112 protein-coding genes, 3 pseudogenes and 2 riboswitches (2 of these 117 running past the window's edge) are annotated in these 110903 nt (G+C 74.0%); of the genes and pseudogenes, 52 read left to right on the forward strand and 63 right to left on the reverse strand.

What is annotated here, in order from left to right:
- Positions 1-230: the 3' portion of an HAD family hydrolase gene (locus ACTMS2_RS16155; protein ID WP_363619838.1), read on the forward strand. The gene continues 646 nt to the left of window position 1, outside the view; only the last 230 of its 876 coding nucleotides appear in the window; its start codon lies off the left edge, out of view; the stop codon is at positions 228-230.
- Positions 231-372: 142 nt separating this feature from the next.
- On the opposite strand, the gene ACTMS2_RS16160 is transcribed toward ACTMS2_RS16155, so the two are convergent.
- The 7 genes from ACTMS2_RS16160 to ACTMS2_RS16190 all read right to left on the reverse strand — a co-directional run bounded on the left by ACTMS2_RS16160 (position 373) and on the right by ACTMS2_RS16190 (position 6723).
- Complete coding sequence (locus ACTMS2_RS16160) at positions 373-1182, reverse strand: lysophospholipid acyltransferase family protein (protein ID WP_441176265.1); 810 nt, start codon at positions 1180-1182, stop codon at positions 373-375.
- 278 nt (positions 1183-1460) lie between these two features.
- On the reverse strand, positions 1461-2534 hold the full coding sequence (locus ACTMS2_RS16165) for an NAD-dependent epimerase/dehydratase family protein (RefSeq protein ID WP_441176095.1): 1074 nt from the start codon (positions 2532-2534) through the stop codon (positions 1461-1463).
- Between the two features lie 120 nt (positions 2535-2654).
- A complete protein-coding gene (locus tag ACTMS2_RS16170; protein WP_007465623.1) occupies positions 2655-2756 on the reverse strand; it encodes a 30S ribosomal protein bS22 in 102 nt (33 codons plus the stop codon).
- A gap of 216 nt (positions 2757-2972) precedes the next feature.
- The gene (locus ACTMS2_RS16175) at positions 2973-3182 is read right to left on the reverse strand and encodes a helix-turn-helix domain-containing protein (protein WP_007465625.1); all 210 of its coding nucleotides are present in this window, start codon (positions 3180-3182) and stop codon (positions 2973-2975) included.
- Positions 3183-3706: 524 nt separating this feature from the next.
- The gene (locus ACTMS2_RS16180) at positions 3707-5296 is read right to left on the reverse strand and encodes a hypothetical protein (RefSeq protein ID WP_441176096.1); all 1590 of its coding nucleotides are present in this window, start codon (positions 5294-5296) and stop codon (positions 3707-3709) included.
- Positions 5297-5354: 58 nt separating this feature from the next.
- Complete coding sequence (locus ACTMS2_RS16185) at positions 5355-5933, reverse strand: TetR/AcrR family transcriptional regulator (RefSeq protein ID WP_350822407.1); 579 nt, start codon at positions 5931-5933, stop codon at positions 5355-5357.
- Complete coding sequence (locus ACTMS2_RS16190) at positions 5926-6723, reverse strand: alpha/beta fold hydrolase (RefSeq protein WP_441176097.1); 798 nt, start codon at positions 6721-6723, stop codon at positions 5926-5928. Before ACTMS2_RS16190 ends, ACTMS2_RS16185 begins: the two co-directional genes overlap by 8 nt.
- Positions 6724-6800: 77 nt before the next feature.
- On the opposite strand from ACTMS2_RS16190, the gene ACTMS2_RS16195 reads away from it, so the two are divergent.
- A complete protein-coding gene (locus tag ACTMS2_RS16195) occupies positions 6801-7202 on the forward strand; it encodes a VOC family protein (RefSeq protein ID WP_441176098.1) in 402 nt (133 codons plus the stop codon).
- A 1-nt stretch (position 7203) separates the two neighbouring features.
- Here the strand turns inward: ACTMS2_RS16195 and ACTMS2_RS16200 are convergent, their stop codons facing one another.
- Positions 7204-8124 carry a proline dehydrogenase family protein gene (locus ACTMS2_RS16200; protein ID WP_088998222.1) on the reverse strand — a complete coding sequence of 307 codons (921 nt, stop codon included), beginning with the start codon at positions 8122-8124 and terminating at the stop codon, positions 7204-7206.
- A gap of 130 nt (positions 8125-8254) precedes the next feature.
- Between ACTMS2_RS16200 and ACTMS2_RS16205 the strand changes: the two genes are divergently transcribed.
- Genes ACTMS2_RS16205 through ACTMS2_RS16215 form a run of 3 tightly spaced genes read left to right on the forward strand, consistent with a single transcriptional unit; the run spans position 8255 to position 10284 of the window.
- Positions 8255-8524: a hypothetical protein gene (locus ACTMS2_RS16205; protein ID WP_441176099.1), complete on the forward strand. Its 270-nt coding sequence runs from the start codon at positions 8255-8257 to the stop codon at positions 8522-8524.
- 1 nt (position 8525) lies between these two features.
- Positions 8526-9692 carry a glutathionylspermidine synthase family protein gene (locus ACTMS2_RS16210; RefSeq protein ID WP_441176101.1) on the forward strand — a complete coding sequence of 389 codons (1167 nt, stop codon included), beginning with the start codon at positions 8526-8528 and terminating at the stop codon, positions 9690-9692.
- A gap of 19 nt (positions 9693-9711) precedes the next feature.
- Entirely contained in the window at positions 9712-10284 is a 573-nt protein-coding gene (locus ACTMS2_RS16215) for a CGNR zinc finger domain-containing protein (RefSeq protein ID WP_101415254.1), read from the forward strand.
- 68 nt (positions 10285-10352) lie between these two features.
- Here ACTMS2_RS16215 and ACTMS2_RS16220 read toward each other — a convergent pair whose 3' ends face one another.
- Positions 10353-11159 carry a sugar phosphate isomerase/epimerase family protein gene (locus ACTMS2_RS16220; RefSeq protein ID WP_199184597.1) on the reverse strand — a complete coding sequence of 269 codons (807 nt, stop codon included), beginning with the start codon at positions 11157-11159 and terminating at the stop codon, positions 10353-10355.
- A gap of 120 nt (positions 11160-11279) precedes the next feature.
- Positions 11280-12224 carry a Ppx/GppA phosphatase family protein gene (locus ACTMS2_RS16225; protein WP_441176102.1) on the reverse strand — a complete coding sequence of 315 codons (945 nt, stop codon included), beginning with the start codon at positions 12222-12224 and terminating at the stop codon, positions 11280-11282.
- Positions 12225-12298: 74 nt separating this feature from the next.
- Here ACTMS2_RS16225 and ACTMS2_RS16230 point away from each other — a divergent pair, with 74 nt between their 5' ends.
- Positions 12299-13108, forward strand: coding sequence for a hypothetical protein (locus ACTMS2_RS16230; protein ID WP_101412897.1), 810 nt, complete (start codon positions 12299-12301; stop codon positions 13106-13108).
- 58 nt (positions 13109-13166) lie between these two features.
- On the opposite strand, the gene ACTMS2_RS16235 is transcribed toward ACTMS2_RS16230, so the two are convergent.
- Together ACTMS2_RS16235 and ACTMS2_RS16240 are read right to left on the reverse strand one after the other, a co-directional pair.
- Positions 13167-13850: a response regulator transcription factor gene (locus ACTMS2_RS16235; RefSeq protein WP_088998216.1), complete on the reverse strand. Its 684-nt coding sequence runs from the start codon at positions 13848-13850 to the stop codon at positions 13167-13169.
- Between the two features lie 23 nt (positions 13851-13873).
- On the reverse strand, positions 13874-15160 hold the full coding sequence (locus ACTMS2_RS16240) for a sensor histidine kinase (RefSeq protein ID WP_441176103.1): 1287 nt from the start codon (positions 15158-15160) through the stop codon (positions 13874-13876).
- A 200-nt stretch (positions 15161-15360) separates the two neighbouring features.
- On the opposite strand from ACTMS2_RS16240, the gene phoU reads away from it, so the two are divergent.
- Entirely contained in the window at positions 15361-16014 is a 654-nt protein-coding gene (phoU, locus tag ACTMS2_RS16245) for a phosphate signaling complex protein PhoU (RefSeq protein WP_357972793.1), read from the forward strand.
- Positions 16015-16078: 64 nt separating this feature from the next.
- Here the strand turns inward: phoU and ACTMS2_RS16250 are convergent, their stop codons facing one another.
- Positions 16079-16846 carry a phosphoglyceromutase gene (locus tag ACTMS2_RS16250; protein ID WP_441176104.1) on the reverse strand — a complete coding sequence of 256 codons (768 nt, stop codon included), beginning with the start codon at positions 16844-16846 and terminating at the stop codon, positions 16079-16081.
- Between the two features lie 149 nt (positions 16847-16995).
- Between ACTMS2_RS16250 and ACTMS2_RS16255 the strand changes: the two genes are divergently transcribed.
- Together ACTMS2_RS16255 and ACTMS2_RS16260 are read left to right on the forward strand one after the other, a co-directional pair.
- Positions 16996-18330: an MDR family MFS transporter gene (locus ACTMS2_RS16255; RefSeq protein WP_441176105.1), complete on the forward strand. Its 1335-nt coding sequence runs from the start codon at positions 16996-16998 to the stop codon at positions 18328-18330.
- 112 nt (positions 18331-18442) lie between these two features.
- Positions 18443-19816 carry an MFS transporter gene (locus tag ACTMS2_RS16260; protein WP_441176106.1) on the forward strand — a complete coding sequence of 458 codons (1374 nt, stop codon included), beginning with the start codon at positions 18443-18445 and terminating at the stop codon, positions 19814-19816.
- A 433-nt stretch (positions 19817-20249) separates the two neighbouring features.
- Here ACTMS2_RS16260 and ACTMS2_RS16265 read toward each other — a convergent pair whose 3' ends face one another.
- From ACTMS2_RS16265 to mshA, 3 genes are all read right to left on the reverse strand, one after another.
- On the reverse strand, positions 20250-21149 hold the full coding sequence (locus ACTMS2_RS16265; protein ID WP_441176107.1) for a hypothetical protein: 900 nt from the start codon (positions 21147-21149) through the stop codon (positions 20250-20252).
- A 79-nt stretch (positions 21150-21228) separates the two neighbouring features.
- A complete protein-coding gene (locus tag ACTMS2_RS16270; protein ID WP_441176108.1) occupies positions 21229-21816 on the reverse strand; it encodes a YbjN domain-containing protein in 588 nt (195 codons plus the stop codon).
- Positions 21817-21877: 61 nt separating this feature from the next.
- Positions 21878-23242 (reverse strand): D-inositol-3-phosphate glycosyltransferase, encoded by a 1365-nt coding sequence (gene mshA / locus ACTMS2_RS16275; RefSeq protein WP_441176109.1) that lies wholly within the window; start codon positions 23240-23242, stop codon positions 21878-21880.
- A 180-nt stretch (positions 23243-23422) separates the two neighbouring features.
- Between mshA and ACTMS2_RS16280 the strand changes: the two genes are divergently transcribed.
- Complete coding sequence (locus ACTMS2_RS16280) at positions 23423-24184, forward strand: SDR family NAD(P)-dependent oxidoreductase (RefSeq protein WP_441176110.1); 762 nt, start codon at positions 23423-23425, stop codon at positions 24182-24184.
- A 23-nt stretch (positions 24185-24207) separates the two neighbouring features.
- The gene (locus ACTMS2_RS16285) at positions 24208-25014 is read left to right on the forward strand and encodes a class I SAM-dependent methyltransferase (RefSeq protein ID WP_441176111.1); all 807 of its coding nucleotides are present in this window, start codon (positions 24208-24210) and stop codon (positions 25012-25014) included.
- A gap of 51 nt (positions 25015-25065) precedes the next feature.
- On the opposite strand, the gene ACTMS2_RS16290 is transcribed toward ACTMS2_RS16285, so the two are convergent.
- Positions 25066-26157, reverse strand: a complete 1092-nt coding sequence (locus ACTMS2_RS16290) for a UDP-N-acetylmuramate dehydrogenase (protein WP_441176112.1) — start codon at positions 26155-26157, stop codon at positions 25066-25068.
- 70 nt (positions 26158-26227) lie between these two features.
- Here ACTMS2_RS16290 and ACTMS2_RS16295 point away from each other — a divergent pair, with 70 nt between their 5' ends.
- The 8 genes and pseudogenes from ACTMS2_RS16295 (at position 26228) to ACTMS2_RS16330 (ending at position 34213) form a co-directional block, all read left to right on the forward strand.
- Positions 26228-26989: a maleylpyruvate isomerase family mycothiol-dependent enzyme gene (locus tag ACTMS2_RS16295; protein WP_441176113.1), complete on the forward strand. Its 762-nt coding sequence runs from the start codon at positions 26228-26230 to the stop codon at positions 26987-26989.
- A 236-nt stretch (positions 26990-27225) separates the two neighbouring features.
- The gene (locus tag ACTMS2_RS16300) at positions 27226-28527 is read left to right on the forward strand and encodes an ABC transporter substrate-binding protein (RefSeq protein ID WP_363896573.1); all 1302 of its coding nucleotides are present in this window, start codon (positions 27226-27228) and stop codon (positions 28525-28527) included.
- Positions 28528-28603: 76 nt separating this feature from the next.
- Complete coding sequence (locus ACTMS2_RS16305) at positions 28604-29614, forward strand: carbohydrate ABC transporter permease (protein ID WP_441176114.1); 1011 nt, start codon at positions 28604-28606, stop codon at positions 29612-29614.
- Positions 29611-30444, forward strand: coding sequence for a carbohydrate ABC transporter permease (locus tag ACTMS2_RS16310; protein WP_088998202.1), 834 nt, complete (start codon positions 29611-29613; stop codon positions 30442-30444). The genes ACTMS2_RS16305 and ACTMS2_RS16310 overlap by 4 nt, the downstream gene beginning before the upstream one ends.
- Positions 30441-31820, forward strand: coding sequence for a GH1 family beta-glucosidase (locus tag ACTMS2_RS16315; RefSeq protein ID WP_441176115.1), 1380 nt, complete (start codon positions 30441-30443; stop codon positions 31818-31820). The genes ACTMS2_RS16310 and ACTMS2_RS16315 overlap by 4 nt, the downstream gene beginning before the upstream one ends.
- A 19-nt stretch (positions 31821-31839) precedes the next feature.
- Entirely contained in the window at positions 31840-32844 is a 1005-nt protein-coding gene (locus tag ACTMS2_RS16320) for a LacI family DNA-binding transcriptional regulator (RefSeq protein WP_101412912.1), read from the forward strand.
- A gap of 56 nt (positions 32845-32900) precedes the next feature.
- Positions 32901-33314, forward strand: a complete 414-nt coding sequence (locus tag ACTMS2_RS16325) for a RidA family protein (protein ID WP_441176116.1) — start codon at positions 32901-32903, stop codon at positions 33312-33314.
- A gap of 1 nt (position 33315) precedes the next feature.
- Positions 33316-34213 (forward strand): annotated as a pseudogene (locus ACTMS2_RS16330) (GNAT family N-acetyltransferase).
- Between the two features lie 130 nt (positions 34214-34343).
- On the opposite strand, the gene ACTMS2_RS16335 reads toward ACTMS2_RS16330, so the two are convergent.
- The 4 genes from ACTMS2_RS16335 to ACTMS2_RS16350 all read right to left on the reverse strand — a co-directional run bounded on the left by ACTMS2_RS16335 (position 34344) and on the right by ACTMS2_RS16350 (position 37063).
- Complete coding sequence (locus ACTMS2_RS16335) at positions 34344-34859, reverse strand: O-acetyl-ADP-ribose deacetylase (RefSeq protein WP_441176118.1); 516 nt, start codon at positions 34857-34859, stop codon at positions 34344-34346.
- Between the two features lies 1 nt (position 34860).
- On the reverse strand, positions 34861-35652 hold the full coding sequence (locus ACTMS2_RS16340) for an EI24 domain-containing protein (protein WP_441176119.1): 792 nt from the start codon (positions 35650-35652) through the stop codon (positions 34861-34863).
- A gap of 78 nt (positions 35653-35730) precedes the next feature.
- Positions 35731-36534 carry a MerR family transcriptional regulator gene (locus ACTMS2_RS16345; RefSeq protein ID WP_441176120.1) on the reverse strand — a complete coding sequence of 268 codons (804 nt, stop codon included), beginning with the start codon at positions 36532-36534 and terminating at the stop codon, positions 35731-35733.
- The gene (locus tag ACTMS2_RS16350; protein ID WP_441176121.1) at positions 36527-37063 is read right to left on the reverse strand and encodes a hypothetical protein; all 537 of its coding nucleotides are present in this window, start codon (positions 37061-37063) and stop codon (positions 36527-36529) included. The genes ACTMS2_RS16345 and ACTMS2_RS16350 overlap by 8 nt, the downstream gene beginning before the upstream one ends.
- A gap of 149 nt (positions 37064-37212) precedes the next feature.
- On the opposite strand from ACTMS2_RS16350, the gene ACTMS2_RS16355 reads away from it, so the two are divergent.
- Entirely contained in the window at positions 37213-38199 is a 987-nt protein-coding gene (locus ACTMS2_RS16355) for a helix-turn-helix transcriptional regulator (RefSeq protein WP_441176122.1), read from the forward strand.
- Here the strand turns inward: ACTMS2_RS16355 and ACTMS2_RS16360 are convergent.
- Positions 38190-39104, reverse strand: coding sequence for an SDR family oxidoreductase (locus tag ACTMS2_RS16360; RefSeq protein ID WP_441176123.1), 915 nt, complete (start codon positions 39102-39104; stop codon positions 38190-38192). The genes ACTMS2_RS16355 and ACTMS2_RS16360 overlap by 10 nt on opposite strands.
- A gap of 76 nt (positions 39105-39180) precedes the next feature.
- Between ACTMS2_RS16360 and ACTMS2_RS16365 the strand changes: the two genes are divergently transcribed.
- Positions 39181-39885: a nucleotidyltransferase domain-containing protein gene (locus ACTMS2_RS16365; protein ID WP_441176266.1), complete on the forward strand. Its 705-nt coding sequence runs from the start codon at positions 39181-39183 to the stop codon at positions 39883-39885.
- A 17-nt stretch (positions 39886-39902) separates the two neighbouring features.
- Here ACTMS2_RS16365 and ACTMS2_RS16370 read toward each other — a convergent pair whose 3' ends face one another.
- Positions 39903-40352, reverse strand: coding sequence for a VOC family protein (locus ACTMS2_RS16370; RefSeq protein WP_441176124.1), 450 nt, complete (start codon positions 40350-40352; stop codon positions 39903-39905).
- 66 nt (positions 40353-40418) lie between these two features.
- Between ACTMS2_RS16370 and ACTMS2_RS16375 the strand changes: the two genes are divergently transcribed.
- Positions 40419-41045 (forward strand): CGNR zinc finger domain-containing protein, encoded by a 627-nt coding sequence (locus tag ACTMS2_RS16375; protein ID WP_441176125.1) that lies wholly within the window; start codon positions 40419-40421, stop codon positions 41043-41045.
- Between the two features lie 11 nt (positions 41046-41056).
- Here the strand turns inward: ACTMS2_RS16375 and ACTMS2_RS16380 are convergent, their stop codons facing one another.
- The 5 genes from ACTMS2_RS16380 to ACTMS2_RS16400 all read right to left on the reverse strand — a co-directional run bounded on the left by ACTMS2_RS16380 (position 41057) and on the right by ACTMS2_RS16400 (position 44502).
- Entirely contained in the window at positions 41057-41794 is a 738-nt protein-coding gene (locus ACTMS2_RS16380) for an alanyl-tRNA editing protein (RefSeq protein ID WP_441176126.1), read from the reverse strand.
- Positions 41795-41805: 11 nt separating this feature from the next.
- Entirely contained in the window at positions 41806-42693 is an 888-nt protein-coding gene (locus ACTMS2_RS16385) for an alpha/beta fold hydrolase (RefSeq protein WP_441176127.1), read from the reverse strand.
- A complete protein-coding gene (locus ACTMS2_RS16390; protein WP_088998194.1) occupies positions 42690-43004 on the reverse strand; it encodes a DUF2516 family protein in 315 nt (104 codons plus the stop codon). Before ACTMS2_RS16390 ends, ACTMS2_RS16385 begins: the two co-directional genes overlap by 4 nt.
- A gap of 71 nt (positions 43005-43075) precedes the next feature.
- The gene (locus tag ACTMS2_RS16395; protein ID WP_441176129.1) at positions 43076-43882 is read right to left on the reverse strand and encodes a hypothetical protein; all 807 of its coding nucleotides are present in this window, start codon (positions 43880-43882) and stop codon (positions 43076-43078) included.
- Positions 43879-44502, reverse strand: a complete 624-nt coding sequence (locus tag ACTMS2_RS16400; RefSeq protein WP_441176130.1) for a helix-turn-helix domain-containing protein — start codon at positions 44500-44502, stop codon at positions 43879-43881. Before ACTMS2_RS16400 ends, ACTMS2_RS16395 begins: the two co-directional genes overlap by 4 nt.
- 111 nt (positions 44503-44613) lie before the next feature.
- Here ACTMS2_RS16400 and ACTMS2_RS16405 point away from each other — a divergent pair, with 111 nt between their 5' ends.
- The gene (locus ACTMS2_RS16405; RefSeq protein ID WP_441176131.1) at positions 44614-45411 is read left to right on the forward strand and encodes an alpha/beta fold hydrolase; all 798 of its coding nucleotides are present in this window, start codon (positions 44614-44616) and stop codon (positions 45409-45411) included.
- A 257-nt stretch (positions 45412-45668) separates the two neighbouring features.
- Positions 45669-46628 (forward strand): sulfotransferase family protein, encoded by a 960-nt coding sequence (locus ACTMS2_RS16410; protein WP_441176132.1) that lies wholly within the window; start codon positions 45669-45671, stop codon positions 46626-46628.
- A 15-nt stretch (positions 46629-46643) separates the two neighbouring features.
- Here ACTMS2_RS16410 and ACTMS2_RS16415 read toward each other — a convergent pair whose 3' ends face one another.
- From ACTMS2_RS16415 to ACTMS2_RS16430, 4 genes are all read right to left on the reverse strand, one after another.
- On the reverse strand, positions 46644-47603 hold the full coding sequence (locus tag ACTMS2_RS16415) for an asparaginase (protein WP_441176133.1): 960 nt from the start codon (positions 47601-47603) through the stop codon (positions 46644-46646).
- 96 nt (positions 47604-47699) lie between these two features.
- A complete protein-coding gene (locus ACTMS2_RS16420) occupies positions 47700-48542 on the reverse strand; it encodes a 3-keto-5-aminohexanoate cleavage protein (protein ID WP_441176134.1) in 843 nt (280 codons plus the stop codon).
- Between the two features lie 92 nt (positions 48543-48634).
- The gene (gene ygfZ / locus ACTMS2_RS16425; protein ID WP_441176135.1) at positions 48635-49747 is read right to left on the reverse strand and encodes a CAF17-like 4Fe-4S cluster assembly/insertion protein YgfZ; all 1113 of its coding nucleotides are present in this window, start codon (positions 49745-49747) and stop codon (positions 48635-48637) included.
- On the reverse strand, positions 49744-50172 hold the full coding sequence (locus ACTMS2_RS16430; RefSeq protein WP_101412925.1) for a Fur family transcriptional regulator: 429 nt from the start codon (positions 50170-50172) through the stop codon (positions 49744-49746). The genes ygfZ and ACTMS2_RS16430 overlap by 4 nt, the downstream gene beginning before the upstream one ends.
- Positions 50173-50237: 65 nt before the next feature.
- On the opposite strand from ACTMS2_RS16430, the gene ACTMS2_RS16435 reads away from it, so the two are divergent.
- The gene (locus tag ACTMS2_RS16435; protein WP_441176136.1) at positions 50238-51086 is read left to right on the forward strand and encodes an aminotransferase class IV; all 849 of its coding nucleotides are present in this window, start codon (positions 50238-50240) and stop codon (positions 51084-51086) included.
- A gap of 11 nt (positions 51087-51097) precedes the next feature.
- On the opposite strand, the gene ACTMS2_RS16440 is transcribed toward ACTMS2_RS16435, so the two are convergent.
- Together ACTMS2_RS16440 and mtfM are read right to left on the reverse strand one after the other, a co-directional pair.
- Positions 51098-51691, reverse strand: coding sequence for an FABP family protein (locus ACTMS2_RS16440; RefSeq protein WP_088998184.1), 594 nt, complete (start codon positions 51689-51691; stop codon positions 51098-51100).
- Positions 51688-51792, reverse strand: coding sequence for a small membrane protein MtfM (gene mtfM, locus ACTMS2_RS16445; protein WP_267897534.1), 105 nt, complete (start codon positions 51790-51792; stop codon positions 51688-51690). Before mtfM ends, ACTMS2_RS16440 begins: the two co-directional genes overlap by 4 nt.
- A 12-nt stretch (positions 51793-51804) precedes the next feature.
- Between mtfM and ACTMS2_RS16450 the strand changes: the two genes are divergently transcribed.
- Genes ACTMS2_RS16450 through ACTMS2_RS16460 form a run of 3 tightly spaced genes read left to right on the forward strand, consistent with a single transcriptional unit; the run spans position 51805 to position 54666 of the window.
- Positions 51805-52179: a DsrE family protein gene (locus ACTMS2_RS16450; RefSeq protein WP_088998183.1), complete on the forward strand. Its 375-nt coding sequence runs from the start codon at positions 51805-51807 to the stop codon at positions 52177-52179.
- Positions 52180-52234: 55 nt separating this feature from the next.
- Positions 52235-52615, forward strand: coding sequence for a hypothetical protein (locus ACTMS2_RS16455; protein WP_441176137.1), 381 nt, complete (start codon positions 52235-52237; stop codon positions 52613-52615).
- Positions 52612-54666: an amylo-alpha-1,6-glucosidase gene (locus ACTMS2_RS16460; protein WP_441176138.1), complete on the forward strand. Its 2055-nt coding sequence runs from the start codon at positions 52612-52614 to the stop codon at positions 54664-54666. The genes ACTMS2_RS16455 and ACTMS2_RS16460 overlap by 4 nt, the downstream gene beginning before the upstream one ends.
- Before the next feature lie 9 nt (positions 54667-54675).
- On the opposite strand, the gene ACTMS2_RS16465 is transcribed toward ACTMS2_RS16460, so the two are convergent.
- The 6 genes from ACTMS2_RS16465 to ACTMS2_RS16490 form a co-directional block, all read right to left on the reverse strand.
- Positions 54676-55533: a hypothetical protein gene (locus ACTMS2_RS16465; protein ID WP_441176139.1), complete on the reverse strand. Its 858-nt coding sequence runs from the start codon at positions 55531-55533 to the stop codon at positions 54676-54678.
- Between the two features lie 98 nt (positions 55534-55631).
- Complete coding sequence (locus ACTMS2_RS16470; RefSeq protein WP_088998179.1) at positions 55632-55955, reverse strand: DUF1416 domain-containing protein; 324 nt, start codon at positions 55953-55955, stop codon at positions 55632-55634.
- Positions 55956-55958: 3 nt separating this feature from the next.
- Entirely contained in the window at positions 55959-56807 is an 849-nt protein-coding gene (locus tag ACTMS2_RS16475) for a sulfurtransferase (RefSeq protein ID WP_088998178.1), read from the reverse strand.
- 202 nt (positions 56808-57009) lie between these two features.
- Positions 57010-57087: an Ms5788A family Cys-rich leader peptide gene (locus ACTMS2_RS16480; RefSeq protein WP_311202345.1), complete on the reverse strand. Its 78-nt coding sequence runs from the start codon at positions 57085-57087 to the stop codon at positions 57010-57012.
- Between the two features lie 150 nt (positions 57088-57237).
- The gene (locus ACTMS2_RS16485; RefSeq protein WP_101412930.1) at positions 57238-58026 is read right to left on the reverse strand and encodes an LmeA family phospholipid-binding protein; all 789 of its coding nucleotides are present in this window, start codon (positions 58024-58026) and stop codon (positions 57238-57240) included.
- A gap of 82 nt (positions 58027-58108) precedes the next feature.
- Complete coding sequence (locus tag ACTMS2_RS16490; RefSeq protein WP_441176140.1) at positions 58109-59170, reverse strand: hypothetical protein; 1062 nt, start codon at positions 59168-59170, stop codon at positions 58109-58111.
- A 245-nt stretch (positions 59171-59415) separates the two neighbouring features.
- On the opposite strand from ACTMS2_RS16490, the gene ACTMS2_RS16495 reads away from it, so the two are divergent.
- The 7 genes from ACTMS2_RS16495 to pstB all read left to right on the forward strand — a co-directional run bounded on the left by ACTMS2_RS16495 (position 59416) and on the right by pstB (position 66769).
- Positions 59416-60135 carry a winged helix-turn-helix transcriptional regulator gene (locus tag ACTMS2_RS16495; protein WP_197697787.1) on the forward strand — a complete coding sequence of 240 codons (720 nt, stop codon included), beginning with the start codon at positions 59416-59418 and terminating at the stop codon, positions 60133-60135.
- A 100-nt stretch (positions 60136-60235) separates the two neighbouring features.
- A complete protein-coding gene (locus ACTMS2_RS16500) occupies positions 60236-61168 on the forward strand; it encodes a polysaccharide deacetylase family protein (RefSeq protein WP_441176141.1) in 933 nt (310 codons plus the stop codon).
- 112 nt (positions 61169-61280) lie between these two features.
- Positions 61281-62207, forward strand: coding sequence for a mycothiol synthase (mshD, locus tag ACTMS2_RS16505; RefSeq protein WP_441176142.1), 927 nt, complete (start codon positions 61281-61283; stop codon positions 62205-62207).
- Positions 62208-62636: 429 nt separating this feature from the next.
- Positions 62637-63743, forward strand: a complete 1107-nt coding sequence (gene pstS / locus ACTMS2_RS16510; RefSeq protein WP_357713442.1) for a phosphate ABC transporter substrate-binding protein PstS — start codon at positions 62637-62639, stop codon at positions 63741-63743.
- Between the two features lie 52 nt (positions 63744-63795).
- Positions 63796-64887 carry a phosphate ABC transporter permease subunit PstC gene (gene pstC / locus ACTMS2_RS16515; protein WP_441176143.1) on the forward strand — a complete coding sequence of 364 codons (1092 nt, stop codon included), beginning with the start codon at positions 63796-63798 and terminating at the stop codon, positions 64885-64887.
- Positions 64884-65972, forward strand: coding sequence for a phosphate ABC transporter permease PstA (pstA, locus tag ACTMS2_RS16520; RefSeq protein WP_441176144.1), 1089 nt, complete (start codon positions 64884-64886; stop codon positions 65970-65972). The genes pstC and pstA overlap by 4 nt, the downstream gene beginning before the upstream one ends.
- Before the next feature lie 20 nt (positions 65973-65992).
- A complete protein-coding gene (gene pstB, locus ACTMS2_RS16525) occupies positions 65993-66769 on the forward strand; it encodes a phosphate ABC transporter ATP-binding protein PstB (RefSeq protein WP_441176145.1) in 777 nt (258 codons plus the stop codon).
- A gap of 79 nt (positions 66770-66848) precedes the next feature.
- On the opposite strand, the gene ACTMS2_RS16530 is transcribed toward pstB, so the two are convergent.
- The gene (locus ACTMS2_RS16530) at positions 66849-67682 is read right to left on the reverse strand and encodes an NUDIX hydrolase (protein WP_441176146.1); all 834 of its coding nucleotides are present in this window, start codon (positions 67680-67682) and stop codon (positions 66849-66851) included.
- Between the two features lie 71 nt (positions 67683-67753).
- Here ACTMS2_RS16530 and ACTMS2_RS16535 point away from each other — a divergent pair, with 71 nt between their 5' ends.
- Entirely contained in the window at positions 67754-68722 is a 969-nt protein-coding gene (locus ACTMS2_RS16535) for a Gfo/Idh/MocA family protein (RefSeq protein ID WP_441176147.1), read from the forward strand.
- A gap of 45 nt (positions 68723-68767) precedes the next feature.
- Here ACTMS2_RS16535 and ACTMS2_RS16540 read toward each other — a convergent pair whose 3' ends face one another.
- From ACTMS2_RS16540 to ACTMS2_RS16550, 3 genes are all read right to left on the reverse strand, one after another.
- Positions 68768-69772: an inorganic phosphate transporter gene (locus ACTMS2_RS16540; RefSeq protein ID WP_088998169.1), complete on the reverse strand. Its 1005-nt coding sequence runs from the start codon at positions 69770-69772 to the stop codon at positions 68768-68770.
- A gap of 4 nt (positions 69773-69776) precedes the next feature.
- On the reverse strand, positions 69777-70403 hold the full coding sequence (locus tag ACTMS2_RS16545; protein WP_088998168.1) for a DUF47 domain-containing protein: 627 nt from the start codon (positions 70401-70403) through the stop codon (positions 69777-69779).
- Positions 70404-70546: 143 nt separating this feature from the next.
- On the reverse strand, positions 70547-71512 hold the full coding sequence (locus tag ACTMS2_RS16550) for a PPK2 family polyphosphate kinase (RefSeq protein ID WP_441176148.1): 966 nt from the start codon (positions 71510-71512) through the stop codon (positions 70547-70549).
- Between the two features lie 344 nt (positions 71513-71856).
- Here ACTMS2_RS16550 and sigJ point away from each other — a divergent pair, with 344 nt between their 5' ends.
- On the forward strand, positions 71857-72813 hold the full coding sequence (gene sigJ, locus ACTMS2_RS16555; RefSeq protein ID WP_441176149.1) for an RNA polymerase sigma factor SigJ: 957 nt from the start codon (positions 71857-71859) through the stop codon (positions 72811-72813).
- Positions 72814-72919: 106 nt separating this feature from the next.
- Here the strand turns inward: sigJ and ACTMS2_RS16560 are convergent, their stop codons facing one another.
- Entirely contained in the window at positions 72920-73426 is a 507-nt protein-coding gene (locus ACTMS2_RS16560; protein ID WP_441176150.1) for a DUF402 domain-containing protein, read from the reverse strand.
- A 66-nt stretch (positions 73427-73492) separates the two neighbouring features.
- Between ACTMS2_RS16560 and ACTMS2_RS16565 the strand changes: the two are divergent.
- A pseudogene (locus ACTMS2_RS16565) lies at positions 73493-74916 on the forward strand (ATP-dependent DNA helicase); the annotation flags it as partial.
- Between the two features lie 138 nt (positions 74917-75054).
- Positions 75055-75750, forward strand: a pseudogene (locus ACTMS2_RS16570) (ATP-dependent DNA helicase); the annotation flags it as partial.
- Positions 75751-75922: 172 nt separating this feature from the next.
- Here ACTMS2_RS16570 and ACTMS2_RS16575 read toward each other — a convergent pair.
- A complete protein-coding gene (locus tag ACTMS2_RS16575) occupies positions 75923-77221 on the reverse strand; it encodes an AI-2E family transporter (RefSeq protein WP_441176151.1) in 1299 nt (432 codons plus the stop codon).
- A gap of 158 nt (positions 77222-77379) precedes the next feature.
- On the opposite strand from ACTMS2_RS16575, the gene ACTMS2_RS16580 reads away from it, so the two are divergent.
- Both ACTMS2_RS16580 and ACTMS2_RS16585 read left to right on the forward strand, forming a co-directional pair.
- Positions 77380-77718 carry a GroES family chaperonin gene (locus ACTMS2_RS16580; RefSeq protein ID WP_088998164.1) on the forward strand — a complete coding sequence of 113 codons (339 nt, stop codon included), beginning with the start codon at positions 77380-77382 and terminating at the stop codon, positions 77716-77718.
- 98 nt (positions 77719-77816) lie between these two features.
- Positions 77817-77984 carry a hypothetical protein gene (locus ACTMS2_RS16585; RefSeq protein WP_165947924.1) on the forward strand — a complete coding sequence of 56 codons (168 nt, stop codon included), beginning with the start codon at positions 77817-77819 and terminating at the stop codon, positions 77982-77984.
- Positions 77985-78047: 63 nt separating this feature from the next.
- On the opposite strand, the gene ACTMS2_RS16590 is transcribed toward ACTMS2_RS16585, so the two are convergent.
- Complete coding sequence (locus ACTMS2_RS16590; protein WP_441176153.1) at positions 78048-79547, reverse strand: PrsW family intramembrane metalloprotease; 1500 nt, start codon at positions 79545-79547, stop codon at positions 78048-78050.
- 22 nt (positions 79548-79569) lie between these two features.
- A riboswitch (SAM riboswitch) is annotated at positions 79570-79690 on the forward strand.
- Between the two features lie 46 nt (positions 79691-79736).
- Here ACTMS2_RS16590 and ACTMS2_RS16595 point away from each other — a divergent pair.
- Positions 79737-81029, forward strand: a complete 1293-nt coding sequence (locus tag ACTMS2_RS16595) for an aminotransferase class V-fold PLP-dependent enzyme (protein WP_441176154.1) — start codon at positions 79737-79739, stop codon at positions 81027-81029.
- A gap of 99 nt (positions 81030-81128) precedes the next feature.
- On the opposite strand, the gene ACTMS2_RS16600 is transcribed toward ACTMS2_RS16595, so the two are convergent.
- Positions 81129-82067 carry a DMT family transporter gene (locus ACTMS2_RS16600; protein WP_441176155.1) on the reverse strand — a complete coding sequence of 313 codons (939 nt, stop codon included), beginning with the start codon at positions 82065-82067 and terminating at the stop codon, positions 81129-81131.
- Between ACTMS2_RS16600 and ACTMS2_RS16605 the strand changes: the two genes are divergently transcribed.
- Positions 82066-83457 carry a PLP-dependent aminotransferase family protein gene (locus ACTMS2_RS16605; RefSeq protein ID WP_441176156.1) on the forward strand — a complete coding sequence of 464 codons (1392 nt, stop codon included), beginning with the start codon at positions 82066-82068 and terminating at the stop codon, positions 83455-83457. The genes ACTMS2_RS16600 and ACTMS2_RS16605 overlap by 2 nt on opposite strands.
- A 22-nt stretch (positions 83458-83479) precedes the next feature.
- Here the strand turns inward: ACTMS2_RS16605 and ACTMS2_RS16610 are convergent, their stop codons facing one another.
- The gene (locus tag ACTMS2_RS16610; protein ID WP_441176267.1) at positions 83480-84736 is read right to left on the reverse strand and encodes an FUSC family protein; all 1257 of its coding nucleotides are present in this window, start codon (positions 84734-84736) and stop codon (positions 83480-83482) included.
- 74 nt (positions 84737-84810) lie between these two features.
- Here ACTMS2_RS16610 and ACTMS2_RS16615 point away from each other — a divergent pair, with 74 nt between their 5' ends.
- On the forward strand, positions 84811-85452 hold the full coding sequence (locus ACTMS2_RS16615) for an HD domain-containing protein (protein ID WP_441176157.1): 642 nt from the start codon (positions 84811-84813) through the stop codon (positions 85450-85452).
- 115 nt (positions 85453-85567) lie between these two features.
- On the opposite strand, the gene ACTMS2_RS16620 is transcribed toward ACTMS2_RS16615, so the two are convergent.
- Positions 85568-85924: a DUF4031 domain-containing protein gene (locus ACTMS2_RS16620; protein WP_441176158.1), complete on the reverse strand. Its 357-nt coding sequence runs from the start codon at positions 85922-85924 to the stop codon at positions 85568-85570.
- 67 nt (positions 85925-85991) lie between these two features.
- Between ACTMS2_RS16620 and ACTMS2_RS16625 the strand changes: the two genes are divergently transcribed.
- Positions 85992-87392 (forward strand): FAD-binding oxidoreductase, encoded by a 1401-nt coding sequence (locus ACTMS2_RS16625; RefSeq protein WP_441176159.1) that lies wholly within the window; start codon positions 85992-85994, stop codon positions 87390-87392.
- Between the two features lie 40 nt (positions 87393-87432).
- Here the strand turns inward: ACTMS2_RS16625 and ACTMS2_RS16630 are convergent, their stop codons facing one another.
- Both ACTMS2_RS16630 and ACTMS2_RS16635 read right to left on the reverse strand, forming a co-directional pair.
- Positions 87433-87963: a hypothetical protein gene (locus ACTMS2_RS16630; RefSeq protein WP_441176160.1), complete on the reverse strand. Its 531-nt coding sequence runs from the start codon at positions 87961-87963 to the stop codon at positions 87433-87435.
- A 90-nt stretch (positions 87964-88053) separates the two neighbouring features.
- Entirely contained in the window at positions 88054-89871 is a 1818-nt protein-coding gene (locus ACTMS2_RS16635; protein ID WP_441176268.1) for a glycerol-3-phosphate dehydrogenase/oxidase, read from the reverse strand.
- A 78-nt stretch (positions 89872-89949) separates the two neighbouring features.
- On the opposite strand from ACTMS2_RS16635, the gene ACTMS2_RS16640 reads away from it, so the two are divergent.
- A complete protein-coding gene (locus ACTMS2_RS16640) occupies positions 89950-92478 on the forward strand; it encodes a S8 family serine peptidase (RefSeq protein ID WP_441176161.1) in 2529 nt (842 codons plus the stop codon).
- A gap of 16 nt (positions 92479-92494) precedes the next feature.
- Here ACTMS2_RS16640 and ACTMS2_RS16645 read toward each other — a convergent pair whose 3' ends face one another.
- Complete coding sequence (locus tag ACTMS2_RS16645; RefSeq protein ID WP_441176162.1) at positions 92495-93085, reverse strand: dienelactone hydrolase family protein; 591 nt, start codon at positions 93083-93085, stop codon at positions 92495-92497.
- A gap of 63 nt (positions 93086-93148) precedes the next feature.
- Between ACTMS2_RS16645 and ACTMS2_RS16650 the strand changes: the two genes are divergently transcribed.
- The 3 genes from ACTMS2_RS16650 to ACTMS2_RS16660 all read left to right on the forward strand — a co-directional run bounded on the left by ACTMS2_RS16650 (position 93149) and on the right by ACTMS2_RS16660 (position 95098).
- A complete protein-coding gene (locus tag ACTMS2_RS16650; protein WP_441176163.1) occupies positions 93149-93751 on the forward strand; it encodes a helix-turn-helix domain-containing protein in 603 nt (200 codons plus the stop codon).
- Positions 93752-93879: 128 nt separating this feature from the next.
- Positions 93880-94809 carry a GNAT family N-acetyltransferase gene (locus ACTMS2_RS16655; RefSeq protein ID WP_441176164.1) on the forward strand — a complete coding sequence of 310 codons (930 nt, stop codon included), beginning with the start codon at positions 93880-93882 and terminating at the stop codon, positions 94807-94809.
- Positions 94810-94900: 91 nt separating this feature from the next.
- Positions 94901-95098 (forward strand): hypothetical protein, encoded by a 198-nt coding sequence (locus ACTMS2_RS16660; RefSeq protein WP_441176165.1) that lies wholly within the window; start codon positions 94901-94903, stop codon positions 95096-95098.
- Between the two features lie 56 nt (positions 95099-95154).
- On the opposite strand, the gene groL is transcribed toward ACTMS2_RS16660, so the two are convergent.
- The 3 genes from groL to ACTMS2_RS16675 all read right to left on the reverse strand — a co-directional run bounded on the left by groL (position 95155) and on the right by ACTMS2_RS16675 (position 98506).
- Positions 95155-96777, reverse strand: coding sequence for a chaperonin GroEL (gene groL, locus ACTMS2_RS16665; protein ID WP_088998150.1), 1623 nt, complete (start codon positions 96775-96777; stop codon positions 95155-95157).
- A gap of 274 nt (positions 96778-97051) precedes the next feature.
- Positions 97052-98125: a hypothetical protein gene (locus ACTMS2_RS16670; RefSeq protein ID WP_441176166.1), complete on the reverse strand. Its 1074-nt coding sequence runs from the start codon at positions 98123-98125 to the stop codon at positions 97052-97054.
- Between the two features lie 177 nt (positions 98126-98302).
- Positions 98303-98506: a cold-shock protein gene (locus tag ACTMS2_RS16675; protein ID WP_067305333.1), complete on the reverse strand. Its 204-nt coding sequence runs from the start codon at positions 98504-98506 to the stop codon at positions 98303-98305.
- Between the two features lie 210 nt (positions 98507-98716).
- On the opposite strand from ACTMS2_RS16675, the gene ACTMS2_RS16680 reads away from it, so the two are divergent.
- Complete coding sequence (locus ACTMS2_RS16680; RefSeq protein ID WP_441176167.1) at positions 98717-99250, forward strand: N-acetyltransferase family protein; 534 nt, start codon at positions 98717-98719, stop codon at positions 99248-99250.
- Positions 99251-99302: 52 nt separating this feature from the next.
- Here ACTMS2_RS16680 and paaN read toward each other — a convergent pair whose 3' ends face one another.
- From paaN to ACTMS2_RS16700, 4 genes are all read right to left on the reverse strand, one after another.
- Positions 99303-100976: a phenylacetic acid degradation protein PaaN gene (gene paaN / locus ACTMS2_RS16685; RefSeq protein WP_441176168.1), complete on the reverse strand. Its 1674-nt coding sequence runs from the start codon at positions 100974-100976 to the stop codon at positions 99303-99305.
- 53 nt (positions 100977-101029) lie between these two features.
- A complete protein-coding gene (locus tag ACTMS2_RS16690; RefSeq protein WP_441176169.1) occupies positions 101030-102049 on the reverse strand; it encodes an N-acetyltransferase family protein in 1020 nt (339 codons plus the stop codon).
- A gap of 263 nt (positions 102050-102312) precedes the next feature.
- A complete protein-coding gene (thrC, locus tag ACTMS2_RS16695) occupies positions 102313-103599 on the reverse strand; it encodes a threonine synthase (RefSeq protein ID WP_358164495.1) in 1287 nt (428 codons plus the stop codon).
- Between the two features lie 10 nt (positions 103600-103609).
- A riboswitch (SAM riboswitch) is annotated at positions 103610-103745 on the reverse strand.
- 131 nt (positions 103746-103876) lie between these two features.
- Positions 103877-104305: a DoxX family protein gene (locus ACTMS2_RS16700; RefSeq protein ID WP_441176170.1), complete on the reverse strand. Its 429-nt coding sequence runs from the start codon at positions 104303-104305 to the stop codon at positions 103877-103879.
- 176 nt (positions 104306-104481) lie between these two features.
- On the opposite strand from ACTMS2_RS16700, the gene ACTMS2_RS16705 reads away from it, so the two are divergent.
- Positions 104482-105231 (forward strand): hypothetical protein, encoded by a 750-nt coding sequence (locus tag ACTMS2_RS16705; RefSeq protein WP_441176171.1) that lies wholly within the window; start codon positions 104482-104484, stop codon positions 105229-105231.
- 70 nt (positions 105232-105301) lie between these two features.
- Here the strand turns inward: ACTMS2_RS16705 and ACTMS2_RS16710 are convergent, their stop codons facing one another.
- On the reverse strand, positions 105302-106225 hold the full coding sequence (locus ACTMS2_RS16710; RefSeq protein ID WP_441176172.1) for a hypothetical protein: 924 nt from the start codon (positions 106223-106225) through the stop codon (positions 105302-105304).
- Positions 106226-106701: 476 nt separating this feature from the next.
- Between ACTMS2_RS16710 and ACTMS2_RS16715 the strand changes: the two genes are divergently transcribed.
- Complete coding sequence (locus ACTMS2_RS16715; protein ID WP_441176173.1) at positions 106702-107262, forward strand: DUF4232 domain-containing protein; 561 nt, start codon at positions 106702-106704, stop codon at positions 107260-107262.
- Here ACTMS2_RS16715 and ACTMS2_RS16720 read toward each other — a convergent pair.
- Both ACTMS2_RS16720 and ACTMS2_RS16725 read right to left on the reverse strand, forming a co-directional pair.
- Complete coding sequence (locus ACTMS2_RS16720) at positions 107259-108134, reverse strand: ABC transporter permease (RefSeq protein WP_101412963.1); 876 nt, start codon at positions 108132-108134, stop codon at positions 107259-107261. The two genes, ACTMS2_RS16715 and ACTMS2_RS16720, sit on opposite strands and share 4 nt — an antisense overlap.
- Positions 108131-110903, reverse strand: partial view of an alpha/beta fold hydrolase gene (locus ACTMS2_RS16725; protein ID WP_441176174.1) — the 3' portion only. The gene runs 92 nt beyond the window's last position; 2773 of the gene's 2865 nt are visible here — the last part of the coding sequence; its start codon lies off the right edge, out of view — the gene reads right to left on this strand; it ends in the stop codon at positions 108131-108133. The genes ACTMS2_RS16720 and ACTMS2_RS16725 overlap by 4 nt, the downstream gene beginning before the upstream one ends.

Consider the following 110903-nt stretch of genomic DNA (forward strand, 5'->3'; position numbering starts at 1 on the left):
GCGACTCGTGCAACGACCTGCCGATGCTCTCGATGGTGGGCCGGGGCGTGGCGGTCAACCCGGACGCCGCCCTGTTCAGGGAGGCCCGGCAGCGCGGCTGGGACGTCCGCGACTTCCGCACCGGCCGCCGCGCCGTCAAGATCGCCGTACCGTCCACCGCGGCGGCCGGCCTGGTCGCCGGGGCGGTCACCGCCGGGCTGGCGCTGCACCGTCGCCGCCGCGACGGCTGACGGCGTAGACAGGCGCGCGAAGCTGCCGGACCACTGCCGCCGGAACGCTGATACCTGTGCGGCATAAATATGCCTGTGTGGTATCGAGGCGAGGGGACTACACCGCCGGCCGTCGAGGTCCGGCCCAGCGGGCGGGCGCCCCTCAGGGGCCGAACGGGTCCGGGCGCCGTTCCAGGAGCTGGTGCAGGGTCTGCTGGATGGTCTCGCGCACCTGGTCGGCGAGGTTGAACACGACCAGCGGGTCGTCGGCGGAGTCCGTCAGGTGGGCGGTGGGGATCGGCGGGCAGAACTCGATCAGCCACTTGCTCGGCAGCGGCACCACGCCGAGGGGCCCCAGCAGGGGGAACGTCGGCGTGACCGGGAAGTAGGGCAGCTTGAGCAGCCGCGCCAGGGGCTTGATGTCGGCGAGCATCGGATAGATCTCCTCGCCGCCGACGATGGCGACCGGCACGATCGGGGTGCCGGTGCGCAGCGCCGCCGAGACGAACCCGCCCCGACCGAAGCGTTGCAGCTTGTAGCGGTCGGAATAGAGCTTGCCGATGCCCTTGAAGCCCTCGGGGAAGACGCCGACCAGTTCGCCGTTGCCGAGCAGCCGCTCGGCGTCCGGGTTGCAGGCGACCGTCCCGCCGGTCTTGCGGGCGAGCTCGGATACCACCGGCATCCGGAAGACCAGGTCGGCGCCGAGCAGCCGCAGGTAGCGGCGGGCCGGGTGCTGGTCGTGCAGCGCGGCCGAGAGGATCAGCGCGTCCAGCGCCACGGTGCCGGAGTGGTTGCCGACCACCAGGCCGGCGCCCTCGGCGGGCACGTGCTCCAGGCCGGTGACCTCGGTGCGGAACCAGTCCCGGTAGAGCATCCGCAGCAGCGGGTGGAAGACCGCCTCCGTGATGTCGGGATCGAAGCCGAACTCGTCGACCTCGTAGTCGCCGGAGAGCCGGCGACGCAGGAACGCCAGCCCCTTGGCGACCTTGCGGTCCCAGTGGTCGCCGGGCCGGTCCGCTACCGCCGGCCCGCCCGCCGGTGCCGGCGCCGCCCCGTTGCGACCCGCATCGGCCGCCCCGTCCGCCACGGTGGCGGCCGGCTCGTCGCCGGGGGCCGCGGCGACCGCCTCGTCCGTGGCGGCCGGGTCGGGCGTGGCGGGGTGGTGTCCGTTCGCCCGCGCGGGCTCCGCGCCCGGCGCGGCCACCTTCAGCGGTACGTCGTAGCGGCCGTCGCGCCGCTCGTCCGGCGCGTTCACGAGCCCTCCCGTACGGCCGAGCGGACCTGGCGGATCCCGTCCAGCACGAGTTGCTCCGCGACGGCCAACTGGTCCCGGTGCACCACGACCCCGCCGTGGTGGGCGCGGATGAAGTCGTCGAAGGCGGCGGCGGTGGAGCGGGGCGTGAAGCCGTACTCCTGCTCCAGCCGGCTGGTGTCGACGACCCGGCCGTGCACGAAGAGGTCGACCTGGTCGAGGCCGTAGCGGCCGAAGCCGAGGTTGCGGGCGATCGCGGCGGCGCTGGAGAGGCCGGGCTCCAGCACCGGCACGGCGATCCGGCCCGCGCGGCGGATCGCCTGCGACAGGGAGAGCACGCCGGGGCCCGCCACGTTGTACGTCCCCGGGTGGTCCTCGACGATCGACCGGTGCAGCACCTCCAGCGCGTCGTCGAAGTGCAGGAACTGCAGGCGGGGGTCACGCCCGAACACGGTGGGCACCACCGGCCGGGAGAAGTAGCGGGTGAGGGTGGTGTCGGCGGTCGAACCGATGAACGGCGCGAAGCGCAGCACGGTCGCGGTGACGTCGGGGCGCCGGCGGCGGAAGCCGCGGACGTACCCCTCGATGTCGAGGATGTCGCGGCCGAACCCCCCGCGCGGCACCTCGCGCGGCTCGGTCTCCTCGGTGAAGACGGCCGGGTCGCGGAACGACGCCCCGTAGGCCGCCGTCGAGGAGCGCACTACGAGCTTGCGCAGCCGGGGGGCGCGCTGGCAGGCGGCCAGGAGCTGCATCGTGCCGATGACGTTCTGGTCCTTCATCGCCGCGCGCCCGCCGTGCTGCGGATCCGGCGAGGTGATCAGGGCGAGGTGGACCACCGCGTCGACGTCGAGGTCGGCGAGGAGGCCGCCGAGCGAGCCGGCGTCGACGCGGACGCGCTCGACCCGGTCGAGCAGGTCGGTGATCTCGGCGCCGGGCTCGGGCTGGTCGACGCCGATGACCCGTTCGATGCGGGGATCGGCGGCGAGCCGGGCGGCGACGTGTGCGCCGAGGTAGCGGCTGACCCCGGTGACGACGACTACCCCCGGGGCACCTGGGGTGCCACCGGGGGTCATGTCGTGCACCTCCCCCGGCAGGCGGGATCGAGCCGGGACATCCGCGGCGTGATCACCAGAGCCTCCGAGGGTCGACAGTTGGCAAGTGACGACGGGAGCCGGGTCGGGACCCGGCCCCGGTCACTTGCCGAGACGGCGACGCTGGACGCGGGTCTTGCGCAGCAGCTTGCGGTGCTTCTTCTTAGCCATGCGCTTGCGGCGCTTCTTGACCACCGAGCCCATACGAAAGCCTTTCGATGCAACGTGCGGGGCGACCGGATGACGCCACGGTGTGACGTCGGCGACCGCTTGCGGACAACGGACCGGACCAGCGGGGTTTGCGGCAGGGCGCGCCTGCGGTCACGGTCGGGCTCCAGGGTAGCCGGAGAGCGTCAGCAGGACCAACGCGCCCCCGTCGATGCCCGTCACGTCGCCCTCGACGGGCGGCCCGCGCAGGGGTCAGGCGGTTTCCTGGAAGGCGCCCCGCAGGTATTCGTGCACCGCGTGTTCGGGTACCCGGAACGACCGGCCGACCCGGACCGCGGTGAGTTCACCGCTGTGCACCAGGCGGTAGACCGTCATCTTCGACACCCGCATGACCGTCGCCACCTCGGCGACGGTGAGGAACTTGACCTCCGACAGCCGTCCGTCGGACTGCGACCCGGCCATGGCTCACCGACCCATCCCATGCCCGGCGCGTGCGGCCGGACGGGTTCGTCCCGCCCGGACCGGCGACGCGCGTGTTACCAGTACGGTAGCGGGACGGCTGTGACCGGCGCGATCCCTTCGTACAACTGATCATGGTTCCTCGCCTGGCGACCACCCGTCCGGTCGGTTCGTCGGCGAACCCGTTGCGCCCGGCGTCCGATCGGTCCTCGCCGGGAAGCCGCCGTCCCTTCCGGGGGCGGTCGGAGTGCCGCGTGCGGGCCGTGGACGCCGAAGGTCGCGACCCTCGGAGCGGGGGTCACCGCCGCGCGGAAGGCGCCCGGTGGCTCCGGCGGCGCCACCGGAGCCACCGGGCGGGTGCCCCGGGCCGCTTCCGGACGCGGACCGGGGCTCCGCGCTGGGAGCGGGCACCAGTGTGTCAGGTCGTCCGGCGCCGCCCGACAGCGGTCGATCATGAACGGAGCCGACCCGCCCCGGGCCGTGCGCCCGGCCGCCTTCTCCCGCCACTGCCGCCCGTCCGGGTTCCGTCAGCCGACCACGGCCCGCACGTAGGCGACGCACTCGGCGTGCAGGGCGGGCCAGGGTTCGCCGAGGACCCGCTCGGCCGCCTCCGCCACCGGCGTGAGCTCGTGCACCACCGCCGCGAAGAAGGCGCGCAGCCGCTCCGGGCCGAACCGGTCGACCAGATGCCGGACCGCCAGGTAGGAGATGCCGTAGCTGCCGCCGACCCGGTCGGCCGGGGCGTCGTCGGCCGGGCTGAGGCTGTCGAGCCGGCCGTCCCAGCCGCCGCCGAGCAGGCCCCCGACCTCGTCGAGCCCGGCGTACCGGTCGATCGGCTCGCCGTCGGCGCCCGCGTACTCGGCCAGCCCCTCCACCAGCCACCAGGTGTCCCTGCCGGGGTAGCCGCGCTCGGGCAGGGACGCGGCGTGGGTCAGCTCGTGGCGCAGCAGGTCGTCCACCCCGCCGGCGACGAGTCCCTCGGCGTTGAGCACCACCTCGTGGTGGCCGCCGCCGACCGTGACCGCGTACCCGCCGGTCCACTTCGGCCGGCCGCCGCCGTACCAGCGCTGCCACTCGCCCCGGCCGGCGTGGAAGATGCGGTACCGGTCCGGCCTGCGGCCGTCGACGGCGTACGTGTCGGCGATCCTGGCGGCGGCCTCCGCCTGGGCGAGCAGGCCGGGCAGTTCCTTGCGCAGGGCGGGCGTGGTGGCCACGAGCGTACGCGCACCCACCGCCACGGCCAGCTCGCTGACCTCCCAGGGCCGGGTGCCGGTCTCGGCCGATCGGGACGGCTCCACGGCGAGCAGCCGGGGTCGTTCCCCCTCCCGCCAGCGGGTGCCGGTCAGCACGCGGCTGGTGCGGCAGCCCGGGGCGACGAAGCAGTAGCGGAACTCGACCAGCAGCCGCCACTCGCCGGGGCGGCCCTCGACGGGGGTGGGCAGGCCGGTGGCGTCGGCCTCCCAGGTGGTCACCCGCAGCGCGCGCAGCGCGGCGTACCGGCGGCGCAGGTCCGGATGCGCGACCGGCTCCGCGACGGCCAGGAAACCGGCGCGGTCCCCGCCGAGCAGGGCGGCGGACTGCCGGGCCAGTTCCGCCGTCATCCGCTCCCCGAGGCGGCGGACGGCCGCGGTGGCGGGGTCGTCGGACGCGGCGGTGGACGCCTGCGGGGCCGGCGCGTCACCGGCACGTACCAGGCCGGCCACCAGCGCCGCGGGCAGGCCGCAGGCCAGCAGCAGGGCCACCGCCGCCAGTACCACCCCCAGCGGCCGGATCCGCCGCGCCGCCGGCCCGCCACCCACCGCCGACGGGAGAGGCGCGACGGGGGCCGCCGCGGCTTCCGGCGCGCCGGAAGCCGCCGGCACGTTGCCGGCGACCGTCGCGACCGGCGCGGTCGACTCGGCCGGCACGGTGAGCTCAGCACCGTCAGCCGGCTCGGCGCCGTCAGTGGGCTCAGCACCGTCAGCCGGCTCGGCACCGTCAGTGGGCTCGGCGCAGTTGGCGGGCTCAGCGCCGGCAGTGGGCTCGGTGTGGGCGGCGGACTCGGCGTCTCCGGTCGCGGTGGTCGGCGCGTCGTCCGCCGCCGGTCGGCCGTCCGTCCCGGGCTGCCCGTCACTCACCCGCCGAAGGGTACGACCATCCGGGCGGCCGGGCGACCAGGGCCCACCGGGCAAGCCCTCACCGGTCCTCCCGCCGGGGCCAGGACCCCAACGCGCCGTCCAGCGCGGCGACCAGGCTGTCGAAGGAGGCGTCGACGGCGCGGGGCAGCCCGAACCCGCCGGCCGCCTCCAGCGAGACGAACCCGTGCAGGGTGCTGCGCAGCATCCGGGTCGCGTCGAGGGCGTCGTCGCCGTCGAGCCCGTAGCCCCGCAGGGTGGCCCGGATCGCCCCGACGGCCCGCTCACCGGCGGCGACGTGCTCCGGGTCGGTCGGGTCCGGCACCCGCTGGGTGGCCGGGTAGCGACCGGGGTGCCGGTGGGCGTACGCCCGGTAGGCCGTGGCGACGGCCCGCAGCGCGTCCCCGCCGGCCCGGCCCGCGACGGCGGCGGTCAGTTCGTCGGCGAGCTCGGCCGTGGCCAGCGCGGAGAGCTTCTGGGCGAGCGCGTCGGCGCCCCGGACGTGCTTGTAGAGGCTGGGCAGCGCGACGCCGAGCCGGTTGGCCAGCGCGGCGAGGGTGAGCTGGTCGGCGCCGACCTCGTCGGCGAGGCGGGCCGCCTCGCGCACCACGGCGTGCTGGTTGAGCCCGACCCTAGGCACCGGTGACCGCCAGGAACTCGGTGAGCTGGTCGGTCGTGCGGGCCGGCTGGTCAGCGTGCGGGTAGTGGCCGGAGTCGTCGATCATCCGCGCCTCCGCGGTGGCGAAGAGCCGGCGCGCCGCCCGCGCCGCCGCGCCCGGGTCGCGGAAGTCCGGGTCCTTCGTGCCCATCAGCACCAGCACCGGCTGCCGGACCTCGGGGGCGCGGGCGGTCCAGTGCGGCTCGGCGGGCGCGATCAGGCCGCGCATCGCCGCCATCCGGCCGGGCTCGCGCAGCGTGGCGACCATGGCCCTGCGGTACGCCGCGTCGTCGGCCGGCCGGTCGCACGGGAAGAGCGTGCGGTGGAACAGCCCGAACAGCCGTGGGTTGCGCAGCACGGCGGCCAGCCCCATCCGCATGAACGGGTTGAGCTTCGGCTCCTCGACAAACGGGGCGACCTGGACGATGCCGTTGACCAGGGCGGGGGCCTCGGCAGCGGCGAAGACCACGGCCGCCGCGCTGGACGAGCTGCCGACCAGGGTGGCCGGCCCCCCACCGAGGTCGCGGACCACCGCGAGCAGGTCGGCGCCGACCTGCGCCGGGGCGTACGTCGGCCAGCCGACGCTGGACGCGCCGTGCCCCCGTACGTCCACCGAGGCCACCCGGTGCCCGGCCGCGACGAGCAGCGGGACCAGGTGGCGGAACGAGCCGCGGCTCTCCCCCATGCCGTGCGAGAGGACGACGAGCGGCCCCCGCCCGTGCGCCTCGTAGGCGATCCGTCCGCCGCCCCGCTCCACGTAGCTAACTGTCATAACCTGAAAGCTAATGCTCTTAGCCAACGCCGTCAAGGGCTTGACCTCACGCCGGGTTCAGGTCACACGATCGGGTCATGTCGCTCGCCCCCACGCACCTGCGCATCGCCCGACCGAGCCGCGACCTGGCAGCCGCCGAACGCTTCTGGGTCGACGGGCTCGGCCTCGACGTGCTCTGGCGCTCCGCCGCCGAGTCGCCGGGCGAGCACGACCTGCTCATGGTCGGCCGGCCGGGCGAGCACTGGCACCTGGAACTCGTGGGCGGCGAGCAGCTCACCGTCGCGCCGACGCCCACTTCTGAGGACCTGCTGGTGCTCTACCTCGACGGCCCGGTCGACGACGAACTCGTCCGGCAACTGGTACGGGCCGGCGGGACGAAGGTCTCCGCCGGCCCGTACTGGGACCGCTGGGGGGTGACGGTGGCCGATCCGGACGGCTACCGCCTGGTGCTGAGCACCCGGGGCTGGTCGAACGGCTGACTCACTTCTTCGACAGCACGGCCCGGCCGAAGAACATGAGGTTGGCCGGGCGCTCGGCGAGCCGGCGCATCAGGTAGCCGTACCAGTCCTCGCCGTAGGGCAGGTAGGTCCGCACCGTGTAGCCCTCGCCGGCCAGCCGGGCCTGCTCCTCCGGGCGGATGCCGTACAACATCTGGAACTCGAACCGCTCCGGGCCGCGGTCGAACCAGCGGGCCCGGTCCTCGCCGATGGCGATCAGGCGGGGGTCGTGGGTGGCCAGCATCGGGTAGCCGTCGCCGGACATCAGGATGTTCATGCAGCGTACGTAGGACTTGTCCACCTCGCGCGCGGACTGGTAGGCCACCGACTCCGGCTCCTTGTAGGCGCCCTTGCACAGCCGCACCCGGGAACCGGCCGTCGCCAGCTCGCGGCAGTCCGACTCGGTGCGGCGCAGGTACGCCTGGAGCACCGCGCCGGTCGACGGGTGGTCCTTGCGCAGCTTGGCGAGGATGTCGAGGGTCGAGTCCGTGGTGGTGTGGTCCTCCATGTCCAGGGTGACCGTGGTGCCCGCCTCCTCGGCGGCGGCGCAGATCGCCCGCGCGTTGTCGTAGGCGAGCTGCTCGTCGAACATCTGGCCCAGCGCCGACAGCTTGACGCTCACCTCGGCGGCGGGGGTGAGCCCCGCCCCGGCGAGCCGCCGGAGCAGCCCGACGTACTCGTCGCGGGTGGCGGTGGCCTGCTCGGGGGTGACGGTGTCCTCGCCGAGGTTGTCGAGGGTGACCGCGAGACCGTCGTCGACGAGTTCGCGGGTCGCGCGCAACGCGTCGTCGGTCTTGGCGCCGGCGACGAACCGGCGGACGAGGTCCCGGGTGAACGGGGCCGTCGCGACGAGCCGCTCGACCTGGGGTGACCGGGAGGCGGCGAGGATGACGGTACGGAGCATGGATCGAGCCTAACGCCCGCCGGTGGGCCCGCGCGGGGCAGCGGCGCAGCCCCGGAGGTCAGGTCCCAACCGCATCACAGGCACCAGCCGCGGGGGGACGGCGGTGGCCCCCATCGGTTACAACGATGACGTGGAACAACGCCCCCGCCGCCGGCTCCGGTCGGCCTCCGTGCAGCTCGGCGCGCTCACCGTCCTCGCGCTCACCCTCTCCGGCTGCAACATGACCTCGGACGACGACGATGACGACTGCGCCCTCGGCCCGGTGGGCGGCGGCGACACGGTGGCCCTGGCGCTGCGGGCGCCCGTGGTGACCACCGGTCGCGCCGCGCCGGAGCCGACCGCCGCGGCGGTGCCCGACCGGGGCGGCTTCGGCACGCACCTCGCCTCCTGCGGCGGCTGACGTGCGCCGGGAGTCGGTCACCCCCCGCCCGGACTGGGACGCCACGATCCGTTCCCAGGGCCTGGTGTACGTCGACACCGAGCTGCCCGACGGCGGCATCATGTCGTACTGGGACGAGACCGCCGCGTACGCGTTCGAGCTGGACGAGGTGCTGCGGCTGGAGGAGGCGACCGAGGAGCTGCACCACATGTCGGTCGCCGCCGCCGAACACGTCGTCGCCCGCCGCCGGCACGCCGAGTTCGGCATCCCGGACTGGGCGGCCGAGGCCGTGGCCCGGTCGCTGCGCGAGGCGCCCCCCACCCTCTACGGGCGCTTCGATCTGGCCTACGACGGCAGCTGGCCGCCGAAGATGCTGGAATACAACGCCGACACCCCCACCGCGCTGGTCGAGGCGAGCATCGTCCAGTGGTACTGGCTGGAGCACACCCGGCCGGAGCTGGACCAGTGGAACAGCCTGCACGAACGCCTCGTCGGCGCCTGGGCGAAGATCGGCGCGGGCCTGCACGACCGCCGGGTGCACGTGCTCTGGTCGAACGAGGAGGAGTCCGGCGAGGACCACATGACGGCCGGCTACCTCGCCGAGACCGCCCGCCAGGCCGGGCTGGAGGTCACGCTCCAGCCGATCCAGCACATCGGCTGGGACGGCCGGCGCTTCGTCGACGCGGCCGACCAGCCGGTCACCACCTGCTTCAAGCTCTATCCGTGGGAGTGGATGCTCGCCGAGCCGTACGGGCCGCTGGCGCTGGAGCCGGGCACCCCGACGACCTGGATCGAGCCGGCGTGGAAGCTGCTGCTGTCCAACAAGGCGCTGCTCGCCGTGCTCTGGGAGCTGTACCCCGGCCACGAGCTGCTGCTGCCGGCGTACCTCGACTCGCCGCGCGGCATGACGGAGTACGTGGCCAAGCCGCTGCTCGGCCGGGAGGGCGGCTCGGTGCGGATCGTCACCGGCGGCACCGAGATCACCAATCCGGGGATATACGGCGACGAGGGCTGGTGCTACCAGGAGTTCCGGGCGCTGCCGGAGTTCGCCGGCAACCGGATGGTGCTGGGCAGCTGGATCGTCGACGGCGAGTCGGCCGGGGTGGGGGTGCGGGAGAGCGCGAGCCTCATCACCGACGGCTACGCGCGGTTCCTGCCGCACTACATCGACGCGCCACGGGCCCCCTGAGTCGTCTACCGTTGTGGGCGTGAACTTCGACGCGTACGCCCGGACCGGCGTTGACCTCGTCAACGCCCGCCTGGACGACCTCGACGACCTGCGGGCCCTCTTCCCCGACGACAACGCGTGGATGCGCGACGAGGTGGCGGAGCGGGACCTGGCGACATTCCGGCGGGCGCAGAAGCGGTTGCGCGACGTCTTCGAGTACGGCACCTCCGGGCGGGACGCCCAGGCGGTGACCGAGCTCAACGCCATGCTGGAGGCGTTCCCGGTGCAGCCCCGCATCTCCGGGCACGACTCCAGCGACTGGCACATGCACGTGACCAGCCGGGGCGCCTCCGTGAGCGCCGAATACCTGGCCGGCGCGGCCTGGGGGCTGTCGGTCTGGCTCTGCGAGTACGGCAGCGCCCGGTTCGGGGTGTGCGCCGACGAGCGCTGCGGCAACGTCTACCTGGACACCTCGTCCAACTGCTGCCGGCGGTTCTGCTCGGAACGCTGCGCCACCCGCTCGCACGTCGCCGCCCACCGCGCCCGCAAGCGCGCGGCGATCGGCGAGCAGGCCGGCGCGGGCACCAAGGAATCGCTCACCACGGCCGTCTGACGCCCCGTCCCCGGCCGGCCCCCACGCGTCGGCCGGGAGACGGCCCCGACCGGCGCCTCGACCGAGGCTCAGGCGTCGACCGGGGACGGCGTGCCGAGGTGCTGGCGGGCGAACGCCAGCGCCTCCCGCAGGTCGGCCTCCCGCACCGCGCGGCTCTTCGCGCCCCGGGTGGTGACCTCCACGGCGACCGAGCCGGTGAACCCGCGCCCGGCCAGCGAGGAGAGCAGCTCCCCGCACGGCTGGGTGCCGCGGCCCGGCACCAGGTGCTCGTCGCGGCCCTCGCCGGTGCCGTCGCCGAGGTGCACGTGGGCCAGGCCGGCGCCCATCCGGTCGGCCATCGCCAGCGAGTCGGTGTGCGAGGCGGCGCAGTGCGACAGGTCGAGCGTGTAGGAGGCGTAGCCGGTCTCGGTCGGGTCCCAACCCGGCACGTACGGCACGAACTGCCGGCCCGCCATCCGGACCGGGTACATGTTCTCCACCGGGAAGCGCAGGTCCGGGTAGTCGGCGGCGATCGCGGCGAGCCCGTCGGCGAAGCCGCGCGCGTAGTCCCGCTGCCAGGTGAACGGCGGGTGCACCACCACGGTGGGCGCCCCGAGCGTCGCCGCCATCTCCGCCGAGCGGCGCAGCCGCTCCCACGGGTCGGGGCTCCACACCCGCTGGGTGACCAGCAGGCAGGGCGCGTGGACGGAGAGCACCGGGACGCCGTAGTGCTCGGCGAGCCCTCGCAGCGCGCCGACGTCCTGGCTGACGGCGTCCGTCCAGACCATCACCTCGACGCCGTCGTAGCCGAGGGCGGCGGCGAGCTGGAACGCCGCCGCGGTCCGCTCAGGGAAGACCGAGGACGTGGACAGGAGCACCGGGACGCGGGAAGTCACACCATCGAGGGTAGCCGGGATCGATCGACACCTCGTGACGAGAGATTGCAAACCGCCCAGATCACACTTCCCGCGCCCACTCGGGACCGGCTTCCGTTCGCGACTGCGGGGCCCGCCGACTCACACCGGACCGAGCTGGTCCAGGCGGCGCAGGATGACGCCCTCGCGCAGCGCCCAGGGGCAGATGTCCAGCGCGTCCACGTCCAGTTGGCGCAGCACGGCCTCGGCGACGACCGCCCCGGCGAGCAGCTGGTGCGCCCGGCCGGCACTGACCCCCTCCAGCTCGACGAGCTGGGCCGGCGGGATGTGCCGGATGAACGCGAGCACCTGCCGCAGCCCGGCGCGGGTCAGCCGGCGCGGCGCCCACAGGCCGGCGCCGGAGGGGGCCGCACCGGCCAGCCGGGCCAGGGTCCGGAACGTCTTCGAGGTGGCCACCGGCCGCTCCCAGCCCACCTCGGTCATCTGCGCGACGACCGGTTCGAGCAGCCCGTCGACGTACGCCCGCAGCTCGTCGACCGCCTCGGCCGGCGGCGGCGCCGCGCTGTCGGGGGCCACCCGGAGCCGGTCACGGGTGAGCCGGCCGGCACCGAGCGGCAGGGAGACCGCGACGGCCGGGTCCTCGTCGATGCCGGCGGCGATCTCCAGCGAGCCACCGCCGATGTCCAGCACCAGCAGCCGGCCCGCCGACCAGCCGAACCAGCGCCGCACCGCGAGGAAGGTCAGCCGCGCCTCGTCCGCGCCCGGCAGCACCTCCAGGCGTACGCCGGCCTCGTCGCGCACCCGGGCCAGCACCTCGGCGGCGTTGGTGGCGTCGCGGACGGCGGAGGTGGCGAACGCGATCAGGTCGTCGGCGCCGAGCCCGACGGCCGCCGCCTTGGCCATGCCGACCGCCTTGACCAGGCCGTCCGCGCCGGCCTCGGTGAGCGCACCGTCCGGGCTGATCTGCTCGGCCAGCCGCAGCACGACCTTCTCCGAGTGCGCCGGCCAGGGGTGCGCCCCGGGATGGGCGTCGACCACCAGCAGGTGCACCGTGTTGGAACCGACGTCGAGGACACCCAGTCGCATGCTGAAGACACTAGGGCCAACCGGATTGCGCGGCTCGGCGGACCGGTGGGGGCGCCGGGCGTACGCTGGGCCGGGTGACAGGCCAGATCGAACTCCGCGTGCTGGTGGACGACCCGGACGACCCGCGCAGCCGCGAGGTGCCCCTGGACTTCCCCCGGGAGTGGATCGAGTTCACCGACCCGGCGGACGACAACCACCTCATCCGGGCCGACCTGACGTGGCTGCTCTCCCGCTGGACGTGCGTCTACGGCCGGGGCTGCCACGGCATCGTCGCCGGCCGGGCCGCCGACGGCTGCTGCTCGCACGGCGCGTTCTTCACCGACTCCGAGGACGAGCAGCGGGTCCGGGCCGCGGTCAAGCGGCTGACCCCGGCGACGTGGCAGCACTTCCGGCGCGGGTTCAAGAACTGGACCGAGAACGACACCATCGACGGCAAGAACTCCGCCCGCCGCACTGCCACGCAGGGCGCGGACGGGCCGTGCGTCTTCCTCAACGACGCCGGCTTCCCGGCCGGCGCCGGGTGCGCCCTGCACGCGCAGGCGCTGCGCGACGGGGTGCATCCGCTGGAATACAAGCCGGACGTCTGCTGGCAGCTGCCGATCCGCCGCGACCAGGAGTGGGTGAAGCGGCCGGACAACACGAAGGTGCTGGTCTCCACGCTCTCCGAGTTCGACCGGCGGGGCTGGGGCGCCGGCGGGCACGACCTGGACTGGTGGTGCACCTCCTCCACCGACGCGCACGTCGGCACCGAGCCGATGTACGTCTCCTACGGCCCGGAGCTGACCGCGCTGGTCGGCGCCCCCGCGTACGCGAAGCTGGCCGAGGTCTGCGGGGCACGCGGGCGGCAGGGCCTCATCGCCCCGCACCCCGCCGACGGCGCCTGACACCGACCGACGACGAAGGGGCCCGCATGCGGCGCGGGCCCCTTCGTGCGTACGCCGGTCAGGGCTCGAACTTGTAGCCCAGACCCCGCACGGTGACGATGAAGCGCGGGGCGGACGGCTCCGGCTCGACCTTGGAGCGCAGCCGCTTGACGTGCACGTCGAGGGTCTTGGTGTCGCCGACGTAGTCGGCCCCCCAGACCCGGTCGATGAGCTGGCCCCGGGTGAGCACCCGGCCGGCGTTGCGCAGCAGCAGCTCCAGCAGCTCGAACTCCTTGAGCGGAAGCTGCACGGGGGCGCCGTCGACGGTCACGACGTGCCGCTCGATGTCCATCCGCACCGGGCCGGCGGCCAGCGTCGGGCCGCCCGACTCGGCGGCCTCGGCGCTCTGCCGCCGCAGCACCGCCCGGATCCGGGCGACCAGTTCCCGGGGCGAGTACGGCTTGGTCACGTAGTCGTCGGCGCCGATCTCCAGGCCGACCACCTTGTCGATCTCACTGTCCCGGGCGGTGACCATGATGATCGGCACGTGCGAGCGCTGCCGGAGCTGCCGGCACACCTCGGTACCGGACATCTCGGGCAACATCAGGTCGAGCAGCACGATGTCGGCGCCGGTCCGGTCGAACTCGGTGAGGGCGGAGGTGCCCGTCGCGGCGACGGAGACCTCGAAACCCTCCTTGCGGAGCATGTACGACAGGGCGTCGGAGAACGACTCCTCGTCCTCGACCACCAGAACGCGGCTCAACGGGACTTCCTTTCCATGTGCTGTCAGGCCTGCCGGAGTTCGGCCGGAGCGGCCTCGATCCCAGCGGAGGGTGGTGTCGCCGGGACCTCGTCGGGGGGACGGGTGGGCAGCCGGAGGGTGAACGTCGATCCACCACCAAGAGTGCTCGACACCTCCACCCTTCCGCCATGGTTGCCGGCGATGTGTTTCACGATGGCCAGCCCCAGGCCGGTGCCGCCGGTGGAACGGGACCGGGCCTGGTCGGCCCGGTAGAACCGCTCGAAGATCCGGTCGACGTCGGTCGGGGCGATCCCGATGCCCTGGTCGGCGACGGAGATCTCCACGTGTTCGTCGGTGGCGCGTGCGGTGATCCGGACGGTGGTGTCCTCGCCCGAGTAGTTGACGGCGTTCTCCACCAGGTTGGACACGGCCGTGGCGAGCTGGGTGTCGCTGCCGTGGACGGTCAGGCCCCGCTCGGCGTCGACGGTCACCTCGATCCGGCGGGCGGCGGCGGAGGTGCGGGTCCGGTCGATCACCTCGGCGATGACCCACTCGACCGCGACGGGCTCCGGCGGCGGCTGCGGCTCGGCGCCCTGGAGCCGGGTCAGCTCCAGCAACTCCTGCACGAGGCGGCCCAGCCGGGTCGACTCGTGCTGGATGCGCTCGGCGAACCGGCGGGCGGCGACCAGGTCCTCGGAGAGGTCGGGCGCGCCCGCGCCGGCCGGTTCGGTGGCGTCCAGCAGCGCCTCGGCGAGGAGCTGGAGGGCCCCGATCGGCGTCTTGAGCTCGTGGCTGACGTTCGCGACGAAGTCGCGCCGGACGCGCGCCAGCCGGTGCGACTCGGTCACGTCGGACGCCTCGACGGCGATGAAGCCGGCCCCGATCCCCATCGCCCGCAGGTGCACGCCGAGCGGGTTCACCCCGGCGTTGTCGCGGCCCCGGGGCAGGTCCAGCTCGATCTCGCGCCGCACGCCGGTGCGCCGCACCTGCCCGGCGAGCGTACCGATCAGGGGGTGGGCGGCGATCGAGCCCTGGGTGGGGCCGGTGCGGAGCAGCCCCATCGCGCGGGCGGCCGGGTTGACCAGGACGGGCAGGTCGTCGGGGTCGAGTACGACCACGCCGGCCCGCAGCGAATCGATGGTCCGGCGACCGATCCCGGACTGCGGATCCTCGGCTATCGGGAGCCTCCCGGAGGTGTTGGGGAAGCCGGACCGGCTCCCCGCCCGCGTGGCGCGCTCGCCCAGCGCCGGGACGAACCGGGGCAGCAGCACCCCGGCGATCAGCCCGACCGCCAGTCCCACGGCCACCGCGACCGTCACCGCCCATTCCACCCGGCGATCGTAGGGTCATTGTTAACCTGGCAACCACCACAAATGGGATGAATCACCTTCACTTCCGGGAAAGTTCACTCCCGCGCCGAGCGTCGTTCACCGGGGTTCACCTCGGGTCCCCCCGTCCGACCTACCGTGGGCGGCGCACCTGCTCCCCGCCGGCCTCCCGGGCCGGCGACCACCGACCACAGGACGTGACAATGCGCGACGAGTTCCGGGCTGACCTGCAGATCGTCAGCCAGCTGCTGGTGGACATGGCGGAGGGGGTCCGGGCCGCGATGCGGCAGGCCACCCGCGCCCTGCTCACCGCGGACCGCCGGGCGGCCGAGACGGTGATCGAGCGGGACGCCGAGATCGACGAGCTCTACCGGCACGTCGAGGAGCGGGTCTGCGACCTGCTCGCCCGGCAGGCCCCCGTCGCCTCCGACCTGCGCGCGATGATCACCGCGCTGCACGTCGCGGCCGACCTGGAGCGGATGGGCGACCTGGCCGACCACGTCGCCAAGACCGCCCTGCGCCGGCACCCCTCGCCGGCCGTTCCGGCGGAGCTGCGACCGACCTTCACCGACATGGCAGCCATCGCCGACCGGATGGCCATCAAGATCGGCTCGGTGCTCGCCAAGCCCGACGCCGACCTCGCCGCCGAACTCGACGGCGACGACGACGCCATGGACGACCTGCACCGCAGCCTGTTCGGGCTGCTGCTCGGCGAGGACTGGCCGTACGGGGTGGAGACCGCCATCGACGCCACCCTGCTCGGCCGCTTCTACGAGCGCTTCGCCGACCACGCCGTCAACGCCGGCGAACACGTGGTCTACCTGATCACCGGGCAGACCACCCCCACGGCGAACTGAGCCGTACGCGAAGGGCCCCTCCCCCGCGCAACCGCGCCGGGAAGGGGCCCCTTGCGTGCCTGGGTCAGCGGCCCTGGTTGGCCACGGCGGCAGCGGCCGCCTTCGCGGCGGCCGGGTCCAGGTAGGTGCCACCCATGGTGAGCGGGCGCAACTGCGGGTCCAGGTCGTAGCGCAGCGGGATGCCCGTGGGGATGTTCAGCTTGGCGATCGCGGAGTCGGAGATCTGGTCCAGGTGCTTGACCAGGGCGCGCAGCGAGTTGCCGTGCGCGGCCACCAGCACCGTGCGGCCGGCCAGGATGTCCGGCACGATCGAGTCGTACCAGTACGGCAGCATCCGCTCGACGACGTCCTTGAGGCACTCGGTGCGGGGCATCAGCTCGCCCGGCAGCAGCGCGTAGCGCGGGTCGCCGACCTGCGAGAACTCGTCGTCGTCGGCGATCGGCGGCGGCGGGGTGTCGTACGAGCGGCGCCAGAGCATGAACTGCTCCTCGCCGTACTCCTCCAGGGTCTGCTTCTTGTTCTTGCCCTGGAGGGCGCCGTAGTGCCGCTCGTTGAGCCGCCACGACCGCCGCACCGCGATCCAGTGCCGGTCGGCGGCGTTCAGCGCCAACTCGGCGGTGCGGATCGCGCGGCGCATCACGCTGGTGTGCACCACGTCCGGCAGCAGGTCGTGCTCGCGCAGCAGTTCGCCGCCGCGGCGCGCCTCGGTCTCGCCCTTCTCCGTCAGGTCGACGTCGACCCAGCCGGTGAAGAGGTTCTTGGCGTTCCAGTCGCTCTCGCCGTGCCGCAGCAGGACCAGCGTCCCGACGGTGGGCCCCTCGCTAGCAGTCATGCCGATCATCCTGCCGCACGCCGTCGGACGACGCGCGGGCAGTGGTCGTGACGACCACCACGTGGAAAATGCGCTGCCCGGAGATCCGGCCTGGCACTAGGTTGTAAGGCGCAACAATCAAGACGGTCATTACGGGCGGGGGCGCCGACGTGCGGACGATGCAGGGCTGGTTCCGGGAGACCACCGGCGGCCTGCCGGTCACCTTCTGGTACCTGTGGGCCGGCACCCTGATCAACCGGCTCGGCTCGTTCGTCCTGGTCTTCCTGGCCATCTACCTGACGCAGGAGCGCGGCTTCTCCCCGGCCCAGGCGGGGCTGGTGCTCGGCCTGTGGGGCGTCGGCGGCGCGGTCGGTACCACCGCCGGCGGCACCCTGAGCGACCGCTGGGGCCGACGGCCCACCCTGCTCACCTCGCATCTCGGCGCGGCCGCCATGATGCTCGCCCTCGGCTTCGCGCGGGAACTGTGGGCCGTCGCGCTCGGCGCCCTGCTGCTCGGCATGTTCGCCGAGGCGGCCCGGCCCGCCTTCGGCGCGATGGTGATCGACGTGGTGCCCGAGAAGGACCGGCTGCGGGCCTTCTCGCTGAACTACTGGGCGATCAACCTCGGCTTCGCCAGCGCGGCCATCCTCGCCGGCCTCGCCGCCGAGGCCGGCTTCCTGCTGCTCTTCGTGGTCGACGCGACCACCACCGTGATCACCGCGCTGATCATCTTCGTCAAGGTCGGCGAGACCCGGCGGGCCCCCGTCGTCGGCAACGGCCACAAGGGCGCCGGCGCGCCGGCCGGGGCGCTGCGCACCATCCTGCGCGACCGGGTCTTCCTCGGCTTCGTGACGCTCAACCTGTTCGCGGCGCTGATCTTCCTCCAGCACATCTCGATGCTGCCGATCGCCATGGGCGACTCCGGTCTCAGCCCCACCACCTACGGCTCGGTGATCGCGCTCAACGGGGTGCTGATCGTGGTCGGGCAGCTCTTCGTACCCCGGCTGATCAGGGGCCGGAGCCGGTCGCACGTGCTCGCCCTCGCGTCGGTGGTGATGGGCGTCGGGTTCGGGCTCACCGCCTTCGCCGACACCGCCTGGTTCTACGGCCTGACCGTGCTGATCTGGACGGTCGGCGAGATGCTCAACTCGCCGTCCAACGCCACCCTGATCGCCGAACTCTCCCCCGCCGAGCTGCGCGGCCGCTACCAGGGGGTCTTCTCGCTCTCCTGGCAGGGGGCCGCCGCGATCGCGCCGGTCCTCGGCGGCCTCGTCCGGGAGCAGGCCGGCAACGCCCAGCTCTGGCTCGGCTGCGCCGCCATCGGCGCGCTGATGGCGGTCGCCCACCTGGTCTCCGGCCCGACCCGGGAGCGGCGGGCCACGACGCTGCGGGCGGCCACCGGTCCCGCCGTACCGGTGGTGGCGATCCAGTCGCCCGCCCCGCAGGCGGCCGAGGCGGCAGCGACGGCACCCGCCGAGCCGGCGACGGTCGACGCCCGGGCGTAACGGGCGCGGAGCAGCCGGCAGGGCGGTGACCAGCGACACCCTGGCGCGCCGGCCGACGGCTTCCTACGGTCTAGGGCGGTTCGGTTAGGAAACAAAACTGTCGGGAGGACCGGTGCGGGGGTTGCGCCGCTGGCTGGACGACACCGCGGGTGGGCTCCCCGCCACCTTCTGGTACCTCTGGGCCGGGCTGCTGATCAACCGGGCCGGCGCCTTCGCGATGCTCTTCCTGTCGCTCTACCTGACCGACGCGCGGGGCGCGAGCGAGGCGCTCACCGGGACGGTCGTCGGGGCGTACGGGCTGGGCGGGGCGGCGGGCGTGCTGCTCGGCGGGGTGCTGGCCGACCGGTGGGGGCGGCGGTCCACCCTGCTCGCCGCCCACCTCGCCACCGCCGGGCTGATGGTCGGGCTGGCCTTCAGCCGGCACCTGGCGATGATCGCCGCGCTCGCCGCCCTGGTCGGGGTGGCGCACTCGATGCCCAGTCCCGCCTTCGTGGCGGCGATCGTCGACGTGGTGCCCGAGCGGCGCCGCTCCCGGGCCTTCAACCTCCAGTTCTGGGCGTTCAACCTGGGCATGGCCGTGGCCTCGCTGCTGGCCGGCCTGCTCGCCGAGGCGAGCTTCGTGGCGCTCTTCCTGGTCGATGCCGCCGCCACCGTGCTGGCGGCGGCGGTCATCGCGTGGAAGGTCCCGGAGACGCTCCCCCGCCGCCCCGCCGGCCTTCCGCCGATCTTGGACAGTTCCCGTTCCGACCGGACGGATGGCGTCCAAGACCTTCGGTCGGCGGCGGTCGGCGGCGGGGCAGTGGGGCGGCAGCGGCGGGCCCGGTGGCTGGGGCGGGCGGGGCGGCAACGGCAGCCGGGGCTGCACACCGCGCTGACCGACCGCACGTTCCTCACCTTCGTCGGCCTGACCTTCGTCCTGGCCGTGTTGACCATGCAGACGTCGACGATCATGCCCCTGGCGATGCGGTCGGACGGCCTGCGCCCGTCGGCGTACGGCGCGGTGGTGGCGCTCGGCGGGGTCCTGATCGTGCTCGGGCAGCTCTTCGTGCCACGGCTGATCGAACGGCACCGCAAGGATCGCGTCCTGGCCGTCTCCACCGCGCTGCTGGCGATCGGCTTCGCCACCCTCGCGTTCGCCGACGACGTGGTGGTCTACCTGGCGGCGGCGGTGGTCTGGACCGTCGGCCAGATGCTCGCCGCACCGCCCAACGCGCAGATCAACGCCGACCTCGCCCCGCTGGAGCTGCGGGCCCGCTACCAGTCGGTGTTCTACCTGGCGTTCCCGGCGGCGTCGTTCGTGGCGCCCACCCTCGGCGGGGTCAGCCTTCAGTACCTCGGGGACCGGCACTGGCTGATCGTCGGCGGGCTGGGACTGCTGGCCGCCGGCTGCCACCTGCTGGCCGGCCCGCCCCGCGAACGGCGCGTCGCCGCCCTCCGCCGCCGCTCCGCCCCCCTCCCGTCCCCGGCCCCCACCGCCGTGCGGTGACCCGGGGGTCGAGGCTTGCCGCCGGCATCGCGCCGAGGGGCCCGCGAGAGAGGGCCGGACAGCAGAACGCCCACCGCGACTCGTGATCGCGATGGGCGCTCGCACCGTATGACCGGCGGCGGCGGGCGAAGCCCACCCCCGTAGGCGTCGCCCGCTCGCGCCGCCGGTCCAAACAGGTGGCCACCGTCCCCCAACGGTGTTGTTCCACCCGTCCCCTGCGCCTCACTCGGTGCACGGATCTGATCGATCCACCGCTCCCCCGAACGGTTCCAAGCGTGGCGCGGTGCAATAAAGTTAGTTCGCCCGGTATTACGAAGACAACCTGAATGGGCTGTCTCGCCGGTCACAGCTCCGGTGTCCCACCGGAGGTGACCGCTGTTCCGGTCTCGGTCAGCCGAACAGCGCTTACCCGCCCGCCATTCCCCGAAACACGTCAGCCGTCCTCACGATCGGGCGATTCCGTACGGAAGAAGTTGCTCGGCCGGCCGTCACGCAGCTGCTCCTGGTAGATCAGGTTCAGCTTCCGCTCGTCGAAGGTGCGGAACCACTCGCCCCAGGTGATCTCGCGGATCCGGCTGCTCTCCCGGTAACCGGGCATGTTGAAGGTGAGCACGCCGGCCCGCCCCGCCCGCTCGGTGCCCGCGATCGTCGCCGGTTTGGCGCCACGCTCCCGCGCCCAGCGCTGGATCACCTCGTGGTTGGTGGTCACCAGGCTGCGGCCCGGACGCTCCGGCCGATCAGCGGTGGACGAGATGAGCTGCGAGGAACGCACCGACCGCGAGGTGCTCCGCCCGGTCCGTACGCCGGTCGTCGTGCCCCCGCGAGGCGTGCCCGCCCGCGCCGGGGCCGGCGCGGCCTTCCGGGCCGCCGACGTGGTCTTCCTGGCCGGGGCCGCCTTCGCGGCGGCCTTCCTGGCCGGGGCCTTCTTCGCCGCCGCCTTCTTCGCCGGGGCGGCCTTGTTCGCCGCCTGCGCCCGGCCCGGTGCGGCCTTGCCCGCCGCCCGGCCCGACGCGGCCTTCTTGGTGGCGGCGGCCCGCCCGGCGGACGCCCGGGTGCCCGTCGCCCGACCGGCCGGCCCGGTGCTGCGACGCGCGGCGCCGCCCGCCGGACGCTCCGCCCGCAGGGTCTTCGCCAGCGTCTTCACCAGTTCCGGCTTGCGCAGGGCGGAGATGCCGGAGACCCCGCGCTTGCGGAGCTGCCCCCGGATCTCGTCCACCTTCATCCGGGAGATCTCGGATTCGGAGATCGTCGGGGTGTTCGGGGTCTGGTTGCCCGCCTGCCGTTTCGTCCTGGTCGCAGTCCCGCCGCGACCTGAGCTGTTCCGCTGAGCCATGGGACGCTCACGCTCCTCGACAGTTGGTCCTCGGCGCGCGGCGGGTCCCAGTGCCGCACCGCGCGGTGCGGCATACCCGTCAGGACCGGTCCGAACCTCCGACCCGGGCACCTGTGCCCGAGGCGTCGCCGGACTGCCCGGCGGCGGCCGGCTGGCCGGAATCGGCGGCGGCCGGGGACGGCTCGAAGAGGTGCGCGAACGCCGCGAGGTTCGCGGTGGACTCGCCCCGCTTGACCCGCCACTCCCACTCCCGCCGGATCGAGCTGCCGAAGCCGATCTCCAGCATCGTGTCGAAGGACTCGTCGGCGTACGTCAGCACCGCGCCCAGCAGCCGGTCCAGCTCGTCGGCGTCGATCCCGGCGGGGTTGACGCGGCCGGTCAGGTAGACGTCGCCGACCGCGTCGACGGAGAACGACACGCCGTACATGCGGGCGTTGCGCTGGAGGAGCCAGGCCCACAGCTCCTCGCGGCGCTCGTCCGGCTGGCGCATCACGAACGCCTCGATCCGCAGCGCGTGCTCGCCGACGATCAGGTTGCAGATCGTCTTCAGCTTGTGGGTGCCCGGCAGCGTGACCGCGTACGAGCCCGGGCCGGTCGACTCCCAGGCCAGTTCCCGCTCGTCGCAGACCGACTCGATCAGGGCCGCAAGATCGCTCTTCCCGCTCATCGGATCCACTCTACGGCCGCCACCGCCGTGGCACCGGGCGACGGCGGCCCGGCCCGGTCGGTCACCAGGAGCAGGACATCGCCGGCCCGCAGGCCAGCTCGGAGGCGAGCCGGGACCGGTGCGCGGCGATCGCCTCGCCGTAGACGGTGAGCAGCCCGGAGGCGGTGCGGTGCCAGGAGAAGTTGCGGGCGTGCCGCGCGGCGCCCCGGGCCAGCTCGGCGCGGCGGAGCCGGGCCGGCAGCAGGCGGGCGAGCGTACGGGCCCAGTCGGCCGGGTCGTGGCCGTCGATGAGCACGCCGCTGACCTGGTCCCGGACGGCGGTCACGAGGCCGCCGACGGCGGCGGCCACCACCGGCGTACCGCAGGCCTGTGCCTCCAGCGCGACCAGGCCGAAGGATTCGTTGTACGACGGCACCGCGACCAGGTCGGCGGCCCGGTACAGGGCGGGCAGGTCGTCGCCGGTGCGCGGGGGCAGGAAACGCACCCGGTCGGCGACGCCGAGCGTCGCGGCCAGCTCCATCAGGGCGGTCGGGCGGTCCAGCCCGCTGCCGCTGGGGCCCCCGCAGATCACCACGGTCACCTCGTCGGCGAGCCCCGGGTCGCGCTCGCGCAACGCGGCCACCGCGCGGATGAGCACGTCCGGGGCCTTCAGCGGCTGGATGCGGCCGACGAAGGCCACCACGTACCCGGTGGCGGGCAGCCCGAGGCGCCGACGGGCGTCGGCGACGACGCGGTCGCGGTCGCCGGGGGCCGGGCGGAACCGGTCCAGGTCCACACCGGGCTCGACCACCGCGACCCGGGCCGGGTCGGCGTCGTACCGGTCGATCAGGTCACGGGCCTCGACCGTCGTGTTCGCGACCAGCCGGTCGGCCTCGGCGACCACCTGCTCCTCGCCGATGACGCGCGCCTTCGGCTCGGGCCGGTCACCGGCGGCGAGCTGGGCGTTCTTGACCTTCGCCAGGGTGTGCGCGGTGTGCACCAACGGCACCCCCCAGCGCTCCTTGGCCAGCCAGCCGACCTGCCCGGAGAGCCAGTAGTGGGAGTGGATCAGGTCGTAGTGGCCCGGCGGACGGGCCGCCTCGGCGCGGAGCACGCCCGCGGTGAACGCGCAGAGCTGCCCCGGCAACTCCTCCTTGGTGAGCCCCTCCAGGGGCCCCGCCGGGACGTGCCGGACGTGCACGCCCGGGGCCGTCTCGACCACCGGGGGGAGGTCGCCGGAGGTGGCCCGGGTGAAGATCTCCACCTCGACGTCAGCCTCCGCCAGCCGGCGGGCGATTTCCAGGATGTATACGTTCATCCCCCCCGCGTCGCCGGTGCCCGGCTGGTGCAGAGGGGAGGTGTGTACCGAGAGCGTCGCGATCCGCCGGGGGCGGGGCCACGGTCGCGCACCGCGCTGACGACCCACACCGGTGTGCAACTCCGCCACGTCCGCTCCCTTTGTCACGGTTTATGCCGTCGGCACGCCCGGCGCTTAACGGACAACGTCCTCGGCCGATGTCATCTTCCCCATCGGGCATACCTAATGCGCCGGGACGACCCCCGGGCGTGACGGACCTCATCACCGCGCCGCCGGCATTCGTCCCGGTACCGCGGGGAGAATGACCGGATGACCTCTGTCGCCGTCGTCACCGGAGCGTCCAGCGGGATCGGGGCGGCCACCGCCCGCCGCCTCGCCGCCGAGGGCTTCCACGTGCTCGCCGCCGCGCGGCGTACCGACCGGTTGGCCGCCCTGGTGGCCGAGATCGAGGGCGCCGGCGGCGCGGCCACCGCCGTGGCCTGCGACGTCACCTCCGACGAGTCGGTGGCCGGCCTGGCCGACGCGGCGGCGGCCCTGGGCCCGGTGACGCTGCTGGTCAACAACGCCGGCGGCGCGCGCGGCCTGGATCCGGTCGAGTCCGGGTCCGTGGGCGACTGGCAGTGGATGTACGACGTCAACGTGCTCGGCACGCTGCGCGTCACCCAGGCGCTGCTGCCCGCGCTGGAGGCGTCCGGGGCCGGCACCATCGTGGTCGTCTCCTCGACCGCCGGCTTCACCGTGTACGAGGGCGGGGGCGGCTACGCCGCCGCGAAGCACGCGCAGACGGCGATCGCCGGCACGCTGCGGCTGGAACTCTGCGGCCGACCGGTGCGGGTCATCGAGATCGACCCCGGCATGGTCCGCACCGACGAGTTCGGGCTGGTCCGCTTCGCCGGGGACGCCGAGCGGGCCGCTGCGGTCTACACCGGGGTCGCCGAACCGCTGGTCGCCGAGGACGTCGCCGACTGCGTCGCCTGGTGCGCGACCCGCCCGCAGCACGTCAACGTGGACCGACTCGTCGTACGCCCGCTGGCCCAGGCCGCCCAGCACAAGGTGCACCGGGTCGGCTGAGCCGGCCCGGACGGTCACCGACGATGGCGGGCACGGCGCGGCACCGTCCGCTGGGCGTGGTCACCCGGGGTACCACAAACCCCAACCGGCTGCGCCGGGTGGACAACTGGATCGTCGAGACCTGCGGCGAGGCGCTGCGCGGGGCGGCCGACCCGCTGGTGGTGGACCTCGGCTACGGCGCCAGCCCGGTGACCGCCGTCGAACTGCGTACCCGGCTCGCGACCGCCGTCCGCCCCGACGTACGGGTCGTCGGGCTGGAGATCGATCCGGTGCGCGTCGCCGCCGCCCAGCCGTCCGCCGACCCGCCCGGGCTCACCTTCGCCCGGGGCGGGTTCGAGCTGGCCGGGCTGCGCCCCGCCCTGGTCCGCGCGTTCAACGTGCTGCGCCAGTACGACGAGCACGAGGTCGCCGACGCCTGGCGCACCATGACCGCGGGGCTGGCTCCGGGCGGGCTGCTGGTCGAGGGCACCTGCGACGAGTTGGGGCGGCTCGGCGGCTGGCTGCTGATCGACGCCGACGGCCCCCGTACGCTCACCCTGGCCGCGAAGCTCACCACCCTGGACACCCCGGCGGAGCTGGCGGAACGGCTGCCCAAGGCGCTGATCCACCGCAACGTCCCCGGCGAGCGGATCCACGACCTGATCCGTGCCCTCGACGACGCCTGGCAGGCCGCCGCCGGCTACGCCCCGTACGGCCCCCGCCAACGCTGGCTGCGCGCGGTCTCCGCCGTCCGCGAGGCGGGCTGGCCGATCCTCGACGGCCCCCGCCGCTGGCGCCACGGCGAACTGACCCTCCCCTGGCCCCGGATCGCCCCCACCACCGCACCCTGACCCCGCCCGGCACGGGACCGGCGGCGCGGGCGGGAGGGCGGGAGGGCGGGGTCAGATGGTGCAGTTGATGAGGATCGGTTCGGGGTGGAGGGTGACGCCGAAGCGGTGGTGCACGCCGTCGCGGATCTCCCGGGCGAGCTCGACCAGGGACGCGGTGCTGGCGGTGCCGCTGCGGTTGGTCAGGGCGAGGGTGTGCTTGCTGGAGATGGCGACGCCCTCCGGCCCCGGGTGGCCCTTGCCGAAGCCGGCCTTGTCGATCAGCCAGGCCGCGCTGACCTTCACCACGTCACCCGCGCCCGGCCAGGCGGGCGGCTCGCCGATGTCGGCGGCGCGCTCGCGCAGCAGCTCGTACGCGGCGACGTCCAGCACGGGGTTGGTGAAGAACGAGCCGACCGAGCGGGTGTCCGGGTCGGCGGGGTCGAGCACCATGCCCTTGCCGGCGCGCAGCCGCAGGACCGTGGCCCGGGCGTCGGCCAGCGGCACGCGCTCCCCCACCTGCACGCCGAGCGCCCGGGCCAGTTCCGCGTAGCGCACCGGGCCCGACAACGGCGAGCGGGCGAGCCGGAAGTCGACGGAGAGCACCACCCAGCGGTCGCTGTACTTGAAGATGCTGGAGCGGTACGCGAAGCCGCAGTCGGCGGCGGCGATCCGCCCGACCGTCCCGTCGACCCGGTCGTGGACCTGCACGCCGGTGATGGTCTCGGCGACCTCCTGCCCGTACGCGCCGACGTTCTGGATGGGGGTGGCGCCGGTGGAGCCGGGGATGCCGGAGAGGCACTCCAGGCCGGACCAGCCGTTGGCCACGGTGGCGGCGACCAGCTCGTCCCAGGGCTCGCCCGCCTCGACGCGTACGGTGACGCTGTCGGCGTCCTCGGCGACGACCCGCAGGCCCCGGGAGCGCACCAGGACCACGGTGCCGGGGAAACCGGCGTCGCCGATAACGACGTTGCTGCCGCCGGCGAGGAGCAGGACCTGCTCGTCGCGTTCGGCCGCCTGCCGCACCTCCCGGACGATCCCGTCGGCGTCGGTGCCGGCGACGACGCGGCCGGCCGGACCGCCCAGGCGTAGCGTCGTGTATCGCGCCAGGTCGCACGTCGTGGCGGGTTCGGTTCCGGTTGTCGGCTGGGCGTAGACGTCTGACACGCCTTTCACCCTAGGCTGAGGGGTAGCCGCGGCGCCCACTGGTGGCCCGGTCACCCCCGGGAGGATGGCGATGAGCAGACTGCATGGCACGAAGGACTTCTGGATGGGAGCGCTCCGGGCGGAGGGCCCGGCGTTCGCCGCAGCCGTGGCGGAGGCGCCGCCGGAGACACCGGTGCTGTCCTGTCCCGGCTGGACCGTCGCCGACCTGACGCTGCACCTGACCTCCATCTACCGCTGGGTGCACTCGTTCGCCGGCTCCGGCGCCACCACCCCGTCGCCGGGGAGGTCCGAGCCGGTCGAGCCGGAGCCCGGCGTCGCCCCGCTCCAGCTCTGGCAGCAGGCGTACGACCAGCTGATGACCCTCTTCGACGGCCTCGACCCGGAGGCCCCGGCGTGGAACTGGGCGCCGCAGCCGAAGAGGGCGGGCTTCTGGCCGCGCCGGATGGCGCACGAGACCGCGGTGCACCGCTGGGACGCCCAGCTCGCCATCGCGGCGGGCGAGCCGGTCGAGGCGAAGCTCGCCGCCGACGGGGTGAGCGAGATCCTGGACACCTGGCTGCCGGCCGGCCGGCGCCGCACGGCGGGCCAGTGGCGCGGGGTCGTGCAGCTCTCGGCCGTCGACGCCGGCCAGGAGTGGTTCCTGCGGCTGCGCGGCGAGGGTGTGGCCCTGCTCGACACGGCCACCATCTTCGACCACGACGACCACCACGCGCGGGCGCAGGTGAGCGGCACCGCGAGCGACCTGCTGCTGGCGCTCTGGGGCCGGCTCGGCCTCGACACGCTCGACGTGGCCGGCGACCGCAGCCTGCTGGAGGGCCTCCGCGTCGGCTGAGCCCCGCCGCGCGGAGCCGGGCCCCGAGGGCTCCGCGTAGTCCCACCGCACGTCCTGAGAGAGTGGCCGCCCGGCACAGGCGGCCACTCTCTTCGCGTCCGACCCCTCAGAACTGCGGAGAGCGCTCTCTTGACACCGGCGGGACCCAACCACCACCCTGTCGTGAGAGCGCTCTCTCAGCTCTGCTCCACCACCTGCCTCACCACCTCAGACGACCTGAGAGGGGTCCGACCGAAATGGGTGTCTTTCCGCGCCGCCGCCTCGCGGCGGTGGCCCTCGTCGCCGCCAGCGCGCTGCTCGCCACCGCCGGCTGCGCCGGCGACGAACCTGCCGAGGACGGCAAGATCACGTTGACCGTCGACGTGTTCAGCCAGTTCGGCTACGAAGAGCTCTACAAGGAATACATGGCCAGCCACCCGAACGTGAAGATCGTCGAGCGTGGCACGGGCACCAACCTCGACGACTACTCGCCGAAGCTGACCCAGTGGCTCGCCGCCGGCAAGGGCGCGGGCGACGTCGTCGCCATCGAAGAGGGGTTGATGGTCGAGTACAAGGCCAACCCCGACAACTTCGTCAACCTGCTCGACCACGGCGGCGCCGAACTCCAGGGCAACTTCCTGGAGTGGAAGTGGGAGGGCGGCAAGACCAAGGACGGCAAGCTGATCGGCCTGGGCACCGACGTCGGCGGCATGGCCATGTGCTACCGCAAGGACCTGTTCGCCAAGGCCGGCCTGCCCACCGACCGCGAGGCGGTCTCGAAGCTCTGGCCGACCTGGCAGGACTACATCAAGGTCGGCGAGCAGTTCAAGGCGAAGAACACCGGCGCGGCGTTCCTGGACGCCGCGACCAACATCTTCAACACGATCGTGCTCCAGACGGCGGGCAACGCGCAGGGCTACCACTACTACGACACCAGCGACAACCTGGTGGTGGACAGCAACCCGGCGGTGCGCCAGGCCTGGGACACCACGATGGACATCGTCGACTCCGGCCTCTCCGGCAAGTACGGCTCCTGGTCGGAGGAGTGGGTGTCGGCCTTCAAGCAGGCCAAGTTCGCCACCATCGCCTGCCCGGCCTGGATGACCGGCGTCATCGAGGGCAACGCCGGCGCCGAGGCCAAGGGCAAGTGGGACATCGCCCGGGTGCCCGGCAACGGCGGCAACTGGGGCGGGTCGTGGCTCGCCGTACCGACCCAGAGCAAGCACCGCGCCGAGGCGATCGAGCTGGCGAAGTTCCTGACCAGCGCCAAGGGCCAGATCGGGGCGTTCAAGGCCAAGGGCCCGCTGCCCTCCTCGCCGCAGGCGCTGGCCGACCCCGCGATCGTCGAGGCCAAGAACGCGTACTTCTCCGACGCCCCTGTCGGGCAGATCTTCGGCGAGGGCGCCAAGACCCTGAAGCCCGTCTACATGGGACCGAAGAACCAGGCCGTACGCACGGAGGTCGAGAACGCCGTCCGGACGGTGGAGCTGGGTCAGCGCAAGCCCGACCAGGGCTGGACGGACGCGGTCAACAACGCCAAGAAGGCCGCCGCCAAGTAGCCCGAGCCGGGGATGCGGGCGGGCGGGCGCCGGGGGCGCCGGTCCCGCCCGCACCCGGGAAAGGAGTGGTCCGGGCATGACCGTCCAGCTCGACGCGCGTCCGCCGGTCGCACCGGCGCCCCGCACCGGCCGGCGCCCGCCGGCGATGCGGTTCAGCCGCCTCGACACGAAGTACTCGCCCTACCTGTTCATCGCCCCGTTCTTCGTGCTCTTCGGGGTGTTCGGGGCGTATCCGCTGATCTACACCTTCTGGGTCTCCCTGCACGACTGGGACCTGCTCGGCAGCAACCACCCGTTCGTCGGGCTGGAGAACTACAGCCGGCTGCTGGCCGACGCCGACTTCTGGCACGCCGTCGTCAACACCCTCGGCATCTTCGTCATCTCCACCATCCCGCAGCTGCTGGCCGCGCTCTGGCTGGCCAACCTGCTCAACCGGCAGCTGCGGGCCCGCACGACGTTCCGGATGGCGGTGCTGATCCCGAACATCACCTCGACCGCCGCGGTCGCGATCGTCTTCGGGGTGCTCTTCGGTCGCGAGTTCGGCATGGTCAACTGGCTGCTCGACCTGGTCGGCATCGACGCGATCGCGTGGAAGTCGAACCGGTTCGCGTCCTGGGTGGCCATCTCCACCATGGTCGACTGGCGGTGGACCGGCTACAACGCGCTGATCTTCCTGGCGGCGATGCAGGCCATCCCGCGCGACCTGTACGAGTCGGCCGCGATCGACGGGGCCGGCCGGGCGCGGCAGTTCTGGTCGATCACCGTGCCGCTGCTCAAGCCGACGATCATCTTCACCGTCATCATCTCCACCATCGGCGGGCTCCAGCTCTTCACCGAGCCCCGGCTGTTCCACTCCGGGACCAACCCGATCCGGGGCGGGACGCTACGGGAGTCGCAGACCGTGACCATGTACATGTTCGAGAACGCCTTCGCACCCCACTACAACTTCGGGTACGGCTCGGCGGTGGCGTGGCTGCTCTTCGCGCTGATCGCGGTCGTCGCGGCGATCAACGTGCTGCTCCTGCGCCGGCTCGGCGGCGCGAAGCCCCCGAAGGAGGACGCGAAGTCCAAGGAGGTAGCGCGATGACCCGCCTCTGGGCCGCCAGCCGGCTCACCTACGCCGCGCTGATCGCCGCCGGGGTCCTGTCGATCTTCCCGATCTACTGGATGTTCGTGGTGGCGAGCCGCTCCAACGACGCGATGGGCCAGCTACCGCCCCCGGTCACCCCCGGCGGCAACTTCGGCGCGAACGTGTCCCGGCTGCTCAACAACACCGACGCGTACTTCGTCGCCGGCCTGGTCAACTCGGCGATCGTGGCGACCACGGTCACGGTCTCGGTGGTCTTCTTCTCCACCCTGGCCGGGTTCGCCTTCGCCAAGCTGCGGTTCCGGGGGCGCAACGCGCTGCTCATGGTGATCATCGCGACGATGATGGTGCCCACCCAGCTCGGCGTCATCCCGCTCTACCTGCTGATGACGAAGCTGAACTGGAACGACCGGCTGCCGGCGGTGATCGTGCCGGCGCTGGTCACCGGCTTCGGGGTGTTCATGATGCGGCAGTACGCCGGCCAGGCGGTCAGCAACGAGCTGATCGAGGCGGCCCGGGTGGACGGCTGCAACACGGCGCGGATCTACTGGAACGTGGTGCTGCCGGCGCTGCGCCCGGCCGCCGCCGTACTCGGGCTGCTCACGTTCATGACGACCTGGAACGACTTCCTCTGGCCGTACGCTGTCCTCAACGACCCGGAGAACCCGACCGTGCAGCTGGCCCTGCGCACCCTGTCCGACGGGTACTACACGGACATGTCGCAGGTGTTCACGGGGACAGCCATCGCCACCCTCCCGTTGTTGCTGGTCTTCGTCCTGTTCGGCCGCCAGATCATCGGCGGCATCATGGAAGGTGCGGTCAAGGCGTGAGCACTCTGCGATTCCCCGACAACTTCGTCTGGGGGGCGGCCACCGCCGCGTACCAGATCGAGGGCGCGGCCACCGACGACGGCCGCGGGCCGTCGATCTGGGACACCTTCAGCCGTACGCCGGGCAAGGTCCACCACGGGCACACCGGCGACGTGGCCTGCGACCACTACCACCGGTACGCCGACGACGTGGCGCTGATGGCGGAGCTGGGGCTCGGGGCGTACCGCTTCTCGGTGGCCTGGCCCCGGATCCAGCCGGACGGCACCGGCCCGGTCAACCCGCGCGGCCTGGACTTCTACGACCGGCTGACCGACGCGCTGCTGGCCCGGGGCATCGACCCCATCGTCACGCTCTACCACTGGGACCTGCCGCAGGCCCTCCAGGACCGGGGCGGCTGGACCAACCGGGAGACCGCCGAGCACTTCGCCACGTACGCCACGGCGGTGCACACCCGCCTCGGCGACCGGATCCCCACCTGGACCACGCTCAACGAGCCGTGGTGCTCGTCCTACCTCGGCTACGGCAACGGGGTGCACGCCCCCGGCGAGCAGGACGCGGGGGCGGCCTTCGCCGCCGTACACCATCTGCTGCTCGGGCACGGCCTGGCGGCCCGCGCGCTGCGCGCCGCCGGCGCCAGGACCGTCGGGATCACGGTCAACCCGGCCGACGTGCGCGCGGCCGACGCGGACAGCGCCGCGGACGCGGCGGCGGTCCGCCTGGTCGACGGCCTACACAACCGGATCTTCCTCGATCCCCTGCTGCGCGCCGCGTACCCCGACGACGTGCTGGAACACGTGGCCCGGATCGTCGAGCCGACGTTCATCCGCGACGGCGACGAGAAGCTGATCGCCGCCCCGATCGACCTGCTCGGCATCAACTACTACGCCCCCACCTACGTCGCCGGCCGGCCGGACGGCGCGGGCGGCAGCGCCTACCCGGGCACCGAGGGCGCGGTGGAGTTCCTGCCGCCGGCCGGGCCGCTGACCGACATGGGCTGGATGATCGAACCGGCCGGGCTGACCCGGCTGCTGGAACGGATCGCCACCGACTACCCCGGTGTGCCGCTGATGGTCACCGAGAACGGCGCGGCGTTCCCCGACAAGGCCGGCGCGGACGACAGCAACGGCGCCGGGCAGGTGCTGGACGCGGACCGGATCGCCTACCTCGACGGGCACCTGCGCGCCGTGCACGAAGCGATCTCCCGGGGAGTGGACCTGCGGGGCTATCTCGTATGGTCGTTGTTGGACAACTTCGAGTGGGCAGAGGGCTACCGTCGACGGTTCGGGATCATCCACGTCGACTACCTGACGCAACGACGCACACCGAAGTCCAGCGCCCGGTGGTACCAGGAGGTGATCTCCCGGAACGGGCTGTGACGAGGCGGTGGTAACGGGGATGACGACGGCGCAGCGGCCGACACTGGAGGCGGTGGCCCGACGGGCGGGGGTCTCGCGGGCGACCGTGTCCCGGGTGGTGAACGGCTCCATGACGGTCGCCGAGCCGATCCGGGAGGCGGTCCGCCGGGCGGTGGCCGAGCTGGGGTACGTGCCGAACCTGGCCGCCCGCAGCCTGGTCACCCAGCGGACCGACTCGATCGCCCTGGTGCTGCCGGAAGCCGCCACCCGGGTCTTCTCCGACGACCAGGTCTTCCCCGGGATCATCCGGGGCGCGGCGCAGGAGCTGGAGGCGGCCGACAAGCAGCTCGTGCTGATGCTGGCCGGCTCCCCCGCCGGGCACGACCGGGTCGAGCGCTACACGACCGGCCGGCACGTCGACGGGGTGCTCTTCGCCTCGCTGCACGGCGAGGACCCGTTGCCCGGCCGGCTCGCCCGGCTGGGCATCCCCGTCGTGTGCAGCGGCCGGCCGCTCGACGGCGCGGACGTGCCCTACGTCGACGTCGACCACGTCGGCGGGGTGGCCACGGCGGTGCGGCACCTGCTGGACGGCGGGCGCCGCCGCATCGCCACCATCGCCGGCCCGCAGGACATGGTGGCCGGCATCGAACGGCTCGCGGGCTACCGGAACACCGTCGCCGAGGCCGGGCTGCCGCAACTGGTGGCGACCGGCGACTTCACCCGCGAGTCGGGGGCGACGGCGATGCGGCAGCTCCTCGCCGAGCACCCCGACCTGGACGCGGTCTTCGCCGCCTCCGACCTGATGGCGCACGCCGCCCTGCGGACGCTGCGCGAGGCGGGACGGCGGGTGCCCGACGACGTGGCGGTGATCGGCTTCGACGACATCGAGACGGCCGCGTACACCGAGCCCCCGCTGACCACCGTCCGCCAGCCGATCGTGCAGCTGGGCCGGCAGATGACCCGGCTGCTGCTGCGGCTGGCCGCCGGCGAGGCCATCGAGCCCGTGGTGCTCCCCACCGAGCTGATCGTCCGCGAGTCCGCCTGACCGGCCGGCGGATAACCGGTCGAGCCGCGCGGGGGTCCGGCGGTAGCGTCGCCGCCGTGACCCCACCGACCCGGCTGATCCGCGTACCCGCCCTCTCCGACGTCGCCGAGTACGCGTACGCGGCCACGGTCGAGCCGCCCGCCCGGCTGGTGTTCACCGCCGGCGCCTGCCCGCTCGACGCCGAAGGCCGGACCGTCGCGCCCGGCGACCCCGTCGGCCAGGCACGGCAGGTGATGACGAACCTGGAGACCGCCCTCGCGGCGGCCGGGGCCCGGCTCACCGACGTCGTCAAGACCACCGTGTACGTGGCGTCGTCCCGCCAGGCCGACCTGGTGGCCGTGTGGGAGGTGGTCCGGGACGCGTTCGGCGACCACGAGCCGCCCAGCACCCTGCTCGGGGTGGCCGTGCTGGGCTACTCCGACCAGCTCGTCGAGGTCGAGGCCGTGGCCGCCGTACGCGGGGAGGGCTGACGTGCGGATCCGCGCCGCCCACCCCGACGACGCGCCCGCCGTGGTGGCGCTGCGCGCGCTCGTGCACCCCTACCTGGTACGCGGCGTCGAGTCGACCCGACGCATGATCGCCCAGCCCCCGCCCGACGAGGACTGGGCCGCGTACGTCGTCGAGGTGGACGGCACGGTGGTCGGCTGGGTGTCGGCGTACCGCAACGCCCAGACCTCGCAGGCGGACGTCGGGGAGGTCGCCACCCTGCACGTGCACCCGGAGCACCGGGGTCGGGGCGCCGGCACCGCGCTGCTGACCGCCGCGCTGGGGCACCTCCGCGACATCGGGGCGCGTACGGTGCGCACCTGGGCGCTGCCGGAGTCGCTGCCGTTCGCCCGCCGGCACGGCTTCACGCCGAGCCGGGAGCTGCGCTACTCGGCGCTGGACCTGCGGCCGGCCCCGCCGATGCCGCAACCGCCGCCGGGCGTACGCCTGCTCCCGCTGACCGACCTCGACCCGCGCCGGGTCCACCGGGCCGAGGTGGCGGCGGCGGCGGACGAACCGGGCGACGTTCCCGCCGACGCGATCAGCTACGAGAACTGGTACTCCGAGGTCTGGGACAACCTTGGCCTGGACCGCGCGGCCAGCACCGTGGCCGAGGCCGGTGACGAGATCGTGGCGTTCAGCCTCGTCAAGCGCGACGGCGACCGGATGTGGTCGGACTACACCGGCACGCTGCCGACGCACCGGGGGGCGCGGGCTGGCCCGCCTGGTCAAGACGGCGGCGCTGCACCGCGCCGCCGCCGGCGGGGTACGCGTCGCCTACACCTCGAACGACGAGGCGAACGCGCCGATGCTGGCGGTCAACGTCGGGCTCGGCTACCGCCCGGTCGGTTCGAGCTGGTCGTGCCTGCGTGAGCTCGCCTGACGGTCCGGGTCATCCGGCTGCCCGCCCGAGGTACAAGGCCAGCCGGCGGCCCGGAGGCGATGCTGCTGCCGTCGGGGAGGAGTTCGGCCCGAGGGCCAGGGCCAGCCGGCGGCCCGCCCCGAGGTCCGGGTCATCCGGCGGCCCGCACCCGCTGGGCGACCGCCAGGGTCTCGGCGCCGAAGAGCACCAGCCGGGCCTCGGTGACGTGCGCCGGGGTGGCCGAGCCGAGCACCGACAGGGCCTGCCGGACGGCGTCCTCGACCGGCCAGCCGTAGACGCCGGCCGAGATCAGCGGGAACGCCACGGTGCCCGCACCCAACTCGTCGGCGACCCGCAGGCTGTTCGCGTGGCAGTCGCGCAGCAGCGGCGAGCGGTCCTCGTCGGTCGACCAGACCGGCCCGACCGTGTGCACCACCCAGCGCGCCGGCAGGTCGCCCGCGGTGGTGGCCACCGCCTGGCTGGTCGGCAGGCCGCGCCCGTACCGGGAGGCGCGCAGCGCCCGGCACTCGTCGAGGATGGCCGGCCCGCCCCGCCGGTGGATGGCGCCGTCCACTCCCCCGCCGCCGAGCAGCGACGAATTGGCGGCGTTGACGATCACGTCCACCCGCTGCGTCGTGATGTCGCCCCCGACCAGGGTGATCTCCACGTCAGCCCTCCGTGACGGACTGGCCGAGTGAGCGGCGGGCCAGCAGGGTCGCCCCGGCGACGGCGGCCGGCATGACGAGCACCGCGCCGAGCGGGATCAGGAAGCAGACGAAGACCGCCACGCCGAAGCCGAGCGTGGTCGGCCGGTCCGCCTTGAGGTGTGCCCGCCGCTCCGGCAGCCGCATTCCGCGCCGGTAGAAGGGGGCCCCGACCAGCTCCACGGCGAGCAGCCAGCCCCCGACTGCCGCCCCGATCACCGGCACCACGGTCTGGCCGACCACCGGGATGAATCCGGCGGCGAAGAGCGGGATGCCGAAGAGGATCGACAGGCCCACCAGCCGTACCGAGTCGGCGAGGCTGCGCCGCAGCGACGGCCAGAACGGCACGTCGACCGCGCCGGGCGTGCCACCGAGACGCTCCTCGACCCGTTCGGAGATCTTCTCGTAGAACGGGTCGCCGATGACCAGGGTGACGGCGGTGAAGGTGACCACCGCGAGCAGGCCGCCGATGCCGAGGAAGGCCAGCCCGGCGACCACGCGGACGAGGCTGCGCGAGGTGGTCGACCAGTCGTCGGCGAACGGGGTGACCAGTGCGGCCAGGTCCTCGACGAAGTACGCCAGGGTGGCGAACGCGGTCGCGAAGAGCGCGCCCGAGATCAACGCCGGGATGACGCCGAGCAGCATCAGCCCGGGGCTGCGGACGTAGAGACCGAGGCCGCGCAGGAGCAGGCCCACGCCGGTGAAGAACCGGCCGGCGGCGCCGGTCACGGGCGCGGCGATGCGGGGTGCGTTCACGACCGCAGAGCCTAGTTGTACCCGGTCATGAGGGTGATCGCAGCCGGCCGACTGAGGGCGGGCCTCCGGACCCGCGCTCTACTGCCAGGTGGCGGTGTCGGGGTCGATGTCGTGGGCGCGTGCGCTGGCGTCGATGCTCTGCCGGAACCACGTGGTGAGGCCGGCACGGATGCCGTCGTAGTGGGCGGCGAATGCCGGATCGGCCTCGTACCTGCGGCCGAGACAGACCTGCATCTGCCTGGTGAGGGGAAAGTACGAGGAAAAGACCTCGCGGTGCCGCTCGACGAGTCGATTCGCCTCCGGGCTGCCAGGGGTGACCCCGGCGTCCATCGCGTCGCCGAGGGCACGGTCGAGGTCGGCAACGGTGTCGGCGACGGCCTGCCATTCCTCCGGGCTGCGAGAGGCTGCGCGTTCGGCGTACTGCTGCCATTGCGTCGTGTCTCCGTAGCGGTCGCGGGCCTGGGCGTGCCGGTCCGGGTCCCACTGGGGGCCGAAGATCGCGGCCTGCTGCTCGACGGTCAGCAGCAGGCCGCGCTCGTGGGCGTCGATCATGCGATCCAGGCCGGCGCTGAGCTGCTGGAGACGGTCGATCCGCTGGGCAACCTGGATGCGCTGCGCGCGCAGTGCGCCGGGCACGTCTGCGGTCGAGTCGTCCAGGATGGCCCGGATGCTGTCCAGGCCGAGGCCAATCTCCCGGTAGACGAGGATGCGGTGCAGGCGTTCCAGATCGCCGGCGGTGTAGAGCCGGTAGCCGGCAGTCGTGCGCAGCGACGGTCGCGCCAGACCGATGTCATCCCAGTGGTGCAGCGCGCGGACCGTCACGCCCAGACGCGTCGAAACCTGGCCGACGGTCAGGCCATCGGCGTCGGTGGCATCAGGCATGCTCCTCATTGTCGCCGCGACCGCCGCCCGGTGGAGTGATCCCGATGGCTTCAAGGTTCCGCGCCTCCTGGCTGGCCGGATCAAAGGGCTTCGCCGCAGTGAAGACGATCCGTGCGTTCTCGGGGGTGATCACCTCCACGTCGCGGGTGTTCCAGGGGGTGTCCCGGGGGCCATCGACCGAGTTCGGGCTCACCGCACGACACGCCTCGACAAGGGGATCGATCTGATAGAGCACGCACGAGAAACTGAAGCTGACCGCGGGTGCCTGCGCCGGGACGCTCGCCGCCGAGCGGAGGAGTACGTCCTGGAACGCCCACCGGCGCAGGTGCACGAGCGTGCCGGGGATGCTGAACAGCTCGAAGAACCCGAGCCCACGAGTCCAGAAGTCCACCGACGCCGCCAGGTCGCTCGTGGGGATCGTCACGAACGCCGGCATCGCATAGATGCCCCGGAACGGCTCCGGCGCCACCGCGTCCGGGCCGGGATCGGGCACGGGACTCATCTCGAAAGCGTCGTAGTAGTCACTCATGCACCCCACCCTGGGGCCTTACGCAGCGTGAGGGTCAAGCCGCATCGGTGCCGGTCCCACCGCTGGCCGCGACCAACGTCGTGGCCGCGGTCCACCCAGGAGGCGGACCGCCGGCTGGGGACGTCGAGCGGGCACGGCAGGATGGATACGTGCGGGCGGCCCGGTTGATCTCGTTGGTCCTGCTGCTCCAGGCGCGGGAGACGATGACCGCGGCGGAGCTGGCGCGGGAGCTGGAGGTCTCCGAGCGGACGGTCTACCGGGACGTGCTGGCGCTCTCCGCCGCCGGGGTGCCGGTCTACGCCGACCGGGGCCGCGCCGGTGGCTACCGGCTGCTCGGCGGCTACCGGACCCGGCTGACCGGGCTGACCCGGGACGAGGCGGAGGCGCTCTTCCTGGCCGGGCTGCCCGGACCGGCGGGCGACATGGGGCTCGCCGACGCGGTGGCCTCGGCCGAGCTGAAGGTGCTCGCCGCGCTCCCACCGAGCCTGCGCGACGCGCCGGTGCGCACCGGACAGCGGTTCCACCTGGACGTGCCGGGCTGGTTCCGGGAGTCCGGGCCACCGCCGTGGCTGACCGAGCTGGCCGGCGCGGTGTGGCGGGACCGGATCGTCGAGCTGCGCTACCGGCGCGGCGACCGCGAGGTCGAACGGGAGGCGCACCCGTACGGGCTGGTCCTCAAGAACGGGGTCTGGTATCTCGTCGGCCGGGTCGGCGGCGCGTACCGCACGTACCGGGTGGACCGGGTCACCCACGTCGAGGTCCAGACCACGACCTTCGACCGGGACGCCGGCTTCGACCTGGCCGGATACTGGCGGGAGCAGGCCGAGGAGTTCCTGCGCGGCATGCTCCGGGCCGAGGTCACGGTGCGGCTGAGCCCCGTCGGCCTGCGCCGGCTCCGCTTCGTCGCCGACGGGCCCTTCGCGTACGACGAGGCGCTCGCCGCGGCCGGCGAGCCCGACGGGCGAGGCTGGGTGGTGACCCGCCTGCCCGTCGAGTCCGTCGACGTCGCGTACGCCCAGTTGCTGTCCCTGGGGCCGGAGGTGGAGGTGCTCGGCCCGCCGGAACTGCGGGAGCTGATGGTCGACGCCGCCAGGCGGTCCGCCGCCGTCTACCGGGTCGCGCCCGTTCAGCGGTAGCCGGTCACGTCGGCCGGTCTGCCTGTCTCCACCACCTCGGTGATGTAGCGGAACCCGTCCGGCCGGCTGCCGTCGACGTCGGTGAACCCGTACACCTGGGCCAGTTCGCCGGCCGAGACGGATGCCTGGTTCCAGCGGGCCCGGTCCTCGTCGGCGGCGAGCGCGGCGACCGCGCGCCCGACGAAGGCCGGGGTCTCCGAGATGAGGAAGTGCGGATCCTTGGCGGCGCCGTCCCGCCAGGTCTCCTCGGTGACCCCGAAGTGCTCCAGCATCGCCTCGGACCGGATCCAGCCCGGTGTCAGCGCCACGGCGGTGCCGCCGTGCGGCTTCAGCTCGTGCCCCCAGACGTACGCCAGCCGGTTGACCGACGTCTTCGCCAGGTCGTAGAAGACCGACAGCCGGTAGTGGGTGTCGTTGTACGCCTTCGTGCCGTCGCCGACCTCGACGACCAGCCCGCCGGGGCGGCGGATCATCAGCGGCAGCGCGAAGTGGGCGGTGACGACGTGCGTGTCGATCGCCAGGCGCAGGCTGCGGAAGCCGGCCTCCAGCGGCTGTTCCCAGACCGGCTTCTCCCAGGTGGTCAGGGGGTCGCCGCCCCAGATGTCGTTGACCAGCACGTCGAGGCGACCCTGCTCGGCGTCGATCCGGGCGACGAGGTCGCGGACCTGCTCGGGGACGAGGTGGTCGACCCGTGCCGCGATGCCGGTGCCGCCGGCGGCGGTGACCAGCTCGGCGGTCTCCTCGATGGTCTCCGGGCGGTCCATCTCGGAGCGGCCGGCCCGGCTGCTGCGGCCGGTGGCGTAGACGGTGGCACCGGCGGCGCCGAGCTGGACCGCGATCTGCCGGCCGGCGCCCCGTGTCGCCCCGGCGACGAGCGCGATCTTTCCTGTCAGCGGTTTCGTCATGCGGCGAGCCTGTCAGCGATACCTGACAACCGAAGTCCGGTTTCGCGAAGCCGTGTCGTCCGTCATGCTCGCCGGCATGCACCTGCTGCTCTCCGGGATCGTCGGCTCGGTCGCGTACGGGCTGGCCGGGCCGGGCTCCGACGTCGACCGGATCGGCGTCTTCGCCGCGCCCACCGTCGCCTTCCACGGGCTGCGCCCGCCCCGCGAGTCGGTGGTGACCACCGATCCCGACATCACCCTGCACGAGGCCGCGAAGTGGTGCCGCCTGGCGCTGAGCGGCAACCCGACCGCCACCGAACTGGCCTGGTTGCCGCAGGACTGCTACGAGACCCGGACGGAGTTCGGCGACCGGCTGGTCGCCATCCGCTCGGCGTTCCTCAGCGCGCCCCGCGTACGCGACGCCTACCTGGGCTACGCCGGCCAGCAGTTCCGCAAGTTGGAGTCCCGGGGCGACGGCACGTTCTCGGCCGACAGCCGGCGGCGCACCGCCAAGCACGCCCGGCACCTGGCGCGGCTGGTGCACCAGGGCCGGCTACTCTACGCCACCGGCGTGCTGGAGATCCGGCTCGCCGACCCGGAGTGGTTCCGCGGCTTCGGCGAGCGGGTGGCGGGCGGCGCGTTGGACGAGGCACGGACCCTGATCGCCGAGGCGGAGCGCGACTTCGACCGGATCCGCACCCCGCTGCCGGACCGCCCGGACGAGGCGACCGTGGAGAGCTGGCTGCTCGACGTACGCGCCGCCCACCTGCCGCCGGGGCGGGGTCACCCCACCGACCGCTGAGCCGGCGTCGGGGCCGGTCACTGCACGTCGAACTCGTTGCCCTCCGGGTCCGCCATGGTGGTGTGCACGCTGCCGAAGTCGGCGACCTCGCGCAGCACCGTGGCGCCGAGCCCCTCCAGCCGCTTGACCGTCGCCGCCCGTTCGGCGGGGCCGACGTGCAGGTCGACGTGCAGCCGGTTCTTGACCTGCTTGCCCTCGGGGACCTGGTGGAACAGCAGCCTGCGGCCCAGCCCGGTGCCGCTGGCCGGGTCGACCGGGTCGTCGGGGTGGCGGACGGCGGCGAGCTGCCGCCACGCCTTGCGGCCGTCGATCTCGAGGTACGCCTCCGGTCCGATCGCGCCGCCGGCGAGCAGGCGCTCGATCAGCACCGCGTTGTCCTCGATCGCGTAGTCGAGGGCGGCGGCCCAGAACCGGGCCTGCGCGTTCGGGTCGGCGCAGTCGACGACGAGCTTCCATTCCACGGCCATGGCGTCCTCCTCGGTGTCCGGCGACCGCCGGCACGGCCCGCCGCCGTAACCAGTTATAGTGGTTACGTGACCGACGCCGCAAGCGGACTCACCCTGACCTCCCCGGAGGGCACCCGCTACCTCTTCGACCCCGGCGCACTCTGCCTGGAGTTCCTGACCACCGGCGGCCCGGGCGCGCTGGCCCGCTACGACGTGCTGCACCGACCCGACGACCTCACCGGCTGGCTGGCGCTGTCCCGGCTACGCCTCGACCCGGCCCGGGTGGAGGTGGACGCCGACGAGCTGGCCGACGCCCGGGGGCTGCGGGACGCGCTGTGGCGCCTCGTCTGCGTACGCACCGGGGCCCGGCCGCCGGCCGTCGACCCGACCGAGTTCGACGCGACCCCCCACGACCTCGCCACCCTCAACCGGCTGGCAGCCGGCGCTCCGCTGGCGCCACAGCTCACCGCCGACGGGGCCCGCCGCTGGGCGCTGCCGGCACGCGGCGGACAGGCCCTCGCCACGATCGCCCGGGACGCCGTCGACCTCTTCGCCGGCCCGCACCGAGACCGCGTCCGGGAGTGCGCCACGCACGACTGCTACCTGGTCTTCGTCGACACCTCACGGCCCGGCCGGCGCCGCTGGTGCGCGATGGAGCGCTGCGGCAACCGGCACAAGGTCCGCTCGCTGCGGGCCCGCCGCACCGCGGACTGACCCCGCGCGGGTCAGTCCGCCAGTCGTACGCGGACCCGGCGGTTGGCCCGTCCCTTGCTCTCCACCTTGACCACCTGCACCTTGCCGATCTGCGCGGTGGAGGCGACGTGCGTGCCGCCGTCGGCCTGGACGTCCAGCCCGACGATGTCGACGATCCGCACCTCCTGCTCGTCCGGCGGGATCAGGTTCGACTGGGTACGGATGATGTCGGGCAGGGCGAGCGCCTCCGCCCGGGGCAGCACCCGCACGGCCACCGACCGGTCGGCGGCCACCTCGGCGTTGACCAGCTCCTCGATGCGGCTCTTGAAGTCGGCCGGCACCTCGGGCAGGTTGAAGTCCATCCTGGCCTCGCCCGGCTCCATGTTGCCGCCGGTGACGAGCGCGCCGAAGTCGCGGAACACCACGCCGCAGAGCACGTGCAGCCCGGAGTGGGTCCGCATCAGCCGGGTACGCCGGTCGTCCTCGACCGCCCCGGTCACCGCCGTCCCGGCCGGCGGCAGCGGGTCGCCCTCGGCCGGGATCAGCCACAGGTCGTCGCCCTTACGGGTGCCGACGATCCGGGTCTGCACGCCCTGCCAGAGCAGTACGCCGTGGTCCGGCGGCTGCCCGCCGCCGCCCGGATAGAACGCCGACCGGTCCAGCACGACGCCCTGCTCCGGATCGGCGTGCAGCACCGTGCACTCCCACTCCCGCAGGGTCGGATCGGCGAGGTCCAGCCGGTGCGTACGACCGTGGTGTGTGACGCCCATGACAGGGCACGTTACTCGTTGAGGAAGGCGGATATCCGGCTTCGCAGGTCGGCGCGTTCCGTCCAGAGGACGCCGGGCCGGTCGTACACGTGCAGGGTGGCCCGGGGCAGCGCGGCGGCGAGCTGCTCGGCGACCTCGACCGGATGCAGGTCGTCGCCGGCGCAGCCGATGACGAGGGCCGGCGCGGTGACCGCGGCCAACGCACCGGCGTCGCGCAGGGGCGCCTGCTCGGGCAGGCTCGCCAGCCCCGGGGCGAGCCCGTCGCGCAGGAGCTGGTCGAGGCGCTGACGCAGGTAGGCCCAGCCGGCCGGGGTGTTGCGTACGGCGGGCGGCAGCTCGGCCTGGACCACGTCGGCCACGGCGGCGGCGTCACCGCTCTCCACGGCCTCGAACAGGGCGGTCAGCCGGGCCCGGGCGACCTCGCCGCGCGGCCGGTCCAGCGCCGCGGGCAGGAAGAGGACCAGCCGCTCGAAGCGTTCGGGGCTCTCGGCGAGCAGCCGGCAGAGCGCGCCCGCGCCGAGGCTGGCGCCGAACGCCCGGGTGGCACCCGCGAGGTCGGCGACGGAGCGCAGGTCACGGGCCAGGTCCAGGTAGCTCCACGGACCGGGCGGCGCGTCGGAGCGGCCGTGCCCCCGGAACTGGAAGAACAGCTTGCGGCCCGTCACCCCGCTGCCGAACGGGCGGGTGGTGGCGATGCCGTTGCCCAGGCCGTGGGCGAACACCGTGACCGGGTCACCCGCGCCGGTGAGGAGCTGTTCCAGGCGTACGCCGTGCGGCGTGGCGATCAGCTCGGTCTCCGGCTCCGGCAGGGCCGGCCTGCCGGTGCGCGGGCCGCCCGGGCCGGGACCCCAGGTGCGGGGCCCGCCGTCCGGCGGCGGCGGCCAGCGGAAACCTCTCACCAGAACCCTTTGCCGTCGCTGAGGTCGCGCAGCCCCACCCGGACGTCGAGCAGGTAGATCAGGCCGGCGGCGATGCCGACGAGTCCGAAGAGGCTGATCGGGCCGAAGCCGAGCAGGGTCAGCACCAGGCAGACGGCGAGGATCGCGATCCAGCCGCCCTTGGGCAGGGTGCCGATGGCGGCGAAGGCGTCGGAGCGCTGGGTGATGGCGTGCACCAGGGCGATGCCCTGCACGATCAACGCGAAGACGAGCAGGATCAGCTCGATCACGTAGCGAACATCGAAGGCGAAGAGCGGCGCGGCGTAGGCCATGCCGGCAAGCTTATGCCGGTGAGCCCGGATACGTCCGACAGGACGCATCCGGGCTCACCGGGCGGGGCGAACTACTCGGCGGCCGGGCGGGTCCGCTTGGTGGCCCGGGGCAGCTTCGCCGACGGGGTGACGGCCGGCTTGGTGGCCTTCGTGGCCCGGGTCGTCGCCTTCTTCGCGGCGGCCGGCTTGGCCTCCAGCACCTCGGCCACGTCGGCCGGGGTCGGCACCTCGGCGGCCGGGGTCGACGTCTCGGCGGTCACGGCCGGGGTCGCCACCTCGGCGGTCGCGGCCGTGGTCGGCGTCTCGGCGGCGGGCCGGACGGCGGCCGGCTTCGCGCCGGTCTCGACCGGCTCGGTGTCGGCCTCGGTCGCCTCGATGTCGGCGTTCACGGTCTCGGCGGCCTCCAGCACGCCGGCCCCGACGACCCGCTCACCACGGGCGATCAGCGCGACGTACGCGGCCTGCGCCCGCTCCTGTGCGGCCTGGGCACCGGCGACCACCACGGCGGCGTTGCGGGTGGCCAGCGCACGCAGCCGGTCCAGGTCGGCGACCTCGCGCAGCTTGTCGAGGTCGGCCACCTCGCGCAGCTTGTTCAGGTCGGCGGCCTCACGCAGGCGCTTCAGGTCCAGCTCGGTCGGGACGGCCTTCTCGCGCAGGCCCTCGGCGGTCAGGTTCGCCGTGCGCAGGGTGTCGTTGGCCTTCTGCCGCAGCTCGACGCCGGTGACGACGGCCTTGCCACCCAGGTCGGCGACGACCTTGGTGCCGAGGTCGGTCACGACGGCGGGGAGCTTGCGCAGCTGCTGGAGGGCCAGCTCGCCGGCGCCGGCGGCGGCGTAGATCGGGGCCGGGATGCGGCTGGTCTTCGGCTGGGTCATCACTTCTCCTCTTCGGCCGCGTCGGCGGCCTTCCGGACCGCGCTGCGGGCGGCCTTCTTCTCGGGGGTGTCGGTCGGAGCGGGGGCGGGGCCGGCCTCGGTGACGGCGACCGACTCCAGAACGGCCTCGGTCGGGGTGCCCTCCGCCGTGGTGGGGCCCGTGGCCGCGAGGTTGGCCAGGTCGGGCGCCGCCTCGACGGGATCCGGCGTGCCCGCGCCGGGGGCGGTCTCGGGCCCGGCGGCGGGCGTTGGGCCGGTGGTCGCCGCGGTCGCCTCGGCGAGCCGCGCGTTCTCCCGGCGGAACGTCTCGTAGATCTGGGTCAGCGACTGCTTCTGCGCCATCGTCAGGTCGGGGTCGACCGAGATGGCCGCGAGCACGCCCTGGCCCTCCTTGTCGTCGAGCAGCCCGGCCCGCAGGTACATCGCCGGGGTGGAGACCCGCAGCGCGCTGGCGAGCTGCTGGAGCACCTCCGCGCTCGGCTTGCGCAGGCCGCGCTCGATCTGACTGAGGTACGGGTTGCTGACCCCCGCCTGCTCGGCGAGCTGCCGGAGCGAGATCTTCGCGTTGCGGCGCAGATCGCGAATGAACCCGCCGACGTCGGGAAGGTCCTTACCAGTGGCCATGGCTCGACGCTAACGCGCACCGCTAGCTCCTGCAAGCAAAGTGCTAACCAGAGTTAGCGACGTCTCACTTCGCGGTTGCGTCCCGGTCTCCCCGATGCGTACCTTGCCGCAGTGACCAAGATCGAGGTGAACGGCGCCCTGCTCGCGTACGACGACACCGGCAGCGGCACGCCCGTCGTCCTGCTGCACGCCGGCATCGCCGACCGCCGGATGTGGCGGGAGCAGGTCGGCCCGCTGGCCGCGAGCCACCGGGTGATCGCCCTCGACCTGCGCGGGTACGGGGACTCCGAGCTGCCGCCGGCCCCGTTCGCCCACCACGACGACGTGGCCGGACTGCTCGACGCGCTCGACCTCCCCCGGGCCGCCCTGGTGGGCTGCTCGTTCGGCGGCGCCGTCGCGATCGACACCGCGCTGGCCCACCCGGAGCGGGTCAGCGCGCTCGCCCTCCTCGGCACCGCCGCCTCGGGCCACGAGTGGTCGGAGGAGGCGAACGACCTCTGGGAGAGCCTGGTGGGCGAGGTCGACCCGGAGGACTTCGCCGCGAGCGCCGCTGGCGAGGTGCGGTTCTGGGTGGTCGGCCCGGGCCGCGAGCCCGCCGACGTCGACCCGGCGCTGCTGGCCTTCGCCCGCGAGATGGACCAGCGGGCGCTCGCCGCCGAGCTGGCGCTCAGCGCGGTCGACGTCGCCGAACTCGACCCGCCCGCGATCGGCCGCCTCGGCGAGCTGCGGATGCCCGTCCTGGTCGGCGCCGGTGCGGCGGACGTGCCCGACATCAGCCGCCTCGCCGACCGGATCGCCGCCGAGGCGCCGCACGCCGTCCGCCTGCCCGACGTGCCGGACGCCGGTCACCTGTTGCCGCTGGAGCGACCCGCCCCGGTCAACGCCGCCCTGCTCGACTTCCTGCCCTGACACTCGCCCCCTCGTCGACGACGGTGCGGGGTTCCGGGGCAGAGGTCCAACCACGGCGCGTTTCAGAAGTGGAGGGGCGCGTGAAGCCAGCCACGGCGTCCGCTTCCGCCGATGCGCGGATGTGGGTGGTGGCGAGCGGTGGAACGGCCCTTGCCGCGACAGAATCCAGCCAGCGCCGGGCGACGCGCCTCCGCAGCAGCGGGTGAAGGGGATAAATGGTTTGCCCAGGCGCCGGGCTGAGAGTTTGACTGCCCGCCATGCCTTCTTCCCCCTCACCGATCTTCGTTACGGGTACGGGTCGTTCGGGGACGTCACGGATCGCCGACATCATCGGCGAACATCCGCTGATCCATCGGATTCCCATGGAGACCAGGTTCCTCATCGACCCGGGTGGCCTGCGGGACCTGGCCGACGCGCTCACCGATCGATACGACCCCACCGTCGGCGAGGACGCCCTGCACCGGCTGAGCGACTTCCTCACCGTACGAGTGCCCGGCCGACGCGACGATCGCGGCAGGACCGTGCCCGAACTGGTCGGCGAGCGACGCTACCGGGACGCGGTGCGACAGCTCTGGCCGCAGTTGATCGCGTACACCTACGACGAGCCTGCGCCCGCGAATGGCTTCGGCGACGCCGACCGGCCCGCCGGGCCGTTCGAGCCGCTGAGCCGCCGGCGGGTGCTCCCCAGGCACTTCAGTGACCGGGGCGAGCTGCTCGGAATCCTGCGGGGCCTGGTCGACACCCTGTTCGGGGGAGCAGCCGCCGACGCGGGCAAGCCGACCTGGTGCGAGAAGACACCGTTCAACCTGCTGTGCATGGAGTTCCTCTGGGAACTGGTCCCCGAGGCGACCATCGTGCACATCAAGCGTCACCCGGTCTCAGTGCTCGCCTCCCACCTGGCCCAGCCGTGGGCACCGCCCACCGTCGACGGCGCGCTCGCCTACCTCAGGCCGGTCTACCACCGATGGCTCACCTGGAAGGACACGGTCGACCTGACGGGCAGGCGATACGTCGAGGTGAGAGCGGAAGATCTCGCAGCCGACTGGCCCGGGCAGCGCCGCGCCCTGTTCGAACGGCTCGACGTCGACGACGTCGCCACCGCTTCGACGTTCCAGTCGGACAAGCTGACGAACCGCAAAGACCAGTTCGACGACGAGACCCGCGAGTTCATCGAAGAAGCGCTCCGCGAGGTCATCCCGGCCATGGGATACGAGTGACGGCTCCGGCTCGGGCTACCAGAGGGAGCGGACGGCGCCGACCGGCAGCCCGCCGCCGAAGAGCGGCAGCTCGGCGTACTCGGTCAGCACCGGGGCGTCCAGCCCGAGCCGGCGCAGGGCGGAGACCAGCACCGGCATCCGGGCGCGGCCCGCACCGTCGTCGATCTTGAGGGCGACCGCCCCGACGCCGGGCACCGCGGTGGCGATGACCCCCTCGGCGCCCACCTTGGCGAGCAGCCCGGGCACCCCGCGCATGAGCCGGCTGTCCTCGGCCCGCGTGCCGCCGACCAGGTCGGGGTGCGCACGCATCGCGTCGGCCACCGTCCGCGACACGGTGCCGGGCTCCGCCGAGACGAGCCGGAGGTACGCGCCGGCCAGGCCGGTCAGCGAGACGGCGAGCACCGGGGCGCCGCAGCCGTCCACCCCGACCGCCGCGGCCCGCTCACCGGTGAACTCCTCCACCGCGTCCCGCAGCGCCTGCTGCAACGGGTGCTCCGGGCGCCAGTAGCCGTCGAGCGGCCAGCCGGCGGCCAGGCAGGTCAGCAGCATCCCGCTGTGCTTGCCGGAGCAGTTCATCTGCGTACGGGTGGGGCCGCCGCCGGCCCGCAGCACGGCCGTCCGCGCCTCGTCGCCCACGGGCAGGTCCGGCGGGCAGTGCAGGGCCGACTCGTCCAGCCCGGCGCGGGCGAGCAGCGCGCCGACCCGGGCCAGGTGGAACTCCTCCCCGGCGTGGCTGGCCGAGACCAGCGCGACGTCGGCGGGATCGGCCAGCGTCAGCCCGGCGCGGAGCATCCCGACCGCCTGCATCGGCTTGTTCGACGAGCGCGGGAAGACCGGGGAGGTCACGTCCCCGGCACCGGTCACCGTCTGCCCCGAGGCGTCGAGCACCACCACCGAGCCCCGGTGTACGCCCTCCACGAACCCCGACCGGACCACCTCGGCGAGCGGCGCGCCGCCCTCGTACGTCTTTCCCACAGGGTGGACGGTACCGGCACCGTGGACCGCGCCCGGCAGGCGGGTGAGCAGGCCGTCGAGCAGCCGGTGTACAGCAGCGGCGGCCCGGGCCGCCGCTTACCGGCCGGCGGCGGGCACGCCGAGCAGACCGCGCGCCTCGGCGGTGGTCAGCGGCGGCCGCTGGGCGAGCTGGGCGAAGCCGACCGCCCGGGCGACGAGCTGCATGTTGGACTCCACCGGGCGGCCCTTGGCGTAGGTCACCGTGTCCTCCATGCCGACCCGCAGGTGCCCGCCGGCCGAGAGCGAGGCCAGCATGACCGGGATGGTGCTGCGGCCGATGCCGGTGGCCGAGAAGGTGGCGCCCTCGGGCAGGTCGCGCAGCGCCTGGTGGGCGGCGACCAGCGTGGCCGTGGTGCCCGGCATGCCGCCCGGCACGCCCATCACGAAGTCGACGTGCACGTGCCCGCCGGCCGGCAGGCCGTACTTGCCGAGCAGCCGTTGCAGGGCGGTGAGGTGGCCGAGGTCGAAGATCTCGTACTCGGGCACGATGCCCCGCTCCTGCATCCGGGTGTGCAGGTCGACGATGAACTCCCAGCGGTTGAGGAAGACGTCGTCGCCGAAGTTGAGCGTGCCCATCGTGCAGGAGGCCATGTCCGGCCCGGCGTCGAGCACCGCGAGCCGGTCGGCCTCCGGGTCGGTCACCGCGCCGCCGGAGGAGAGCTGCACGATCAGGTCGGTGCTCTCCCGCAGCGCCGCCACCGTCTCCCGCAGCCGCCCCTGGTCGAGGGTGGGCTTCGCCTCGTCGTCGCGGATGTGGACGTGGATCACGGCGGCGCCGAGCGCCTCGCACTCCTTGGCGGTGAGCAGCAGCTCGTCGAGAGTCACCGGCAGCGCCGACACCTCGGCCTTGGCCGACTCCGCGCCGGTGGGGGCAACCGTGATCAACGTCCCTGTCGTCATGCCCGGATCCTAGACCGAGGCCGACGAGCCAGTCGACCGGAACTTTTCCGGCCTCGGCCCCTCCGAGCAGAGAATCTTTCGCCGATGGGCGGTCAGGCCGGATCGATCGCGGCGGCGGTCTCGCCGATGAGCAGGCGGGCGTCGTCGGCCACGTTGCGCTTGACCACGGCCAGGGCGACCTGGCCCAGCTCGTGGTGGTGCACGGCCGTGCCGACGAAGCCGACCGCCCGGCCGTCGAGGGTCACCGGCGTGCCGGCGGCCGGCGGCTGGTCGGTGGTCACGCCGTCCAGGTGCAGCAGTACGAGCCGACGCGGCGGCCGGCCCATGTTGTGCACCCGGGCCACGGTCTCCTGGCCCCGGTAGCAGCCCTTGTCCAGGTGCACGGCCGGGGCGACGAGATCCACCTCGGCCGGGATCGTCCGGTGGTCGGTGTCCACCCCGACCCGGGCCCGCCGGGCGGCCACCCGCACCGCCTCGTACGCCCACAGCCCGGCGACCGGCACCCCGTCGCCCCGCAACTGGGTGACCACCTGCTCCATCGCGGCCCGGGGCACCAGCAGGTCGACGCCGAGCGGGCCCCGGCGCGCCCAGCCGCCCACGGGCAGCGGGCGCACGTCGTACAGCGCGGTGGGCCGCGGCGGCAGCTCGCCGGCGCGGAACTTCGGACCCGGCACCGCGACCACGTCGGGTGCCACCAGCCCGGTCACGCCGAGCGTCTCCGCCGCGGCCGGCGCCTCGGGCCCGACCAGCGACAGCAGCGCGTGCTCGGCGGTCACGTCGCGCGGCTCGACCTTGCTGAAGAACCGCATCCGCTCCAGGTACGACAGCAGGCCCGCGGTGGCGCCCGGCTCGGTGTCGAGCCAGGTGGTGACGCCGTCCTCGGCGACCATGGCGTGCTGCTCGACGTGCCCGTGCGGGGAGAGCACCAGCAGCTCCGTGCCCTGACCGGCGCCGAGCTGCGCCAGGTGCTGGCTGGTGAGGGTGTGCAGCCAGCCGATCCGCTCCTCGCCCGGCACCGCGACGACGCCCCGGTGCGACCGGTCGACCAGGCCGACCGCCGTGTCGAGGGTGCGCTGCTCGCGCATCGGGTCGCCGTAGTGCGCCGCCACCCCCCGCACGCCGGCCGCCGCGTGCGCCGGCTCGGGCTGGTCCCGGCTGGCCTCGTCGATGCTCTCGACGCTCACCGCACCCGCGATGTCGATCATTTCCGGTCCCCGTTCTCGCAGCGGACGCAGACGCCGAAGAACGAGACATGGCCGATGTCGACCCGGAACCCGCGCTGGCTCGCCAACTCGTCGGCCAGCGGACGCAGCAGCTCCGGATCGATCTCGTCGATCGCCCCGCACTCCCGGCAGACGAGGTGGACGTGCTGGTCCTCGCCGGCCGCGTGGTAGGTCGGCGAGCCGTGCGAGAGGTGGGTGTGGGTGACCAGGCCGAGCCGTTCCAGCAGCTCCAGCGTGCGGTAGATGGTGGTGATGTTGACCCCTGCGGCGACCTCCCGGACGGCTGTGTGCACCTGCTCCGGGGTGGCGTGCCCCAGCTCCAGCACGGCCTGGAGGATCAACTGCCGTTGCGCCGTCAGCCGGAGCCCACGGGCCCGGAGCATTTCCGCGAGGGAGGATTCGGACACCGTCCGATCATAGTTCGCTCCGCCACGCGCGCCGCCCGGTCGACCCGCCGCTACGCTCGGCGGTCATGGTGGCGTCGAGGATCGCGGTGCCGGGGCGCGGGCTGGTGCCGCCCGGGGAGCCGGTGCTGCGCGGCGACGACCGGGGCGTGCTGCACGGCGACGGGCTCTTCGAGACGATGCACCTGCGCGACGGGCTCCCGTGGCTGCGCGACGCGCACCTGGCCCGGCTCGCCCGGGCGGCGGCGGCCGTCGACCTGGCGCTGCCCGCCGCCGAGGTGCTGGTCGAGCTGCTGGACGCCGTACGCGCCGGCTGGCCCGCCGAGGTGGAGGGGGCGCTGCGGCTGGTCTGCACCCGGGGCCCGGAGGGCGGCGGCCCGCCGACTGGCTACGCCACGCTGGCCGAGGTGCCGGCGGCGGCCCGGGCGGCCCGCCGGGACGGGATCACCGTGGCGACCCTGCCGCTCGGCGTCGCGGCGCGGGCCCGCGCCGAACTCGACTGGCTGCCGGCCGGGATCAAGTCCACCTCGTACGCGGTGAGCACCGCCGCCCGCCGCTGGGCCGCCCGCGCGGGCGTGGACGACGCGCTGTGGGTCTCCTCCGACGGGTACGCGCTGGAGGGGCCCACGGCCAACCTGATCTGGCTGACCGGTGACACCCTCCGCACGGTGCCCGCCGCCGAGACCGGCATCCTGCCGGGCGTGACCGCCGCCTGGCTCCTCGGGCACGCCCACGAGCTGGGCCTGCGCGCCGAGGAGCGCCTGGTCACCCCCGCCGAGCTGGGTACCGCCGACGGCGTCTGGCTCAGCTCGTCCGTGCGCGGCCTGGTGGAGATCCGCACCCTGGACGGCGTCCCGCTGCGCCGCTGCGCGCGTACGCCCGCCCTCCAGGCGTTTCTGGGCTTTCCCCGCCCGTGACCGGGGGAGGGTCAGCCGGCGACCCGGGTGAGGCGCGCGGAGAGGTGCGGGGAGAGCGGGTGGCCGACGGCGGCCATCTCCTGCGCGTAGAGCAGGGCGCCCTCGACGATGCCGAAGAGGCGGTGACCGGCGGTGACCTCCTTGGCGGTCGACGTGCGGACCACCGCGTCGGTGACGAACTCGATCTGCGTGCCCTTGCGCTTGCCGATGTGCAGCTCCATCACCCCGGTGGGCACGGTCATCAGCGCTTCCAGCTCGTCGGTGGCGCGGTCGCCGTCCATCACCGGCCGCCACCAGCCGACCTCGCGGCCCGCCGGGCGGACCGGGCGGCTCTGCTCGTCGAGCAGCCAGGCGCGGGACTCGTAGAACAGGAACGGCCGGCCGTCGTGGCTGATCCGGATCTCCTGCGCGAAGTCGAAGTCCTCGATGGTGGGGAAGCCGCCGCGCCCCCGGCCGCGCCACACCCCGACGTACGGCAGCAGACCGTCCAGCGTGGGGTGCAGCTTCGGGCCGACGCGCAGGTCGTGGCTCTCCTCGTAGGGGTACGGGTCGACCGGCGGCGCGTTCAGCCACGGCGGCGGCTGCAGGGGGTTCTCGTCGCTCACCAGCGTCCTCTCGATATGCGTACGGCCAGGTAGACCAGGCCGCCGGCGAGCGCGCCCAGGCCGGCGACCAGCAGGCTGACGAACCCGATCTCGGTGACCATCGGGACCATCCTATGCTGGGCCCCATGGCCCGCTCTCTCGTGATCAAGGCCACCGCCGGCGCGGACGCCCCGGAACGGTGCGCCCAGGCCTTCACCGTCGCCGCCACCGCGGCCGCCGCCGGGGTGCACGTGTCGCTCTGGCTGACCGGGGAGTCGACCTGGTTCGCGCTGCCCGGGCGGGCGCAGGAGTTCGAGCTGCCGCACTCGGCCCCGCTGGCCGAGCTGCTGCACGTGATCCTCACCACGGGCACGGTGACGGCCTGCACCCAGTGCGCCGCCCGGCGGGACATCGGGCCGGACGACGTGCTGCCCGGCGTCCGCATCGCCGGCGCCGCGGTCTTCGTCGAGGAGGCGATGGCCGAGGGCGCCCAGGCCCTGGTCTACTGACGGGCCACCCGCCGATACCGACCCGGCACGTCGGGCAAATGCCTACGATTCGGGTGTGACCGAGGCGACGGAGCGGTTCTTCGAATCACTGCCGGCGCGCGCCCCGGATGTGCTGGTCAGTCCGGTCAGCGGGACCATGCAGATCGACCTCGCGCACGGCACCCGGACGGTGCACTGGCTGGCCCACCTGCGCCCGGGCGCGATCGAGGTGAGCCGCAACCGGGGGCCCGCCGACGCGATCTGGTACACCAGCGAGGAACTGTTCGACAGGCTCGTCACCGGCCGGGCCCAGGCGATCTCGTCGGTGCTGCGCAACGAGAGCAGCTTCAGCGGCGACGTCGTGCTCTTCCTGCTGTTCCGGCGGTTCTTCCCCGACCCGCCCGGCACCCGCGACCCCCGCGAGGCCGCCCGCGCACAGCTCGGGCGGCTGCGGTGAAGGACCTGGTCAGCATCCTTGACGGCAACACCTTCCTGGTCAGCGACAAGCGCGGCGACGTCGAGCCGTCCCTCGACTTCCCGACCGGGCTCTTCTCGTTCGACACCCGGCACCTCTCCACCTGGCTGCTGACCCTCGACGGCGAGCGGCTGCACGCCCTCTCGGTGGACACCGCGGAGTCCTTCCGCACCCGGTTCTTCCTCGTTCCCGGCGAGCCGACGCACTACCTGGACGCGAAGGTCTCGGTGATCCGGAGCCGGGCCATCGGCGGCAGCTTCGAGGAGGAGCTGACCCTGCTCAACCACTCCGGGGAGGAGGCGGAGTTCGTCGTCCGCCTCGACATGGCCGCCGACTTCGCGGACCTGTTCGAGATCAAGCACGTCCGGAGCAAGCAGGGCCACACCACCGCCACCGTCGGCGACAACGAGCTGCGGCTGGCCTACCGCCGCGAGGGGTTCCACCGCGAGACGGTCATCACCAGCACCTCGCCCGCGCACGTCGAGGTCTCCGGCATGACCTACCGGATCCGGGTCGGGCCGCGCGGCGAGTGGACGACCCGGCTGCACGTGTCGACCGTCGTCTACGGCGCGCGCGGCGAGGACATCCGGGCCAACCTGCCGCAGTACAGGGGCAGCCGCGACCCGCACGCCATCCGCGCCGAGCAGGACGACCTGGTCGCCCGGGCGCCGAAGCTCGGCTGCGACTGCCAGCCGCTGGCCGGGGCGTACCGGCAGAGCCTGAACGACCTGGCGGCGCTGCGCTACGAGTCGATCACCCTCGGCGTACGTCTGGTGGCCGCCGGCCTGCCGTGGTTCATGACCCTGTTCGGCCGGGACAGCATCATCACCTCGCTCCAGCTGGTGCCCTTCCTGCCGGAGCTGATCCCGCCGACCATCATGATGCTGGCCGGCCTCCAGGGGCACCGGATCGACGACTTCCGCGACGAGGAGCCGGGCAAGATCCTGCACGAGCTGCGCTACGGCGAGACGGCGGGCTTCGAGGAGCAGCCCCACTCGCCGTACTACGGCTCGGCCGACTCGACGCCGCTGTTCGTCATCCTGCTCGACGAGTACGAGCGGTGGACCGGCGACGACAGGCTGGTGCGGGGCCTGGAGGCCCAGGCCCGGGCCGCCCTCGCCTGGATCGACACGTACGGGGACCTGCTCGGCACCGGCTACCTCTGGTACCAGACCCGCAACCTGGACACCGGCTTGCAGAACCAGTGCTGGAAGGACTCCTGGGACGCCATCTCGTACCGTGATGGCCGGCTTCCCGGCTTCCCGCGCGCCACCTGCGAGCTTCAGGGCTACGCGTACGACGCGAAGATCCGCGGCGCCCGGATGGCCCGGACGATCTGGGGCGACCCCGCGTACGCCGACCGGCTGGAGCGGGAGGCGGCCGAGCTGAAGATGCGGTTCAACCGGGACTTCTGGATCCCGGAGCGGGAGTACTACGCGCTCGCCCTGGACGCCGACGGCCGGCAGGTGGACGCCCTGACCTCGAACATCGGGCACCTGCTGTGGAGCGGCATCGTGGACGAGTCGCGGGCCGGCCGGATCGCCGAGCACCTGTTGGGTCCCCGGCTCTACTCCGGCTGGGGCGTCCGTACGCTCGCCGACGACCAGGGGCGGTACAACCCCGTCGGCTACCACGTCGGGACGGTGTGGCCGTTCGACAACTCGATCATCGCCTGGGGGCTGTGGCGGTACGGGTTCCGCCGGGAGGCCGGGCAGATCTGCGACGCGATGCTGGCCGCGTCCCGGTTCTTCGGCGGACGGCTGCCGGAGGCCTTCGCCGGCTACGATCGCAGCCTCACCGACTACCCGGTGGAGTACCCCACGGCGTGCAGCCCGCAGGCCTGGTCGGCGGGCACGCCGCTGCTGCTGCTCCGTGTGATGCTGGGGCTGGAGCCGCAGGGCGAGCACCTGATCATCGATCCCGCCGTGCCCGAGGGCATGGGGCGCGTCGAGCTGCTCGACATCCCGGGCCGCTGGGGCCACGTCGACGCCCTGGGCCGCAGCCGCACGCCGCACGACCACCAGCGCGGCTGACCGCCCGGGTCAGGCGGGGCAGCCGGTGGTGACCGAGACGACGACCAGGTCGCCCGAGAGGTCGGCGACGACGGTGACCGGGCCACGGCGGTAGGCGTACGCCTGCGGGTCGTCCAGCACCGGGAGGCGGGTGACGGGGGCCAGGGCGGCGGCCGGGGACGCGGGGGCCGGAACGCCGGCGGAGCGCACGGAGCGGGCGGCGCCACCGCCGGGGCAGGGCGCGGTGACCACCCGTTCGGGGGCTTGACCGGCCGGAGCCCCGAGGGCCCGGAGCGCCTCCCCGAGGGCGTCCGCCTCCGCACCGGCGGCATCGGCCGCGGGTACGTCGTAGCCGTCGCCCACCGGCCGGCAGCCGGTGTCGACCATCAGCCGGACCCGGCCGTCATCAGCGACCCCGCCGGAGACGGTGACGAACTCGCCCGCGTCGGCGCGTAACCGGGGGCCGTCCGAGGTGACCCGGACCCCGGCCCGCCAGTCCGTCGGCAGCCGGTCGGCGACCCGTTCCAGCAGCGTCGCCTCGCCGCCGGCCGCGACGAAGACGTCCACCCCGCGCGACAGCTCCGCGCCGTCGGCGAACGGGGTGACGCGGCAGCCCCGGTCGACCTCGGGCGGGGTCAGCACGGCGGTGTCGCCGGCCGCCGCGACGAGTACGCCGACCGCGCGGTCGACGACGGGACCGGCCTCGGTCAGGGCGCGCTGCTCCCGGACCGTCGGCGGATCGTTGCGCACCGACGTCCAGGTCAGCGCCGCCAGCAGCACCGCCCAGGCCACCGTGCCCGCGGCCAACCAGGGCAGCCACCGTCGGGGGGACGCCGGCCGCCCGGGACCGGTAGGCGGGGCCTGCCCCGCCGCTTCGACGCCGTTCACGGGGGCCATCGTGTCACGCCGCCCGGTCGCGGCCGGAAACGGTCGTGGCCCGCCACCTGCTGAGGGGACGGGCCACGAACCGAGGCGGGGCGTGGGGGTCAGGAGGCGACCGTGACGGTGACCTCGTTGATGCCGCGCGCGGCGGTCACGGCGGTGTCGCCGTTGCCGTGCCGGGAGAGCGCCCGCAGGGTCCAGGAGCCCGGCGCGGCGAAGAACCGGAACTGGCCGGCCGGCGAGGTCACCACCTCGGCGGTGAACTCGCCGGTCGAGTCGAGCAGCCGGACGTACGCGCCCGGAACGGCCTCGCCCGCGTCGGACCGGACGACGCCGGTGATCACGGTCTCCTTCTCCAGGTCCAGGCTCGCGGGCAGCGGGGCGGCCTGGTCGGGAGCGGCGCAGCCGGCAGCGGTGGGTGCGGTCATGGCTCAGGCCTCCCCGGGCTCGTCGCCGAGCGCGACCGGCACGCCGACCAGCGAGCCGTACTCGGTCCAGGATCCGTCGTAGTTCTTCACGTTGCGGTGGCCGAGCAGCTCCTGGAGCACGAACCACGAGTGCGAGGAGCGCTCGCCGATCCGGCAGTACGCGATGGTCTCGCGGCTGTCGTCCAGCCCCGCGTCGGCGTAGATCTTGCGCAGCTCGTCGTCCGACTTGAAGGTGCCGTCCTCGTTGGCCGCCTTGGACCACGGCACGCTGATCGCCGTGGGGATGTGACCGGCCCGCTGGGCCTGCTCCTGCGGCAGGTGGGCGGGGGCGAGCAGCCGGCCGGCGAACTCGTCGGGGCTGCGCACGTCGACCAGGTTCTTGGTGCCGATGGCGGCCACGACCTCGTCGCGGAAGGCCCGGATCGAGGTGTCCGGCTCCTGCGCCACGTACTGCGTCGCGGGGCGGCTCACCGCGTCGCGGACCAGCGGGCGGGCGTCCAGCTCCCACTTCTTGCGACCGCCGTCGAGCAGCTTCACGTCGCGGTGGCCGTAGAGCTTGAAGTACCAGTACGCGTACGCGGCGAACCAGTTGTTGTTGCCGCCGTAGAGGATGACGGTGTCGTCGTTGCTGATGCCCCGCTCGGAGAGCAGCGCCTCGAACTGGCTCTTGTTGACGAAGTCCCGGCGCACCTGGTCCTGGAGGTCGGTCTTCCAGTCCAGCTTGATCGCGCCGGCGATGTGGCCGGTGTCGTAGGCCGAGGTGTCCTCGTCGACCTCGACGAAGACGACGCCCGGGGCGTCGAGGTTCTTCTCGGCCCATTCGGCCGAGACGAGTGCGGTGTCGCGACTCATCAGATCACTCCCTGGTGAGGATGAATGGTGACCAGCACGGGGGCATCGAAAGTCGTGACGATCGCACCACGCGCAGGATCCACCGTATGGACGGATCACGGGTTCGTGCGACGGCGCCGCTGCCGGGCGTTGAGAGAGAGCACGGGAGAAGAAAGGCTCCTGCGTGCCGGTGGCCGCTAGGCGGCCGAGGACAGCCCCGCCGTCAGATGACGGGGCGACACAGGCAGGTGGCCACGCGGCACAGGTCGACCGCGCGCCGTTTGGTGAGGAGCGTCCCCATGAGCAGGGAGCCTACCAGCCGGGCGCGTGGACACCAGGGGGCCGACCAGCATCCGGGACGTACCCGGGCGGGCACCCGCCCCGCGCGCCCGGCCGCGCCGGGCCCCGGGCAGGGGCGCCGCCCGGGACCACCGTCGGGCGCGGCCGGTGATCAGCCGGTGGCGGAGTTGATCGGTACGTTCCTGGCGTCCGCGGTGACGGCCAGCCCCTCGGGCAGCGGCCGGACCTCCCGGACGGCGAGCTGGAACGGCAGCTCGGGCAGGGGCACGTCGATGGAGATGCCGCGGGCGTAGTTGTTCAGCAGCGTCCGGGCCAGCGGCAGGTTCGGCAGGCCGTCGGCGTTCAGGTCGTTGAAGCGCAGCGCCACCTGCCCCTCCTTGCCGACGGTGATGTCGGCCGTGCCGGTCACGGTGAGGCGCTGGCCGAGGATGTCGACCGGGGCGGTGACGGCCAGCCGGCCGTTCTGCTCGCCGAGGGTCAGCCCCGGCCGGTCGAGCAGCTTGGCGAGGCTGTCGTAGCTGATGGTGCCCGTCCCGTCGACCGTCTCGGCGACCACGTCGCCCTGGCCGGAACGGATGGTATCGAGCGAGGCGCGTACGTTGCGGGCGTCCACGTCGAGCTTCGGCAGCGCGACCGCGTCCCCCCGCACCGAGCCCTGCACGTCGCGCAGCGCGATGGAGATGCGCTCGTAGCGGCCGTCGAGCACCTGGGTGAGGAACGGGACGCCGCCGACCTCCACCTCCGGCGGCGAGGACTGCGCGCCCTGCTTGGCGATCTCCTGGCGGACCTGGTCGGCGATGGCCCGCTCGGCCACCCCGACGGCGACCCGGTCGGCCACCACGATCAGGCCGCCCAGGACCAGCAGCAGCACGACGAGGGTGATGAGCACCTTGCGCCCGCGTCGCCGGGGCCGCTCCTCGTACGGGTCGTCGTGCGCCACGCCGCCTCCTGTCGTCAGTGTCGAGGGTGCCGCGAAGCGGCCCACCGGTGGTACCCGAACCGCGAAATCCTCAATCGCCGCGTCAGAGAACGAGCTTGCACATGGCGTACGCGGCCGGCGCGGCCAGGGCGAAGCCGCCGAGCGGCCCCTGCATGTGCCGGGCCACCCACATGGTCGGCGGCTCCCCGGCCATCAGCCGGCCCGCCTCGGCGTAGCCGACGGCCAGGTCTGCCAGTACGGCGGCGACCGCCGCCACCAGCCCGATGATGGCGGCCCGGGTGGGGGTGAAGGGCGTCACGAGGTAGCTGCCGAGGAGGGCGCTGACCAGCGTGCCGACCATGGCGCCGGCGACCACGCCGGCCGCGCCCCGGGGCACCTGGGGGGCCAGCCGTGGCCACGGCGCCACCGCGTCGGTCAGCCGGGCGACGGTCAGCGCGACCGCGCTGGCGGTGAGGCACACCGTGATGGCCTGGGTGCCCGCCGGGATCCGGCTGAGCACGATCAGGGTGGCGAAGGCGACGACGCCGACCACGATCAGCAGGGTGCTGCCGAGCGAGTCGGTCACCCGCACCCGGTCGACCCGCCGCACGAGCTGGCCGAGCACCCCGAGGGCGAAGCCGCCCGCCGCGACGTAGCCCAGCGGCGCCAGGCCGGCGACGTCGGTCTGTACGGCCGCGGTGTCGGCCGCGACCGCGGCGCCGACGCTGACGGCGGCCACCAGCAGCAGCGCGGGCGGCCGCATGGCCATCGTCCAGGCGAGCACGAAGAGCAACTGCACGCCGAAGATGACGAACGCGAAGGGCAGCCGGTGCCCCGGGCCGGAGGTCTGTGCCCCGAGCACCAGGCCCACCCCGAGCAGGACGGCGAAGCCGGCGACGGTCAGGGCGAGCGGGCGGCGCACCTCGACCGGCTCGATCGGCTCCTCGTCCGGTTCGTCGTCCGGCTCGTCGTCGGGCCGGCGGGCCGGCTCGCCGGGCCGCCGGGCGCGGCGCGGTCCGCCGCGCTCCCGGCGCTCACCGTCGTCGTCGGGGGCCGGCCCGGTGCGCGGCGCCGGCGGCTGGCCGCGGGAGGGGCCGGACGGCCCGGGGCGGGGCCCGTCGGGCCACTGGTCGCGGCCGGTCTCGGGCGAGCTGGAGGGAAACACGCCCCGATCGTGCCAGACCGGCCGGCCCGCGCGGGGACCACGGTTTCGGCAACGTTAAAACCTGCGGCACGATCACGGGCAAGCCGGGCAAACGGGAAATGACGCGGAGGTCCGGCCGAGGCGATCGGTTACGCTCAAGCCGCTACCCGCCCGTCAGCGACGCCGGGACCCACGCAAGTTCATCAGCGTCACACCCCGCCACGGAGTGCGCTGGTCGCGCGCGGCCGACGGCCGCCGGGACGGAGGTGATCGTGGAGATCCTGCTGCTGGTGACCGCACGCGCAGGCGAACCGTCCGCAGTGTTGCCGGCGCTCGACCTGCTGCCGCACTCGGTCCGTACCGCGCCCCGCGACGTCCGCACCCTCGTCGCCGGCCCCAGTCCGGACGCGGTGCTGGTCGACGCCCGCTCCGAGCTGAGCGAGGCCCGGGCCACCTGCCGGATGCTGCACGCCACCGGCCTCGGGGTGCCGCTGGTCGCGGTGGTCACCGAGGCCGGCCTGATCGCGCTCAACGCCGACTGGGGCGTCGACGACGTCATCCTCGCCGCCGCCGGCCCGGCCGAGGTGGAGGCCCGGCTGCGGCTCGCCGTCGGGCGGCTGAGCAACGCCACCTCCGGGGCGGGCGGCTCGATCCGCGCCGGCGAGCTGACGATCGACCCGGACACCTACGCCGCGAAGCTCAAGGGCCGCCCGCTCGACCTCACCTACAAGGAGTTCGAGCTGCTGAAGTTCCTGGCCCAGCACCCGGGCCGGGTGTTCACCCGCGACCAGCTCCTGCGCGAGGTGTGGGGCTACGACTACTTCGGCGGCACCCGCACGGTCGACGTGCACGTCCGGCGGCTGCGGGCCAAGCTCGGCTCCGAGTACGAGTCGATGATCGGCACGGTGCGGCAGGTGGGTTACAAGTTCGTCGTACCGCCCTCGCGGTCGCTGCCGGAGAGCGAGCACGCGCCCCTGCCGGTCTGACTTCCCGCTCCTTCGGGGGCTGTTCCGCATATGCCCCTTTTGTGCAGCTCGTCGGTTCTATTCTGACTGCCGGGTTTGCGACTTACAAGGGGGCGACGGGGTGCGCATCGACCACGGGGGCGGCGGCGGATCGGCACGGACGGGCCAACTCTTCCGGGACGCCCCGGCGGCGCGCACCATCGGTCTCGTCGCGGTGGTGGTCGCCGCGCTGCTCGGCTCCGCGTACGCCCTCGGGCGCAGCCTGGTCCCCGACCCGCCGACCCGGTCCAGCGTGACCACCAGCGCCACCGGCCCGCACTACGCCGACCAGCCCCCGGCGGACGACGCCCCCCGCCGCACGCCGCAGGGCACGCCGGACCCCAGCCCGGCGGAGGCCGGCCAGGACGGCGGCACCGGCCCCGACGCGCCGCCGCCGTCGGGCCCGACGGACGGACCGTTCGGCACGCAGACCACCAGCGGCACCGCGCTGGTCGCGCTGACCTTCGACGACGGGCCGGACCCGCAGTACACCCCGCAGGTGCTCGCCCTGCTCCGCGAGCACCAGGTGCGGGCCACCTTCTGCGTGGTCGGCGAGAACGCGCAGCGCCACCCGGACCTGATCCGGGCCATCGCGGCCGATGGCCACACCCTGTGCAACCACAGCTGGAACCACGACGTCACCCTAGGCCGACGATCGCCCGCCGCCATCCGGACGGACCTGCTGCGCACCAGCGACGCGATCCGGGCCGCCGTGCCCGACGCGCCGATCGCGTACTACCGGCAGCCGGGCGGCGCCTGGACGGGGCAGGTGGTGTCGGTGGCCCAGGAGCTCGGCATGACGCCGCTGCACTGGACGGTGGACCCCTCGGACTGGGCGGCGCCGGGCGCCGGACGGATCGCGGCGACGGTCGTCGCGGGCGTCGTACCCGGATCGGTCGTGCTGCTGCACGACGCCGGCGGCGACCGACAGGGCACCGTGGACGCGTTGCACCGCATCCTGCCGGAGCTGACCAGCAGGTTCGAGGTGGAGGCGCTGCCCGACGGGGTGACGTGAGCCGGCCAGGCGGACGTTCGTACGGCGGCGGGGCCGGGGACGCTCGCCGGAAGCACCGCGCGAACGGCCCGAGCCCGGCGGCGCCGCGGGCCGCCCCGACTACGGTGATCCCATGAGCATTTCCGAAGCGAGCAGCGGCCGGGTGACCCGGGCCGAGCGCCTCAGCCCCACGGAGATCGCCGACGTGACGGCCCTCGCCCGGGTCGCCGGCGACGCGGACGGGGCGGACCCGTTCGACGAGCACGTCCTGCTGCGCCTCCGCGACCCGGACGCGCCGGCGGTGCACCTGACCGCCCGGGCGGACGACGGCACACTGGCCGGCTACGCGCACCTGGACACCACCGACGCGGCCACCGGGGTCGGCGTCGAACTGGTGGTGCACCCGGCCCACCGGCGGCGCGGCACGGGGCGGGCGCTGGCCCGGGGCGTCCTGGCGGCGGCCGACGGCCCGCTGCGGGTCTGGGCGCACGGCGACCACCCCTCGGCCGCCGCGCTCGCCGTCGACCTGGGCCTGCGCCGGGCCCGGGTGCTCTGGCAGCTGCGCCGGCCGCTGACCGCCCCGATCCCGGAGCACCCACTGCCGGACGGGGTGACGCTGCGCGCGTTCCGGCCCGGCGCCGACGACGAGGAATGGCTGGCGCTCAACGCGCGGGCCTTCGCCGAGCACCCCGAGCAGGGTCGCTGGTCCCCCGCCGACCTGCGCGTACGCCTCGACGAGCCGTGGTTCGACCCGGAGGGCTTCCTGCTCGCCGTCGACGGGGCGACCGGCCGGCTGCTCGGCTTCCACTGGACGAAGGTCCACGAGCGACCCGGCTCGGCCCGCATCGGCGAGGTCTACGTCCTCGGGGTGGACCCGTCGGCGCACCGTGGCGGGCTGGGCCGGGCGCTGACCGCGGCCGGCCTGGCGTACCTGCGGGACCGGCGGAACCTGGACCGGGTCATGCTCTACGTCGACGAGTCCAACACCGCGGCGGTGGCGCTCTACGAGCGGCTCGGCTTCGCCCGCTGGTCGGCGCACGTGAACTACCAGTCGGCCTGACGTCCACAGGGCCCGGGCCGCGGCGGCCCGGGCCCTCGCGCGCCACCTCGGAGCGCGTCACGTACCGCTCCGCGATCTGGCGCCTGCGCCCCGCGATGGAGGCCGCGCCTGTCCCGGCGCACGCCCACCCCGAGCCCGGGCCACGGCTCGCACCGCCCGTAGGGTCACCGTCGGTGACGGCGGCGTGCCCGCGAGATGGCGTCCTACCAGGAAAATCCGCATACTTCCGACAGTGGCATCTGAGTTCACTTAACGGACAACCCGCCCTCAGCGAGCGGTCATCTGCACTGCCGCACCTGTTCACTCCCCGTTCACTTCCGACCGGCGAACCGGCTACCTGGCGCTCCTAACTTTTGGATCAGCCGGTCAGCGCCGGCACCCCGGGCCCCAATCCGGGTGCGAAGTCAGACGTGAAGGGAAACCCCTCAGGTGAAGCTCCAGCGGCACGGCACTCTCGCCTGCCTCGCTCTTACCGCGACGCTCGCTCTCAGCGCATGCGGCTCGGACAACAACGAGCCCGCGAGCAGCGCCTCCGCCTCCGGGTCGGCCGCCGCCGCCGACTGCGCCACCGGCACGCTGAACGCCCAGGGCTCGTCGGCGCAGAAGAACGCGATGGACGAGTGGATCAAGGCGTACCAGCAGAAGTGCTCCGGTGCCAAGATCAACTATGAGCCGTCCGGCTCGGGCGCCGGCATCCAGGCCTTCATCGCCGGCACCGCCGACTTCGCCGGCTCCGACTCCGCCCTCAAGGAGGAGGAGCAGCCGCAGGCCAACGCCAAGTGCGTCGGCGGCGCGGCCATCAACCTGCCGATGGTGATCGGCCCGGTCGCCATCGCGTACAACGTCAACGGCGTGGACAACCTCCAGCTCAAGCCGGCCACCCTGGCGAAGATCTTCGCCGGCAAGGTGACCAAGTGGGACGACCCGGCGATCAAGGCGGACAACCCCGACGCCAAGCTGCCGTCGACCGCCATCAACGCGGTGCACCGCTCGGACTCGTCCGGCACCACCGACAACTTCACCGACTTCCTGACCAAGACCGCCGCGGCCGACTGGACCTTCGGCAAGGCCAAGGAGTGGAAGGCCCCGGGCGGCACCGGCGCGGCGAAGTCCGACGGCGTGGCCAGCGCCATCAAGAACCAGGACGGCACCATCGGCTACGTCGAGTGGTCGTACGCCGAGAACGGCGGCCTGAAGACCGCCAAGGTCGGCAACGGCGCGGGCGAGTTCGCCGAGCTGACCGCCGAGTCCGCCGGCAAGACCATCGCCGGCGCCGAGGTGGTCGGCCAGGGCGACGACCTGAAGATGAAGATCGACTACAACACCAAGGAGGCCGGGGCCTACCCGATCGTCCTGGTGACCTACGAGATCGTCTGCTCCAAGGGCCTCGCCGCCGACAAGCTCCCGCTGGTCAAGGGCTTCCTCGGCCACGCCGCGAGCACCGCGGGCCAGGCCGACCTGACCGAGCTCGGCTACGCCCCGCTGCCCGAGTCGGTCCGCGCCAAGGTCGAGGCCGCGGTCAAGAACCTCGCCTGAGCCGGCCGCCCCGACACCGCCACCACCACCTCAACTCGAAGCGAGCGAGCAGATGGGTGAAACCCCTCACCGCTCGGCCCACGCCGGCACCGGCGGGACCAGCGTGACCGAAGGTCACGACCGGCCCGCCGGTGCCTCGGCGCGTTCGGCCGAGGCACCAGTCAGCACCCGTACGCCGGGCGGAGCCGGGTTGGGCGGCGGCGGCGCGCTGCCCCGGGCCCGCGCGTTCGGCGCCGAACGGGCCTTCCGCGCCCTCACCCTGGGCGCCGGCACCGCCGTCCTCGTCGTCATCGCGGCGATCGCGGTCTTCCTGGTCGCCAAGGCGGTACCGGCGCTGCGGGCCAACACCGAGAGCTTCTGGACCTTCGAGGGCTGGTTCCCCAACGACGCGGACCCGAAGTTCGGCATCGGGGCGCTCGCCTTCGGCACCGTGCTCAGTTCCGCGCTGGCCCTGCTCATCGCGGTCCCGGTGGCCCTGGGCATCGCGCTCTACCTGTCCCACTACGCGCCGCGCCGGCTCGGCACCACGCTGGGCTTCCTGATCGACCTGCTGGCCGCGGTGCCGAGCGTCGTCTTCGGCCTCTGGGGCCGCGACGTCTTCATCAACCCGGTGCGGGACTTCTCCGCCTGGCTGAACACGTACTTCGGCTGGATCCCGATCTTCGGCGGCGACGGCCCCTTCGGGAAGTCCATCATGCTGGGCGCGCTGGTCCTGGCGATCATGGTGCTGCCGATCATCACCTCGCTCTCCCGCGAGGTGTTCATGCAGACCCCGACCGCCAACGAGGAGGCCGCCCTCGCCCTCGGCGCCACCCGCTGGGAGATGATCCGCACCGCCGTGCTGCCGTACGGCCGGCCCGGCATCGTCGCCGCGGTGATGCTCGGCCTGGGCCGGGCGCTCGGCGAGACCATCGCCCTGGCGATGACCCTCGGCATCACCTTCAACATCTCGTTCAACCTGATCGAGAGCGGCGGCAACACCATCGCCGCCAACATCGCCAACACGTTCGGCGAGGCGAACGACACGGGTCGGGGCGCGCTGATCGCCTCGGGCCTCGTGCTCTTCGCCATCACGCTGATCGTCAACATCACGGCACGGGCGATCATCCACCGCCGCCGGGAGTTCACGGAGTCGGCCGCATGACCACTACTGTCCCGTCGCACCGGACCCGTCCGCCCGCGCAGCCGCCCACCCTCAAGGCCCGGCGGCTGCCGAAGTACGCCGCGCCGGCCATCGCGGCAGCCGCCCTGCTGGTCGCCGCCGCGTTCGTGTACGGCACCGGCACCGGCGGTCCCGTGCTGGTCGTGGTGCTCGGCGCGCTGCTCTACCTGGCCGGCCTGTTCGCCGCCGCCAACAAGGTCGAGGGGCGGCGGTCGGCCCGCAACCGCACCTGGAGCGCGCTGATCCACTCGGCGTTCGTACTGGCCGTCCTGCCGCTGGCCTCGGTGGTCTGGACCCTGGTCAGCAAGGGCGCCGAGCGGCTGGACGCCGACTTCTTCCTCACCTCCATGAACAACATCGGCGCGCGGGACCCGAACGGCGGCGCGTACCACGCGATCGTCGGCACGCTCCAGCAGGTCGGCATCGCCGCCCTGATCACCGTCCCGCTCGGCATCCTCTGCGCGATCTACATCGTCGAGTACGGCCGGGGCCGGTTCGCCTTCACCATCCGGTTCTTCGTGGACGTGATGACGGGCGTCCCGTCGATCGTCGCCGGCCTGTTCGTGCTGGCGTTCTGGGTGCTGATCGTCTCGCCGTGGTTCAACGACGGGCGGCCCAGCTTCTCGGGCTTCGCCGCGGCGCTCGCCCTGAGCGTGCTGATGCTGCCCACCGTGGTCCGCTCCACCGAGGAGATGCTGCGTCTCGTCCCGGCGCCGCTGCGCGAGGGGGCGTACGCCCTCGGCGTGCCGAAGTGGAAGACCATCCTGCGGGTCGTGCTGCCGACCGCGCTGCCGGGCATCGTCACCGGCGTCATGCTCGCCATCGCCCGCGCGGCCGGCGAGACCGCCCCGGTGCTGCTCGTCGCCGGCGGCGGCGCGGCGATCAACTTCAACCCGTTCGAGAACAACCAGTCGTCGCTGGCCCTCTTCGTCTACCAGCAGGCCGGTGACGCGTCCCGGTACGCGCCGGCGCGGGCGTGGACGGCGGCACTCACCCTGGTCGCCCTCGTGCTGATCCTGACCGTCGCGGCGAAGCTGCTGGCCCGTCGCAACCGGCTCGGCCGATGAACCCCGGAGGTACCACCACCATGGCCAAGCGCATCGAAGCCTCGAACGTCACCGCCTACTACGGCACCTTCAAGGCGATCGAGAACATCAACCTGACGGTCGAGCCGAAGACGGTGACCGCCCTGATCGGCCCGTCCGGCTGCGGCAAGTCGACCTTCCTGCGGTCGATCAACCGGATGCACGAGGTGCTCCCCGGCGCCCGGGTCGAGGGCAGCCTCACCATCGACGACCAGGACATCTACGACCGGGACGTGGACGTCACCGCCGTCCGGCGCATGATCGGCATGGTCTTCCAGCGGCCGAACCCGTTCCCCACCATGAGCATCTTCGAGAACGTGGTGGCCGGGCTGCGGCTCAACGGCGTACGCCGCAAGTCGATCCTGGACGAGGCGGCCGAGAAGGCGCTGCGCTCGGCCAACCTCTGGGACGAGGTGAAGGACCGGCTCGGCAAGCCCGGCGCCGGCCTCTCCGGCGGCCAGCAGCAGCGGCTCTGCATCGCCCGGACCATCGCCGTCGAGCCGCAGGTGGTGCTGATGGACGAGCCCTGCTCGGCGCTCGACCCGATCTCCACGCTGGCCATCGAGGACCTGATGTTCCAGCTCAAGGACAAGTTCACGATCATCATCGTGACGCACAACATGCAGCAGGCCGCCCGCGTCTCGGACCGGACCGCCTTCTTCTCGATCGAGAAGACCGGCGACCCCGGCCGGCTCATCGAGTACGACAACACGCAGAAGATCTTCAGCAACCCCGGCGTGAAGAAGACCGAGGACTACATCACCGGCCGCTTCGGCTGACGCCCGGCCGCTGCGCAGATCTTGGCGGAAGACAGCCCTTCCGGGGGCCGCCTTTCGCCAAGATCCGCAACGGTGCGGGTCAGGCCAGCACGAAGCGGGGCTCGCCGTCGTCGGGCTCGTCGAGCCGGGGGGTGACCGGGGTGGCCGCGTCCCGGGTGGCCGCGGCGCGGGCGACGCCGGCCAGGTCGCCGCCGGCCGCCACCTGGGACAGGCTCACCAGGGTGGGCGGGAGCATGGTCAGCTCGCCGGCCTCCGCCCGGGACAGGGCGTCCGCCGGGCGGGCCCACAGGGTGTGGTCGGCCTCGCCGGAGACGTCCCGGGTCCGCTGCCCCTCCGGCAGCAGGGCCACGAAGAAGTACGTGTCGAAGCGGCGCGGCTCGAACTCCGGCGTGATCCACCGGCTCCACGGCAGCAGCAGGTCGGACCGGAGGGTGAGCCCGCGCCGGGCGAGCAGGTCGGCGAAGCCGCCCCGGCGCTGCTCCAGCGCCACCCGGTCGGCCTCCCAGTCGTCACCGCTCACGTCGCCGACCACGGTCCGCGCGTCGGGGCCGGCGAGCAGGACCCCCGCCTCCTCGAAGACCTCCCGGGCGGCGGCGCAGACGACCGCCTGGGCGGCCTCGGGGGTCAGCCCCAGGCGCTCGCCCCAGCCGGCCGGCGTCGGCCCGGCCCAGTCCAGGTGCGCCTGCGAGTCCGAAGGGTCGACCCCGCCGCCGGGGAAGGCGTACATCCCGCCGAACGCCATCGCGGCGACCCGCCGGATCAGGTAGACCTCGAAGCCGTCGCCGGCGGGGCGGAGCAGCAGCACGGTGGCCGCGACCCGGGGCGCCGCCGGGGTGCCGCCCTCGGCGCGGAACCGGCGGGCGTGCTCCACGAGCGCCGGGGGTGCGGGGAAGCCGTCGGCGTCGATCGTCATGCGCCGAGCCTAGTTCCCGACGGGTGGATCGCCCCCGCCGCCGTCGGGTGATCTTCGCTAGCGTGGCCGACATGACTCGTTGGGGCATCCTGGCCACCGGCCACATCGCCGCCCGTTTCGCCGAGGACCTGCGGCTGGTGCCGGGCGCCGAACTCGCGGCGGTCGGCTCGCGTACCGCCGAGAGCGCGCAACGGTTCGCGGCCCGGCACGGCGTGCCGCGGGCGTACGCCTCCTGGGCGGAACTCGCCGCGGACGACGAGCTGGACGTCGTCTACGTCGCCACCCCGCACGCCGCGCACCACGAGGCGGCCATGACCTGCCTCTCGGCCGGCCGGGCCGTGCTGCTGGAGAAGCCGTTCACCCTCGACCTGGCGACCAGCGTCGAGCTGGTCGACACCGCCCGCGCGGCCGGGGTCTTCCTCATGGAGGCCATGTGGATGCGGACCAACCCGCTCGTACGCCGGCTCTGTGACCTGGTCGCGGACGGCGCGATCGGCACGGTGACCGGCGTGCGGGCCGACTTCGGGGTGGCCGGGCCGTTCCCGCCGGAGCACCGGATGCGGGCCCGCACGCTCGGCGGCGGCGCCCTGCTCGACCTCGGCGTCTACCCGGTCAGCCTGGCCCACCTGCTGCTCGGCGTGCCCGACCACGTCCGGTCCTGGGCGAAGCTCAGCCCGGAGGGGGTGGACGAGAACACCGGCATCGTCCTGGGCTACGACTCGGGCGCCGTCGCCACGCTGAGCTGCGGCATGGTCGGGGCCACCGCGCTGGACGCCTCGATCACCGGCACCACCGGCCGGATCGACCTGCCCGAGCCGTTCTTCCGCCCCGGCTCCGCGACCCTGCACCGGGCCGGCGCCGAGCCGGAGACGATCACCGACGAGCTGGTCGGCGGCGGCTACCAGTACGAGGCCGCTGAGGTCCAGCGGTGCCTCGCCGAGGGCCTGCCGGAGAGCCCGCTGGTCCCCCACGCCACCACGCTGGAGGTGATGGCGCTGCTAGACGGGATCCGCGCCCAGATCGGCGTCGACTACTCCTGACGCGGAAGGGGCACCTCGCCGACGAGGTGCCCCTTCTCCCGCACCTCAGCTGAACAGGGGCCGGACCAGGAAGTACATCAGGGCGCCGATCGAACCGGCGGCCGGGAAGGTCAGGATCCACGCGCCGACGATGTTGCCGGCCACGCCCCACCGGACGGCGGAGAGCCGCTTGGTGGCGCCGACGCCCATGATCGCCGAGGTGATCGTGTGGGTCGTCGAGATCGGCGCGCCGAGGACCAGCGCGTTGAAGTAGAGCACGCCGCTGGCCACGGTCTCGGCGGCGAAGCCCTCCGGCGGCCGGAGGTCGATGATCTTCCGGCCCAGGGTCCGGATGATCCGCCAGCCACCGGCGTACGTGCCGGCGGCCAGCACGGCCGCCGACGTCCAGAACGCCCACTCGGGGATGAAGCTGGGGTCGTCCTGGTAGCCGCCGACGTAGAGGGCGAGTACCACGATGCCGATGGTCTTGGCGGCGTCCTGCATGCCGTGGCCGACGGACATGGCGGCGGCGGACGCGGTCTGCGCCCAGCGGAAGCCCCGGTTGAGCCGGCCCGGGTGCCCCTTCCGGAAGATCCACTGCACGGCGATCATGACGATGTAGCCGAGCAGGAAGCCGACCATCGGGGAGAGGACCATCGGGATGATCACGCTCTCCCCGATGCCGGTCCAGAGCACGGTGCCGGACGCGGCGACGGTCGAGCCGACCAGGCCGCCGATCAGCGCGTGCGACGAGGACGACGGCAGGCCGAAGTACCAGGTCACCAGGTTCCAGACGATGGCGCCGATGACGCCCGCGAAGACGATGCCGAGGCTCGCTGTGCCGGTGGGCAGCTTCACCAGGCCGCTGCCGACGGTCTTGGCCACCTCGGCGCCGAAGTGGGCGCCGATGAAGTTGCCGACCGCCGCCATGGCCAGGGCCACCCGGGGTGTGAGCGCCCGTGTGGAGATGCTGGTCGCGATCGCGTTGGCAGCGTCGTGGAAGCCGTTGGTGTAGTCGAACGCCAGGGCCACCGCGATCACCGCCAGCACGGCGATGAGTTCGGGACTCACAGGATCAGGACTCCTTGACCGCGATGGTCTCGACGGTGTTCGCCACGTGCTCGAAGGCGTCGCAGGCGGCCTCCAGCTCGTCGGCGACCTCCTTCATCTTCAGCACGGTCAGGGCGTCGTACTCGCCGGAGAAGAGGCGGACCAGCAGCATCCGGTACACCTGGTCGCCGTCGTTCTCCAGCCGGTTGCACTCGATCCAGTAGTCCTCGAGGTCCTTCATCGACTTCAGGCGCGGCATCGCGTCGGCGGTCAGCTTCGCCTGGGCGTCCAGGACGTTGACCATCTCGTGCATCTCGCGGGGCAGCGAGGGAAGCTTGGTCAGGCCGTAGAGATAGAGCAGGTTCCCCACCGCTTCGAGGTGGTCCATCACGTCGTCCAGCAGCGACCCGAGCCGGTAGATGTCCTCCCGGTCGAACGGCGTGATGAAGGTCGAGTTGATCTTCTTGTACAGCTCGTGGGTGATCTGGTCGCTGTCGTGCTCCACCTCGGTGAGCCGCTCGCTGACCGACTGCACCTCCACCCCCGGCAGGGCCAGCTCGTTGAGCAGCTCGGTGCCCTTCACCAGGTTCTGTGCGGCCCTGGTGAAGAGCTCGTAGAAGGCGCCCTCGTTCGGGCGGAAGGAAAACTTCACAGCACGGACCTCGTCGTGTCGGTGGAAGGGTGGCGGCCGCCCGGAGGGTGCCCGCCTGGGAATGCTAGGAAACGACGAAAGCGGGAATTCGGCGGCCTCCCCCTGGTCAGACCGCATTCACCAGTCGTTCACCCGCCGTTCACCTACGACGTTCTCTCCGATCCCAGCAGCCGCTCCCGTTCGCGCCGGACGTCGAAACCGGCAGGCGGATACCCGAGATCGAGGGTGTCGAACGTCTCGCGGAGCAGGTGCGCGACGGCCCAGTCGCGGTACCACTTGCGGTCCGCCGGCACCACGTACCAGGGCGCGGCGTCCGTGCCGCACCGGCTCAGGGCTTCGGCGTACGCGGCCTGGTAGTCGTCCCAGCGGGCCCGGGCGTTGACGTCCGACGGATCGTACTTCCAGTGCTTGCGCGGCTCGTCCAGCCGCTCCAGCAGCCGCCGGCCCTGCTCCGCGTACGAGATGTGCAGCAGCACCTTCACCATGGTCACCCCGGCGTCGGCCTGCTCCCGCTCGAAGGCGTTGATCTCGTCGTACCTGGCCTGCCAGATCGGCTCGGGCACCAGCGACTCGACGCGCGCCACCAGGACGTCCTCGTAGTGCGACCGGTTGAAGACACCGACGTACCCGGGCGGCGGCAGCGCCCGTCGGATCCGCCACAGGAAGTCGTGCTGCAACTCCTCGGCCGTGGGCGGACCGAACGAGCGCACGTGCAGGCCGAGCGGATTCATCGCGCCGGCCACCCGCTTGATGGTGCCGTCCTTGCCACCGCAGTCCATCGCCTGGAGCACCAGCAGCACCCGACGCCCGCCGGTCGCACCGGCCCGGTCGGCGCCGCCGGCCGCAGCCGCCCCCTCGGCGCCGCCAGCCGACCCGTCCACGCCGGCAGCCGCGCCGACGGGTCGAGCCGACTGCCGGGCCTTGGCGTCGGCGAAGAGCATCTCCTGCTGCCCGCCCAGTTCCGCGCCGATCAGCGTGACCTGGCCACGGGCCCACTCCTTGCGCTGCGGGCCGGTCACCTCCTGCCCGGGCAGCCCGGGCGTCGACCGGGGATCGACCGCCCCGAGATCGACCGCCCCGCCGGGCGCCACCCGGAGCAACTCCCGCATCGTCCCTCCGACCGGCCCCACGACAGCATCGGCCCGACCCACGGCATCGCGGCCCACGCCGCTCCCCTCAACCCCTGGCATCTCAACCCCTCGCATCCCCGGATCATCACCCACATCCGCCCCACCCGCCCGCCAACCCCGCCCGCACCCCGGCCCCGGCCCGCGATCCTGGGGCCGGCGATCACGCACCCGCGGCGGGCGAAATCCCCTAGTCAGCCCGCTACGCGGGGCACCACGACTGCGTGATCGACCGCAGTCTTGGGGTGTGGGGGCCGGGGCGGGAGAATCGCGGGCGGGCGGGGCGGTACGTGCCCCGGCAGTGGAGCGGGGGCAGCGTGCGGGAGATGGTGACGGAGTTCGAGGCCGAGCGGGGGCGGCTGCTGGGCGTGGCGCACCGGATGTTGGGCAGCCGCAGCGAGGCCGAGGACGCCGTGCAGGAGACGTGGCTGCGGTACGCCAGCGCGCTCGCCGACCCGGCGGCCCGCGCCGAGATCCGGCACCTCGGCGCCTGGCTGACCACCACCTGCGCCCGGATCTGCCTGGACGTGCTCCGCTCGGCGCGGGTACGGCGGGAGGCGTACCCCGGCCAGTGGCTGCCGGAGCCGGTGGTGACGCCGCTCGACCAGGGCCCGCGTCCCGACGGCTTCGCGCCCGACCCCGCGGAGCGGGCGGTCCGCGCCGATCAGGTCGGCACCGCCCTGCTGGTGGTGCTGGAACGCCTCGCACCGGAGCAGCGGGTGGCCTTCGTGCTGCACGACGTCTTCGCCGTGCCGTTCTCCCAGATCGCCGAGGTGCTCGGCACGACCGACGCCGCCGCCCGTCAGCTCGCCTCCCGGGCCCGCCGGGCGGTGCACGCGCCCGACGCGCCCCGGCACACCGCCGACGCGGTCGAGCAGCGTCACGTGCTCGCCGCCTTCGTGACCGCCGTCGAGTCGGGCGACCTTGCCGCGCTGGTACGGGTGCTCGCCCCGGACGTGGTCGCCATCGGTGACAGCGGCGGCCACTTCCCGGCGGCCCGGCGGCCGGTGCTCGGTGCCGACGCGGTGGCCCGCTTCCTGCTGGGCCTGTTCGGGCGTGCCGGACGCTACGGCGGGACGCTGCGCGCCCGTCGGGTGCTCGTCGACGGCGTCGAGGGCCTGCACCTGGAGACCCGGCACTCGGACGGCCGGCCGCTGCGGGTGGTGGCCGCCCTCGCGGTGGACGAGGGCCACGTGACCGGGGTCTTCCACCAGCTGAATCCGGAGAAGCTGGGCGACCTGCCGCCGCTGACGGAGGAGGACGGCTGGCCGCCGCGCTGGTGACACCCGGCGGTTCCCCGCCACGGCGGGCCGCGCGCCGCCAGATCCGGTGACACCGGCGGTTCCGCCGCCGATGTCGGTCGCGCCGGTAGGCCGGCCGCGCCGACGGTCAGAGCACCAGGGCCAGCCACTTGCGGTACGACGTGGCGAACGGCTCGGTGCCGTCGCCCAGTGCGTCGAGGAGCCACCGGGCCGCCGCCTCGGCCTGCGTCACCACGTCGTCGGGGTAGCCGAAGCGGGCCCGGTGCTCGGCGAACTCGTCCTCGTCGCGCAACTCCACCACGCCGGTGGTCCGGCGACGCACCACGTCGAGGTCGAGGTCGATGAGGTGGACGGTGTCGTCGTTCTCCCAGCGGGCCGGGCTGGCGATGTCGCAGTAGACCTCACTGGTGCGCGGCGGGGGGTTGAACATGCCGGTCCACCAGGCGTGATGCGGCACCAGGAGGACGAACGGGATCTGCTCCACCGACGGCCGGCCATGGTAGACGGACCTCGTGCCCTGGGTCACTCCGAGCCAGACGCCGAGGTCGTCCTCGGCGAGGCGGCGGGCCGGGTAGTCACGGTGGGCGCTGCCGTCGTACTTGCGGTAGATCACGCGGACCACGTCGCTCGGCATGAGTCGCACCCTAACCGATACCGCCCATCGGTCGCCGTACGGAAGTAACCGGACGCGGTCGGCGGGAGACCGTACCGTGACGACGCCACGTCCGGATCGGCGCGGCCGGTGTCGGGGACGGCGGGTACCGTCGCACGGTGACTCCGCGCCTCGCCACCGGTTCCGCCGCCCCCTCGCCCCGCACCGGAGGCCGACGGCGGGGCGCCCGGCCGAGCGGGGTGGAACTGCTCGCCGCCGCGGTCGGCGCGGTGCCCGGCGGGGCGGCGCGGCCCGGCCAGCAGCAGATGGCGACGGCCATCGAGGAGTGCGTGCAGGCGCGGGAGCACCTGCTGGTGCAGGCCGGCACGGGCACCGGCAAGTCACTGGCCTACCTGACGCCCGCGCTGACCGTGGACGGGCCGGTGGTGGTCTCCACGGCCACCCTGGCGTTGCAGTCCCAACTGGTCGATCACGACCTGCCCCGGCTCGCCGACGCCGTGGAGCCGGTGCTCGGCCGGCGGCCCACGTTCGCGGTGCTCAAGGGGCGGCACCACTACCTCTGCCTGGCCCGGCTGGACAACTCCACCGAGGACGAGCCGGAGGACACGCTCTTCGACGCCCCGGCCACGCGCCCCGGCGGCGGCACCAAGTGGCTCGGCGAGGCTGGACGGCTCGGCAAGCAGGTCCAGCGGCTGCGCGACTGGGCGGAGAAGACCGACACCGGCGACCGGGACGAGCTGGACCCGGGCGTCGACGACCAGGCCTGGCGGCTGGTCTCCATGCCGGCCCGGGAGTGCGTCGGCGCGTCCCGCTGCCCGTTTGGCGCGGAGTGCTTCGCCGAGGCGTCGCGGGCCCGCGCGCGGGAGGCCGACATCGTGGTCACCAACCACAGCCTGCTCGCGGTGGACATGCTCGCCGGCCGGCACATCGTGCCCCCGCACAAGCTGCTCATCGTCGACGAGGCACACGAGCTGGCCGACCGGGTCTCCTCGGCGGCGCAGGCCGAGCTGGTGCCGGAGCTGATCGACCGCTCAGCGAAGCGGGCCCGCCCGCTGCTGCGGCCGGACGTCGCCGAGTCGCTGACCGCAGCCGGCGACGCCCTGGCGGTCGGGCTGGCCGAGGCGCCGGCCGGGCGGATCACCTCGGGGCTGCCGTCCGTGCTGCGCGAGGCGTGCACCCTGCTGGACGCGGCCACCCGGGCGGCGCTCGACGCGATCGGCGAGGTCAAGTCCGACGACCCGGACCCGGTGCGCAAGCAGCAGGCCAAGGCGGTGCTCGACGAGCTCTCCGCCACCGCGCAGCGGCTGCTGGAGGAGGCCGACCACGACGTCGCCTGGGTGGAGAAGAACGACAACACCGGTCGCCGGGCGCTGGTGGTCGCGCCGCTCTCGGTCGCCGGCACGCTCGCCACCCACCTGTACGACGAGCGCACGGTGGTCGCCACCTCGGCGACGCTGACGCTGGGCGGCCGGTTCGACACGGTGGCCCGGGCGCTGGGCCTGGAGGCGCCCCCGGCCGACCCGCCGTCCCCGGCCGCCGCCGCCCTGGCCGCCCGTTCCGCCGGCCGCACCGGCGCCGCCGCACCGGCACGAGGCACCGGACCGTCCGAAGGCGGCACGGCGCAGGACGGCACCGCACAGGGTGGCGCGGCGGGGGCACCGGCGACCTCGGGGCCGGGCTGGCGCTCCCTCGACGTCGGCTCGCCGTTCGACTACGGCCGGCAGGGCATCCTGTACGTCGCCGCGCACCTGCCCCGACCCAGCGTCTCCGGGCTGCCCGACGCGGCCGGCGAGGAACTGCTGACGCTGGTCACCGCGCTCGGCGGGCGTACGCTCGGCCTCTTCTCCTCCCGGCGGGCCGCGCAGCAGGCGGCGGAGCTGCTGCGCGCGCGGACCGACCTGCCCGTCCTGCTCCAGGGCGAGGAGGCCCTGCCGCTGCTGGTACGCCGGTTCCGGGAGGAGAAGTCCAGCTGCCTGTTCGGGGTGATGTCGCTCTGGCAGGGGGTCGACGTGCCGGGCGACTCCTGCCAGCTGGTGGTCATCGACCGGCTGCCCTTCCCCCGGCCGGACGAGCCGCTGGCGGCGGCGCGGGCCGCCGCGGTGGACGCCGGCGGCGGGTCGGGTTTCGCGGCGGTCAGCGTGCCGATCGCCGCGATCCGGCTGGCCCAGGGTGTGGGTCGGTTGATCCGGTCGACGGGCGACAAGGGCGTGGTGGCGGTGCTCGACTCGCGCCTGGAGACCGCCCGGGGCTACGGGGCGTTCCTGCGCCGGTCGCTGCCGCCGTTCTGGTACACCACCCGGCCGGAGGTCGCCCGCGGCGCACTCGAACGCCTCGCCAGGTCCTGACCCGCGCGACCCGTCCCGTCGGCCTCGACCCGCCCCGTCGGCCGGGGCCTGCGACGGCGAGCGGGCGGCCTCCCCGCCTCGTCGGCCCGGGCCTGCGACGGCGAGAGGGCGGCCTCCCGGCTCGGGAGACCGCCCTCTCGGCGGTTGTGCGGATCGCGCCCGGGGCGCGGGGTCAGGGCGCCTGGGAGGCGACGACGACGGCGTCGGGCGGGGTGTCCGGGACGGTACGGGCGGCGAGCCGGCGCACGGCCGTGTTGAGCACGGCGATCAGCGGCACCGACACCAGCGCGCCGGTGATCCCGGCGAGGACCACGCCGGCCGCGATGCCGATGATGACCGCGAGCGGGTGGATGGCCACCGCCCGGCCCATGATCAGCGGCTGGAGGAGGTGTCCCTCCACCTGCTGCACCCCGATCACGGCGCCGAGGATGATCAGCGCCGTCACCGGGCCGCTGTCGACCAGCGCGACCAGGACCGCGACCACGCCCGACAGGGTCGCTCCGACGATCGGGATGAACGCCCCGAGGAAGACCAGGGCGGCGAGCGGGAAGGCGAACGGGATGTCGAAGATGACGAGGAAGATGCCGATGCCGACCGCGTCGATGAAGGCGACCAGCACGGTCGCCCGGACGTAGGCGACCAGCGTCGCCCAGGACGCCCGCCCGGCGTCGTCGACCTTCCAGCGGGCGGCGACCGGCAGCAGCCGGACCAGGAAGCGCCAGATCTTGTTGCCGTCGCGCAGGAAGAAGAAGGTGGCGAAGAGCACCAGCAGCGTGCCGGTCAGCACCTCAGCCAGCGTGGCGGCCGTGGAGAGGGCGCCGCTGGTGAACCTCTCGGTGTTGTTGTTGATCCACTTCTGGCCCTCGTCGATGTAGTTGTCGAGCTGGCCGTCGGAGAGGTGCAGCGGCCCGGTCTTCAGCCAGTCCTGGATCTGCCGGACGCCCTCGGAGGACTTCTTGCTCAGCTCCGGCACGCCCTGGATGAACTCGTTCACCACCAGGGTCAGCGTGCCGATCACCCCGGCCAGGCCGCCCACCAGCACCACCGCCGTCGCCATGGACCGCGGGAAGCGGGCCCGCAGCAGCCAGCCGACCGCCGGCGCGAGCAGCGCCGAGAGCAGCAGTGCGACGGCCAGCGGGATGACCACGATCCGGACGGTGCCGACGATCTTCAACAGCGCCCAGGCGACGACGCCGATCACGATCAGCCGCCAGGACCACGCGGCGGCGATCCGCAACGCGTGCGGCACGTCCGCGTCGTCGCGGCTGGAGGTGGAGTTGTGCATGGCACCGGGCGGCGGGGCGCCGACCACGGTCGCGGACGGCGCAGCCGCCGGTCCGGGGGACGTCGGCGAGGCCACGCCGGCCGGTTCGGGGACGTCGGCCGGGTCCGCGCGGCGGGCGCGCGCCGACTCCCGGCCCGACTCGTACGCGCGACGGAGCCGTCCGCGTATCTGCTCGAAGCGGCTCAAGCGCACCTCCTGGCAAGAGAACCGGCCCGCCCATGCCGATGGGCGGACAGGATACGTCCGACGACGCCACCGTAGGGCAGGTCCGCCACACATTGCCCCCGGCCCCCGGCGCGTAACCGCCCACGGCCGACCGACCGGGACACGGTAGCGTTTCCGGCGTGACCGCCGACCAGAATCTCGACTCCGGGCTGCCGATCCGCCTGCTGCACGACCGCGTGCTGGTGCGGATGGAGGGCAGCGAGGGTGAGCGACGCTCGACCGCCGGCATCGTGATCCCGGCGACCGCCGCCGTGGGCAAGCGCCTGGCCTGGGCCACCGCCGTGGGGGTGGGGCCGAACGTACGCGCCATCGTCTCGGGCGACCGGGTCCTCTTCGACCCCGACGACCGCTCCGAGGTCGAGTTGCACGGCCGCGGGTACGTACTGCTGCGCGAGCGCGACGTGCACGCCGTGGCCGCCGAGCGGGTGGAGAACGACTCCACCGGCCTCTACCTCTGATCCCGTCCCCTCCCCACCCGCCCGGATGAGGGCGTCGGTGCCGTTTGCGTCGCTCCCGGCCGGGAAGCCAGCCGCACCACCGGCCCTGGGGAGGGACGATGCCGGTACTCGTGAAGAAGATTCTGCTCTGGGGGAGCGTCGCGTTCCTGATCTACTTCATGGCCTTCCGGCCGGAGGGCGCGGCGGAGATGTTCAAGGCGATCGGAGCGGGACTGATGGCGATGGCGCAGGGCCTCGGTGACTTCCTCACCAGCCTGATGACCTGACGACCGGGGCCGGCCCGAGCGGGGCGGCCCCGGTAGCGGGTCCGGGGGCCCCGGGCGTCCGCGTCAGTGGCGGCCGGGGGGCCACGGCGCCGGCGGGCGCTGGCCGTACCAGCCGGGCGGGCCGGGCGGGCCGTACCAGCCGGCCGGGGGCGGCGGGGGAGACGCGACGAGCACCACCGGGATCGGCACGACGGGCTCGTCCGGCGCCTCGACCGAACGCTGCGTGCCGTCCGGGAAGCGCAGGTGGTAGCGCTGCCCGTCCCAGATCCCCACCGGCACCTGCGGGTCCCGGCCCACGAAGAACGACCGGTACGCGCCGATCGCCTCCAGCAGCTCCCGTTCCTCCCGCGCGGTCCGCTCCCGGTCAGCCGGGCGCCGGTCCAGGCCGCGTAGCGCGCCGTCGCGCAGCAGCGCCAGCCGGGTAGCCGCGAACTGGTAGCCGCGCATCGCCTTCAGCCCGCCGTCGCCGGCCACCCGCTTGGCCCACACCCGGGCCGCGTGCCGCCGTCCCAGGCTGCTCAGCGCCGCCACCTCCGGCGGGGTGAGCCAGCCCGCCCGGACGTAGTCCGGCAGGGTCCGCTCGGTGAGCCGCCCCTCCCAGGCCCGTAGCCACACGGCGAGCCCGACCATGCCGAAGAAGACCGGCACCATCACGCCGATGAAGCCGTACAGCATGATCAGCGTCTCGCCGGTGGCCTGGGTGAGCGTCGGCAGCAGGTTCCACAGCCCGTGCAGCATCATCGCCAGGAGCAGGCCGGCGAGCGGGGCGAGCACCCGCACCCACCGGTCGGCGGCGCGCGCGGCGATGCCCAGCCCCACCCCGGTCATCGAGGTGAAGAGCGGGTGGGCGAAGCCGAAGAGCAGGATCCGGACGATGAAGATGGCGATGACCTGCTGGGTGCCGGTCGCCGGCCCGTACCGCTCCACGCCGCTGGCGTAGCCGTAGCCGCCCAGGTAGAGGATGTTCTCCACCATGGCGAACCCGACCGCGGAGAGCCCGCAGTAGACCAGGGCGTCGGTGATCCCGGAGATCTCGCGACGGCGGAAGATCAGCAGCAGGATCGGCCCGAGGGCCTTGGTCAGCTCCTCGATGAACGGCGCCACCAGCACCGCGGTCAGCGCGGTGGGCAACCCCCAGTCCTCGAACAGCCCGGCGGAGAACTCGTTGACGGTCAGCGAGGCCGCGGTGGAGACGAACGCGCCCCAGGCGAAGCAGAAGATCAGGTACTTGAGGGGTTCTGGCTCGTAGCGGTCCAGCCAGAGGAAACAACCCACCAGCACCGGCACCGGGAGGATCGCGGCGACCACGCCGATCAACAGCGCCTCGACGCCGAGGTTCTCCCCCAGCGTGAAGACCATGAACAGCGCGCACGCCGCGATGAACAGGACGGTGCCGGCCAGCACCAGGGCCCGACGCCACCCCAGCCGACGCAGCGGCATCCGGGGCCCGGCCCCGCCGGGCGGCGGAACGGCGGGCGCGGTCGGCGACGGCAGGGACGCGCCGGGCGGGGTGTCGGCCATGCGGTCAGCGTAGCCATCCCGGGCCGGCTGGTCCGGTCGCATCGACCCGGCTATGCTGCCGGCAGGTCACGAGCGCCAGCGTCAAGCCCCGGCTTGCTGGCCGGCAACCCTCGTCGAGTTCGCGGTGGGGTGCCCCGGGTGATGACCGGGCCCGGCCCGATCCGCGCGCCGGGCAAGCGCGGACCCCGCCCGTGTGCGCCCACCCGGGGTCCTGGACCCCGGAGGTCGGCCGTGACCGTCACCCTCGTACCCCCGCCCGCGCCGCAGCCGCCCGCCGTCGCCGGCCCGCTCGACGTGCTCGGCGTACCCGGGCAGGTGAACCTCGACTACGCGGCCACCGCGCCGTGCGCGCGGGCCGCGGCCGACGCGGTGGCCGAACTGCTGCCCTGGTACGCCAGCGTGCACCGCGGCGCCGGGGCGCTGTCGCGGCGCTGCACCCTCGCCTACGAGCGCGCCCGGCAGACGGTCGGCGACTTCCTCGGCGCCCGCGCCGGCGACCACGTGGTCTTCACCCGCAACACCACGGACGCGCTGAACCTGCTGGCCCGGGCGCTGCCCGCCGGCACGACGGTGGTGACCTTCGGCGGGGAGCACCACGCCAACCTGCTGCCCTGGCCGCGTGGCTCGGTGCGGCTGCCGGTGCCCGCGGAGCCCGCCGGGGCGGTACGCGCGCTCGACGCCGCGCTCGGCGAGCTGCGCAGGCCGGCCGCCGCCGGCCACCGGCCCGCCCGCCCCGGCGCCGAACACGGGCCGCCCGTGCTGGTGGCGGTGACCGCCGCCAGCAACGTGACCGGCGAGCGCTGGCCGGTGGCCGAGCTGGCCCGGGTGGCGCGGCGACACGGGGCCCGGATCGCGGTGGACGCCGCGCAGCTCGCCCCGCACGCGCCGGTCGACGTCGCCGACCTCGACGTCGACTACATCGCGCTCTCCGGCCACAAGCTGTACGCGCCCTTCGGCGCGGGGGTACTCGTCGGGCGGGCGGACTGGCTGGACGCCGCACCGCCGTACCTGGCCGGCGGGGGCGCCACCAGCCACGTCGGGGCCGCCACCCACGACGTGCGGTGGGCGACCGGCCCGGCCCGGCACGAGGCGGGCACCCCGAACCTGCTCGGCGCGGTCGCCCTGGCGGCGGTCTGCGCCGCCCTGGGAGACGCCGACCGGGTCGCCCTGCACGACGCCGAGCAGGCCCTGCTGGCCCGGCTGCGCGAGGGCGTCGCGGCCCTGCCGCACGTGGTGGAGCTGCGCACGTTCGGGCCGGCGGCGCCCCGGGTGGGCATCGTGTCGTTCGTGGTGGCCGGCCGGGACTCGGCACAGGTGGCGACGGAGCTGGCCGCGACGTACGACATCGGGGTGCGCGACGGCCTCTTCTGCGCCCACCCGCTGGCCCGGCGGCTGCTCGACGAGGCGGCCGCCCGCAGCGGCCGGCGGGACCTGCCGCCGACCGCCCTGCGGGCCAGCATCGGACTGGGCAGCACGACCGGGCACGTGGACCGGCTGCTCGCCGCCCTCGCCGCGCTGGCCTGACGGGCCCGGGAGGCGACCCTGCCGGCCCGGGAGCCCACTGTGCCCGCAGCGGCGGGCCGGCGGGCGCGCGAGGTCGGCGGGCGGGGCGGCGCGGAGCTGTCAGGCCTGCTTCGCCACGGGTGCCGGCGTGCGGCCGCGGGTGCGCTGGATCAGCACGACGCACGCCAGCACCGCCAGCGCCGCCGCGATCGAGGCGGGGGTGACGGCCTCGCCCAGCAGCAGCGCCGACCAGAGCAGGGTGAGCACCGGCTGCGCGAGCTGGATCTGGCCGACCTGCGCGACGCCGCCCCGGGCCAGGCCCGCGTACCAGGCGAAGAAGCCCAGGAACATGGAGACCGCGGTGAGGTATCCGAACGCGGACCAGGTGACGGCGTCGGCGTGCGGTGGGGCGGCCACGGCGGCGACGACCGTGACCGGCACGGTGACCGGCAGGGAGAGCAGCAACGCCCAGCAGATCGTCCGGGCGCCACCCAGTTCCCGGGCCAGCGCGCCGCCCTCGGCGTATCCCAGGCCGCACAGCACGACCGCCGCGAGCAGGAACAGGTCGGGCGGGGCGACCGCACCGCGCACCGCACCGCTGGCGCCGAGGAAGGCGAGCACCGCCAGCAGCCCGCCGGCGCTCGCGACCCAGAACAGTGCCGGCGGTCGCTCACCGGCCCGCAGCACGGCGAACACGGCCGTCATGGCGGGCAGCACGGTGATGACGACCGCGCCGTGCGCGGAGGTCTGGGTGATGAGCGCCAGCGAGGTGAACAGCGGGAAGCCGACGACGACGCCGAGGGCGACGACGGTCAGCCGCCGCCACTGGGCGCGGGTGGGGCGCGGGGCGGCGGTGAATCGCAGGTACGCCACCGCCAGCAGCCCCGCGCCGACGGCCCGGCCGAAGGCGACGAACCACGGGTCGAGCTGCTGCACGGCGACGCGGGTGGCGGGCAGCGACATGCTGAAGGCGAGTACGCCCAGCGCGCCCAGGGCGAGACCGACCGTCCGGTCCGCCGTTACCGCGTTTCGGACGGTAGCGCTACTCTTGTCGTTCATGAATGACGGTAACGCAGTCGGACGTGTCAGCCAAGATCTGCGCGGGCTCGTCGCCGTCGCCGAGCCCGGCACGCGGCTGCCCTCGGTGCGCGAGCTGACCGCCCGCCACCACGCCTCACCGGTCACCGTCGCCAAGGCCATCCGGCAGCTCGTGGCCGAGGGATTGATCGAGACCCGGTCCGGCAGGGGAACCTTCGTGGCCGCCCCGCCGCGCGAGTGGCGGGTGCCCGACCTGTCGTGGCAGACCGTGGCGCTCGGCCCCCGCCGGCCGGGCGAGGACGAGATGCAGGCGCTACTGGCGTTACCGCCCGCAGGAGCGATCCTGCTGTCGGGCGGCTACCTCGACGCGGAACTTCAACCCGCCGCCGCGCTCGGTGCCGCGCTCACCCGCGCCGCCCGGCAGCCCGCGTCCTGGCAGCGGGGGCCGGCCGAGGGACGCGAGGACCTGCGCGCCTGGTTCGCCCGCGAGGCCGGGGCCGGGCTGCGCGCCGAGGACATGGTGATCTGCCCGGGCGGGCAGGCCGCGCTGTCGTCCGCGCTGCGGGCGCTCGCCGCGCCCGGCGACACCCTGCTCGTCGAGTCGCCGACCTACCTGGGCGCGCTCGCCGCCGCCCGGGCCGCCGGCCTGCGGGTGGTGCCCGTGCCCGCCGACGCCGACGGCGTACGGCCCGACCAGCTCGCCGCCGCGTTCGCCCGTACGGGCGCCCGGCTGTTCTACTGCCAGCCGCTGCACGCCAACCCGCACGGCGCGACCCTGGCGGGGCACCGCCGGGCCCGGGTCGCCGAGGCCGTACGCGACGCCGGGGCGTTCCTGATCGAGGACGACTACGCCCGCGACCTCACCATCGACGGCCAGGCCCCGCCGCCGCTGGCCGCCGACGACCCCGACGGGCACGTCGTCTACCTGCGCTCGCTGACCAAGTCGACCGCCCCCGGGTTGCGCGTCGCGGCGATCGGCGCCCGGGGCCCGGCCGGCGCCCGGCTGCGGGCGGCCCGGCTGCTCGACGACTTCTTCGTCGCCGGCCCGCTGCAACAGGCCACGCTCGAGTTCGTCACCGCCCCGGCCTGGACGCGGCACCGCCGCGCCCTGCGCACCGCCCTGCGGGCCCGCCGCGAGGCGTTGCTGGCCGCGCTCCGCCGGCACCTGCCGGAACTCGCCCGGCAGCCGGTCCCGCGCGGCGGCATGCACCTCTGGGTCCGCCTGCCCGAGGGCACCGACGACGTGGCGCTGGCCGCCGCCGCGGCCGCCGAGGGCGTCATCGTCTTTCCCGGCCGCCCCTGGTACGCCGCCGAGCCCCCGGCGGCGCACCTGCGCCTCACCTACGCCGCCGCCGGACCCGAGCTGATGGACGAGGCCGTCCGCCGCCTCGCCCGCGCCCTGCGGGCCTGAGCGGGCCCACGGGGCGTACGGGTCAGCCGAGCGGCGGGGCGGCGGGCGGCTTCGGGGCGTCGTCGGGCTTCCCCTGACCGCGTGGCCCGTCCTGGTCGCCGAAGGACTGCCGGACGCCACGGTTGGCCTCCTCCTGCGTGAGGCCGGAGGCCACCATGATGTCGCTGGCGGTGGTGCGCACCTGCGCGACCACCACGCTGCCGGAGAAGCCGACCCCCTCGGCGTACGCCCGGCCGGCCTCGCTGACCGCGCGCAGCGCCCGCTCCCGCGCCTGCTCCGGCTCCTCGCCGACGGCGAACTCGTGCTTGAGCAGGCGTACCGACTCGGCGAGGTGGGCCACCGCGTCCGGCATCGTCTCCGGGATCGGCTCCTCGTCCTCGATCAGGGTGACCGCGCGGCGGGTCAGCGTGCCGGCGTTGCGCATCGCCCGGTCGACCGGGCCGGCCGCCTCGGCGTAGTGGGTGAGTTCGTCGCGCCGGTGCCAGCGGACCGGCGAGAGCATGGCGGTCTCCTTCGCCCCGTCGATGGCCTCGGTGAAGGCGGACAGCTCCTCCTGGTTGTCGCGGAGCCGGTCCAGGGCCCGCTGGGCCTTGGCCTGGTCCCGGTCCCGCAGGGCGTCCGCGGTGGCGTCGAGCTGGGCGGCGAGCAGGTCCAGGGCCGGCCGGGCGGCCCGGTTGATGACCCGCAGCGGGTTGAGCGGCAGCAGGATCGCGGTGACCAGCAGCGCGACCCCACCGCCGACGAACGCGTCGATGAACCGGGGGATCTCCAGGTCCTGGGTCGACGGGGTGAGCGTGACGATCAGCACCGCCGTGGCCGCCGCCTGGATGACGATGGCCACGCTGGCGCCGGCGAAGACGGTCAGCATGATGGCCAGGGTGACCACCACGCCGAGCTGCCACGGGCCGGTGCCGACGAAGTAGATGATGAGGTCGCCGACGGCGACCCCGATCGCCACCCCGACGATCAGCTCCACCGTGCGGCGGAACCGCTGGCCGACCGAGGCGGCGAGGGTGCCGACCGCGGAGATCGGCGCGAAGACCGGCTGCGGGTTGCCGAGCAGCTCGTGCGCCGCCAGCCAGGACAGCCCGGCGGCGAGGCCGGCCTGCACGGCGAGGCCCATCGCCATCCGCAGCCGGTGCAGGCGGTCGTGCAGCGTGGCCTTGCCATGGTGCCGCAGGGTCCGCAGGGCCTGGGAGACCCGGGCCGTGTCGAGATCCTTGCCCCGGTCACCCAGGGCGGCACGTCGCGCCACTGAGGGTCGACGGTCCCGGGCCACGGCCATGGCGGGGACTACCCGTGCCGCGCCGGGTGAATCCTCGGCGCCGACGGCGGTACGGCAGACTCGACCGGGTGGCCGACCTTCTCGACCGGTGGCGGGCCGCGGCCCGGGGAGCCGGGGCCGCCGACACCGCCGAGCTGACCCAGATCGGCGCGGACCTGCTGGTTCGCTGGCGGGAGCCGCACCGGCACCACCACGACACCCGCCACCTGACGGCCGTCCTCGACGTCGTCGACGCGTACGCGCCGGCCGCCGGGCGGCCGGACCTGGTGCGTCTCGCTGCCTGGTGCCACGACGCCGTCTATGATCCGCGCGCCGGGGGCGACGCCAACGAGCGCGACAGCGCGGCGCTCGCCGGCACGCTGCTCGCGCGGGCGGGCCTGCCGGCCGACGCCGTGGCGGAGGTACGCCGGCTGGTGCTGCTCACCGCCGGGCACGCCGTGGACCCGGGCGACGCCGACGGATCGCTGCTCTGCGACGCCGACCTCGCGATCCTGGCCGCGCCCCCCGAGGCGTACGACCACTACGCCGCGGCGATCCGCCGGGAGTACGCGCACGTGCCCGAGCCGGCCTTCCGGGCGGGCCGGGCCCGGGTGCTGGCCGGGCTGCTCGCCCTGCCGGCGCTGTTCCGGCTGCCGCCGCTGGCGCGGCGCTGGGAGTCGCCGGCCCGCGCCAACCTGACCCGCGAGCTGGCCGCCCTGTCCCTGCCTTGATCTCCTCCGGCGCCGGGGCGGTCGGACGGTCGCCGACGGGGGCGGTAGCGGCGGGTCACCACCGGCAGAGGACGGCAGCGGCGGGTCAGCGCGGGCGCAGGGCGGCAGCGGCGGGTCAGCGCGGGCGCAGGGCGGGAAGCGCGGCGTCGCCGGGCGAGCGGGTGGCGGGCGGTTCGGGGCGGGGCTGGGTGGCGGGCGGTTCGGGGCGCGGGCGGACCAGGTGCTTGGGGCGGCGCAGGCCGGCCTGACGCAGCAGGCGCACCAGCTCCCGGCTCGGCACCACCCGCGCGCCCAGCCAGACCGCCATGGCGAACCGTTCGGCGGGGATGTCGTAGTGGTCCCGGTCGAACCCCCGCCGGGACACGCCCAGCGTCTCGGCGAAGACGTGCAGCTCGGCGGGCGAGACGTCGCTGATCAGGTGGGACCAGAGCCGCCCCCGCCACGGCCAGGCGGGCCGGTCCAGGTAGAGCATGTCGGCCAAGCTACCCGCGCCGGGGAGCGGTTGGTGATCGCCCGGAACCGGTCGTAGCCTCGGCGGCATGGCCGGATCCCCTCTCCTCGACGACCTGCGGGCGGCGCTCGGCGACGACGCCGTGCTGACCGACCCGGACCTGCTGCGCACACACGAGCGGGACGAGGCCGACCTCTGCGCCGCCGGCACGCCCCTGGTCGTGGTCCGTCCGCGCAGCACCGCGCAGGTGGCCGCCGCGGTACGGGCCGCCGCGCGGCACGGCGTACCGGTGGTGCCGCAGGGGGCGCGCACCGGGCTGGCCGGCGCGGCCAACGCCGTCGACGGCGCGATGGTGCTGAGCACCGTCGCCATGGACGCCGTCCTGGAGATCGACCCGGTGAGCCGGATCGCCGTGGTGCAGCCCGGCGTCGTCAACGCGACGCTCGCCGCCGCCGTGGCGAAGCAGGGGCTGTGGTACCCGCCCGACCCCGGTTCCTGGGAGTCGTCGACGATCGGTGGGAACGTCGCCACCAACGCCGGCGGCATGTGCTGCGTCAAGTACGGGGTCACCACCGAGTACGTGCTGGGCCTGGAGGTGGTGCTCGCCTCCGGCGAGGTGCTGCGCACCGGCCGGCGTACCGCCAAGGGCGTGGCCGGCTACGACCTCACCCGGCTCTTCGTCGGCTCCGAGGGCACCCTCGGCGTGATCACCGAGGTGACCGTGGCGCTGCGGCCCGCCCCGGCGGAGTCGCTGACGATGGTGGCGGTCTTCCCGTCCACGGCCGCCGCCGGCGCGGCCGTCGCCGAGATCGCCGCCCGGGGACTCTCGCCCAGCCTGCTGGAGCTGCTCGACCGGACGCACCTGCGGGCGATCGAGGCGTACCGGCCGATGGGGCTGCGCACGGACGCGCAGGCGCTGCTGCTGGCCGCCGCCGACACCGGTTCCCGTGCGGCCGACGACCTGGCCGGGCTGGCCGCGGTCTGCGAGGCGGCCGGCGCCGACGAGGTCTACGCGGCCACCGACGCCGTGGAGGCGGCGGCCCTGTTGCAGGCCCGCCGGCTCGCCCACCCGGCGATGGAGAGGTTCGCGGCCCAGACGTACCCGGGTGGCAACGGCGGCCTGGTCATCGACGACGTGGCGGTGCCCCGGGGCGCCCTGGCCGCGCTGCTCGACGGGGTGGCCCGGATCGCGGTGGAGTGCGACGTGCCGATCGGCGTGGTCGGCCACGCCGGCGACGGCAACATGCACCCGAACATCGTGGTGGACCGGGCCGACCCGGCGAGCCTCGAACGCGGCCGGCGCGCGTTCGACGAGATCATGCGCCTCGGCCTGGACCTGGGCGGCACCTGCACCGGCGAGCACGGCGTGGGCCTGCTCAAGCGGGACTGGCTGGCCCGGGAGATCGGCCCGGTGGGCGTACGGGTGCACCAGGCGATCAAGGCCGCCCTGGACCCGGCCGGCCTGCTCAACCCCGGCAAGGTCCTCTGACGGCACGGACGGCCGAGCCGCGGACCGGCGGGCCCGGGCGTCAGGCGGTCGGCTCGGCCGGGGTGGCCTGGGTGAGCAGGAGCAGGATCTCGTGGGCGATCGGCGGGTGCTCCTCCCCCGGGCAGTCCTGCGACGTGACCAGGCCGACCGAGGTGACCAGGCTGGAGGTGAGCGCGTCGATGCAGGTGACCTGGTAGCGCCGGACCTGGTCGGTCTCCTTCGCCAACCCCGGGTCGGCGAGCAGTCCCTGGAGCCGGGTGACGTGCTCCGGGCCGAGGACGCCGGTCGACGTCACGCCGTCGCCGGCGCAGTCGACGCACTCCCACCTGCCGTCCGGTGCCACGTTGAGCGTGCGCAGCGGGCCGTTCGTGCCGACCCGCTGGAGGAGGCTGACCTCGCCCTTCCCGGCGGTCGCCGCGCCGCCGGGCCCCGATCGCGACGCCCCGGTGCCGGCCGGCCCCGGCGCGGGGCCGTCGTCGGCGTTTCCGGGCAGCGAGCAGCCGGCGAGGGCGGCGACCAGCAGGGCGGCGACGGGCACGCGTACCGCACGCGACCGGGAAGCGGAGGGCACGCGCCGGAACCTATCCCACCGCAGGTGGAGGCCGTAACCGCTGACCGGGGTCCGGGCGGTGAAGGTAGGGGGTGACCGGGGCCCGGCCGGTCAGCGCGACGAGGACGGCAGTTCGGCCTGGTCGTCGTCGGCGCCCCGGTCGGCCGCGAAGCCCCGCACGTCGGGCGCACCGAGCCGGGCGGCGTCGGCGGTGGCGTCGTCGGGCATCAGCTGGGACTGGCGTTCTGCCTCCACCCGGGCCCGGTAGTGCTCCACCTCGCGGGCCCGGGTCGCCCCGTCCCAGCCGAGCACCGCGCCCATCAGCTCGGCCGCGTGGCCCGCCGACTCCAGGCCCCGGTGCGTCGTCTCGAAGGAGATCCGGGTACGCCGGGTGAGCACGTCCTCCAGGTGCAGCGCCCCCTCGGCGCGGGCCGCGTACGTCACCTCGGCGGCGAGGTATTCCGGGGCGCCGGCCAGCGGGGAGGCGAGCAGCGGGTCCGCGTCGATCAGCGCGAGCAGGTCGCGGGTGAGGGTGCCGTAGCGCTCCAGCAGGTGCTCGATGACCCCGACCGGCACCCCGTGCCGGCGGGCCAGGTCCGCCCGGTCCCGCCACATCGCCGGGAAGCCGTCGGCGCCGAGCAGCGGCAGGTCGGCGGTGCGGGAGGGGCGTACGGCACCGAGCCGGTGGGCGGCCCGGTCGACCACGTCGGAGGCCATCACCCGGTACGTCGTGTACTTCCCGCCGGCGACCAGCAGCAGACCGAGCATCGGCTCGAAGACGGCGTGCTCGCGGGACAGCTTGGAGGTGGAGTCGGCCTCGCCGGCCAGCAGCGGGCGCAGCCCGGCGTAGACCCCCTCGATGTCGGCCGTCGTGAGCGGCCGGTCGAGCACCGTGTTGACCTGCTCCAGCAGGTATTCGATGTCCCGCGCGGAGGCCGCCGGGTGGGACCGGTCCAGGCGCCAGTCGGTGTCGGTGGTGCCGATGATCCAGTGCCCGCCCCACGGGATGACGAAGAGCACGCTGGTGGCCGTACGCAGGATCAGCCCGGCCTCGCCGGTGATCGCCGAGCGGGGCACCACCAGGTGCACGCCCTTGGAGGCCCGGACGCGGATGCCGGGGCGCAGCCCCACGTCGTTCAGCATCCGCGACATGTCGTCGCTCCACACGCCGGTGGCGGCGATGACGGTGCGGGCGCGTACCTCGAACTCGGCGTCCGGGGAGCCGGCGGGCGCCTCCAGGTCGCGGACCCGGACGCCGGTGACCTCGCGGGCCTGCCGGATGAGCCCGACCGCCCGGGTGCTGTTCACCACGGTCGCGCCGAGGCTGGCCGCCGTGCGGGCCAGCGTCACCACCAGCCGGGCGTCGTCGACCTGCCCGTCGTAGTAGCGGATCGCGCCGGCCACCGCGTCGGCCCGCAGGCTCGGGAAGACGCGGCGGGCGCCCTCGCGGGTCAGGTGCCGGTGCAGCGGCATGCCGCGCCCACCGCCGAAGACCCCGGCGAAGGCGTCGTACGCCGCCACGCCGGCGCCGTAGTACGAGCGGCGCAACACCCGGGCCGGCAGGCCGCGCACGCCCCGCCCGTCGGGCAGCGGCACCAGGATGGGCACCGGCCGGACCAGGTGCGGGGCCAGCCGGGTGGCGAGCAGCCCGCGCTCGGTGAGCGCCTCGTGCACCAGGTGGAACTCCAACTGCTCCAGGTAGCGCAGGCCCCCGTGGATGAGCTTGCTGGAGCGGCTGGAGGTGCCGGCGGCGTAGTCGCGCGCCTCCACCAGAGCCACCTTCAGCCCCCGCGAGGCGGCGTCCAGGGCGGCGCCCGCCCCGGTCGCGCCACCGCCGATGACCAGCACGTCGAAGCGTTCGGCGCGCAGGCGGCGCAGGTCGGCGGCCCGGCGCTCGGGGGAGAGTTGGCCGGCCGTCGTTCGGGACACGTTGGGGTCACGCACCCGTCCACGGTAACCGTCGCCGCCACCGGGCGGCACGGCCCGTCCGCGCCGTACTGTCGCAGGATGGAGGTCGACCCCCCGTTTCCCGCCGGTCAGCCCGTCCCGCGCCCGGCGGCCGCGCCGGGCCGGTCGAGCCCCTGGCCGGTGGTGGCGGCGGTGGTCACCGGCTGCTGGACCGTCGGGGTCGTCGTCGTGGGCCAGAGCGGCGGGTGGCTGGCCGACCAGGTCGTGCTGGCCTCCGGGCTGGACCGGGTGGTCTGGCTCTGGCCGGCGACGGTGCTGTTCACCGTGCTGCTGGTCGGCGCCCCCGCGCTGTCGCTCGCCCTGCTGCCGCGCTCGGCGACGGTCCGTGCCGCCGGCCGGGCCTGGCTGGCGGCGGCGCTCGTGCTCGCCGCGCTGGGGCTGCTCCGGACGATCCCGCCGGTGCACCACGAGGCGTACCTCGCCGCGCTCGCCGCCACGGCCGGCCTGGCCGCCCTCGTCCTGCGGACGCTGGGCCGCCGCGCGGCCGCCAGGCCGCCCGGGGCATCAGCACCGCCCGGGGCGTCCGCGCCGGCCGTCACCATGCCCGCGACGCCCGGGGCGTCCGCGCCGGCCGCCACGCTGCTCGGGGCGGCCGGCGGGCTGGCGCTGCTGCTGCCCTGGGTCTGGGTGGGGGCGCTCGGCGGGCTGCTGGAGACGGTGCTCGCCGGGGTCGCGGCCGCCGCGGTCGGCGTGCTGGCCGGGGAGCTTCTCGGCGGCGCCTTCTGGTCCCGCATCGCCGTCGGCGAGCCGCCCCGGCCGGCCCCGTCGGTGCTGGTCGGTGGGCTGGTCGCCGGGGTCGCGCTGCTGCTGCTCGCCGCCGGGACCGGGCAGTCCGGCGCCCAACTGCCCCTGCTGCTGACGCTGCCTCCGGCCGGCTTCGCGCTGGCGGCCCTGCACGTGGCGGCCCGGCCGCCGGCCGCCACCCGCTACCACCGGCCCGCCAGCCCGGTCGACCCGGCGCCGGGCGCCGCCGCCGGTGGGGCGGAGGCCGCCGTGCGGCCCGCGGTCCGCTGGCTGGTCGGGCTCGGCGTACTCGGCCCGCTGGCCCTCACCGACCCGGAGGAGATCACCCTCGTCCTGGCCGGCACCCGCGACGTGCCGTTCTGGGTGGCGGCGGCAGCCGGCGCGGGGCTGGCGGTCGCGGCCGTCCTCGCCGTGGCGTACGGCGTGCTGCTGACCCGGGGCCGGCGGCCGAGCCGGCGGGTCGCCGGGGTGACCGCCGGCGTGCTGCTCGTCGCGGTCGGGGTGGTGGCCGTCGGGGCGGGCCAGCCCGGCCTGCACGGCGAGCGGCTGTTCGTGGTGCTGCGCGAGCAGGCCGATCTCGCGGGCGTGCCGGCGACGACCGGCCGGGCCGGCCGGGACGCCCGGATCGGCGAGGTCCACCGGCGGCTCGTCACGACCGCCGAGCGGACCCAGGCCGACCTGCGCCGCGACCTGCGCCGGCTGCGGCTCGACCACACCCCCTACTACCTGGTGAACGCGGTCGAGGTCGAGGGCGGGCCGGCGGTACGGGCCTGGCTGTCGCGCCGGCCGGAGGTGGCCCGGGTGCTGGTCAGCCAGCGGGTGCGACCGCTGCCCGGTCCGGCCGGCCGCAGTCGCGGCACCGCGCCCGCGCCGGCCGGACCGGGGTGGAACGTCCGGATGCTCGGCGCGGACCGGGTCTGGTCCCAGCTCGGGGTCGACGGCTCCGGGATCGTGCTGGGCAGTTCCGACTCGGGCGTGGACGGCGGGCACCCCGCGCTGGCGGGCGGCTTCCGGGGCGGCGACGACTCGTGGCACGACCCCTGGAACGGCACCCGGGCACCCACCGACGAGGGCGGGCACGGCACCCACACGGCGGGCAGCGCCGTGGGGCGGGGCGGCATCGGGGTGGCCCCGGGCGCCCGCTGGGTCGGCTGCGTGAACCTGGACCGCAACCTCGGCAACCCCGCCTACTACCTGGACTGCCTCCAGTTCATGCTGGCGCCCTTCCCGCCGGGCGGGGACCCGTTCACCGACGGGCGCCCCGCGCGCGCCCCGGACGTGCTCACCAACTCGTGGGGCTGCCCGTCGATCGAGGGCTGCGACCCGGGGGTGCTCCGGCCGGCCACCGCGGCCCTGGACGCCGCCGGCATCCTGGTCGTGGCCGCGGCCGGCAACACGGGGCCCTACTGCGGCTCGATCGACGACCCGCCCGCCCCGTACGCGGACGTGCTGACCGTGGGCGCCGTGGACCGGCAGCGCAAGGTCACCCTGTTCTCGTCGCGGGGCCCGGTGCCGGGCGCGGCCAAGCCGGACCTGGTCGCGCCGGGCGACGAGGTGCTCTCGGCGATGCCGGGCGGCGGGTACGCCACCCTGAGCGGCACGTCGATGGCGACCCCGCAGGTGGCCGGCGTGGTGGCGCTGATGTGGTCGGCCAATCCGGCGCTGGTCGGCGACCTGCCCCGCACCCGGCAGATCCTGCGGGACACCGCGACCCCGGCCGTGGCCACGTACGCGTCGTCGACGCAGACCTGCGGCGGCGACCGGAACATCACCGGCGCCGGCCTGGTCGACGCGTACGCGGCGGTGCGGGCGGCACAGGGGTGAGGGGCGGGGCGCCGGTTCACCGCAGCCGGTCGAGGAACTCCCGCGAGCGCCGCAGCACCAGTGCGGTCGCCTCCGCGTCGTACGACGGCAGCGTGCTGTCGGTGAACAGGTGCTGGTCGCCCGGGTAGACGAACAGCTCGCCGAGGTCGGGCCCGGCGATGCCGACCAGCTCGCGGGCGGCTTCGATGTCGCCCTCCAGGGCGAAGAACGGGTCGGCGTCCATGCCGTGGATCTGCACCGGAACCCCGGCTGGCCAGGGGCCGACGGCCCATTCGCCGGTGACGGGCAGGCAGGACTCGTAGAGCAGCGCGCCACGGGTGCCGGGCCGGGTCTGGGCGAGCCGCTGGGCGGTGGCGGCACCCCAGGAGAAGCCCGCGTAGACCAGACCGTCGGGCAGCTCGGCCACGGCCCGGTCGGCGCGTTCGCGGAGCACCTCGCTCCCGATGCGTTTCGTGAGCGCGAAGCCCTCGTCGAGGGTCGCCGGGCGTTCACCGTCGAACAGGTCGGGGGTGTGCACGGTGTGCCCGCCCGACCGCAACTGTTCGGCGAACCCGCGCAGCCCGTCGGTGACCCCACGCAGATGGTGGAACAGGACCACGTCGGCCATCTCTACACTCCTGTCAACAGACGACAACGATCGAATGATCCATGATTCTAGAACGGTCGAGAAATGTCGAGCAATGAGCGGATCCCGGACTACGACCTCGACGAGATGCTCGTGGTCACCGCGCCCGCGCAACTTCGCGCGCTGGCCGATCCCCTGCGCGCCACCCTCCTGGAGCTGCTCCTGGAGCGGGCCGCCACGGTGACCGAGCTGGCCCGGGCGGTCGACCGGCCGAAGAGCAGCGTCGCCTACCACGTGACCGCGCTCGTCGACGCCGGCCTGCTCAAGGTGGTGCGGACCCGGCGGGTGCGGGCGATCGACGAGCGGTACTACGGCCGGGTCGCCCGCACGCTCTACATCGGCGCACTCAGCCGCCCCGAGGACAGACAGGTCGCGACCGCCGTCAACGGGCTCGCGGAGGCCGTCGCCGAGTCCGCCGCGGCCCACGCCGCCGACGAACTGCGCTGCACCCTCGTCCACGCCCGCATCCCGATCGAGGAGGTACGCGCGTTCTGGGCCGAGGTGCAGGCGCTGACCCGCCGCTTCGCCCAGATCCCCCGGTCCGGCGACCAGGTGTACGGGTTCGTCGCCGGCCTCTACCCCACCGACGCGCCGACCCTTCCCGAGCCCGACCCGGAGCCGGAACCGAAACCCGAGCCGGCCGGTTGAGGCGACCGGACGGGGCGCGGCACGCAACGGCGGACCGCCGGCCGGGCGGCGCCAACGGGGACGCTTCCCGGGCCGTCAACAGGGGCTCTCCTTAACAGCAGCGCTCCGGTGACCTAGGGTCGGCGTCCATGGACCTGAAGATCGTCGAGCTGGGGCCCGACCGGCTGCCCGCCGTGGTGGAGCTCTGCGGGCGGGCACTTGACCTGCCGGAGGACGCGGCCGAGGCGCCGGCCGTCGTGGACACCCTCTGGGTGCGGGCCGCCGACCACCGCCCGGTGTTCGCGTGGGGCGCGCACCGGGAGGGGCGGCTCGTCGGCGTGCTCGTCGGTTCCCTCGCCGCCGGCGACGGCGACGCCCGTGGTCACGTCGACCTGGTCGCGGTGGCACCGCAGGAGCGGCGAAAGGGTGTCGGGAGGGCCCTGCTGGCGGTCGCCGAGGCGCGCTTCGCCGAACTGGGCACGGTGGAGGTGCTGCTCGCCGGCAACCCGCCGCACTACGCCTGGCCCGGCATCGACGTGCGCTACACCCCGGCGATCTGCGCCGCGCTGGCGCTCGGCTACCGGCAGGACCGCACGGCGTGGAACATGACCGCCGACCTGTCGTACGACGACTCGCCCGCGCTGCGCCCGACGGAACCGGCGGAGGAGCGGCTGGCCGGACAGGGCGTCACGGTCCGCCGCGCCGGGGCGGACGACCTGCCGGCCCTGGTGGAGTTCGCGCGCGCCACCTTCGGCGGGGCCTGGGACGCCGAGCTGGCCGGCTCGGTGGGCCGGGAGGGAGCCGGTTGCCACCTGGCCGAGCGCGACGGCGAGGTGCTCGGCTTCGCCGCGTACGGCTCGTCGCGGCCGAGCTGGTTCGGCCCGATGGGCACCGCCCCGGCGGCGGAGGGCTCGGGGATCGGCGGGGTGCTGCTGCGCCGCTGCCTGCGCGACCAACGGGCGGCGGGCGTGTCGGCGGCGCAGATCGGCTGGGTCGGGCCGGTCCCGTTCTACTCGGGCAGCGCGGGTGCCCGGATCGAGCGCGTCTTCTTCCTGTACCGCAGGTCACTGAGGGGCTGACAACGGGATGAACGGGATATAGATCCCCATAACGCCATTTGCCCGCATTGGTGATCGTCGCGCCCTACCGTTTCCGGTAGAGGAGGCAGCCATGACCACGGACGACGAACGCCCCGGCCCGTTGCCGTTCGACCGGCTCGACTACGGCGACGCCGAGCAGCAGGCGGAGATGGCCGGCGTCGGCGAGCCGGCCGACGAGCCGGTGACGCTGGTCGACGAGCCGGTGCAGATTCCGCAGCCGTACGACCGGGCGCAGAAGAGGCGCAACCAACGGCCACTGCCGACGTGACAGCGGAAGGGGCGGACCGCTGACGCGGCCCGCCCCTTCCGGCGTTGGAGCTGGACTCAGAAGTCCATGTCCCCGCCACCCGGACCAGCCGGGGCGGCCGGGGTCTTCTCCGGCTTGTCCGCCACGACGGCCTCGGTGGTGAGGAAGAGCGCCGCGATCGACGCGGCGTTCTGCAGCGCCGAGCGGGTCACCTTGGCCGGGTCGATGATGCCCGCGGCCAGCAGGTCGACGTACTCACCGTTCGCGGCGTTGAGGCCGTGACCCGGGTTGAGGTTGCGGACGTGCTCGACGACCACGCCACCCTCGAGACCGGCGTTGACGGCGATCTGCCGCAGCGGGGCGTCCAGCGCGATCTTGACGATCTGCGCGCCGGTCGCCTCGTCGCCGACCAGGTCCAGCTTGTCGAAGGCGGTCTTGCCGGCCTGCACCAGCGCGACGCCACCACCCGGGACGATGCCCTCCTCGACGGCGGCCTTCGCGTTGCGGACGGCGTCCTCGATGCGGTGCTTGCGCTCCTTCAGCTCGACCTCGGTGGCCGCGCCGACCTTGATCACCGCGACGCCGCCGGCCAGCTTGGCCAGCCGCTCCTGCAGCTTCTCGCGGTCGTAGTCGGAGTCGCTCCGGTCGATCTCGGCCCGGATCTGGTTGACCCGGCCCTGGATCTGCTCGGCGTCGCCGGCACCGTCGACGATGGTGGTCTCGTCCTTGGTCACCACGACCTTGCGGGCGCGGCCCAGCATGTCGAGGCCGACGGCGTCCAGCTTGAGGCCGACCTCCTCGCTGATGACCTGGCCACCGGTGAGGATGGCGATGTCGGCCAGCATGGCCTTGCGGCGGTCACCGAAGCCCGGCGCCTTGACGGCGACCGACTTGAAGGTGCCCCGGACCTTGTTGACGACCAGGGTCGCCAGGGCCTCGCCCTCGATGTCCTCGGCGATGATCAGCAGCGGCTTACCCGACTGCATGACCTTCTCCAGGATCGGGAGCAGGTCCTTCACCGACGAGATCTTGCTGTTGACGATCAGGAGGTAGGGGTCGTCGAAGACGGCCTCCATGCGCTCCGGGTCGGTCATGAAGTAGGCCGAGATGTAGCCCTTGTCGAAGCGCATACCCTCGGTGAGCTCCAGCTCCAGCCCGAAGGTGTTGCTCTCCTCGACGGTGATGACGCCTTCCTTGCCCACCTTGTCCATCGCCTCGGCGATGATCTCGCCGACGCTGGTGTCACCGGCGGAGATGGAGGCGGTGGAGGCGATCTGCTCCTTGGTCTCGACGTCCTTGGCGAGCTTGAGCAGCTCCTCCGAGACGCTGGCCACGGCGGCCTCGATGCCCCGCTTCAGGGCGATCGGGTTGGCACCGGCGGCCACGTTGCGCAGGCCCTCGCGGACCAGGGCCTGGGCCAGGACGGTCGCCGTCGTCGTGCCGTCACCGGCGACGTCGTCGGTCTTCTTGGCGACCTCCTTGACCAGCTCGGCGCCGATCTTCTCGTAGGGGTCCTCGAGCTCGATCTCCTTGGCGATGCTCACACCATCGTTGGTGATGGTGGGGGCACCCCACTTCTTCTCGAGCACGACGTTGCGGCCCTTGGGGCCGAGCGTCACCTTCACGGCGTCGGCGAGCTGGTTCATGCCCCGCTCGAGGCCGCGGCGAGCCTCTTCGTCGAACGCGATCATCTTGGCCATACGGCGTTGTCCTCCTGGACACTCACGGGCCACCCGGAGTGTGTGTCCCGGATGGGCCGCCTGGTGTACGCACCTTGGGACGTCGCCACCTGGCGACGACGACGTCTCCTCGGCCGGGCCGGATAGCCCGCGACGACCGGCCATGTGCCGCAGCCGCGTCTGGACGCCGCTACGACCGTGGCCCTACCGCCCCGACCATTGGCACTCACGGTATGCGAGTGCCAATGACTTGTTTAGCACTCTCCCCTGCCGAGTGCAAGCACGATGGGCCCGGTCAGCCGAGTTCGCCGGCCAGCCGCGCGCTGTCCACCGGCCCCTCGTGGGCGCGTTGCTCGGCGTACGTGACGACCAGTCCGACCAGCTGGGCGAGGTGGGTCGGCAGGGCCAGCAGCGCGCCCACCACCGCAACCACGATCACGCCGACCGCCGTGCCGGGCGAGTCCATCGGGGTGGTGCCGAACGGCAGCGCGCCGATGCCCTCCACCATGCCCGCGGCGCCGCCGCCGACGATCACCGCCGCCGCCACCAGCGCCACCCGGCCGAGCAGCAGGCCGAGCCGGTCGTGGAACATCCGGAAGGACCGGCCGATCGGGTGCTGCCGCTCGAACAGGTAGACCGGGCCGGCCATGCTCAGCGCGAAGGCGAAGTAGATGCCGGGGATGAAGCAGAGGCAGAGGCCGAGGCCGATGATCACGCTCATCAGCAGGGTCCAGGCCCAGAGGCCCAGGGCCCGGCGCGCCCCGTACGACAGGGCGGCGCCCAAGCTGACCGGCTGACCGGCCGCCTGCCGGGTGACCACCCAGGTGCCGGCCGCCCAGCCCAGGCTCTGCACGAAACCGAAGACGAGGGCGCTGCCGAGCACCACGGACAGCATGACGCCCAGGTCGGTCACGAAGGTGTCGGGCAGCGCGGCGGGATCGTCGCCCATCGACTGCTCCCACTTGGCGGCCGGGTCGAGGACCAACGAGAGCACCGACACCACGAGGGCCGGCAGCACCTGGGTGAGCAGCAGGATCGGCAGCAGCAGCAGCCAGCCCCGGCGCACCGCGCCGACGCACCGGTTGAACCAGCCGTTGACGCCCGCGCCGGGCGGGGTGACGAGCAGGTCGGCCGGGTCGAGGCCGTGCCCCGGCGGGTACCACCCGTGGCCCGGCTGCCCGGGGTAGGCGACCGGAGCGCCCGGATACCACGGCTGCCCGCCGTACGGGCCCGAGCCGACCGGGTATCCGCCGGTGGGCGGGAAGACCCAGCCCTGCGGCGGTGGACCGGCCGGCGCGCCGCCGGGTGGCGGCGCGGAGGGGTCAGGGTCTCCCGGGGGCGGCGCGGCCTGGGGCGGCTGGTCGGACATGAACCCTCCTCAGCGATGGCTGGAACGGCTCACGATCCTCCCCTGCCGACGCAACCGGGCCGACGCCCGCCCCCGGGGGACGGGCCGGTCACGGGTGCCCCGCGTTGCCGGGTCGCCCCCGGCCCCCACGGCCGGGCCGAGGGGGCGACCGGCGCGGGCGCGGGAGGAGTGCCGGGGTCAGGCGATGACGCGCACGCGCTCGGCCTGCGGCCCCTTCTGGCCCTGGGCGATCTCGAACTCGACCCGCTGGCCGTCGTCCAACGCCTTGTAGCCGTCCATCTCGATCGCCGAGAAGTGGACGAAGACGTCCTGCCCGCCGTCGACGGCGATGAAGCCGTAGCCCTTTTCGGAGTTGAACCACTTGACGGTGCCCTGTGCCACGGTGCACTTCCTCACTCTGCGCGGCGTTCCACGACCCCGGAGGCCGGGCGGGCCGGCACCGGAGGACCACCGGCTCGGCGATCGACGAGGGCCGCTGAAACGGTGACCGAAATCGCACGCTACACGAAGCGTGACGACGGCGCACGACCACAAATCGGGCGAATTTCGACCGAGCGGCATCGGCGCTCATCGCTGTGGTAGGCATGCGTCATGACGAGCGCGCCCGCCGGGTCGCCGCCCGCGCGGCGGGCGGAGATCCGCCGGGTCCGGCCGCGCGACGCCGCCCGGATGCGGGCCCTGCGGCTGGAGATGCTCGCCGACGCCCCACTGGCCTTCCTGGAGACCCTCGCCGACGCGGCGGCCCGGTCGCACGCGGACTACGCGGCCCGGATCGCGTCCGTCTCCACCGGGGCGGGCACCGCGCAGTTCGTCGCGGATCCGGGCGGCCGGCTCGTCGGGCACGCCGGCGGCACGGCGGCTCCCGGGGAACCGGGGCTGACCGTGGTGTACGCCGTCTACGTCACCCCGGCCTGGCGGGGCAGCGGCCTCCTCGGCGACCTCGTCGACGCTGTCGCGGCCTGGTCGCGGGCGTGCGGGCGCCCCGAACTGATGCTGGAGGTCGTGGTCGGCAACGACCGGGCCTACCGCGCGTACCAGCGGCTGGGCTTCGTCGACACCGGCGTACGCGTCCCGCACCCCACCGTGCCGGCGCTCACCGAGCTCCAGATGCGCCGCCCGGCCTGACCCGGCCGCCCGGACCGGCCCGCGTGGGGGCCGCCCCGGGCAGCGGGCCGACTCAGGCGTGCCGGCGGGACTGCACGATGCGGAACCGGTTGGCGACGTAGGCGCCGTCGGTGAGGGCGGAGTTGGCCGCCGCGTTGGCGCCGCTGCCGTGGAAGTCGGAGAAGGCCGCCGACTGGTTCACGAAGACCCCGCCGGTGAGGTTGCAGGACAGGTGCACCCCGACCTCGACCGCCGCCGCCTCGGCCGCGTCGAGGACCGCCCCGTCGGTGGAGTAGACCGCCGCGGTGAGCGCACCCTTCTCGCCGACCGTGGCGCGCAGGATCTCCAGGCTGTGCGCCGTGGAGTCCGTGGCGATGGCGAACGAGATCGGCCCGAACCACTCCTGCGAGTAGGTCGCGGTGTCGTCGGCCGCCAGCCGGACCACCGTCGGGGTGCGGACCACCGCGCCGGGGAAGGCCGGGTGCTCGACCGTACGCGACTCCAGCACCGCCTCGCCGACCTTGGTGACCGCGTCGAGGCGCTCCAGCACCCCGTCGTTGACGATCGCGCCGGTCATCTCCACCCCGCGCGCCGGGTCGGCGGTGATCTTGGCGACCGCCGCGGCGATCCCGCCCGCCACCTCGTCGAAGCTCTTGTGCCCCTGGTCCGTCTCGATGCCCCCGGAGGGGATGAGGATGTTCTGCGACGTGGTGCACATCTGGCCGCTGTAGAGGGTCAGGGTGAAGCCGAGGTTGCGGCACATGCCGGCGAAGTCGTCGGTGGAGTCGATCACCACCGTGTTCAGCCCGGCCTTCTCGGTGTAGACCGCCGCCTGCCGGGCGTTGGCCTCCAGCCAGTCGCCGTACTCGGTGGAGCCGGTGAAGTCGACGATCTTCACGGCCGGGTGCAGGGCCAGCGTGGAGGCGAGCTTCTCACCCGGGGCCTCGGGCGCGAGCAGCACCAGGTTGGGGTCGAAGCCGGCCTCGGCGAGCACCTCCCGGGCGTACTTCACCGTGATCGCCAGCGGCAGCACCGCGCGCGGGTGCGGCTTGACGACCACCGGATTGCCGGTGACCAGCGAGGCGAACAGCCCCGGGTACGAGTTCCAGGTCGGGAACGTGTTGCAGCCGATCACCAGCGCCACGCCACGGGGCACCACGTGGAAGGTCTTGCTCATCCGCAGCGGGTCGCCCTTGCCGGCCGCCTTCTCCCAGCCCGCAGTCCCCGGGTGCCGGGTCATCTCCGCGTACGCGTAGGCGACCGCCTCCAGCGCGCGGTCCAGCGCGTGCGCGCCGCCGGCCTGGAACGCCATCACGAAGGCCTGGCCGCTGGTGAACTGCACCGCGTTGGCCAGCTCGAAGATGTGCTTGTGCAGCCGGTCGAGGATCTCCAGGCAGACCCCCGCCCGGGCCTGCGGGCCGGCGTCGCGCCAGGCGGGCAGGGCGGCGGAGGCGGCGGCGACCAGTTCGTCGGCGCCGGCGTGCGGGTAGCGGACGTTCAGCTCGACACCGAACGGGCTGGCCTCGGTGGCGACCCGGTCTGCCGCGCCCGGCTGGTCGAGGGGGAAGTCACCGCCGAGGTACGCCTCGAATGCGGCCTTGCCGTCGGCGGCGGCGGTCTCGCCGTAGACCCGGGGGCTGGGCGACTCGGGGTAGGCGGACCAGTACCCGCGCTCCGTGATCGCGGTCAGCGCCCGGTTGAGGGTGTCGGCGTGCCTGTCGTACAGGGGGTGCGGGGTCTCCGTCATGCCCGCCATCATGCAACAGGAACCCCTCAGATCAGTAGGGGCGTGTCACAAACTCAGATGGTGAGCTGCCAGTCGGTCCAACCGTCGACGGGACGGAACCCGAGTTGCTCGTTGATCCGCACCATGTGGGCGTTCTCGGCCGCGTTGAAGGTGTCGATCGCGCGTACCGCCGGCTCGTGGGCCAGCAGGTGACGCAGGTTCTCGACCTTGGTGAGCAGGCCGAGGCGGTGACCGCGGTGCTCCGGGTCGACGATGGTGATCTGCTGGAACGCGTGCCAGTCGGCCGACGCGCCGACGTCGAGCAGGGTCCAGGCGACCACCCGGCCGGACGCCTCGTGGCGCGCCGCCGTGTGGTAGCGCCGCCGCCCCCGCGCCCGCAGTGCCCGCTCGATGCCGCGGACGCGTTCGACGTCGATCCGCTCCGGTTCCCACTCCACGTCGCCCAGGGGTGCGTCGGTCATCAGCCGGCCGTCCAGGTAGGCGATGTCGGCGACGTACTCCTCGGGGGTGTCCCCCCGCCAGCGCACGACGTCGTAGCCGGCGGCCCGGCCCCGGGCGTCGGCCAGCGCGGCGGCCAGGCCGTCGTGGTCGAGCCGGGTGGTGTCGAGCCGGCGGCGGACCTCCGCCAGCGCCGGCCGGGCGCCGGTCGACGCGGCGAAGGCGGCGGCGGCCCCGGAGCGGGCCGGGCCGCCGGGCAGCGCGGAGACCGCCATCGCCAGCACCCGCTTACGGCCCCGCTCCCGCAGCAGGCGTACGCCGTGCTCGTGCAGCGCACGGCCGACACCGCGACGCCGGCACTGGGGGTGCACCACCACCTCGGCCTCGGCGTTCTCGGTGTTGTCGAGCTGCGGCAGGTCCAGCGCGAGGTAGCCGGCCGGCACGCCGTCGAGCCGGGCCAGCGCCCAGAGCGGCTCGTTGCCCGGCATCGGGTGCCGGATCGCCGCCTCGAAGCGCCGCCGGCAGAAGGGCGGGAAGTCCGGCAGGTCGGCGTCGTTGGCCGCCGCGCCGATCCGGTACGCCTCGTCGACGGCGGCCTGGTCGGCGGCGTCGAGCGGCGCGATCGCGATGCTCATCGGCTCAGGGTGCGCCCCCCGACGACGATCGGGCCAGCGAATTAACGCTGGCCCGATCGGAAGTTGGTCGGGAGGGACGCTCGCACAACGCCTCCGGCGTTGGGTCGCAAGAACTCAAAGTCTCCGGCGAAACGCCCTCCCGCACGGAGCATCTTGCGCCGTCCGGTTCCTGCCGTCAAGTCCTTGTCGGCGCGTTTTCCGCACTCACAGCGAAAACCCAGTTACGCCGCGAATCCCCCGCCCGCCCCGGTAGCCGGGTCGGGTCAGCCGAGGAGGCCGGCGTCGCGGGCGGCTCGCAGCGAGGGCTTGATGCGGTGGGTGGGGCCGACCTGGCCGGCCACCGCGTCGAGGGTCTTGAGGCCCTCGCCGGTGTTGAAGACGACGGTCTCGGCGGTCGGGTCCAGGCGGCCCGACTCGACCAGCTTGCGCAGCACGGCCACGGTCACGCCGCCGGCCGTCTCGGCGAAGACGCCGGTGGTGCGGGCCAGCAGGCGGATTCCGGCGCGGATCTCGTCGTCGTCGACGTACTCCATCCAGCCCCCCGTGCGGCGCACCGCCTCCAGGGCGTAGATGCCGGCGGCCGGGTCGCCGATGTTCAGGGACTTGGCGATACCGGTCGGCCGGACGGGGGTGATGGTGTCGGTGTCGGCGTGCAGGGCGGTGGCGATCGGGTTGCAGCCGGCCGACTGCGCGCCGAACACCTTCCAGCCGCCCGCCGGCGCCTCGACCAGGCCGATCTCGACCAGCTCGGCGAACGCCTTGTCGATCTTGGTGAGCAGTTCGCCGGACGCCATCGGGATCACCACCTGCGCGGGGATCCGCCAGCCGAGCTGCTCGGCCACCTCGTAGCCGAGCGTCTTCGAGCCCTCGGCGTAGTAGGGGCGCACGTTGACGTTGACGAACGCGGTGTCCTCGAACTCGTCCGTCTCGACCAGCTCGCCGCAGAGCCGGTTCACGTCGTCGTACGAGCCGTCGATGGCGACCAGTTCGCCGCCGTAGACGGCGGTGGTGATGACCTTGCCCTGCTCCAGGTCACCAGGGATGAAGACCACCGACGGCGCGCCGGCCCGGGCCGCGTGCGCGGCGACGGAGTTGGCCAGGTTTCCGGTGGAGGCGCAGGCGTAGCGGCTGAAGCCGAGCGCGCGGGCGGCGGTCAGGGCCACCGAGACGACCCGGTCCTTGAACGAGTGGGTCGGGTTGGCGCTGTCGTCCTTGACCCAGAGCGGGCCGGTGACGCCCAGTTCGGCGGCCAGGTGCGGGGCGGCCACCAGCGGGGTGAAGCCGGGGTCGAGGGTGACCCGGGTGGCCGGGTCCTGCCCGGCGGGCAGCAGCGCCGCGTACCGCCAGATGTTGCGCGGGCCCGCCTCGATCTGCTCCCGGGTGACCGTCGCCAGCGCGGCGGCGTCGTAGTCGACCTCCAGCGGGCCGAAACACTCGTAGCAGGCGTGCTGGGCGGCGAGCGGGTAGCGGGCCGAACAGGCGCGGCAGACCAGGGCGCGGGCGGGGCTGGCGGTGGTGTCGATGCCGGAGGGGGCGAACGTCGACGTCATGTCGAGGGTCCTCTCATCTTTCCCCGCATCGCACCCTGCGGCGGGGACGGAATTGGCACCTGCCCCGCCGGTCGCTCTGCGGTGAGCGCGCGGGGTGGTTGCCGGGGCGTCGTCGGGCCGTATCCCTCAGCCCCTCTGGATGAGGTATGCAGTTGTGCCGTCGAGTCTAAGCACCGACAACGCCCGGATCGACGTCGGATCCCACGCTGTGAGCGATCCCGCAGCCGCCGTCGATCCGCCGGGCGGGGCCGGCGGAACCCTCCTCGACGGTACGGATTCAGACGGTCACCGAGCGGGAGTCGGCGGGGCGCCGGGCGCGCAGCAGGGTGTCGAGCGCCCACGCGCCGGGACCGAACACGGCGATCAGCAGGAACGACCAGCAGAACAGGACGGCCAGCTCACCACCGTTGCGCAGCGGCAGCAGCGCGTCGGGCTGGTGCACCACGAAGTACGCGTACGCCATCGAGCCGGACGCCAGCAGGGCCGCCGGCCGGGTCAACAGCCCGACGAGGACCAGGCCGCCGCAGACCGCCTGGATCAGCGCGGCCCACCAGCCCGGCCACTCGCCGAGCGGGACCGCCTCGCCGGTGCCCCGGCTGCCGCCGAGGATCCCGAGCAGTGAGGCCAGGCCGTGGCAGAGGAAGAGCAGGCCGACGACGGCACGGAACAGGGACAGGGCCGGGCCACCTATCCGGTCAGTGAGCATCAGGGCACCTCCGATCAGGACGGCAGGACGGCACCAGGATGCCGACAAAGATTCGACCGTGTCGATGAATTCCCTATCCGTGGGAACGCTCCCATGGATAGGGGCGTCCCTGCCGCCTTGCGGGCTGGCGCGGGCCCGTTACGGTGCCGGTCACATCGACGGAAAGGAACGCGCGAATGCGTCGCAAGCTCGTCCCGGTGGTGGCGCTGACCATGGCCTGCCTGCTGGTGGTGACGACCGCCTGCTCCACGGGCAACCGGAAGAAGCGGAACCGGTCCGCCGACCGGCCCGCCGGCACCGCCGTCGAGCGGGACGACGTCGACACCGCCCCGGCGACCGCCCGGGCCACCCCGACCCCCCGCCCCACCGACGACCGGCTCAGCTGCCTGGAGCTGCGCAACACCCGGGTCGGCAGCAGGAAGATCCGCTACCGCGGGTACGCCGCCCCGATCCGCCTCGCCGACGGCCGCTGGTCCGACCCCGACGGCACGAGGGTGGAGTTGCAGCGGCCGTGCGCCGTGGGCGACCTCGACGGCGACGGCGCGGGTGACGCGGTGGGGGTGGTCATGCTCGACGGCGGCGGCACCGGCCGCTTCTTCACCCTCGCCGCCTGGCGCAACGTCAGGGGCGAGCCGGACTACCAGGCCCAGGTCGACCTCGGCGACCGTACGCCGGTGGAGAGCGTCAGCGTGCGCGACGGCAGGGCGACGGTGGTCTACCTGACCCGCCCCGCGGACGGCCCGATGGCGGAACTGAGCATCCGGCGCACCGCCGTCTACCAACTCCGGGGCACGACGCTGGCCGAGCTGCGCCACACCGACGCCCGGGTGACCGACGCGTCCGGCGACGGGGACACCGCCGACTCCGGCACCGCGCCGGACTCCCCCGACTCCCCCACCCGCAAGCGCAGGCCCCGGTCCCGCTGACGTCCCCGCGACCGGGCCGTCCGGGACCCGTCGATCGTTGCCGGCTCCGGCCGGAACGAGCACGCGCGGCTCAGCCCGGGACCGGCCGGTGGGCCGCTGGCCTCGGGAGCTGTACGGATGCGGTCTCCGGGCAATTCTGCTGGCTCACCTCGCCGAGGCAGCCCCACCCCGGGCCCGGGGGGCGTTCGAAGTACTGGACGGGCTGCGACGGGACGGCCTCGGTGGTGAACGTTCCGGTGCCGCCCGGGATGCGTTGCTCGTGGGAACCGGTCGTGTCGGTGTAGGAGGCGACGATGTGCCACTCGCACGTGTGGGTGGACACCTCCGGCTGGATACGGAAGGCCATGTTGGACTGACCGTTGCCCAGCTCGACGACGTTGCGGCGGAAGTACAGCCGGCCCTCCTCCGGCTCGCCCTCGGCCAGGGCGTACGGACCGTGCGGCTCGTCCGTCGGTCCCCCGGTCAGGTCCCACAGCAGGCCCTGCCGGGACTCCGCACCCGCCGGGGGAAGGGTGACGACGGTCTGCGCCGTCGGTACGCGGCACGTGTCCTTGACGGCAGTCATGTTGTTGATCGTGAGCCCGGCGGCGCGGTCGCTGTTCAGGTTCAGGTCGAACGTCTGGGCATGGCCGCGATTCTCGTTGCCGTCCTCCCGCGGGGCCACGTAGGACGCGTGCTCGACCAACCGGCCGCCGAGCGGCTTCAGGAACTCCCACACCTCCGACCTGGCGCCGGTCAGGGCGGTGAGGGCGGCCTGCTCGCCCTCGGTCAGCGGCCGGTCGAGCAGCACGGTGAAGGCCTCGGGCAGGTCCCGGTCGTAGTCGAGGGGAGTGACGGTGGACACGAACGCGGGCTGCTCACGGTCGACCACCTTCTCGGCCTGCCTGTCCGATCGGGCCCGATCGGTGGCCGTCGACCGGTCCAGCAGAAGGTCGGCGTGGTAGGCGAACAGCACGCCGAGCACGACGACGACGGCGACGGCGGTCGCGTACACCGCACGCTGCCTCGGCCGAAGCCCGCGAAACCCGGGCAGGCGTTCATCGGCCAGCACGGCCAGGGCGCTCGGCCCGGGCCGCTGCCCCGGTGCCGGCGCGGGTGGCGGCGCGGCCTGCGAGACGGGTGGCGGCGCGGGCGGGGACGTGGACGGCCGAGCCGGTGGCGCGGGCGACGGCTCGGCGGGCGGCTCAGGCGGCGGCACGGCGGGCGGAGTGGACATACCCGATTCTCACTCACGGGAACCGCAGTCTCACAGACAGCAGTTCGCGCTCCCCGGGTTCCTCACCTGAGGAGAGACCGGTCCCACGCACGGGGCAGCTCGACAGCGCCCATCAGCCGCTCCCCCGGACGGGTGTCCGGGGCCGGCTGAGCACCGGCCGGTGCGATGATCGGGCGATGGCAACCCCCGCGTACCGACCCGCACCGTGTCCGCGCGGCGGAGTTTCCACACCGGCACGGCTGATCGGCGTCACGATGGCCGGCCTCGTCCTGCTCGGCGCCTGCTCCGCGGCCGCACCGCCGTCGGTCGATCCGGCACCGAGCACCATCCCGAGAGCGGGCGCGCCGACACCGGATTCCGGGACCGCCCCCGGCGGGTGCCCGGAGTCCGGCGTCCGGATCGGTTCGCCGGGCTCCAGCGCCGCGATGGGTCTGCGGGCCCTCGGGCTGGAGCTGGTCAACTGCGGCACGGAGCCCTACCCGCTGAACGGTTATCCCGCGCTGCGTCTGCACGACGGCGACGGCAACCCGATACCGGTCCGGGTGGTCGAGGGGGCCAAGGAGATCACGTCGGGCTTCGACGCGCCGCCCCGGCCACTGACCCTGCGGCCCGGCGAACGGGCCGGTGCCGCCGTGCTCTGGCGCAACCTGGTCACCGACCCGACGGTCGTCGCCACCACCGGCGAGCGCCTGGAGGTCGCGCCCGCCGCCGGCCGGCCCGCGCAGGTCGTCGGCCTGGACGGGCCGATCGACCTCGGCAACACGGGCCGGATCGGGGTCAGCGCCTGGAAGAAGGCGGCCGACCCGGCGCCTTAGCTGGTGACGTCCTTTCGGGTGAAGCGCCAGAACGCCAGCCCCCAGAACAGCGTCGCGTAGCTGATCGCGGAGATCGCGCCGCGTACCACGTCGTCGGTCTGCACCGGCGTCGACAGCAGGCCCAGCCAGGCGGTGCTGTAGTGCGTCGGCAGGAACGCGCGCAGCGCGCCCAGCGCGGTGATCTGGTCGAGGATGCTGGAGAGGATCCAGAGCAACACCGCGCCGCCGACCGCGCCGAGCGCGGCGTCCGTGACCACCGACAGCAGGAACGCCAGGCCGGCCACCACCAGGAGTACGACCGCCAGGTAGCCGAGCACCCCCAGCAGCCGCAGCAGCCCCTCGCCCGGTTCGAGCTGGGCCGCCACGGTGCTGCGCAGCGGCTCCCAGCCGTAGCGCAGCGTGCCGATCAGCAGGGCGGTGCCGGCGAGCAGCAGCAGCGCCAGGGCCGAGTAGACGAGCGCGACCACCAGCTTCACCGTCAGCAGGCGGGCCCGGGGCACCGGCACCGCGAGCAGGTACCGCAGGCTGCCCCAGCTCGCCTCGCTGGCCACCGTGTCGCCGCAGAACAGCGCCACCACCACGACCATCAGGAACGACGCCGAGACGAAGATGGTGAAGAGGGTGAAGTTCAGCCCGCCCGACGTGGCGAACTCCACCAGGCTGCCGAACTCCCCGCGCCCGTTGTCGTCGTCGTCGCCCGTGTCGAACTGGAACGCAATCAGGATGATCAACGGCAGCAGCACCATGAAGCCGAGGGCGAGCTGCGTACGCCGCCGGGAGGCCTGCCGCCGGAACTCGGCGCCGAACGGCAGGGTCGCCGACGGTCGGTAGCCGGCCGCCGCGCCCGCCGTGGGTGACGTGCCCGCCATCATCGGTCCCCGCTTCCCCGAGAGTTCTCGCCCACCAGGGCGAGGAACGCGTCCTCCAGGCGGCGCCGCGGCACCACCCGGTCCACCCCGATGCCGGCCCGGACCAGCTCGGCGACCACCTCACTGCGGGCGGTGCCATTGGTGTCCACCACGAGCTGGCCCTCGCTGTCGGGGAGCACCCGCACCCCGTGCAGGCCGTCGAGCACCGCCCGGGCGGCCTCCGGGTCGGTCACGTCGAACAGCACGCTGGGCGACTCGCCGACGATCTCCTCGACGGGGCCCGAGGCGACGATGCGGCCCTTGTTCACCACCACCGCGTGCGTACAGGTCTGCTCCACCTCGGCCAGCAGGTGGCTGGAGACCAGCACCGCCCGGCCGTCGGTGGCGTAGCGCTGGAGCACCCGGCGCATCTCCGCGATCTGCGGCGGGTCTAGCCCGTCGGTCGGCTCGTCGAGCACGAGCAGTTCGGGCAGGCCCAGCATCGCCTGCGCGATGGCGAGGCGCTGTTTCATGCCGTGGCTGTAGTTCTTGATCCGCCGGCGCACGGAGTCGCCCAGGCCGGCGATCTCCAGGGCCTCCTCGAAGTGCGCGTCCTCGGCCGGCCGCCCGGTGGCCCGCCAGTACGCCTTCAGGTTCTCCAGACCGGACAGGTGCGGCAGGAAGCCCGGCCCCTCGACCAGCGCCCCGATCCGGGACAGCACCGGCGACCCGGGCACCAGCCGGTGCCCGAAGACGTAGATCTCGCCGGCCGTCGGCTGGGTCAGCCCCATCAGCACCCGCAGCGTGGTGGTCTTGCCCGCGCCGTTCGGGCCGAGCAGGCCGACGACCTGACCGGGGTGCACCTCGAAGTCCACGTTGGAGACGGCGACGAAGCCGTCCGCGTACTCCTTGCGGAGCTGCCGCACAGCCAGCGGGACGCCCGCGTACGCCGGGTGCACGGAGCTGTCCTGGCGGCGGTGCCGGCGGCGGACCACGGCGACGACCACGACGAGCCCGACGACGATCGCGGCGACCAACCCGGCCAGCACCCAGCGCCACACGGTCGCGGAGGTGGGGATCGGGTCGCCGGCGACGGTCGGCAGGCTGACCGCGCCGGTGGCCGCGACGGTGTGCACTGCCGGCTCGACCGGGGTGGCGTACGCCTGGTCGGAGGTCGCCACCACCACGCGCAGCCGGTGCCCGGCCTCGATCCGGCGCACGATCGCCGGCAGGGTGACGGTGACCGGGCGTGCCGCGTCGATCGTCGGCGGCAGGCCGGTGAGCCGGATCGGGGCGACCAGGCCGTTGGGCAGGGTGGCCGCGCCGTTGGGGTCGACGTCGTAGAGCTTGACGAAGAGCACGGCCTCCCCCGTCGGCGACGCCGCCCGGACGTCGACGGTCGGGGCGCCCACCACGTCGACCGCCTCGGCCAGCGGCTCCGACTCGAAGCGGGCGTGCTGGCCGGGAATGTCGCCGGCCACGCCGCCGAGCAGCGCCGACAGCTCACCGGCGAAGGGCACCGAGGAGATGGCGGCGGGGTTGCCGGCCGGTGGGTTGGCGACGGGCTGGGCGGGACCGGCCACCGGCACGCTCCGGCGAGCCGTGCCGGCGACGCCGGGATAGTCGGCGTAGCGGTAGCCGGTGGCCACCAGCCCCCGGTCGAGGGCGTCGAAGCCGGCGATACGCGACCAGGTGAAGTCGTCGCCCGGGGCCTCGCCCTCGCCCTTGACGTAGTGGTCGAGCCACTGCACGGTCAGGAACTTCACCCGGTCCGAGTCGGTCTTCGGGCCCTCGCCGCCGTCGTGGCCGCCGGTGAACCAGGCCACCCGCACGGGCGTGCCGGCGGCGGCGATGCCGCGCGCGTTGGCGTCCGCCTCGCCGAGCGGGAAGAGGGTGTCCGCCTCGCCCTGCACCAGCAGGGTCGGCGCCTCGATCCGGTCGAGCACCCCGGCCGGGCTGGAGCGGCGCAGCAGGTCCACGGCGGCCTGGTCGGCCCGACCCGTGGTGGCGATGCGCAGGTACGCGGCGCAGATGTCGGCGGCGAACCGGCCGCACGCCGGGTCGCCGGCGCCGGCCGGCGCGCGCCCCGGGCCGGTGCCCGGACCGGCGCCCGGCCCCGGGCTGGGCGGGCCGGCGGAGGCGGGCGCCCCCTCGGGCTGCGCGGCGCTGGTCCCGGAGAGCCCGGCCGGCCCGGAGCCGACGTTGCCGCCGCCGCCGAAGAACAGCCCGGCCCAGCCCGACTTGAAGACGCCCTCGGTGGGCTCCTTGCCGCTGCTCTCCGGCAGGAAGGAGCGGGACAGGTCGTTCCAGGTGATCATCGGTACGATCGCGTCGACGCGCTGGTCCTGCGCGGCGAGCAGCAGCGCCAGGGCGCCGCCGTACGAGCCGCCGACGACGCCCACCCGCGGGTCCCCGTCCCCGTCGGTACGGACGTCGGGGCGGGCGGCGAGCCAGTCCAGCAGCCGTTGCGCGTCGCGTACCTCGTAGTCCGGGTGGTCCAGGTGGATCTGCCCGCCGCTGCGGCCGAAGCCCCGCGCGGTCCAGGTGAGCACCGCGTAGCCGCGACCGGCGAACTCCTCGGCGTCGGCGCGTACGGACTCCTTGGTGCCGCCGAAGCCGTGCGCCAGCAGCACCGCCGGCACCTTGTCGGCCGGCGAGGCGCCCTCGGGCAGGTAGAGCGTGGTGTCCAGGTCGACGGGCTCGTCCCCGGTCGGCCCGGAGGCGACGTTCACGAACGCCGCCTCGGTGCGCACGGCCGGCTCCCGCGGCAGGACCGCCCAGGTCACGGCTGCG

Origin of the sequence: Micromonospora sp. SD12 (assembly GCF_052068495.1) — a bacterium.
GTDB classification, from domain to species: Bacteria; Actinomycetota; Actinomycetes; order Mycobacteriales; family Micromonosporaceae; genus Micromonospora; species Micromonospora echinofusca.

Excerpts from the sequence above, each read along its gene's own strand:
- ACTMS2_RS16165 (WP_441176095.1), bottom strand. The coding sequence starts at position 2,534 with ATGACCCCCGGTGGCACCCCAGGTGCCCCGGGGGTAGTCGTCGTCACC.
- ACTMS2_RS16170 (WP_007465623.1), bottom strand. The coding sequence starts at position 2,756 with ATGGGCTCGGTGGTCAAGAAGCGCCGCAAGCGCATGGCTAAGAAGAAG.
- ACTMS2_RS16175 (WP_007465625.1), bottom strand. The coding sequence starts at position 3,182 with ATGGCCGGGTCGCAGTCCGACGGACGGCTGTCGGAGGTCAAGTTCCTC.
- ACTMS2_RS16190 (WP_441176097.1), bottom strand. The coding sequence starts at position 6,723 with ATGACAGTTAGCTACGTGGAGCGGGGCGGCGGACGGATCGCCTACGAG.
- ACTMS2_RS16195 (WP_441176098.1), top strand. The coding sequence starts at position 6,801 with ATGTCGCTCGCCCCCACGCACCTGCGCATCGCCCGACCGAGCCGCGAC.
- ACTMS2_RS16200 (WP_088998222.1), bottom strand. The coding sequence starts at position 8,124 with ATGCTCCGTACCGTCATCCTCGCCGCCTCCCGGTCACCCCAGGTCGAG.
- ACTMS2_RS16225 (WP_441176102.1), bottom strand. The coding sequence starts at position 12,224 with ATGCGACTGGGTGTCCTCGACGTCGGTTCCAACACGGTGCACCTGCTG.
- phoU (WP_357972793.1), top strand. The coding sequence starts at position 15,361 with ATGCGCGACGAGTTCCGGGCTGACCTGCAGATCGTCAGCCAGCTGCTG.
- ACTMS2_RS16250 (WP_441176104.1), bottom strand. The coding sequence starts at position 16,846 with ATGACTGCTAGCGAGGGGCCCACCGTCGGGACGCTGGTCCTGCTGCGG.
- ACTMS2_RS16265 (WP_441176107.1), bottom strand. The coding sequence starts at position 21,149 with ATGGCTCAGCGGAACAGCTCAGGTCGCGGCGGGACTGCGACCAGGACG.
- ACTMS2_RS16270 (WP_441176108.1), bottom strand. The coding sequence starts at position 21,816 with ATGAGCGGGAAGAGCGATCTTGCGGCCCTGATCGAGTCGGTCTGCGAC.
- ACTMS2_RS16280 (WP_441176110.1), top strand. The coding sequence starts at position 23,423 with ATGACCTCTGTCGCCGTCGTCACCGGAGCGTCCAGCGGGATCGGGGCG.
- ACTMS2_RS16285 (WP_441176111.1), top strand. The coding sequence starts at position 24,208 with ATGGCGGGCACGGCGCGGCACCGTCCGCTGGGCGTGGTCACCCGGGGT.
- ACTMS2_RS16295 (WP_441176113.1), top strand. The coding sequence starts at position 26,228 with ATGAGCAGACTGCATGGCACGAAGGACTTCTGGATGGGAGCGCTCCGG.
- ACTMS2_RS16300 (WP_363896573.1), top strand. The coding sequence starts at position 27,226 with ATGGGTGTCTTTCCGCGCCGCCGCCTCGCGGCGGTGGCCCTCGTCGCC.
- ACTMS2_RS16305 (WP_441176114.1), top strand. The coding sequence starts at position 28,604 with ATGACCGTCCAGCTCGACGCGCGTCCGCCGGTCGCACCGGCGCCCCGC.
- ACTMS2_RS16310 (WP_088998202.1), top strand. The coding sequence starts at position 29,611 with ATGACCCGCCTCTGGGCCGCCAGCCGGCTCACCTACGCCGCGCTGATC.
- ACTMS2_RS16320 (WP_101412912.1), top strand. The coding sequence starts at position 31,840 with ATGACGACGGCGCAGCGGCCGACACTGGAGGCGGTGGCCCGACGGGCG.
- ACTMS2_RS16345 (WP_441176120.1), bottom strand. The coding sequence starts at position 36,534 with ATGCCTGATGCCACCGACGCCGATGGCCTGACCGTCGGCCAGGTTTCG.
- ACTMS2_RS16350 (WP_441176121.1), bottom strand. The coding sequence starts at position 37,063 with ATGAGTGACTACTACGACGCTTTCGAGATGAGTCCCGTGCCCGATCCC.
- ACTMS2_RS16360 (WP_441176123.1), bottom strand. The coding sequence starts at position 39,104 with ATGACGAAACCGCTGACAGGAAAGATCGCGCTCGTCGCCGGGGCGACA.
- ACTMS2_RS16365 (WP_441176266.1), top strand. The coding sequence starts at position 39,181 with ATGCACCTGCTGCTCTCCGGGATCGTCGGCTCGGTCGCGTACGGGCTG.
- ACTMS2_RS16370 (WP_441176124.1), bottom strand. The coding sequence starts at position 40,352 with ATGGCCGTGGAATGGAAGCTCGTCGTCGACTGCGCCGACCCGAACGCG.
- ACTMS2_RS16380 (WP_441176126.1), bottom strand. The coding sequence starts at position 41,794 with ATGGGCGTCACACACCACGGTCGTACGCACCGGCTGGACCTCGCCGAT.
- ACTMS2_RS16390 (WP_088998194.1), bottom strand. The coding sequence starts at position 43,004 with ATGGCCTACGCCGCGCCGCTCTTCGCCTTCGATGTTCGCTACGTGATC.
- ACTMS2_RS16400 (WP_441176130.1), bottom strand. The coding sequence starts at position 44,502 with ATGGCCACTGGTAAGGACCTTCCCGACGTCGGCGGGTTCATTCGCGAT.
- ACTMS2_RS16410 (WP_441176132.1), top strand. The coding sequence starts at position 45,669 with ATGCCTTCTTCCCCCTCACCGATCTTCGTTACGGGTACGGGTCGTTCG.
- ACTMS2_RS16420 (WP_441176134.1), bottom strand. The coding sequence starts at position 48,542 with ATGACGACAGGGACGTTGATCACGGTTGCCCCCACCGGCGCGGAGTCG.
- ygfZ (WP_441176135.1), bottom strand. The coding sequence starts at position 49,747 with ATGATCGACATCGCGGGTGCGGTGAGCGTCGAGAGCATCGACGAGGCC.
- ACTMS2_RS16435 (WP_441176136.1), top strand. The coding sequence starts at position 50,238 with ATGGTGGCGTCGAGGATCGCGGTGCCGGGGCGCGGGCTGGTGCCGCCC.
- mtfM (WP_267897534.1), bottom strand. The coding sequence starts at position 51,792 with ATGGTCACCGAGATCGGGTTCGTCAGCCTGCTGGTCGCCGGCCTGGGC.
- ACTMS2_RS16450 (WP_088998183.1), top strand. The coding sequence starts at position 51,805 with ATGCTGGGCCCCATGGCCCGCTCTCTCGTGATCAAGGCCACCGCCGGC.
- ACTMS2_RS16470 (WP_088998179.1), bottom strand. The coding sequence starts at position 55,955 with ATGACCGCACCCACCGCTGCCGGCTGCGCCGCTCCCGACCAGGCCGCC.
- ACTMS2_RS16475 (WP_088998178.1), bottom strand. The coding sequence starts at position 56,807 with ATGAGTCGCGACACCGCACTCGTCTCGGCCGAATGGGCCGAGAAGAAC.
- ACTMS2_RS16480 (WP_311202345.1), bottom strand. The coding sequence starts at position 57,087 with ATGGGGACGCTCCTCACCAAACGGCGCGCGGTCGACCTGTGCCGCGTG.
- mshD (WP_441176142.1), top strand. The coding sequence starts at position 61,281 with ATGAGCATTTCCGAAGCGAGCAGCGGCCGGGTGACCCGGGCCGAGCGC.
- pstC (WP_441176143.1), top strand. The coding sequence starts at position 63,796 with ATGGGTGAAACCCCTCACCGCTCGGCCCACGCCGGCACCGGCGGGACC.
- pstA (WP_441176144.1), top strand. The coding sequence starts at position 64,884 with ATGACCACTACTGTCCCGTCGCACCGGACCCGTCCGCCCGCGCAGCCG.
- pstB (WP_441176145.1), top strand. The coding sequence starts at position 65,993 with ATGGCCAAGCGCATCGAAGCCTCGAACGTCACCGCCTACTACGGCACC.
- ACTMS2_RS16530 (WP_441176146.1), bottom strand. The coding sequence starts at position 67,682 with ATGACGATCGACGCCGACGGCTTCCCCGCACCCCCGGCGCTCGTGGAG.
- ACTMS2_RS16535 (WP_441176147.1), top strand. The coding sequence starts at position 67,754 with ATGACTCGTTGGGGCATCCTGGCCACCGGCCACATCGCCGCCCGTTTC.
- ACTMS2_RS16550 (WP_441176148.1), bottom strand. The coding sequence starts at position 71,512 with ATGCGGGAGTTGCTCCGGGTGGCGCCCGGCGGGGCGGTCGATCTCGGG.
- sigJ (WP_441176149.1), top strand. The coding sequence starts at position 71,857 with ATGGTGACGGAGTTCGAGGCCGAGCGGGGGCGGCTGCTGGGCGTGGCG.
- ACTMS2_RS16560 (WP_441176150.1), bottom strand. The coding sequence starts at position 73,426 with ATGCCGAGCGACGTGGTCCGCGTGATCTACCGCAAGTACGACGGCAGC.
- ACTMS2_RS16585 (WP_165947924.1), top strand. The coding sequence starts at position 77,817 with ATGCCGGTACTCGTGAAGAAGATTCTGCTCTGGGGGAGCGTCGCGTTC.
- ACTMS2_RS16590 (WP_441176153.1), bottom strand. The coding sequence starts at position 79,547 with ATGCGACCGGACCAGCCGGCCCGGGATGGCTACGCTGACCGCATGGCC.
- ACTMS2_RS16605 (WP_441176156.1), top strand. The coding sequence starts at position 82,066 with ATGAATGACGGTAACGCAGTCGGACGTGTCAGCCAAGATCTGCGCGGG.
- ACTMS2_RS16600 (WP_441176155.1), bottom strand. The coding sequence starts at position 82,067 with ATGAACGACAAGAGTAGCGCTACCGTCCGAAACGCGGTAACGGCGGAC.
- ACTMS2_RS16620 (WP_441176158.1), bottom strand. The coding sequence starts at position 85,924 with ATGCTCTACCTGGACCGGCCCGCCTGGCCGTGGCGGGGGCGGCTCTGG.
- ACTMS2_RS16625 (WP_441176159.1), top strand. The coding sequence starts at position 85,992 with ATGGCCGGATCCCCTCTCCTCGACGACCTGCGGGCGGCGCTCGGCGAC.
- ACTMS2_RS16640 (WP_441176161.1), top strand. The coding sequence starts at position 89,950 with ATGGAGGTCGACCCCCCGTTTCCCGCCGGTCAGCCCGTCCCGCGCCCG.
- ACTMS2_RS16645 (WP_441176162.1), bottom strand. The coding sequence starts at position 93,085 with ATGGCCGACGTGGTCCTGTTCCACCATCTGCGTGGGGTCACCGACGGG.
- ACTMS2_RS16650 (WP_441176163.1), top strand. The coding sequence starts at position 93,149 with ATGTCGAGCAATGAGCGGATCCCGGACTACGACCTCGACGAGATGCTC.
- ACTMS2_RS16655 (WP_441176164.1), top strand. The coding sequence starts at position 93,880 with ATGGACCTGAAGATCGTCGAGCTGGGGCCCGACCGGCTGCCCGCCGTG.
- ACTMS2_RS16660 (WP_441176165.1), top strand. The coding sequence starts at position 94,901 with ATGACCACGGACGACGAACGCCCCGGCCCGTTGCCGTTCGACCGGCTC.
- groL (WP_088998150.1), bottom strand. The coding sequence starts at position 96,777 with ATGGCCAAGATGATCGCGTTCGACGAAGAGGCTCGCCGCGGCCTCGAG.
- ACTMS2_RS16670 (WP_441176166.1), bottom strand. The coding sequence starts at position 98,125 with ATGTCCGACCAGCCGCCCCAGGCCGCGCCGCCCCCGGGAGACCCTGAC.
- ACTMS2_RS16680 (WP_441176167.1), top strand. The coding sequence starts at position 98,717 with ATGACGAGCGCGCCCGCCGGGTCGCCGCCCGCGCGGCGGGCGGAGATC.
- paaN (WP_441176168.1), bottom strand. The coding sequence starts at position 100,976 with ATGACGGAGACCCCGCACCCCCTGTACGACAGGCACGCCGACACCCTC.
- ACTMS2_RS16690 (WP_441176169.1), bottom strand. The coding sequence starts at position 102,049 with ATGAGCATCGCGATCGCGCCGCTCGACGCCGCCGACCAGGCCGCCGTC.
- thrC (WP_358164495.1), bottom strand. The coding sequence starts at position 103,599 with ATGACGTCGACGTTCGCCCCCTCCGGCATCGACACCACCGCCAGCCCC.
- ACTMS2_RS16700 (WP_441176170.1), bottom strand. The coding sequence starts at position 104,305 with ATGCTCACTGACCGGATAGGTGGCCCGGCCCTGTCCCTGTTCCGTGCC.
- ACTMS2_RS16705 (WP_441176171.1), top strand. The coding sequence starts at position 104,482 with ATGCGTCGCAAGCTCGTCCCGGTGGTGGCGCTGACCATGGCCTGCCTG.
- ACTMS2_RS16715 (WP_441176173.1), top strand. The coding sequence starts at position 106,702 with ATGGCCGGCCTCGTCCTGCTCGGCGCCTGCTCCGCGGCCGCACCGCCG.
- ACTMS2_RS16720 (WP_101412963.1), bottom strand. The coding sequence starts at position 108,134 with ATGATGGCGGGCACGTCACCCACGGCGGGCGCGGCGGCCGGCTACCGA.